Raw genomic sequence first — 105,412 nt, forward strand, 5'->3', positions numbered from 1 at the left:
AGCACGTCGTCGGCCAGGGCTGGCCGGAGGTGCGGGACCGCCACCAGCTGCTCCGTGAGGCGCTGGAGATCATCCGGCTGCTCTGGCAGGGCGGCTACCACTCCTACCGTGGGGAGTTCCTCACCCTGGAGGACGCCCGCGTCTTCGACCTGCCCGAGACCCTGCCGGAGATCATCGTGGCCATCGGTGGGCCGCAGGCGGCCCGCCTGGCCGCCGAGCACGGCGACGGCATCTTCACGACCGACCCCGACGCCTCGCTCATCGAGGCCTTCGAGCAGGCTGGTGGCTCCGGGCCGCGCTACACCGAGGTGCCGCTCGCCTGGGCCCCGGACGCACAGGCGGCCGCCGAGTCCGCCCACCGCATGTTCCGCTTCGGCCTCGGCAGCTGGCGGGTCAACAGCGAGCTGCCCAACCCAGCTCACTTCGACGCCGCGACCCAGTTCATCACCCCGGACTCGATGCGCGAGGTCTTCGCCTGCGGCCCCGACGTGGAGCGTCACCTGGAGGTGGCTCGGCAGTTCTCCGACGCGGGCTTCGACCGGCTCGCCCTCATCAGCGCCGGGCCGGACGTCGACGGCTTCATGCGCTTCTTCACCGACGAGCTGCGGCCGCGGCTCCAGGAGCTGTCGACGTAGGACGACGCCTCGGGGCAGGGCGGTGGGGGTGCGACCTCACCGACCTGCAGCCCGTCACCCGCTCGGGTCGCCCCCGCCACGTGCGTGGCTCGGGCACCACGCGTAGCACTCTGCGGGGACATGTGCGTCCGCCCGGAAAATAACGCGACCGGATGGACAGATCTCAGCAGCCTGTGGCCCGTGGGGTTCGTGAGGCTGCAGCCGAGCGGGCCGCTGGTCTGGCGACGGCATGCTTCCATGATGCGCTGTCGGAGGCCGGCCCTCGGGCCCGCCGCACGGATCAGGCCTCGACGACGCAGTCCTCCAGCGGGGTGGAGCAGCACAGCAGGACCTTGTCGGCGGCGATCTCGCGGGGCCGGATCCCGCCACCGTGCCGCATGTCGACGCGGCCCGCGAGCAGCTGGCTCTTGCAGGTGCCGCACACCCCCTCCGCGCAGGACGACGGCAGGCTGAGACCCGCCTGCGCGGCGGCGGCGAGGATGGTCTGTCCGGGGGCGCAGGGCACCTCCCGGCCGCTGCGGGTCAGGGTCACGGTATGCGTCCGCGCGCCGGTCGCGGGGGCGTCGCCGTGGCCGGCCGCGTCGTCGGCCCGCCCCTGGTCGTCCAGCCCGCCGTCACCCTGGAGCACCGCGCCGGCCGGGTCGAGCACGAAGGACTCCTGGTGGCACCGCGCCGGGTCGCAGCCGAGCCCGGCCAGCAGGTCGCGCACGGCGTCCATGTAGGGCGCCGGCCCACAGGTGAACACCTCTCGGGCGGCCGCATCGGGCGCCAGCTCCGCGAGCAGCCCGGCGGTGAGCCGCCCGCGGGCGCCACGCCATACCTCGTCCTCGCCGTCGCCCTCGCAGACCACCGCGACCCGCAGCCACGGCAGGGCCGCCGCGAGGTCCTCGAGCTCGCGGCGGAAGACGATGTCGGCCGGGGTCCGGGCGCTGTGCACGAACACGACGTCGTGCGGCCCCTCGGTGCCCACGAGGGTCCGCAGCATCGACATGAGCGGGGTGATGCCGCTGCCGGCGGAGAGCAACAGGTGCGCCGCCGCCGGGTGCTCGTAGGTGCTGAAGACCCCCATCGGCCCGCTGACCCGCAGCTGGTCCCCGACCCCCAGCCGGTCGTGCAGCCACGTCGACACCGGCCCCTGCCGTTTCACCGTGAGCGTGAGGGTGCCGGTCTGCAGCGGGGAGGAGGCGATGGTGTAGCAGCGGCTGAGCTCCTGGCCGTCCACCTCCGCCGTGACCGTGACGTACTGCCCCGGCCGGAACTCCAGCGCCGCGCCCTCCGGCAGCGCCAGCGTGATGCTGCGCACGTCGTGGGTGACCTGCTCGACGTGGACGCACACCAGCTGCTCGTCGACGTGGTCGCGGTATGCCGTGGCGACCGTCTCCCGGACCAGCACCTCGGTCATCGCGCCAGCTCCTCGCGCAGCCGCGCGACGTACCACGCGACGAAGGACTCCACCTGGCGCTCGCTGGGCGAGTAGGGGCCGGGGACGTAGGCCGGGTCGGCCACGCCCTGCTGGGCGCGGGCGCAGAACTCGGCGTCCTCCTCGTTGGTGTGGTCCCAGACCTGGGTGAGCCGTTCCAGGTCGTAGTCCTCTCCCTCGACGGCGTCCTCGTGGACCAGCCAGGTGGTGCGCACCAGCGTCCGGTCCGCCGCCAGCGGCAGGACCGCGAAGGTCACGACGTGGTCGGAGAGGAAGTGGAACCACCCGTTGGGCTGGGTGTGCACCGAGGCGCGGCCCAGCCGCGGGGTGTCGAAGTCGGCGAGGAGCCGACGGCTGGCCACCGTGCCGTCGAGCGTGTAGGACTCGCCGGCGCCGTCCAGTGCCTCCCGCTGCACCCGGAACGCCGTGACCCGCTGCTCCTCCAGCGCCTCCACCTCGGCGAACGCCATCCCGCGCTCCAGGCAGGCGGTCTCGAGCTCGGCCTCGGCCGCGAGGTAGCGCTGGTGCGCCGGCATGAGCCGGGCCGGGATGCGGTCCGGGTCGTAGCCGTAGGTCGGGAAGAAGGTGCAGGTGAGCTCGGGGTGCCCGCCCTCGCAGTGGTAGCACTCCCGGTTGTTCTCCATCACCAGCTTCCAGTTGGCGTGCTCGACCAGGTCGTGCTGGGCGGCGACCTTGGTGCGCAGCGGCATGTGCGGGTCGAGGTAGGGCGCGATGGTGCCGGTCAGCTCCTCCACGTCGGCCGGCGGCTCGTCGGCGAGGCAGACGAAGACCAGCCCGGACACGGTGCGCACGTGCACCCGCCGCAGCCCGAAGCAGGACCGGTCGAAGGTGGGGGCCTGGTCGCCGGCGTGCAGCAGGGTGCCGTCGGTGGCGTAGGTCCACCGGTGGTAGCCGCAGACGATGTTGCCCACCGATCCGGAGCGCTCGGTGAGCACCCGGGAGCCCCGGTGCCGGCAGACGTTGCGCAGCGCGCTGACCTCCTCGTCGTCGTCGCGCACGATGATCACCGAGTGCGGGCCGAGGTCGACGGTGACGAAGTCGCCGGGCTCGCGGATCTCGGCCTCGGTCGCCACGAAGATCCAGCAGCGGGCCCACACCGCTGCCAGGTCGGCGTCGTAGACCTCCTGACTGGTGTAGAACGCGGCGTCCAGGCTGAAGCCCGGCGCGCGGCGGGCGACGAGCCCGGCGAGGTCGGTCGCCTCGGGGGCGGAGGTCAGGGTGGTCATGGGGTCCTCCTTCGGGTATGCCGCTCAGACGGCCAGGCAGAGGCGCAGGGCGTCGTAGATCGCGGCGTGGATGTTGCGGCTGGCGACCGCGTCGCCGATCCGGAAGAGCTGGAAGCCCCGGGCGGGGCCGGTGGGCAGGGCGGACCCCGCGGCGCCGGCCCCGACCAGCTGGGGCCGGACGTCCAGCAGCGCGGCGTGGTCGACCGCGCCGGCGTTGACCGAGAGCGGCACGAGCTGGTGGTAGAGGTCGTCCAGCGGCAGGGTGCCGTGCTCCACGACCACCTGGTCGACCCGGCGCGACACCTCCGCGCCGGAGTAGTCGTGGCGCAGCCGCGCGACCAGGCCGCCCTCGGGGTGGCGGGTGACCCCGACCAGCCGGGTGGCGAGGGTGACCGCGACCGCGTGCTCGTCGAAGGCCCGCAGGTAGGCCGGGGAGTTCATCCCGCCGACCAGCGGGGCGAGCATCCGCTCGGGCGTGACGAACTCCACCCGCGCCCCCCGGGCGGCGAGCAGCTCGGCGGCGTCCACCCCCGGCTCGGCACCGTTGTCGTCGTAGACGAGCACGGTGCCCCCGGCAGGCACCTCCCCGGCCATGACGTCCCACGTGTCCTTCACCAGCCCGGCGCCCTCGAGGAGGAACTCGTGGTTCGGCATCCCTCCGGTGGCGACGACGACGACGTCCGGCTCCTCCGCGAGCACCGTCTCCACCTCCGCGTAGACGCCGAGGCGGAGGTCCACCCCGAGGTGCTTGAGCTCGCTGACCCGCCAGTCGACGACCCCGATGAGGTCGCGCCGGCGGCCGGGTCGCGAGGCCAGCTTGACCTGCCCCCCGGGCAGGTCGTCGGCCTCGAGGACGACGACGTCGTGCCCGCGCTCGCCGAGCACCCGGCCGGCCTCCAGGCCGGCCGGACCGGCCCCCACGACCACGACCTTGCGACGCGCCGGTGCCGGGGGGACGACGTGGCTCAGGGTGAGCTCGCGCCCGGTCGCCGGGTTGTGCAGGCACTTGGCGTCACCGGACTCGTAGATCGCGTCCAGGCAGTAGTTGGCCCCGACGCAGGGCCGCACCCGGTCCTCCTCGCCCGCGGCGATCTTGGCCACGAGGTAGGGGTCGGCCATCTGCGGGCGGGTCATCCCCACGAGGTCGAGCAGCCCGTCGCGGATCGCGTGCCGGGCGGTGGCCGCGTCGGTGATCCGCGAGGCGTGCATGACGGGGATGTCGACCTCGCGCCGGATCTCCCCGGCGAAGTCGAGGAAGGGCGCGGAGGGGGTGCCCATCGAGGGGATGACCCGGGCGAGCGTCGCGTCGCTCTCGATGGTGCCCTTGATGACGCTGAGGAGGTCGACGCCGTCCTGCGTGAACGCCCGCAGCGCGGTGAGCGCCTCCTCACGCTGCAGCCCGTCGGGCCGGTCCTCGTCCATGGACATGCGGATCGCCAGGACCGGCTCCGGCCCCAGGGCGGCGCGGACCGCGCGGACGACCCGCCGCGGGAACGCCATCCGGTGCTCCAGGGAGCCGCCCCACTCGTCGTCGCGGTGGTTGGTCGCGGGGGAGAGGAAGGCGTCCAGCAGGTGCCCGTAGCTCTGCAGCTCGATGCCGTCCAGGCCGCCCTCGACGCAGCGCTGGGCCGCGCTCACGTAGTCGTCGACGATCCGGTCGAGGTCCCACGCCTCGGCGACCTTGGGGAAGGCCCGGTGCGCCGGCTCGCGCAGCGGCGAGGGGAAGACCGTGGGCAGCCAGTCGGCGGTGTAGTTGCTGGTCCGCCGGCCCAGGTGGGTGACCTGGCACATGACGGCGGCGCCCTCCTCGTGCACGGCGTCGGTGAGGCGGCGCATCCAGGGCACGATCTCGTCGCGGTGCAGCTCGAGGTTGCCGAAGGCCGGCGGGCTGTCGCGGGCCACGACGGCCGAGCCGCCGATCATGGTGAGCCCGACCCCGCCGCGGGCCTTCTCGAGGTGGTAGGCGAGGTAGCGCTCGCGCGGCAGCCCGCCCTCGGCGTAGGCCGGCTCGTGGCTCGTGCTGACGACCCGGTTGCGCAGCCGGAGGCCCTTGATCGTGAAGGGGTCCAGGAGCGGGTCCAGCGTGCGCATACCGCGAGTCTGCGGCGCGGGCGGTCGTGCGCACCAGCGCCGGAAAGTGCACGGTGTCGTGCACACTGGCTGCATGATCGACCGGCGCCTGCAGGTGCTGCGGATGGTGGCGCAGCGCGGCACCGTCACGGGCGCCGCCGAGGCCCTGAGCTACACCCCCTCCGCGGTCTCCCAGCAGCTGCGGACCCTGGGCCGGGAGCTCGGGGTCGAGCTGCTCGTCCACGACGGTCGCGGGGTCCGGCTCAGCCCGGCGGCCCAGGTCCTCCTGGACCGCACCGACGAGCTGGTGTCCCGGTGGGAGGAGATCCGCGCCGAGGTCGCCCGGGTGGCCGAGACCGGCGGCGGGGTGCTGCGACTGGCCGGCTTCTCCACTGCCGCCTCCGCGCTGCTGCCGCCGGTGGCCGCCCGGGTGCGCGCCGAGCTCGGGGGAGAGGTGCAGATCGTCGAGGCCGACCCGGAGGAGTGCTTCGAGCTGCTGCTCACCGGGCGCGCGGACGTGGCGGTCGTCGTCGCGGTCGCCACGCTGCCGGCCAGCACCGACCCGCGCTTCGAGCAGCGCCACCTGCTCGACGACCCGATCGACCTGCTCGTCCCGGAAGGCCACCCGCTGGCGGGGCAGGAGTCGGTCGCCCTGCGGGACCTGGCGGCCGAGCGCTGGATCATGGACCGTCCCGGGCGGCCCTACCACGAGCTGCTCCAGACGGCGTGCACCGGCGCCGGTTTCACGCCGTCCGTCGCGCACTACGCCGCCGAGTGGGACACCGGCGCGGCCCTGGTCGGCGCCGGCCTGGGCATCGCCCTGGTGCCGCGCCTCGCGCACGTCCCCGCGGCCTACCCGGTCGTCCGGGTCCCGCTGCACGGCGACCCCGCCCCGGCCCGGCACCTGCGCACCGGCATCCGTCGCGGCAGTGCCGGCCACCCCTCGGTGGCCGCCGCGCTCCGGGCGCTGGAGGACGTGGCCGCTCCCCGGCGCCGACCCGGCACGGGGCCGGCCGCCCCTCAGCCCGCGTAGGCCTCCCGCGCCAGGGAGAGCAGCTCGTCCAGGACGCTGGGCGGGTCCTCGCGCCACCAGATGAGCAGCACCTCGACGGGTGGGGCGTCGCGGACCGGGCGGAAGACGACGCCGCGCCGGGAGTACTGCGCCGCCGTCGCCTGCGAGGTCAGCCCGACCGCGCGGCCGGCGGCGATGACGGTCAGCCACTCGTCGGTGCCGCGCACCTCGCGCCAGGACCCGGGAGCCTGGTCCGCGGACCACAGGTCGGTCGTGGTGGTCCCGGTGGCGGTGTCCAGCGCCACGGTGCGCCCGGCGAAGTCGGCCAGGCGCAGGCTGCGGCGTCCCGCCAGGTCGTGCTCGGCCGGCAGCGCCGCCATCCGGGACTCGCGCCCCAGCACGGCCGTGGCGATCTGGGAGACCCGCGGGTCGCGGCGGACCACGGCCAGGTCGACCGTGCCCTCGTTGAGCCCGGCGAACCGGGTCGTCGTGTTGACGAAGGACAGCTCCGAACCGGGGTGCCGCCGCGCCCACTCGCGCTGCACGGTGGCGGTGTGCGCGCCGAGGGCCGCCCAGGCATACCCCACCCGCACCTCGCGTCCCTCGTCGTGCGCGGCCCGGACCACGGCCCGCGCCTCCTCGACGCTGGCCCGCGCGTGCCGGAGCACGCGCCGCCCGGCGGTGGTCACGGTGACCACGCGGCCGCCGCGCTGCAGCAGCCGCACCCCGAGCGTGCGCTCCAGGGCGCCGACGTGCCGGGAGACGGACGCCTGCGTGGTGCCCAGCGCGATGGCGGCGTCGGTGAAGGTGCCCTCCTCGACGACGGCGAGGAAGGAGCGCAGGTCGCGCAGGGACACCTCGGGGATCGGCATACGAGAAGTGTATGCAGCGTGCACGCCGTGCATTTTTCGTATGCCTCGCGGGTCCGGAGACTCGGGGGATGTCGATCACCCAGACCCCCGTCAGTGCGCAGGGCGCCGGGTCCGCCGCGGCCCCGGCGACCGCACCGCGTCGCACCAGCCCGCGCGACGTGCTGCTCATGGTGACCGCGGCCACGAGCACGCAGGTCGGGGCGGCCTGGGGCAGTCACGCCTTCGGGGCGATCGGTCCGGCCGGGGTGGTCGCGGTGCGTCAGCTCGTGGCGACCGTGGTGCTGCTGCCGCTCACCCGGCCGGACGTCCGCCGGCTGACCCGGGGGCAGTGGGCACGGGTGGTGTGGCTGGCGGCGATGTTCGCCGGGATGAACCTCGGGCTCTACGCCGCGGTCGAGCGGATCGGGCTGGGGCTGGCGGTGACCCTGGAGTTCCTCGGCCCGCTGGCGGTCGGCCTCCTCGGGTCGAGGTCGGTGCGCGACCTCGCGCTGGCGGCCGTGGCCGGGGTCGGGGTCTACGTCCTCGTGCTGCCGGGGCCCAGCAGCGACTACCTCGGCGTGGCCTTCGGGCTGGGCGCGGCGGCGTGCTGGGGCGGCTACATCCTCGCCAACCGCTCGGTGGGTGCCGCGCTGCCCGGGGTGCAGGGGACGGCGCTCGCGACGGCGGTGTCGGCGACGGCATACCTGCCGGTGCTGGTCTGGTTGGCCCTGACCGACCGGTTCACCCCCGCGGCGCTCGGCTTCGCGGTCGTGGCGGGCGTGCTCTCCACGGTGGTGCCGTACTCCCTCGACCTGCTGGTGCTGCGCCGGGTCACCGCGCCGGTGTTCGGGGTCGCGATGAGCGCCCACCCGGTGCTGGCGGCGCTGGTGGGGATGGTGCTGCTGGGGCAGCCGCTCGCCCTGCACGAGTGGGTGGGCATGGCGCTGGTCGTGGCCGCCAACGCCGTGACGATGTGGGTCTCCGGGCGCCGGCCTGAGGGGTAGCGCCCGCTCCGCCACCGGGCCCGCCGGGCCGGGCTGTCGCGACCGTCGAGGCCGTCGCGACCGTCGAGACCTAGGGTGGTGCGGACGCGACCGACAATCGTGCTCGACCGGTCGGAGGAGGAGGCAGCCGTGGCAGAGCTCGGCGGTGAGGTGAGCCTGCACGTCGACGCACCCCCGGAGCAGGTCTGGGCGCTGGTGAGCGACGTGACCCGGATCGGGGAGTTCAGCCCCGAGACCGTGGCGGGCCGGTGGACCGGCGGCTCGACCGGCCCGGAGGTGGGCGCGACCTTCGCGGGCAAGGTGGTGCGCAACGGGGTCGGGCCGACCTACTGGTCCGCGTGCCGGGTGACCCGGTGCGAGCCGGAGCGCCTCTTCGAGTTCTCGGTCGGGACGAAGAAGGTCGTCGTGAACAACTGGGGCTACCGGCTCCGGCCCTCGGGGGAGGGCACCGAGGTCACGGAGTACTTCCGGCTCGAGCCGATCCTCCCGCTGCGGCTCTACTGGGCCGTGCTCGGCCGCGCCCGCGGCCGCACCAACGAGCAGGGCATGCGGACCACGCTGCAGCGGATGAAGGCGGTCCTCGAGGGGTGACCTCGATGGTGGTGCAGAAACGGTGCGGCACGTCCGTCGCCCTGACGACAGATGTGCCGCACCGTTCCTGCACCAGGGTGGTCAGCCGAGGATCGCGCGCAGCGCGGCGGCGAACTCCGCGGGCCTGCCGGCGGGCCGGCCGTGGAGCTCGCCCATGAAGCCGCCGTGGTCGCCCGGCACCACCACCGCCTCGCCGCCGAGCGCGCGGGCCACCGACCGGGCGGCCCGGGCGGCGAGCGTCTCGCCGGAGTCCTCGCCCACCGCCAGCACGAGCCGGTCGCCCAGGGCGCGCAACCGCTCCAGGTCGGGCTCGTAGGCGGTGCAGGACCGAAGGTTGCGCAGCAGCGGGTCGTCGCGGGTGCCGTCGTCGACCACGGGCAGGCCGAAGGCTGCCGGGTCCGGCGCCGGCCGTCGCAGGTAGGCGTCGTCCAGCTCGCCGTCGACCATCACCAACGGGATGAACCGTGCCATCGCCGCCCCGTGCCCGTCGCGCTCGTAGGCCCGCCGCACGTCCTCGCACGCGGCGAGCACCACCTCGCGGTCCGGCACGAAGGCGGCCAGCGGTGGCTCGTGCGCGACCACGCAACGCACATCCTCCGGGTATGCCGAGGCGTGCGCCAGCGCGTTGACGGCACCCCCGCTCGAGGCGAGGACGTCGACCGGCCCGCCCCCGAGGGCCGCCACGACCCGGTGCAGGTCCTGCGCGTGCTGCTCCGGGGTCAGCGGGCTGGTGCCGGAGGGGTTGCGGCCCGCACCCCGCGGGTCGAGGGTGACCACCGGCCGGTCGTCGATGAGCTCGGCCAGCGCCGCGAACCCGGCCGCGTCCATGGGGGAGGCGAAGGCCAGCAGCACCGGCCGGTCGGGCGAGGCGTCCGCGAGCTGGCCGTGCACGTCATACGTGATGAGGTCCTCGCCCTCGTCCACGGTGCGGGTGAGGGTCCTGCGTGCGGCTGCGGTCATGGGTCCGTCCCGTCCAGGTGGGTGGTCGTGCTCTGCACAGTGAGACACCGCAGGTGCGCCGGACTCATCGCCCTCGACGCGACGAGCCCGAGCACGGTTGACTGGCCCCATGAGCACCGAGCAGACGGACCAGACCGAGCAGCGAGTCGTCAGCGCCACCCGTGAGATCGAGGCCCCCGCCGAGGTGGTCTTCGAGCTGATCGCCGACCCGGCCCGGCAGCCGGAGTGGGACGGCAACGACAACCTGGCCGAGATCGTCCGCGGCGAGCGGGTCCGGGCCGTCGGCGACGTCTTCTCGATGCGCACGACGAACGACAAGGTGCGCGACAACCACGTCGTGACCTTCGAGGAGGGTCGGCTTATCGCCTGGCGTCCCGCGAGCGAGGGCCAGGAGCCGGCCGGGCACGAGTGGGTCTGGGAGGTGGAGCCGCTGGGCGAGGGCCGCAGCCGGGTCACCCACACCTACGACTGGACCGGGCTGACGGACGAGTCCCGGGTGGCCCGGGCCCGCAGCACGACCGCCGACATGCTCCACGCGTCCCTCGACCGGCTCGCCGAGGTCGCCGCCGCGCAGGCCTGACCCGCAGGCCGGGCCGGCCCTACCGGCCGCCCGGCGGGTCGGCCACGCCCGCGTCGGCCCCCGCTAGACTGGAGGAGCCGCTCGTCGTGCGTCCGCCCCCGGACCGGTGCAGCGGCATACCTCCTGACACCACTGATGATCCTGCGAGGACTCGCCCTGTCCATGCTGCCTGCCTCCGCGCCCACCAGCACCCCCGACCCGCACTCGGTCCGTGCCGCGCTGCGCTCCCCGGCGCGCCTGCGCACCGAGATCCTCGCCGGCCTCGTCGTGGCCCTGGCCCTCATCCCCGAGGCCATCTCCTTCTCGGTCATCGCCGGCGTCGACCCTCGGGTCGGGCTGTTCGCCTCCTTCACCATGGCGGTGACCATCGCCGTGGTCGGCGGCCGCCGCGCCATGATCTCGGCGGCGACCGGGGCGATCGCCCTGGTCATCGCCCCGGTGATGGCGCAGCACGGCCTCGACTACCTCATCGCGACCGTGCTCCTCGCCGGTCTGCTCCAGATCGTGCTGTCGGTGGCGGGTGTCGCCCGGCTCATGCGCTTCATCCCGCGCATGGTCATGGTCGGCTTCGTCAACGCCCTGGCCATCCTCATCTTCCTGGCGCAGATCCCCTACCTCGTCGGTGTGCCGTGGCTGGTCTACCCGTTGGTCGGGCTGGGGATCGCCGTCATGGTCCTGCTGCCCCGGGCGACCACGGCCGTCCCGGCACCGCTCGTCGCGATCGTGCTCATCACCGGCATGGCGCTGCTCGCCGGCTGGCGGCTGCCCGACGTCGGTGACGAGGGCCAGCTGCCCGACAGCCTGCCCGCGTTCTTCGTCCCCGACGTCCCGCTGACGTGGGAGACGCTGCAGATCATCGGCCCCTACGCCCTGGCCATGGCCCTGGTCGGGCTCATGGAGTCGCTCATGACCGCCAAGCTGGTCGACGACATCACCGAGACCGGCTCGGACAAGACCCGGGAGGGCTGGGGACAGGGGGTCGCCAACCTCGTCACCGGGGCCTTCGGCGGCATGGGTGGCTGCGCGATGATCGGCCAGACGATGGTCAACGTCCGGGTCTCCGGCGCCCGCACCCGCATCTCGACCTTCCTCGCCGGGGTCTTCCTGCTGGTCCTCGTGGTGGCCCTCGGGGACGTCGTCGCCTCCATCCCCATGGCCGCCCTGGTGGCCGTGATGATCATGGTCGCGGTCGCCACCTTCGACTGGCACTCCATCGCCCCCGCGACCCTGCGGCGGATGCCCAAGAGCGAGAACCTCGTCATGCTCGCCACCGTCGGCACGACGATCGCCACGCACAACCTGGCGATCGGCGTCGTCGTCGGGGTGCTGACCGCCATGGTCGTCTTCGCCCGCCGGGTCGCGCACTTCACCCAGGTGGTCCGGGTGGAGGGCGGCGACGCGGGGACGGCGCGCTACCGCGTGGTCGGAGAGCTCTTCTTCGCCTCCAGCAACGACCTGGTGCACCAGTTCGACTACGCCGGCGACCCGCAGACCGTCGTCATCGACATGAGCGACTCGCACATCTGGGACGCCTCGACGGTCGCCGCGCTGGACGCCATCGAACGCCGGTATGCCGCGCACGGCACCACGGTCCAGATCGAGGGGCTCAACGACGCCAGCCGCGCCCGCCACCAGCAGCTCGCCGGGCACCTCGGGAGCATGTAGCCGCAGGTCACCCGGAGGTCGGGTCCACCCAGGCGGTGAAGACAGGGATCCCGTGCCAGGCCGCCCCGCCCCGGCCGGTGTCCAGGGCGACCGCGACGACGGCGTGCGGACGGTCCAGCCGCAGGTGGATGCGGCGGACGAGCACCTCCTGCTCCTGCGGCATCCCGGTGGCCCGCACCCCCATGCCGGTGACGGCGGCCGCCTCGAACCCGGTGGCGGAGTAGGCGGCGACCGCGGCCTGCCGGGCCTCGGTCTCGGCGGGTTGCTCCTCGGGGCTGACGTAGCGCGCCAGGGACGCCAGCGCGGTGGCGAAGCCCGGGGCGTCGGCCAGGTCGTGCTGCGAGGTCAGCCGCCAGGACGGCACCCATCCGCTCCACTCCTCGACGACGTCCTGGAAGGCGGCGCGGACCTCCCGGTGCTCGCTCACCGTCCAGGCGTGGCCGTCCTCGACCACCTCGACGGCCGCGGGCAGCCGGGGAGAGGCCAGCCCGGCCGCGACCTCGTGCGCCGCGGCGACCACCTGCTCCCGCGGGACCCCGGGGTCCGCGACGACGCTGACCACCGTCAGCCCGGAGGTCGTCGTCGGGGCGATGACCCCGACCGGCCCGGCAGCCGCGGTCCGGACCACCAGGTGGCGCGCGGTCGCCGCGTCGGTGCCGAGGCCACCGTCGTCGAGCTCCTCGAGCGGGGCGCGCCAGGAGATCCTGGTGGCCAGCGCGGAGGCCAGCACGAGCCGGGTCAGCTCGGTGATCTCCAGCGGGAAGGTCTCGATGAGACCGCCGGTGCGCTCGGCCGCCCACCCGTCGGCCCCGGCCTGGTCGGGCAGGGGGCCGTCCTCGACCGCGCCCGGCACCGCCCAGTCGGCGAAGCCCGCCGTGAGCGCCGTGGCGTCGGCCCACCGCGCCACCGCCGTCGTCACCGCCGGGTGCGGGTCCGCGAGCAGGGCGGCCAGCGTCGTCGCCGCCTCGCCCGCCGGGAGCCCGAGCTCCTCCTCGAGGAGGGCGCGGTCCGCCGGCTCCGCCTGGTCGGCGACGAGCGCGAGCAGTAGCCACGCCCCGAGCCCGGACCCCACGCCCGGGCCGGCGACGACGTCGGAGTCGAAGCGCACGGCATACCGGCGGACGGCGGATGCCGGCCCGGTGGCCCTGCCCATGTCGGTGTCCATGGGTCCGATCCTGGCACCTGCCGCGCGGCTGCGTCGGCGGCATAGGCTCGGTGCTGACGGCCCGACCCCGAGGAGCAGCCTGATGCGCAACCCGGTCCAGGACTACCTGGAGCACATCGTCGACCAGTGTGGCGCCGCCGGAGGCGAGGTCGCGGCCTACATCCCCGAGCTCGCGGCCGCCGACCCGGACCGGTTCGCGCTGTGCCTCGCGACCGTGGACGGCCAGGTCTACGAGGTGGGGCAGGCCGAGCACCGCTTCAGCATCCAGTCGATCTCCAAGCCCTTCACGTATGCCCTCGGGCTGCACGACCAGGGCCTCGAGACGGTGGCGCGCAAGGTCGACGTCGAGCCCTCCGGCGATGCCTTCAACGAGATCAGCCTGGCCCCGGGCAGCGGCCGGCCGAAGAACCCCATGATCAACGCGGGCGCGATCACCGCGACCTCGCTCGTCGGGGGGGAGGACGGGCAGGAGCGGTTCGGGCGGGCCCTGGACTGGTTCGGCGCCTTCGCCGGGCGTGAGCTCGAGGTGGACGAGGCGGTCTACGGCTCCGAGCTGGCCACGGCGCACCGCAACCGCGCCATCGCCCACATGCTCCGGGAGTTCGAGATCCTCGAGGACGACCCGGAGGAGGTGCTGGCGCGCTACGTCCGGCAGTGCTCCATCGCCGTCGACACCCGCGACCTCGCGCTGATGGCCGCGACGATGGCCAACGGCGGGCGGCAGCCGCGGACCGGACGGCAGCTGCTCGAGGCCCACCTCGTGGAGCACGTGCTCTCGGTGATGACGACGTGCGGCATGTACGACGCCGCCGGTGACTGGGTGAGCGCGGTGGGTATGCCTGCCAAGAGCGGGGTGAGCGGCGGCATCATCGGCGTCCTGCCGGGCCAGGTCGGGGTCGCGGTCTTCTCGCCGCGGCTGGACGCGCACGGCAACAGCGCCCGGGGGGTGGCGCTCTTCGAGCGGATGTCGCGGGACATGGAGATGCACCTCATGCACGTCAGCCGGGGGTCGCGCAGCGCCTTGCGCAGCAGCTACTCGCTGCAGACCGCGCGCTCGCGGACCCGGTGGCAGGGCGCCGACGAGGAGGTGCTCGACCGCGTCGCCGGTCGAGCCCGGGTCTACGAGCTGCACGGCGACCTGCTCTTCTCCGGTGCCGAGTCGGTGGCCCGGACCGTCGTGGAGGACGCCCCCGAGGTGGCGGTCTTCGACCTCACCCAGGTCAACGAGATCGCGCAGGTGAGCCGGGTGACCCTGCTGGCGCTGCGGGACCGGCTGCGCGAGGTCGGAGCAGAGGCGGTGGCCGTCGACCCGGCCGGGGTCTTCCCCGACCCGGACGCGGGGACCGAGCTCGCGTCGCCGATCTTCCCCGACCTGGCCTCGGCGGTGGAGTGGTGCGAGCGCGAGCTCATCCGCGCGCATTGCGGGCCCCGCCCGGAGCCGGACCCGGTCGAGGACCACCCGCTGATGCGGGACCTCGAGGCGTCGGCGGCCGAGGCGGTGCGCGCGGCGATGACCCGCCGGGTGGTGCCGGACGGGGAGACGGTCCTCGAGGCCGGCGGCCCGTTCGCCGGGGTGCACCTCATCGTGCGCGGTCGCGCCGAGGCGCTCGGGACGGGGCCGGACGGGCAGTCGGTGACGCTCGTGACCATGGGCCCCGGGACGTCCTTCGGGGAGCTGGCCCTGGGGACCGACGGCGAGCAGCAGACGACGATCCGGGCGGTCGAGGAGCTGGAGCTGCTCGTGCTCACGGCGGAGGACCTCGCCCGGCTCGCCGACGAGGACCCGGTGGTCGGGGTCCAGGTGTGGCGCGCCATCGCCCGCGACGGCTACCGCGTCGCCGACCGTGCCCTGCGCCGCGGCGCCATCCGCGCCCGCTGAGCCGCACGCTCGTCCCCGGTACCGGACGCGCGGTCGTGACGCGACGCGCGGTCGTGCGGCGGCCGGTTGTCCACAGACGGTGCACAAGGTGTGGAGAACGACACCCGTGTAACTTCCGCTGGCGGGCTGGCTGCCCTCGGAGCGATGAGAGATGCCGCCCGGCAGGGTCCACCATCAGAGACCACCAGCGCAGGGCACACAGACGGGGAGAAGCATGAGCGACCTGACCGATCTCGTCGAACGACACGTGCGCGAGGGCGCAGCACCGGGGATCGTGGCCGCGCTCGGTGATGCCGGGGGACACCTCGAGGTCGCGGCGGCCGGCGACCTCGACACCGACGCCGTCGTCCGCATCCAGTCGATGACCAAGCCGGTCGTGGCCGTCGCCGCCCTGCGCCTCGTCGCGCGCGGCAGGCTCGGCCTGGACGACCCCGTCGACCGCTGGCTGCCCGAGCTCGCCGACCGTCGGGTCCTGCGCGCCCCCGGTGCGGCGGTGGACGACACCGTCGACGCCGACAGCCCGATCACGGTGCGGCACCTGCTCACCTGTACGAGCGGCTACGGCGTGGTCCTGGACGACACACCGCTCCGCCGGGCGATGGCCGACGCCGGGGTCGAGGCCGGCCCCGAGCCGGTCGCGCTCACGGCCGACGAGTGGCTGGCGGCGCTCGCGAGCCTGCCGCTGGTCGCGCAGCCGGGGCGGACGTGGCGCTACCACCACTCCTTCGGCGTCCTCGGGATCCTGCTCTCCCGGGTCGCCCAGCGGCCGCTCGGCGAGCACCTGCGCGACGACCTCCTGCTCCCCCTCGGCATGACCGACACCGGGTATGCCGTCCCCGCCGCCCGCGCGCACCGGCTTCCCGCGGCATACCGTCGGCTGGAGGACGGCGGGTTCGTGCAGGTCGAACCGGCCGGCGCCGGTCACTACGTCGCCGGGCAGACCGCCGACCGCAGCCACGACGAGCTGGTCTCGACCCTCGCGGACTACGCCGCCTTCGCCCGGATGCTGGCGGCCGGGGGCGTGCACGAGGGCGCGCAGGTCGTCGACCCCGAGCTGCTCGCCGCTCTGCGCACCGACCAGGTGCCGGCCGCCGCCAAGGACCCGGCGGGCTTCTTCCCCGGTTTCTGGGAGAGCTCGGGCTGGGGCTACGGCGTGGGCCTCGAGGTGGGCGGCGAGCACGCCGGACGGTTCGGCTGGTCCGGCGGCCTCGGCACGGACTTCTGGGTCGACCCCGACACCGGCAGGTATGCCGTGCTCCTCACCCAGGTGGAGATGGGCCCGGCGGCCTTCCTGCTGCTGGCCGACGTGCAGACCCTCTGAGCACCGCGGTGCCTCCGGTCCGGAGCGGCGAGCTCGGGACGGGGCACCGGCAGGCGGGCCGGAGCCCGGCCCGCTACCCCTGGGCGACGCCGTAGACGTGCTCCACCCGGAGCCGGACGACGAGGCGCCGGTCAGCCACCATCGCCCGGCGGTAGTCGTCCCAGTCGGGGTGCTCGCCCTGGGCGTCGCGGTAGAGCGCGACGAGCTCCTCCACCGTGGCGTCGTGCTCGTCCTGCGCGGTCGGCGAGAGCTCCACCGTGCCCTGGGCCACGGCGTACGACCAGCCGCTGGCGCTGGTGACGAAGAGGCTGGAGCGCGGGTCGCGGCGCAGGTTGGCGACCTTGGCCCGACCGTCGGTGGTGGAGACCCGGACGAGCGAGGCCTCCGGGTCGACGACGTAGGTGACCAGGGAGAGCTGCGGCTGGCCGTCGCGCTTGATCGTGGTGAGCGCGCCGTTCGAGCCGGCGACGAGGATGTCACGCAGGGCCGGATCCATGTCCCCATCATGGCCCGCCGCGGTGCGTCACGGCCAGGGCCTGCGGCCTGGGCACGTCTCGTCTCCTCGCGGCGCCGAGACACCTCGGCTCCGGGGCGCGTAGGTTCGCCGGCATGCACTCCTTCCACCTCGCGCGGGTCCCGGCCCGGGTGGGTGCGCGGGCGATCGCCCGGCCCCCGGAGGACGTCCACGGCCTGCGGCACGTCGAGGTGATGGCGACGATGACGCTGGGCGCGCCGGTCGTCTCCCCGCAGCGCCTGCAGGTCCACCGCCTCGCCGTCTTCGCCCGCTGGGAGGACGAGGCGGCGCTGGAGCGCTTCCTCGCGGCGGACCGGCTCGGGCGCACCCTCGCCGACGGGTGGCACGTGCGGCTGGAGTTCCTGCGCCGGTGGGGGCAGGTGCGGCGGCTGGGCCCGCTGCCGGAGATCGCCGGGCGGTCCGACCCCGCCGAGCCGGTCGTCGCCGTGACGGTGGCACGGATGCGGGTCCCGGAGGTGCCGCGCTTCGTGCACTGGGGCCGGCCGGTCGAGCGCCAGGTCCGCGACCACCCCGCTGCGACCCTGGCGCTGGCGGCATACCGCCCGCCGCGCACCGTCTCGACCTTCTCGGTATGGCGCAGCGCCCGCGAGATGACCGGCATGGTCCACGGCCGCGACGCGTCGGCGGACGGCCGGCACGGCGGCGAGGTCGGCGGGCGGCACGCGCGGGCCATGCAGGAGCGCGAGCGGCGAGACTTCCACCACGAGTTCACCACCCTGCGCTTCCGGCCGCTGTCCGAGCACGGCACCTGGGACGGGCGGCGGGCGCTGCCGTCCTGAGGGCACGCCCGCCCGTCGGGCCGCGTGGTCCGCCGGAGGTGTCGCGATGGCCGCGGTCTCACGCGTCCCGTCGGCCCCACGAGCATCAGCGCGCGGAGAGGTGTCCATCCGCCGGGGTTATTTCTGCGCGTCAGCGCGATTTCCCCGTCGTCCGGTGCCGACGCGACGCCTGATGCACGAGAGGTCCGGCCGCGGCCTGCCACGGCTCTGCCTGTGGACGACGGCGGCCGGCCTGCCTCGGATCCGGGCATCCTGGCGCGATGGAGGGGGACGTGATGACGGTGCTGGGGAGCCTCGGCCATGTCGCGGCCACGGCGGACCTGGCGGCGCTGGGCGTGGGGCCGCGCGAGACGCAGGCGCTGGTGCGGGCCGGTGTCCTGGTGCGCCTGCGCCGCGGCACCTTCGTCGAGGGACCGGTATGGCGTGCGGCCGCACCCTGGAACCGGCACGAGATCCGGGCCCGGGCGGTGCTCCGGACGTTCGGTCCGGGTGCCGCCGTGGCGCTGAGCCTGCACAGTGCCCTGGTCACGCAGGGGTTGGGTGTGCACGGGGTCGACGACCGGGCGCACCTGTGCCGCACCGACGGTGGGAGGTCCTTCCACGACGCCGTCGTCGTGGTGCACCGCCGCGTGCCCAGGGAGTTCGTGGTCGACCTCGAGTGCGGGCCCGCGGTGCAGGTCGCCCTGTCCGTCCTGCAGGTGGCCGCCCGGTTCGGCGTGGAGTCCGGGCTGGTCAGCGCGGACGCGGCGCTGCGGGAGGGCCGGGCGACCCGCGCGGAGCTGGACGGTGCGCTGCCGGTCCTGGGCGGTGGCCGTGGGCAGCTGCGCGCCGCTCGCACGGCCGAGCTCGCGTCGGCGTTGAGCGAGTCCGCGGGGGAGTCCCGGACCAGATGGCTGCTGCTGACGCTCGGCCTGCCGCTGCCCGAGCAGCAGGCCCAGGTCGTCGACCGCGACGGGCTGTTCGTGGCGCGGGTCGACTTCCTCTACCGCGCGGAGAAGGTCGTCGTGGAGTTCGACGGGATGCTGAAGTACGCCGACCCCGAGGCCCTGCGGCAGGAGAAGCGCCGCGAGGACCGCCTGCGCGAGCTGGGCTACGAGGTCGTCCGGCTCACCTGGGCCGATCTCGCCGACCCGCGCGTGGTGGAGCGCAAGCTCCGCGCCGCGTTCGCCCGGTCCCTCGCGCGCCGGGGCTGAGCCCGCCCTCGCCCGGAGCCTGAAGCCAGCCCTCGCCCGAGGGCTGAAGCCCGCCCTCGCCCGGGGGCTGAGCACGACACCTCGGCGGCGGAGCGGCATACCGCCAGTCACAGCAGGCACGCCGGCACCGTAGTGCGGAGACGTGCACCGATGCCGGGGATATATCCCGTGCTTCTGCACATGTCCTCGCACGATGTGACGCCTGTGACGAGAGAGCGGCGTGGGGCAGCCGCCCGGCCCAGGGTGCTCGCCCGGGTCAGGCAACCCGCAGGCCCGCCCACCGCGCAGCCCCCAACCGTAGGTCGGGTACTGCAGCCAGCTTGCGGGCTGTCCTCCCCGTCCTGCTGACGGCCGTATGCCGTGCGGTCCATCAGGTGCGCCACCGGCAGCATCGCCTCGGTGCCGCGGGCGGGGTGGGACCCGCCGACCGTCCCGAAGTCGTCGCACCCCGACTACCCTGGGCACCGCACGGCATACGACCTCGGAAGGTGAGTGATGGACACCGTCCACCGCAGCCGCGACGGCAGCGTCCACGTCACCGACGAGCGCATCAACACGATCTCCCACCTCGTCGGCTCCTGCTTCGCGCTGCTGGGATCGGCGCTGCTCATCGCCCAGGCGGCCGCGACGGGAGACCCGTGGCGCATCGTCGGGCTGTCGGTGTATGCCGCCTGCCTGGTCACCCTCTTCGTCGCCAGCACCGCCCACCACGGCCTCGACCGCGGCCCTCGGGTCAACGAGCTGCTGCGCACGCTGGACTACACCTCGGTCTTCGGCCTCATCGCGGGCACGGTGACGCCGATCGTGCTCGTCCTGGAGCGCACCGTCGCGGGGTGGGCGGTGCTCGGCACGGTCTGGGGCATCGCCGGGATCGGCATCGCCGCACGCTCGGTCTGGACCGATCTGCCCAAGTGGGTGACCAACACCCTCTACATCGTCCTCGGCTGGATGCCGGTCGTGCTCGTGCTCACCGGCCTCACCCTCCCGCTGGGTGCGTTGGCGCTCATGGCGGCCGGCGGCGTGGTCTACAGCGTCGGCTTCGTCATCTTCATCCTCGAGCGGCCCAACCCGGTGCCGGGGGTCTTCGGCTTCCACGAGATCTGGCACCTGCTCGTCATGATCGCCGCGGCGCTGCACTTCCTGCTCATGTACGCCTACGTCCTGTGAGCGCCCGCCTCGTCCCCGTCCGGCGGCACACCGACCCGGCCGCGCGGGTGCTCGTCCTGCACGGCGGCCAGCAGCACGGCACCGACCCGACGACCTGGCGCCAGCTGTCGGTGCTGCGCAGCCGGGTCCTCGCCTCGGCGCTCGCCCGGGCCGGCGGCCCCCACCGCGTCGACGTCGTCCTCCTCCGGTATGCCGTGCGCGGGTGGAACGACGGCGCGCCCCTGCGGGACGCCCGGTGGGCGCTGGGTCGGCTGCGCGAGGAGGACCCGGCGCTGCCGACCGGCCTGCTCGGCTACTCCATGGGCGGCCGGACCGCCCTCCGGCTCGCCGAGGAGGTCGAGACCGTGGTCACCGCCGCCGCCTGGGTCGACCGGGCCGACCTGCCGCTGCTGCGCCCGCCTCGGGGTGGGCGGGTGCTCATGCTGCACGGGGCACGCGACGAGGTGACCTCGCCCGAGGGCACGCTCGCGGCCGCCGAGCGGCTGCGCCGGCTGGGGGCGGACGTGCGGGTGCGCACCGATCTGGACGATACCCACGGCCTGGTCCGGCACGCCCCCACCTGGCACCGGCTCGCGTCCGACCACCTGGTCGGGGCGCTGACGGGCTCGACGCGCGAGCGGCATCCCTGAGCGGCATGATGAGGTGATGCACCACACCGCCGGCGTGACCGAGATCTCCACCAAGCTGGTCGTCAACGGCGCGCCGCAGGAGCTCACTCACGACGTGCGGGTGACCCTGCTGGACGCGCTGCGCGACCACCTGGGGGTGACCTCGGTCAAGAAGGGCTGCGACCACGGCCAGTGCGGCGCCTGCACCGTGCTGGTCGACGGTCGCCGGGTGGTCTCCTGCCTGTCGCTGACGGCCTCGCTGGACGGCGCGGAGGTCGTCACCGCCGAGGGGCTCGGGCGCCCGGACGACCTCAGCGACCTCCAGCAGGCCTTCGTCGACCGCGACGCGCTGCAGTGCGGCTACTGCACACCGGGGCAGGTGTGCTCCGCTCAGGCGATGCTCGCCGAGGCGGCCGCCGGTATGCCGAGCCACGTCACCGACCCGGACGCGCTCGCCGACCCGGACGCGGTCGTGGACCTCACCGACGAGGAGATCCGGGAGCGCATGAGCGGCAACCTGTGCCGGTGCGGCGCCTACGTCAACATCGTCGCGGCCATCCGCGACACCGCGTCCGGACGGGCGCAGGCCGGGGAGGAGCCTGCGTGAGGCCGTTCACCTACGAGCGCGCCACGAGCGTCACCGACGCCCTGCGCCGCAGCGTCTCGGCGTCCACCGACGGGCAGCGGGCGGCATACCTCGCGGGCGGCACCAACCTCGTCGACCACCTGCGCCTCGGGATCCGGGAGACCGACCGGCTCATCGACGTCAGCCACCTCGACCTCACCGAGGTCGAGGAGCTCGAGGGCGGCGGCGTGCGGATCGGTGCGCTGGCCCGCAACTCCGACGTCGCGGCCCACCCCCTGGTGCGGACCGCGTTCCCGCTGGTCAGCGCGGCGATGCTGGCCGGCGCCTCCGGGCAGCTGAGGTCCATGGCCACGATGGGCGGCAACCTGCTGCAGCGCACCCGCTGCGTCTACTTCCAGGACGCCTCGACCCCGTGCAACAAGCGCGAGCCCGGGTCCGGCTGCTCGGCGATCGAGGGGTTCGGCACCTACAACGCGCTCCTCGGGGCCTCGCCGTCGTGCGTGGCCGTGCACCCCTCCGACCTGTGCGTGGCGCTCGCGGCGCTCGACGTCACCGTGGTGGCGCAGGGTCCGCTCGGCGAGCGGCGCATCGACTTCGCCGACCTGCACCGCCTCCCGGGCGACCGACCCGAGGCCGACACCACGCTGGAGCGCAGCGAGCTCATCACCTCGATCGAGGTCGCCGGGCCGGGCTTCGCGCGCCACTCGCGCTACCGCAAGCTGCGCGAGCGCGCGTCCTACGCCTTCGCCACCGTCTCGGTCGCCGCAGCCCTCGACGTGCGGGACGGCCACGTCGCCGACGTGCGGATCGGTCTCGGCGGCGTCGCCCACAAGCCGTGGCGCGCGCACCGGGCCGAGGACGCGCTGCGGGGCGGGCCGGCGACGCCCGAGGCGTACGTCGCGGCCGTCGACGCCGAGCTGGCGCCGTCCCGGCCCGGGGAGGACAACCGCTACAAGGTGAGCCAGCTGCGGCGCGTCGTCCCCGCCGTCCTCCGCGAGCTCACCGACCACCGGCAGGGGGAGCGCGGATGAGCGAGGCGGCCATGGAGGACGCCCGCGACCGCGCCCGCGTCGATGCGCCCCTCAAGGTGGCGGGCCTCGCGCCCTACGCTTATGAGCACGCGACCGACGGGGCGCTCTTCCTCGCCCCGGTCCTGGCGACCATCGCCCGGGGCCGCATCACCGGCATCGACGACGCGGCGGCCCGCGCGGTGCCCGGCGTGCGGCTGGTCCTCACCCACCAGAACTCCCCGCGGATCGGCCCGACGCTGCCGACCCTCGCGGTGCTGCGCCGGCCCCGAGTGCGCTACCGCGGGGAGATCGTCGCCGCCGTCGTCGCGGAGAGCCTCGCGACGGCCCGGCACGCCGCGTCGCTGCTGAGCATCGACTACGCCCCCGAGGACGCCGCCACCCGCCCCGACCCCGACGGTCCGGACGTGCGCGAGCTGCGGCGGGTGATGGCCATCTACCCCGGTCGGCACCGCGACGGGGACGTCGACGGCGCGCTCGCCGGGGCGCGGCACCGCGTGCAGGGGACCTATGCCACGCCCGTCAACCACCACAACCCCATCGAGCCGCACGCGCTGACCGCCCTGTGGCACCGCGGCACCGGCCGGGTCCCCGGCCCGCGCACGACGCGGCTGACCCTGTGGGACACCAACCAGGGGGTGCTCGCACCGCAGGGCGTCGTCGCCGGGGCCTTCGGGCTGCTGCCGACCCAGGTCGAGGTCGTCTCGCCCTACGTCGGCGGGTCGTTCGGCACCAAGGGGGTCCCGCACCCGCACACGGTCGCCACGGTGATGGCCGCCAAGCTGCTGCCGGGCCGCCCGGTGAAGGTCGCGCTCACCCGCCCGCAGATGTTCGCCGGCACCGGCTACCGCCCCGAGACCCGGCAGCGGGTCGCCCTGGCCGCGGACGACGAGGGCCGGCTCACCGCGATCGACCACGACGTCTTCGCCCCCGTGTCGCGGGTGATCCCCTGGATGGACCCCAGCGCCGGCCCCACGCTGTCGATGTATGCCTCGACCACCCGGCGCACGGCATACCGCACCCAGGACCTGGACATCGCCCCCGGGACGTTCATGCGCGCCCCGGGGGAGTACACCGGCATGTTCGCCCTGGAGACCGCCATGGACGAGCTGGCGCACACGGCCGGGCTCGACCCGGTGCAGCTGCGGCTGCGCAACGAGCCGGGGGCCGACCCGGAGTCGGGGCGGCCGTGGAGCAGCCGGCACGTCACGACGTGCCTGACCGAGGGCGCCCGGATCTTCGGCTTCGAGCAGCAGCGGCGCGGCCGGCGCGAGGGGGAGTGGTGGGTCGGCCAGGGCGTCGCCGCGGCGAGCTTCCCGCAGATGTCGATGGGCCCGAGCCTGGCGCGGATCACCTTCACGGGTGGGCGCTACGTCGTGAGCATGCAGGCCAGCGACATCGGGACGGGGGCGTGGACCGTCCTCGCGCAGATCGCCGCGCAGGCGCTCGGGGTGCCGCAGGACGCGGTGGAGGCCCGGATCGGCACGACCGACGCCCCGGCAGCGGTCATCGCCGGCGGCAGCACCGGGACCTTCGGGTGGGGCTCGGCGGTCGTCGAGGCGGCCCAGGCCTTCCGGTCCCAGCACGGCGAGCAGCCGGCCGAGGGGGCGACCGCGCGGGCGCGGACGCGGATGCCGCAGGGTGTGCGCGGGGTGACTCGCATGGCCTTCGGCGCGCACTTCGCCGAGGTCGCGGTGAGCGAGATCTCCGGGGCGGTGCGGGTGCGCCGGATGTACGGCCACTTCGACGGCGGCCGGATCATGAACCCGCGCACCGCCCGGAGCCAGCTCATCGGGGGGATGACCATGGGCATCTCGGGCGCGCTCTTCGAGGAGTCCTACCGCGACCCGCGCTTCGGCCACGTGGTCAACGGTGACCTGGCGGGCTACCACATCGCCGCGCACGCCGACGTGGTCGACCTGGAGGTCGGCTGGGTCGGCGAGCCGGACCCGTGGATGGGCGCGACCGGCGCCAAGGGCATCGGCGAGGTCGGGATCGTGGGCGTGCCTGCGGCCATCGGCAACGCGGTCTTCGACGCGACCGGGGTGCGGCTGCGGGAGCTGCCGTTCACCCCGGGCAAGGTTCTCGAGGCCTGGGAGGCGCTCGGGGGCTGAGGGCCAGATGGTCGGGACCCCCGCCCCACCGTCCTCGGAGGTCGCTCAGAAGTCGAAGGCGTGCTCCGAGCCCCCGCCCCCGGGCCGGTATCGCTGCAGGCGCACCCGGCGGGCCAGGCGGATGACCGGCCGGATGAGCATCTGCGCCGAGCCGATGACGAAGAGCCAGGTGCCGGCGGTCGCCGTCGACTCGCTGAAGAAGAGCACGCTGCCGACGAGGAACCACAGCCCGATGAGCACGTCGTTGGCGATGCTCAGGGTCTCGAAGCGCTGGCGGACCACCAGCTCCTCGCGCCCGAGGTGCAGGACCAGGTCGTCGTCGCCGGAGCCGTCCGGGTGGCGCGGGGTCATTCCAGGGACTCTAGGAACTGTCCCCCCCGGGCGGCGCGCCGACCCGCCCGGGTACCCGCAACCTGCGTCGCCCACCCGCCGTCGGGCAGCGACGCCGTGCACCCTCTGGCGTCCGCCCGGCACACGCTCTAGCGTGTGATCACCTCCCAGCGAAGGAACCCTCATGAGCCGACAGCCGTGGCCGCGCCTCAAGGTGGCCGACTGGACCGACACCCGCGACACCCTCCACCTGTGGACGCAGATCGTCGGCAAGGTGCGGATGGCCTACGCCCCCCTGGTCAACCACTGGTGGCAGGTCACCCTCTACGTCAGCCCGCGCGGCCTCACGACGGGGACGGTCCCCACGCCGGCCGGGGCGCTCGACATCGAGCTCGACCTCGTCGAGCACCGGCTGCGGATGCGGCTGAGCACCGGGGCGGAGGAGGCCTTCGCCCTCGAGCCCATGCCGGTCGCGCAGTTCCACGCGCAGACCCTGGCTGCGCTGGAGCGGCTCGGCCTGACGCCGCGCCTCCAGGCGACCCCCAACGAGGTGGACCCTGCCATCCCGTTCGCGGAGGACTACGAGCACGCGACATACGACCCGCAGGCGGCGCACCTCTTCTGGCAGCAGCTGGTGCAGGCCGACCGGGTCCTGGGCGAGTTCCGGTCGCACTTCGTGGGCAAGGTGAGCCCGGTGCACTTCTTCTGGGGGGCCATGGACCTGGCCTGCACCCGGTTCTCCGGCAGGCCCGCGCCGGAGCACCCCGGCGGCGCGCCCAACTGCGGCGACTGGGTGATGGTGGAGGGCTACTCCCGCGAGCTCAGCAGCTGCGGCTTCTGGCCGGGCGGCGGGGAGGAGGGCGCGTTCTACGCCTACGCCTACCCCCAGCCCGCCGGCTTCGAGGTCGCCGAGGTCGGGCCCGAGGGTGCTTTCTGGAGCACCGACTTCGGCCAGTTCCTGCTGCCGTACGAGGTGGTCGCCGACGCGGAGGACCCCGACGCCGCGCTCGGCCGCTTCCTGCAGGACACGTATGCCGCCGCCGCCGACCTGGGTGGGTGGGACCGGGTCGCCCTCGAGGACGACCCGGCGCGCTGGCCCCAGCACCGCCGGGGGTAGGTCGCGCTCCTGGGCCGAGGGCGTCGGCGGGCTGTCCGTCGCCGGGGCGCCGGTCAGGCTGCTCAGCTGAACCCCACGAAGCCCACCAGCCCCACGGGCCGCACACCGCGGAGACATGGTCATCTGCCGGGGATATATCCCCGGTTGCGGGACATATTCCCGCACAGTGGTGCGCGAGCGGCTGCCGTGACGTGAGTGACGCACCTCAAGGTCCGCCGGCCCGCCCCGTGCCTCCCCTGACCCGTCGAGGGCCCTCGCCAGGCCCCCGCAGAACCCCTGGTGGCTCAACCGCCGCGGCTCAGGCCCAGCTCGGCCAACGGCTCGACCGCCGGAGCTCTGCCCTGGCCTGACGCGGCCGGACGACCCGGGCTCAGCCGCCGAAGCCCCGCCCGAGGTCGGCCAGCGCGGCTCGCAGCCGCTCGACGGCCACCGGGCCGACGCCGTGCAGGGCTCTCAGCTCGTCCTCGCCGCGGTCGGCGACCGCCTCGAGGCTGGTCAACCCGGCATCACGCAGCGCCCGGGTGGCCGGGGCACCGATCTCCCGGGGTAGCGGGGTCCCTCCCGGTCGCGGCGCCCGCTCGCGGGGCGGGCCGCCGTGGTCGAGGACGGCCTCACCGCGGGGCGAGAGCCGGTAGCCGATGGCCAGCGACTCGGTGAGCCCCTTCTCCTTGAGCTTGCGGACGTCGGCCTTCCACGAGGCCGTCTCCCGCCCCAGCCGGGCGGCGAGCTCGGGCGCCCGCACCTCGGGGTGGGCGTCGATGATGCGCAGGGTGGCGCGGGTCCACGGGCCGTGCGGGGAGGCGGCGTCGAGCCGGTCCAGCCAGCCGCGGAGGCGCTCGATCTCCGCCGGGTCGGGGACCTGCTCGCGCAGCTGCGTGCGGGGGTCGGGTCCGGCATACCTCAACCCGACACGGTATGCCGTCCTCCCCGGCCGGTCGGCGAGCGCCGCCCTGAGCGCGGCCAGGCTGGCGGCCCCGGCGCGTCGCGCGTCGTCGGCGCGGAGCGCGGAGAGGGTGACCGGCTCGACCGAGGTCACCTCGACGAGCCCGACGGCGGTGCGCATCCGGGTGCCGACCTTGACCCGCGGGCGGTCCCAGCGGCGGAACGCGAGGTCGACCTGCCCGGCCCGGATCGCCGCCAGCTCGGCGGGGCGGATCATCACGGCAGGTCGCCGGCGACGTCGCGCCCGGGGTCGAAGGTGGTGGCGCCGCCCTCAGCGGCACCGACCGTCGGGCCGGGGTCGGTCGCCGCGAGCCACTCCACCAGGGGACGGACCTGCTCCCATCGGCCCCGCACCTCGTCGACCAGGCGCGGGGTGGTGACGACGTCGCCGTCCTCGACCCACCGCATACCGGTCAGCGCCTTGTGCCGGAGCAGGGCGATCCGCTCGTGCTCGCGGTCCCACCCGCGGGGGGCGGTCTTCACCTGCTCGCCGCCGATCTCCCACCCGCCGTCGCGCAGCTGCTCGACCAGCTGCTCGAGCTGCTGGCCGGTGCCGGGGGAGTCCACGGCGGCCCGGAAGGAGCGCAGCCGCGCCGGGTCCATGCGGTAGCAGCCACCGCCGAGCATGAGCCCGTCGGCGGAGACCTGGAGGTACCACCCGGTCGACTCGGCGGCCGCGACGTAGGCCCCCTGGTGCGTCTTGTAGGGGCTCTTGTCCGGGCCGAAGCGCACGTCGCGGTGCGGCCGGAAGAGCTTGGCCGCGCCGAACTCCGGCTCGAGCTCGGCCAGCAACGCCTCCATCGGACCCCGGACGTGAGCCTCGAAGTCGTCCCGGTGGCGGGCCCAGAACTCCTTGCTGTTGTCCTCCTCCAGCCGCGCGTAGAAGTCGGTCGCGGCGTGCGGGATGCCGGTGAAGCTGCCCATGCGACCAGTGTGCCCCGTCGTGGGCGACGCCGCCCGGCCGCGGTCGGAGATATCCCGTTGCCGGGCGGGAGCGGGCCCGAGAGGGTGGGGTCCATGACCTCCAGCGACCTGTGGGACGCCGAGACGGCCGCCCGCTACGACGAGGCGAGCGCCGCGATGTTCGCCCCCGCCGTGCTCGACCCCGCGGTCGATCTGCTGGCCGGGCTGGCCGGTGAGGGTCGCGCGCTGGAGCTGGCGATCGGGACGGGGCGGGTGGGCATACCGCTGGCGCAGCGGGGCGTGGACGTCACCGGCATCGAGCTGTCCGCGCCGATGGTCGAGCAGCTGCACCGCAGGCGTCCCGACCTGCCGGTGACCGTCGGCGACATGGCGACCACCCGGGCCCAGGGCGAGTACGCGCTGGTCTACCTCGTGTTCAACACCATCGGCAACCTGTGCACGCAGGACGAGCAGGTCGCCTGCTTCGCCAACGCGGCGCGGCACCTGGAGCCCGGCGGGCGCTTCGTCGTCGAGGTGGGCGTGCCGGCCCTGCGGCGGCTGCCGCCGGGGCAGGCAGCCGTGCCCTTCGACGTCAGCGAGGAGCACGTCGGGTTCGACACCTACGACCCGGTGACCCAGCGGGCGACCTCGCACCACTACTCGCGACAGCAGGACGGGTCCTACCGCTACGCCCCCCACCACTTCCGCTACGTCTGGCCGGGCGAGCTCGACCTCATGGCCCGGCTGGCGGGGATGTCGCTGGAGTCCCGCTGGTCGGGCTGGTCGCGGGAGCCGTTCACCGCGGACTCGGAGAGCCACGTCTCGGTCTGGCGAAAGGACCGAGGCGCCCACCGCTAGTCGACGCCGCGCGCCACCCGCACGACGACCGGCTCACCAGGCACCAGCGGCTCACCGGCGGCCGGGGTGGTGCCCAGCACGGTGTTGCCCCGCACACCGGGCGCGTCCTCCTCGACGATCTCGACCTCCCACCCTGCTGCCTCGATCCGGCGCCGGAGGAAGCCCAACGTCCGTCCCCGGAAGTCGTCCAGCGGCGGGATCTCCCGACGTTGGCCGATGGTGAACCACACCTCGAACCGGCCCCCGGTGACCTCGTCGGTGGTGGGCAGCACCATGACGGGACCCCGGTCGTCGGCCTTCACCTGGACGTGCCCGTTCAGGTGTTGCTCGGGACTGCTGCGGTCGACCACGAGCCAGCCGTCCACCTGGAACCACGCCGTCGCGCGCAGCTCAGGACTCGTCTCGAGCTGCTCGGCCCACTGCACCAACATCGCCTGTGCCTCCCGGCTCGGCGCCCACCGCAGTCGTCTGCCGCTGGTGCTCATCGCCCCGCTGACGGTCAGACGTTGGAGGAAGCCGCCGTCACCCGTGGGTCGTTCCACGATCAACCGCCCCACCTGGAGGTCGTCGACCGAGGCCGGATCGGCCTCTCCGTCGAGCATCAGGTCGATGCCCTTCGTCAGCAGGCGGGGCCCGATCAGTGAACCCAGCTGCAGGTCGACCTCACCCCCGACGCGGACCCGTTCCACGTGCAACCCGCCGGTACGGTCGCCCGGCACGTCCAGGTGCGCGGTGACGATGATGGGGGCATGCCCATCCAGGCGGATCTGCAGGCTGTCGCTCTCCGACTGCTCCGATCCCGCTGCCAGCTCCGGCTGCCAGACCAGCGCCATCACGCCAGCGGAATCGACCGTGCCCGAGATCACCTGGCCCGCCGTCGGTCCGAAGGACGCACTGACGGGCGTGGTGCCGTCCGGCACTGCCTCGACGATGGCACCTGCGGAGGCCCGCACCTCCAGCTTGGCCTCGACCGGGCCACAGGGGGAGTCCACCACGATCCGCACGAGCTCGGGAGCCACGGCACCCGGCCGCCGCACCCGCTGGCCGTCACCGCCGAGGAGCCGCGCCATGGGCATACCCGAGAGACCGTCCAGCCCGTCCTGCACGGTGCGTGCGTCCGCCCATCCCTCGCACGGCGCCTCCCAGGCGACCTCCCGGGCCACGCTCAGCCGTCCGGTGACCACCAGCTCGACATCGACCCCGGCCGCCAGGTCGTCCAGCCGCTGCGCGGTGAGGGTCTGCGTGGTGGGACCTGCCGGGTCCAACGCCCACCTGACCTGCGCCACCCCCTCGGCGTCCGTCGTCACGACCACGGGCGACGCGACGCCTGGGGTGAGCGAAGCCCCGGAGGCGGTGAACCGCACGGGTTCGCCGGCGACCGGCACCCCACCACGACGCACGACCACGCGGATCGCTTCGTCCAGCTCGTCGCCGGGCATGGCCTCCTGGCCGTCGCCGCCGGCGAGATCGATGCTGGTCAGCGCGGTCAGTGGTGGGAAGAGCGTGCGGCAATCCGCATCGAGAGTCCACGCGCCGCCGCTGCGCACCAGGATGCCGAGCGTCGCCTGGTGGTGCACCGTCCCGGCCGGGGCCTGGGGTCGCGGGGTCCCGCCGTCCGTCGGCCAGTCGATGGTGCCCTGCCGGACCGCGGTGCCATGTCCGAGCCGCACGGTCCGTGCCGGGATGAGCCAGTAGTCGCCGACCGCCGGCTCACCCCCGGCAGGGAAACGGACCGTGATGCCGCCCTCCAGGTCATGGGTCGCGCTCGACAGCGCGCGTGGCCCACCGTCCCAGCGGCGCACCACGGGCGCCCTGCCCAGCGCAGCCACGGACGTCGGGGCTCCGGCTGACCACGCCACGTGGGCGACCAGGTCCACCACGGGGCCCACCGTCGCCAGGTAGCCGGGCACCCCGCGCAGCTGTCGGTCGGCGGAGGTCACCTCGACCAGGTCACCCTCACGGACCGAGAGCGTCTCGTCGCGGCCCACGCGATCCATGGTCAGGGCGGAGTCCATCCCGGGCTCCGGGCTCGACGCCAGCGCGAGTACCCCCGCCGTGACGGACCCGTTCTCCCGCGACCACACATACCTCGGCGTGGCGCCCGCCTCGATGACCTCCACGCGGTAGAGCTGGTTGTCCAGCAGCGTGTAGCCGCCGCCACTCGAGATCTCGCACGGGTCGGCCCCGGGAGCGGCCTCGCGCAGCCCGGCCGCCATCTGCCGCGGCACCCGCGGGACGGGTTGGATCTGCGAGCACACCTGCGCACCGACGGCGTGCAGCCGCACCTGCCAGACCGTCTGCTCGCGCACTGCGGTGTCCGGCCCGCCGAGCGCGGACTCCCGTAGCCTCGGGTCCTCGTCGGCGCTCACCATCGTGTCGAAGACCTCCAGGTAGGCCGCCCACCGGCCGTCCCCACCGCCCGGCTCGGCCAACCCCGGGTCCGCAGCCACCCCGGCCCCGATGGTGCGCAGGTGCGGCTGATCGGCCAGCGACCAGGCTCCTGCGCCGGCGGGGTTGTCCTCGTCCGGCGCCGACTCGGCGAGGACGCCGTCGACGTAATACCGCCCCGGCGTCACCCCCAGCCGCTCCCACGGCACCCCGGTAGGAACGCTGGCATCGGAGACATCGACCAGGGCGAACGGCCCGGCGCCACCGTCGCTGGGCAGCGGGCCGCCCGCCCTGCCCACGACGTCGTGCGTGCGCACCTCGTCGTGGTGCGCCGCGATCGAGCCCTGCTCGTTCCACTCGGCGTCCAGGAGCACGCGGCCTTGCTGCATGACCACCGAGCGGTAGCCCTGCGTGGGGTCGAAGGTCCATCGGGACAGGTCAGCCTTCATGGTCAGCTCCCAAACACGTCGATCTGCATCCCGGCGGGCAGGTACGGCGCGACGAGGCGTCGGGCCGCGTCGAGACGCACCGGGCGCCGGAGGTGGTGGTGGACACCCATCTCTGCCCCGAACTCGCCCCCGGTGCGCAGCACCTCGGCCGCGCCGGGGGCGAGGCTGGCGAACCAGGGGGAGCCGGGCCCGAGCGAGACGTAGCTCGGGGCCGGGGCCGCGGTGGTGTCCTGCGGCGGCACGCAGCGGTAGCGCCGTGGGGTCCGGCTGCCCGGCGCCAGATAGCTGTACCTCGCGCACCCGACCTGCCGGTCGACGATGCTGACCACGCCGTCGCACAGGCTCGACGTCACCGTCAGCGTCCGGCCGCCCACGTCACCGAGGACGGTGGAGCCGGCGATGTCGAGGTGGGCGACCGGGGCAACGACGGCGTCCCCGCCGCCGCTGAGCGCAGGGTGGACGACGCTGTCGGAGAGTCGCAGCTCGGGCACCGTGTCCACGAGCACCACCGCCCCCACCACGCTGCGGCGGATCGTGACGACGCACGACCGGTTGGGCCCGGCGGCGGTGCCCTCGACGCGCACCTGGCCGGCGATGGTGCACTGGCTGACCGTGAGCGACCCCAGGTCACCGGCGCGCACCACGACGTCGCCGTCGACGACCAGCCCGTCGAGCAGCACGCTCGACCCCGCTGAACCGCCTACGCTCAGGCCGCCGGTGATCGTCGGGCGCACGCCCTGCGTCGCGTAGACCCCCGGCACCGGCGGCAGGATGTCGCCGAGGACGGTCTGCCGACCGGGCCAGTGCGCGGCCACCAGCACCGCACGCGACTCGGCCGGGACGGTCAGGGCGACCAAATCGACGTACCGCGCGCTGTCACCGATGGAGATGACGTGGGTGCCGCCTCGACCCGCCGGGTCCGACCAGGCACCCGTCACCGCCGTCACCGCGTCGGCCAGGGTCGGGCTGGTGCCCACCGTGGTCGACCCGGCCAGCACCGGTTGCTGCCCGGTGACCGTGTCGCCGCCGGTGTCGGTGTCACCGACAAAGGGGTCGGCCGTCAGCGCCGCGTCGTGCTCCAGCGTTCGGTCGTAGGGGCCGGCCCCGACGTCGGCGACGCTGCCGCTACCCCAGTCGACGATCACCTCTCCAGGGGTGTCGCCCACCCCGTCCTGCGCGGTGTGCAGCACCCCCCGCACCGCGTCCACCATCACCTGCCAGCCCGGGAGCGGGCCGCCGGCCCCGTCCTCGGCCAGGTCCTCCAGCCCGCACACCCGGATGCGCTCGGCGTCGAGGTCCACCCCGTCGACCCGCACGGCCAGCGGTACCGGCTCGCCCGGCGCCGACGACCGGGCAGCCTGGAGTGCGGCCAGCAACCGCCGGGGCCGCACCGGCACCGCGAGGTCGGCCTCACCTGCCAGGTGCTCGATCCCCTCCTCGGTGGCAGGCCTGGCGAACAACGGACCCTCCCAGCCGAGCGGGTGCGCGAACCAGGTGCCCCCGACCGGGTGGGCGGGCAGACCCGTGCCCTCCCAGACCCGCAACGGGGTCACCACCACCCCGATGTGAGGTATGCCGTGTCGCCCGTGCCCGCCCCACGGCCCCGGCTCGATGGAGCGCACCTCGGCGGTGTGCGCGTGAGAGCTCAGCCAGCCCCCCGCCAGCGGCAGCGACTCCGTCTCGGCGTCGGCCGCGTGTCGCACTGATCCCCAGGCGGGCCGGTCCAGCCGCGGGTAGCGCGCGTGCGCCGTGGTGCCGAGCAGCCGGTGGAACTCGACCGCCCGGGCCGGCCACCCGGTGACGTCGCGGACGATCTGCTCCAGCACGGCGACGGTGCCTTTGCGTTGCCGGTAGGCCACCGTGTTGGCGACGATGGTGCGGCGGCTGACACCGGCACCGCTGACGGCACCGAGGTCGTCGGGCAGCCCGGCCAGGCCGACGAGGTCCGCCAGGTAGGGCACGACCCAGTCCGGGCAGGTCTCCACGAACCAGGAGTCGTAGAGCGTCTCCAGGTCACGCTCGACGACACCGAGCTCACCGGCGACAGCGTCGAGCAGGGCGCGGAGCAGGCCGCCGGACTCCTCGTCGCGGACCAGCACGTGGCCGGGGAGCCGTGCCGCCAGGTAGTCCGCCCGGTCCGCCCGGCGCTCGGCGAAGGCCGTCATCGGTCCACCTCCACGGTCAGCAGGTCCTCGCGCAGGGCCAGGGCCTGAGCCGGCACGAGCTCGCCCGCGACATCGGTGCCGCTGCCGCTGCTGCCCGACCCGCCGCCGACCCATCGGGCCGGCTCGGCGACCAGCAGGTCGGGGTCGGCCCCAGCCCGGCCGGGCATGCTCAAGCTCGGCATCGTCACGGTCCTCACCCCCGCGGTCGCGGCGACCACCACGAGCACGGCCGACGCCGCCAGCGGCTGCGCCAGGTCGAGGCCGCCGAAGGCCTCCAGCAGGGCCGCGCGCACCGCGGCCAGCACCGTGTCCTCCTCGTGCCGGGGGTCGACCTCGATCCTCAGCGCAGCCCCGATGTCGATGACGTCCCCGGGGAGCACCACGCGGACCGCCCGCTCCTCACGGGCCCCGTCGATCGTGTCCCGCAGGTCGCCGATGAGCGACGTGGACGCCGGGGTGAGCGTGGCGTCCAGCACGGTGAGGACCACCGCCTCGACCTGCCCGGTCCACACCAGGTCGGCGCGGGCGCGGCCCACGCCGGAGTAGCCGCGGGCGAAGTCGGCGTAGTCCTCGACGCTGACGACCCTGTCCAGCGTCCGGATGCGTTGCGGGGCGTTGGTGCGGGCCTCCTCCAGTCCCTCCGGCGGGGCCCAGTCCCGGCTGGGCAGGAGGTTGGCCATCGCTCTGACGCCGCGCGGCTTGCGCATCGGCAGGCTCACCTGCCCGGCCTCTGCGGCCCCGCTCTCGCCGATGCCGACCCGGTAGGTCGCGGTGACGTTCTCCACGCCGGTGGGGAGCCGGGCACCGTGGGTGCCGTTGCCGAAGGTCACCGACGTCGTGCCGTCCTCGGCCTGACGGATGGTGTGCGCCTGGTCCGAGCGCCCGGCCACGAGGAGCGACTCCACCGGTGACCAGGCGACTCCCTCGACCCACACGGTCAGCTCCGGGCTGGCGCCGGTCGGGTCGGTGGTGCTGCGGACGTGGGTCAGCGGTGCGCGGCGCAGCGCCACCGCCGGGAACTCGATGCGGCCGTCCCCGCTGCCCAGTGCCTGTTCCACGGTCTCGCCGTGGGTCGCGAGCACGACGTTGCCGCGGACGGTCACCGACCCGGGGTGGTAGCGGTGGGCCAGCGGCGGGTCGACCGTGAGCTCGAGGGTGCCCGGCGCGCTGGTGCCGGCCATGCCGGTGGTCGTGGCGCTGACGGCGGTCACGGTGGTGGCCTCGACCTGGCGGGTGCCGTCCTGCGTGATGCCCTCGACGAGGACCAGCCGGTCGGCCTCGAGAGCCGGGTCCCCGGACACGACGGCCAGGGTCGTTCCGGGCGTGCCGTCCTCGGCCGCTCCGACCAGGCCCAGATCCGGGCGCAGCTGCGCGGCCAACGGACGGCTCACGCCGAGCACGATGGCCTGGTGGCGGTCGAAGCCGTCCAGGTGGTGGGACACGTCGACGCCGACGCGGGTCACCTTCCCGGCGATGCCGAACTTCGCCGCGCCGGAGGGTGTCACCGAGGTGATCTGGTAGCACTCGGTGCGTCCCGGCTGGTCGAGCACCAGCCACCCGTCGACGGCCAGCTCGGGCACGTCACCGTCGATCTCCAGCAGCCGCTGTGCGGCGTCGATGTCCCAGTCGTCCCACTGCCCGGCATGCTCGTCGTCCAGCAGCTCGGGAGCGGGGGAGGTCCAGCCGAACAGGTTCAACCGGCGGGTCAGGTGGTGGACCACGAGCTCGTCCTCGGCGACGAGCGGTCGCGCGCTGGTGAACCCCACGCCCCGGTCGAGCCGCAGGCGGGTCCAGCCGACGGCGTAGGCCGGGTCCGTCGTCACCTCGACCACGCGGCGGACGTCCCACTTCTCGTGGTCGGCGGAGTGATCCTCGGTGGAGGTCACCCCGCGCCGTTCGGAGCCGACCACCAGGACGTGGTCGTCCACCCGCACGCCGGTGGCCGTGCCCGCCAGCCAGAGCGTGTCCGTGCCGTACGGGATGTCCTGCGGCACCGACACCGCCCCGGAGAGGGTGTTCCAGGCGCCACGGGCCTCCAGCGGCTCGGAGGTCTCGAAGATCTGGGGCAGCTCGCCGGGCGCGGGGATGGTCTGCACCGGGGTGCTCACCGGGACCTGGACCGTCGCGGGTGCACCCGCCGCCGTCTCGACCTCCACGGCCAGCTCGACCTCGGCGCTGACGCCGGGCCGTGGCTCGTACCCGAGGGTGCGGGCCAGCTGACGCACCGAGCCACGCTCGGTCGCGGTCCGCAGGAATCCCTCCTGGGCGATGCGCTCGGTGTAGAAGGACACGATGTCGGTGACCACGCCCCAGGAGTCCAGCAGCGCGATGGCCGGATCGGTGGTCGCGTCGTGCGCGATCGACCGGACCGGCAGGGGTTGCGCCGGATCCGCGAGGTAGGCGCGCATCCGCGCCAGGGCCTGACCGTGGGGGGCGGCCCGCCACCGCAGCGTGCGCTGCCCGGCCGGGTTCGTGAGGGCGGGTGGCCCGCCGTCCGGGGTGGCCGCGTCGTCCACGCTCATGTCCCGCCTCGCACCGTCAGCTCGAGCCGCCCGTGCTCCGGGTTGCTGGGGTCGCTGTCGCAGCGCAGCACCTCTCGCGAGCCGGCCTCGATGACTCCCGCGGCCAGGGTCTGCGCAGCGGCCGAGGGAGTCGCGGTGGCCCTCGAGAAGGCGGTGACCTCGACCCAGGCGATCCCCGGCACGCCCATGGCCGCCGCCACCACGCCGGAGAGCCTCACCTGCTGGCCGAAGGTGAACCGGTCGACGTGGAAGAAGCCGGGGGTGCCGTCCTCGTGCAGGCCGCTGGTGAAGACACGGCGCAGCGCGACCTCGGTCGGCGCGTGGGGCGTGTCCCGGTGGAGGCAGGCGGTGAGTGCGATGCTCAGGGCGACCATGAGCGGTCGCTCCAGCGTCACGTCGATCCCCGCCATCCGCCGGACCTCCAGCGCGGCTGCGACCTCCTGCGCGACGGTGGGGCCGTCGCCGTACGCGGCGACCCGGTCCAGGGTGACGGCCTGGGTGTACCAGGAGCCGCTCCATCGCCGCCGCGCCACGGCCCGCTGCACCCCCGGGTGCTGCTCGGCGACGACGGCGTAGTCGGGCGAGGTCACCGCCCGCAGCTGGGTCCGGAAAGCGGCAGGGGCGAGCTGCACCACGTCCTCCATCGGTTCGGGGTCGGTGCCCCCTGTCGCGGGAAGCGGGTTCCACACCTGCACCGACAGCCCCCCGAAGGGGTCCGTGCCGTCCGGAGCGGCGAGGTGTCGGACCAGTCGGTCCGCGGCCAGGTTTCCTCGTCGCCCGCCGCCGCGCCGGTAGGACGCCGCGAAGGTCGTCCCCCGGGTCGGTTGCCGCCCGGTCACGCCGTCGCCGAAGCGCACCCGGGCGACCCCGCCCGGCTCCGGCTCGACCACGAGGTGGGTGTCCAGGCGGCCACTGGCCAACAGGTCCTGCCGCGGTGTCCAGGTGTGCTCCCCGTCGTCCAGCTCCAGCCACGGCAGGGCGGCGCGCGGGTCGGGCTGCAGCAGCTCGGCGGCAGGGGCGTCGGCGGGATAGGTCCGGTCGATGCTGGCGATGGTGGGATGGCTGACCCGTGGCCGGTAGGCACCCATGCCCACGGTCGGCGGGATCAGCGGCCGGCGCGCGACGGTCGCACCGTCGTCGGCGGGCACGATGTTGCCCAACGCCACGGCGACCGGCTGGGCGGCGCCCGGCAGCGTCACCTGGAGCGGGCCGGCGAGCGCGTCCGCCACGGACCAGCGCAGCTCCCACACCCACAGCCCCGGCTCGAGCACGTCGTCGTGTCGATGAGGGTCGCTGGTCAGCCGGACGGGGTGACGCCGGTTCGGGTCGCCCTGGGAGACGTCACCACCGACCGGCCGCTCGGCGAGCACCAGCAGGTCGCCGGCGACCAGACCGGGGTCCGTGCCGACGGCGGTCACGACGTACGCGGCGGTCGTCCCGGGCTCCAGGCGATGGTCCGGGTCGCCCCAGGCGTGCAGCGGCATGGCGTTGCGGGAGGGCCGCAGGGTCGCGGCGGCGGCCGTCTCGAAGACGGTGCCACCGACCTCCGCCGCGTCGGCGGCGTCGGTGACGTCGGCGGCCGGCGGCAGGTCGGTCACCGCGACTCCTGCAGGGACCGTGAGGGCATGGGGAACGCTGAACGACAGCAGCGTCCGGGCCGAGCAGCCCTCGTGCATCTGGTAGGCCAGCAGCCGCGCGTGGCGGCGCACGGAGGTGCGGCGGCGGGCCGTCGAGAGGTATGCCTCGGCGGCGACGGCATCCTGCCAGCTCGCCAACCGGTCGCCCACGGAGGCGAAGAGCTCGACCATCATCACACCGGGGTCGGCGGGGGAGCGGTCGGTCCACTCGGGGAGCACGGTCGACAGCCGGTCCAGGAGCCGCATCCGGAGCGCCTCGTAGTCGCGGGCGAGGTAGTCCCCGGGCAGCAGGTCGTCCACCACCGGGACCATGGCGGCTGGCAGGGCGCAGTCGTCGTCAGCGGGACAGTCGACGGTGAAGCGCACCGGAGAGACCGACAGCGGCACGTCGATGCCCGGCGGGGCGCTCCCGCTGCCGGGGCCCAGCAGCCGCACCTGGTAGGTCGAGAAGTCACCGCTGGAGGAGGTGCGCAGCACGAAGGCGGCACCGCGTCGTTCCTCGGGCACGGTCGCGGCGACCAGGTCGCGATCGGCGGCGGTGACCTCGGGCAGCGCCACGGGCGGCTGACCGGAGGCGCCGGCGATGCTCAGCGCACCGTGCGCCCAGAGGACCTCGACCGGATTGAGGGCCGGGTCCTCCCGGACGCCACCGAGCACCCGGACCTCGCCGGCCCCCCAGCCCACCGGCACCGGGCCGTTCACCAGGTGCACCACCAGGGTCCGCTGCGCGGGCGCGCCGGCGACGTGTCCGGGCCGGCCGACATGGTTGGAGAGCACCTCCACCCGGTCGATGCCGTCGATGTCACTGCGGCCGCGGATGAGCGAACGACGGGCCTCCCGGTCCACGTCGGCGAGCAGCGGCAGGTCGGCCGTCATCCGCCCACACCTCCGCTGACCTCCAGCGAGCGCGGCTGGTCGGTGGTCCGGTGCAGTGGCCGGTAGACCACGGTCACGTCCAGCCGGCCCTCGGTCGCGCTGACGCTCACCCGCTCGACCGCGATGAGGTCGCCCAACCACTGCTGCAGCGCCCCGTGCACCAGGGCCTGCGTCGAGTCCGCGAGGGAGTCACCGGAGGGCGCGAAGACCAACCCGGCCACTCCGCTGCCGAACGTCGGGCGGTTGACGCGCTCGCCGGGCTGGGTGAAGAGAACCTGCTCGACGAGCCCGCGGAGGTACTGCTCGTCGTCCGCTCGCTCGGTCCGGCCCCGCCCGTCCAGCCGGAGCGGGAAGGCCAGGTGTCGCGGGGCGTAGGCCCGCTGCGGGGAGGTCGTCATGTCGCCCGCACCCGGGTCTGGGTGGCGCTCGCCAGGAGCGGCACACCGGTCGGGGCGCAGGTGCCGGGCGCCGCCAGGATCGCCAACGGCATCCCCATGCTGGTGACGCGCGTGGTACCGGTGGTCCACATGCCGGTGACGCAGGGGCCACCGCTCGCGGGCGGGTAGGGGCACCCGGCGACGGCATACGTCGTGACCTGCTGGACGCTGGCCGTGCCGCCGAGCTTCACCCGTGGATTGACGGTGGTCGGGGTGGCCCGGCCCTGGTGGGCGCAGGCGACAGCGGCGGTCTGCGTGAGCAGGAAGCCAGGCATCACATGACCTCCAGGGCACCGTTGTTGACGGAGACGGAGACCGGCCCGACGGTGATCTGCTGGGTGCCCAGGCTGATGGTCAGCCCGGCCGGGCCGGCCTCGATGGTGGCGGCGCCGAGCGGGGTGCTCGCGGTGATCGTCAGCATCCCGATGAGGTCGTTGATCTCGACGGTGGCGGTGTCGGTCTTCAGCACCTTCATCTGCTCGACCGGTGGGACCGCAGGTGCCTGCCCGACCCCCCAGAAGCAGCCACCCAGGATCGGCTTGTCCGGGTCGCCGCCCTCGAACTCGATCCACACGTGGGTGCCCTGGGGAGGCACCAGGAACATCCCCACCCCGTCCCCGGCGTACGGAACGCAGGGCATGGCCCAGCTCATCGTGCCGTCGCCCAGCACGGCGGGGCACTTCACCTGCACCCGGCCCTGGCCGAGCGGATCGAGCGTGTTCTCGACGGTGCCGCGGTACTTCCCGAAGAACGCCGGCCCACTCATGAGACCCTCACCACCGGGACGGTCGAGCCGTAGCCCTCGCGGGTCAACGTGAAGTCGGCGGTGTAGCCGCCCGGATGCAGCTGGTGCACCACCTGCTGGACGTACCACAGACCGTCGTGCGACCAACCCGCACCGCGCATCCCGACGAGGCCACGCGGCCGCAGGACCGCGCCGTAGACACCACCGTCCAGCCGTCCGGTCGCGGTCACGCAGTTCATCGCCGCGTCGGTCCGGGCCTGGGCATGGGCGAGGGCGGTCACCGCGCTGACACCGGTGTCGCGGTAGGCGCGGGTGCGGACGGACGGAGCGTGCACGGCCCAGACGGGCATCGCGGCCAGCGGCGGTCGAGTGGCTCCGAAGGTGCGCACCGGGATGACGACTCCGGTGCGCGGGTCCTGCACCTGGCCGTCGAGAACCTCCGGGCCGAGCACGTCCTCCCGGAAGGTCGGGGCGCCGAGGACGGTGGTGTCCGGCCCGAGGTCGACGGACAGTGCCTTCTGCGGTGCCCCGGCGCGCACCGGCGGCCCCCAGTAGAGCGTGCTGACCCCCGGCACCGGGCCAGGGTCGACGTAGCAGACGAAGCCGTTGACGTCGGCGAGCTGCTGGAGGTGGGACCAGTCGGTGCCCTGCTGGGTGGGGGTGCGCTCGATCGGCAGCGGTGGCTCGCTCACCGGGGGCGGGAGCGCGGACGGGATGAGTCCGGTGGCGGCATACCGCGCGGCGATGGTCAGTACCTGGAGGTGGTCGGTGAGCCCCACGTGCTCGGCCGACACCTCGTGCCGGTCGAGCAGCAGCGACAGGTCCTGCCCGGTGATGCGCACACCGGCCTGTGTCTGTGCGCTGCCGGGGACGTACTCGGTCTCGGTGACGATCCCGTCCATGAGGACGTGCGGGATCACCCCCAGGGTCAGCACGAGCACGACGCGGTGGTTGGCGCGCAGTGCCGTCATCCCGAGCACCGGGGTGTCCAGCGCCGCCATCGGGCCGCTGCGTCCGGCGTCCAGGCTGATGGTGAAGGCGGAACGCCCCTCGTCGGACTCGGTCACCGTCACCTCGCGCACCCGGGCGGTGAGGTCGGGGGTGAGCGGCATCGGGATGGTGGGCCCGGCGAGGATGGTGAGGCGGGTGCCGAGGGCGGTCATACCCCACCCACCCCCGGCCTGGGGACGCGCAGGTCGGTGCCGACCGCCTCGTCGCCCACCAGGTCGTCCGGGTCGAGGGCGGCGTTGGCGTCGGTCAGTCGCCAGCTCCCGAGCGGATCTCCGGTGTACGCGTGGCTGACCAGGTCCAGCCGGTCCCGGGGAGCGACGGTGTGGGTGGCCAGGGTGCTCAGGTCCCGCGGGTCCGGCAGCGGGCGGCGTCGGTAGTACCGCACCCGCCTGCGGGTGCCGTCGACGGCGGTGACCTCGAGCTCGGCCTGGGGGACGTCCTCGTAGCGTCCCATCTCAGCCACCGATCGACACGGAGGCGGCGGCACCGGCGGAGGCGACGGCGGCGACCGAGGCGAGGCTCTCCTTGACCACCTGGTGGGCGATCGAGAGCGCGAAGCCCGCGTCCGTGGGCGACAGGTCGCTCGCGGTCAGCACCGAGAGGTCGACGTCGACACTGGCCCGCAGCGGGGACAGCGCGGGGGAGTATGCCTGCTCCCGGATCGTGAGGCTGGTGACGGTGACCGGCACGATCCGGGTCGGGCCCAGGACGAGCACGGTGAGCGGACCGTCGGGCGGGAGGATCTCGATGGTCCCCGCGGCCAGCAACGCGGTGTTGGCGATGGTGGTCGCGGTCGGCGGGTGGAGCAGCATCTCCAGGCTGGCCAGGCGCCCGGCCACGCCTGCCGTGGCGGCGATCGGGTCGCCCACCTCGAGGCCGTCGGTCGCGTCCAGGTCGAGGGTCAGCGAGATGGACTCGGAGGGGCTGCCCCACAGCCGTTGTGCGTTGGAGGCTCCCGACCCGCCGTGGGGAGCGGCGCGCGGGGTGATGGTGCGGGTGACCTCGTCGGGGTTGTACTGGAAGAGCACGATCCGGGCGAGCGGGTTCGTCGGCTCGACGCCGATGATCGCGCCCGGCACGGTGCGTGCCGAGCCGGGGAAGGTGCCCATGGGGCTCACCCTGTGGCGCCGGCGTCACTGCCGTGTCACAGAGGCGTCACGCGACGCGTCCGCCCGCTCACCACGACACCACCGGCCGACGTATCCAGCCGGCCCGTGGTGTCTCTGAACGGACGCCACCACCCGAAAGGGTGATCTCGCCCGCCCTGTTCAGGACGCCACACCTGTGGCACGGTAGTCGCCCATCAGGACGGCACAGGGCCTGACGGAAGGACCCTCGGTGACGACACGGACTCCCCCGACGTGGCGATCGACCACCGATGACATCGCGATCCACATCGGTGTGCTCGGATCCTTCTCGCTGCGGGTGCAGGGCCAGGACGTCTCGCTCCCGGCCGGCGCTCAGCGGCTGGTGGCGATGCTCGTGGTGCGCGGCCGGATCGGGCGCTCGCGGCTGGCGGGCATGCTGTGGCCCCAGGCGACCGAGCACCGCGCGCTCGCGAGCCTGCGGACCGGGATCTGGCGCACCAACCAGGCGGCCTGCGGCCTCGTGCTGAGCGATCACGGGACGGTCCGTCTCGGTCTCGAGCCACACGTCGACCTGCAGCGTCTGGTCGAGCGCTCGCGCCTCGTGCTGGACGGTCAGGACCCGCCCGACGACGACGGCTGGGAGCAGGGCACCCTCGCCGGTGAGCTGCTGGAGGACTGGGACGACGAGTGGCTGGAGCCGGAGCGGGAGCGGCTGCGGCAGTTGCGCCTGCACGTCATGGATGCCGAGGCTCGCAGACTGACCAGGCTCGGCCGCTACGGACTGGCCCTCGATCTCGCCCTCACCGCGCTCCAGGCCGATCGGCTCCGCGAGTCCGCACACCGGCTGGTCGTCGAGATCCATCTGGCCGAGGGCAACGTCTCAGAGGCGAGACGTTCCTACGAGGCGTGCCGTGACCTCCTGGAGGCAGAGCTCGGTATCCGACCGTCGCAGGGTCTGGCCGACCTCGTCGAACGGGCCGTGCCGCCGGAGCCCGCCGGCATCGACCGGGAGCTGGCCGGCATCGGGTGACGCGACCCCCGCCGCGCGGGCGCCCCGTGCTGGTGGACGTCGTGCCCCGGTGCGGTCAGTCCAGCGTGGCGAGCACGCTCACCCTCGTCTCGGCGGCTCCGGTGTTCTCGATCGTCACGGTTCGCGGACCGCCGGCGACCAGGGCCTCCAGGACACCTGCGTTGGCCACGACCAGGACGCCGTCGACGGTGAGGTCGTCGCCGTCGGTCCCGCCGTTGCTGGGCGTGACGGTGACGGTCACGAGGTCGCCGCCGCTCGTGGCCCTGATCGCCAGCAGCGTCATCGCGCCTCCGTCGGGCAGCAGTGCCACCTCCTGGGACTCCGACCCCGATCCTGCTGCGCCCAGGGTGAGGTCGGCCACGACGTAGGAGTCAGCCTCCAGGTCGGTCCCGAGCGGGAGCATCGGGCCGTCGGCCACGCTCACCGTCGCTGTCAGGGACAGAGTCACCATGGCCGTCTCCTTCGCCCGTGCCCGGCGGTTCCGGACTTCTCGTGAGCTCGCCAGCGACGATCCGGGACGGGCGTCACGGGTCCATCACCGGTGCGTCACGCCACCGCCGGGACCGTGGTGCGGCGCCGGACGGGGCACGGTGACACGGCAGTGACGTCCCGGTGACGGGCCAGGTCCATCGTCCGACAGGACTGCGCCCGGCGAAGGAGTCCCGTCATGACCATCACCCCGACGTACCCCGGTGTCTACATCACCGAGGTCCCCGGCGGCGGCCGCACCGTCAGCGGCGTCGCGACATCGATCACCGCATTCGTCGGGTCGGCCGCCCGCGGACCCGTCGACACCCCGCTCGCGCTGAGCAGCGTCGGGGACTTCGAGCGCCACTTCGGAGGGCTCTGGCGCCAGAGCGGCCTGGGGTATGCCGTCCGTGACTTCTTCCTCGGCGGCGGTGGTCAGGCTGTGGTGGTCCGGATCGCGCACCCGGACGCGGACACCGCACGACTGGCCGTCGGCGGGATCACGCTGGAGGCCACCGGCCCGGGAGCCTGGGGCAACGATCTGGCGGTGGCGGTGGAGCATCCGACCACTGCGGACGCGGACGACATCGCTGCTGGTCAGGGCGGTGGGGTGACCGGCGGTGACCTCTTCACCCTGTCGGTGACCGATGGCGGCGCGACCGAGACGTATCGCAGCGTCACCGTCGTGGACGGCCCGCGACGACTCGACCGGGTGCTGGAGTCCTCGCTGCTGGTCTCGGTCGTCGGTGCCCTCCCGGCGGCTCGACCCGGGCCCGGCACGACCACCGTGGCCCTGGCTGACGAAGGCTCCGACGGGGGTGCGCTCGACGCCGACGACTACATCGGGGCCGGGTTCGCCGACGCCAAGCGCGGCCTCTTCGCGCTGGACCACACGGACCTGGTCAACCTCATCGTGATCCCGCCGCCGACGCCCACCGGGGACCTGCCGGCCAGCGTCTGGCCCGAGGCCATGGCCTACGCGGTCCGGCGTCGGGCCTTCCTCGTGGTCGACCCGCCGGGCACGCTCACCACCGGCGCGGCGCCAGGCTGGGCGAGCAGCGTGGGTCTGACCGGGCTCGCTGCCCGCAACGCGGGGGTCTACTTCCCCCGGGTGCGACGCCCGGACCCGTTGCGCGGCGGCAGCATCGACACCTTCGCCCCCAGCGGTGGGGTGGCGGGGCTGATGGCCCGCACGGACGCCAGCCGCGGCGTCTGGAAGGCCCCGGCCGGGCTGGAGGCCGGCCTCACCGGGGTCGTCGACCTCGCGGCGGATCTCACCGATCACGAGAACGGACCGCTCAACCAGGCAGGCGTCAACGCGCTGCGCACCTTCCGCGGGGTCGGACCGGTCGCCTGGGGAGCTCGAACCCTCCGCGGCGCCGACGTGCTCTCCGACGAGTACAAGTACGTCCCGGTGCGGCGGCTCGCGCTCTACCTGGAGGAGAGTCTCTTCCGCGGCACCCAGTGGGTCGTCTTCGAGCCCAACGACGAGCCACTGTGGGCGCAGATCCGGCTCTCCCTGGGTGCCTTCATGCAGGACCTCTTCCGGCAGGGGGCCTTCCAGGGGAGCAGCCCGGCCGAGGCCTACAGCGTCCGCTGCGACTCCGAGACCACCACGCAGTACGACATCGACCGCGGCGTCGTGAACATCGAGGTGGGCTTCGCACCGCTCAAGCCGGCTGAGTTCGTCGTCATCTCGATCCAGCAACAGACCGCCAGCGCGGCGTCCTAGGAGGAACCATGGCTGAGTTCTCGGTCAACGCGACCCGATTCGACCCCTACAAGAACTTCAAGTTCCGGGTGAAGTGGGACGGCCGGTACGTCGCGGGGGTGAGCAAGGTGGGCGCGCTCAAGCGGACCACCGAGGTGGTCAAGCACCGTGCCGGGGGCGACCCCTCGAGCAGCCGGAAGTCGCCCGGACGCAGCGAGTTCGAGGCGATCACCCTGGAGCGCGGGGTCACCCACGACCAGGACTTCGAGCAGTGGGCCAACAAGGTGTGGAACTTCGGCTCGGGACTGGGCACGGAGACCTCGCTGGCGGACTTCCGCAAGGATCTCATCATCGAGGTCTACAACGAGGCCGGTCAGGTGGTCATCTCCTACATGGTCTTCCGGTGCTGGGTCTCGGAGTACCAGCCGCTTCCCGAGCTGGACGCCAACGGCAACGGGGTGGCGATCTCCTCCATCAAGCTCGAGAACGAGGGCTGGGAGCGGGACTACGCCGTCACCGAACCGACCGAGCCGACCTTCACCGAGCCGTGACCGGATCGGCGGACACGCTCGTCCTCTGGGAAGCTCTGGCCGGCGCTTCCCCGGTGCTGGCCGGCGCCGCCCTGCTGCATGCTGGCGGCGAGGCTCCCAGCCTCGCAGCGGCCTGCGACCTTCCGCTGGCGGCAGCCGCGGCGATGGCCCTCCGTCAGCTCCGCCAGCGGTGTGGGGACCACCTCGACACCCTCGCTGCCTGCCCGTCGTGCGGCGCTCGTCTGGAGGTTCTCCTCCCGCTGCGCCAGCTGGACGAGCACGCCAGCGCGCTACCGGCCGCCAGCACCGTGGGCGGTCGCACCGTCCGCTCACCCACCACGCGCGACGTGGCAGCAGCGCTGACCACCGATGACCCGGATGCGTCTCTGCGGGCGTCCTGCGTCCAGCTCGACGACGGGGTGACCGAGCACGAGCGGGCGGCCCTGCTGGCGGTGGCCGAAGATCTGTGCGGCGCCGCCGCGCTGTCGGTGCGCGTCGACTGCCCGGACTGCGGCGGGAGCTCCTCGGTCGACGTGGACCCCGTCGCGCTGCTCGCGGACCAGGTGGCCATGGACGCGGCGCAGCTGCTGCGGGACGTCGCCGGCCTCGCCGCCGCCTACGGGTGGCGGGAGGCGGACATCCTCCGCCTCTCTCCCGCTCGTCGCGCGGCCTATCTCTCGATGGCCCGCGGGCGCCGGCGATGAGCGACATCTTCGCCCGCCTGACGGCACGGGCGACCGACCCCGGCCCGCGGCTGACGCTGCGCCGGACCACCGCCTTCGAGTCCGCCGCCCTCGTCTCGACGCCGTGGGAGGGCAGGCGAGAGATCGGGGTGACCGAGCCGCAGGGGTCGGTGTCAGACCCTGCGGAGCGCACGGTCAGCCCGCGCGGCCCCGTGCTGGCCGCGCCGGATCAGGCCGCGGTCCGGGGGCTCGGCGAGCAGGCCGCCACGCCCGAGGACCCGGCACCGACGCCGCATCCGCCGGTGTCTCTCCCGGCGGATCCGGGGTCCTCGGTGAGCGGGGCCGACGACGTGGTCGGCGCGGTCCCGTCTGAGGTGGATGCCGTCCCCTCGACCCCGACCACACCCGCAGGGTCGCGCTCGCAGGCCGGCTCCCGAGCGCACCTGAGGGCGTCCTCCACCGATCTCGACATGGAGGTCCTCGAGCCATCCGCCCGGCCTGAGCAGCCGTCGATCCTGCCCGGGCACCCCAGGGTCAGGGCGGCCCAGGGCGACGAGCGAGACCGCTCGACCCCGCTCGACGGTCGCGCCCCGCTCGTCGCCGCACCGCCCCCGCTCGACGGCCCGGCCCCGATCGTCGCACCGACGCCCCCGCAGCCCCTGCCGGACCGGCCCCGTACCCGGCACCTGGCAGCCGAGACCCTGGTGCTGGAGCATGTCGTGCCAGTGCTGCGGGAGCGGGGGGTGCTGGACGACCGCGAGGCGCGGCAGGTGGTCGCGGTGCCCAGCGCCCCCGGCCGAACCCCGGCGCCGCGACGCGACGGCCGCCTCGCCGTCGGCGTCGACGACATCGACGTGCCGGCCCACGAGGAGGTCCATCTCCACGTCGACCGGGTGCAGGTCATCCACCCGGAGCGAGGAGGGGCACGGGCCTCCGGGGCTCTGCCCGCACCAGCGGCCGCAGCGGCGACCGGGCCGGCGACCGGGGCCGCGACCCACGACGCCTATCTCGCGCGGCAGCGGGACCGGTGGCGGCGGTGAGCAACAGCCTGGCCATCGCTGCCGTCACCACGACGCTGCGCCACGTCGTGCACGAGAGCCTGGGTGTCCCCGAGCCGGGGCCGGTCGGGGCGGCCGACGTCACGACCTACCGTCCGGCGCAGCTCAGTGATGTCGACACCATCGGCGACGGGGCCAGCGGACTCAACGTCTACCTCTACCAGGTGACCCCGAACCACGCCGGGAACCTGCAGGACCTGCCCACCCGACGTTCGGACGGCAGTCTCGCCCGGCGTCCCGTCGCGGCTCTCGACCTGCACTACCTGGTCACCGCCTACGGCGACGACGCCGTGCTCGAGCCGCAGCGTCTGCTCGCCCGGGCCAGCCTGGCGCTGGCCGCGACCCCGGTCTTCACCCGAGAGGTCATCGAGGCGGCGATGGCCAAGTACGGCATCGACGACACCGCGTTCCTCACCGCCGCCGACCTGGCTGACCAGCGCGAGCTCGTGAAGGTCTCGCTGGCTCCCCTGAGCCTGGAGGAGGTCTCGACGTTGTGGGGCAGCTTCGGCACGCCCTACCTCCTCTCCCTCGGGTATGCCGTCACGGCCGTCCTCATGGAGGCCCCGGTCGCGCCACGCCCGTCGGCGCCGGTGCGGACCCGTTCGCTCGGCGTCGCGCCGACCCGGCGCGTCGAGCTGGTCAGCGCCGAGATCGAGGGCGGTGGCCCCAGTGTCGTCGGCGCCCGGCTCCGACTGCGGGGCGCCGGCCTGCTGGGGCCCGGCACGGCCATCACCCTCGGTGAGGACCGCATCGCCCCGGACGCCACCGACTCCACCACCACCGAGCTGGTGGCGACGGTGCCGGACACCGTCCGCAGCGGCATCCACGCGCTGCGGGTCATCGAGGTCAGCCCCGCCGACGCCATGACCGGGGAGCCGGAGCGGGTAGAGCAACGCTCCAACGCGCTGGCCTGGCCGATCACACCCACGGTCGGCATCCCCACAATGGCGGGCACAGACGTCTCGGTCCCGGTCAGCCCGGCGCTGCGCCCCGGCCAACGGGCCACCCTGACCGTAGGGCGGCTGAGCGGCGGAACTCCCGGCGACCCCGACCACCTGGCCATCACCTTCCCCCCGGTCGCCGAGGGGGTCGCTCCCGTCACCGAGCTGACCGTCCCGGCGGTCCACCTGGGCCCCGGCACCTGGCTGGTCCGCGTCGAGGTCGACGGGGTCATCTCCATCCCCACCATGGTGGGAGATACCTACGACGGCCCGGCCGTGACCGTGCCATGAGCCTCACCGACGCCACGACACCCGCCTACGCGAGCGGCTCCCGGCCCCTCGGGCCCGAGGCGAGGGCCACCGCCACGGAGCTGATCCGGGCCGAGATCGAGGTGCTGCGGCGGCGGATCCTCGACGAGGACACCGACGAGGCCGAGCAGACCCTGGCGACGCTGTGCGAGGCCTATCCGGGGCCGCGCCCGCTGGACGACATCGAGACCGGTTTCGGGCTGTCCCGCTTCGAGCGGGCTGCGGTGGTTCTCGCCGCCGCCCCGGATCTGGTGGGGTCCTTCAGCGCGGACCTGTCATCGGTGCTCGGGGGCCAGCGGCCCTCCCTGTCCACCGCGCTCGCGGTCCTGCCGGACCCGCACTGGGACGCCGTGCTCCCGCAGTCGCCGCTGCGGCACTGGCGGCTCCTGGAGGGCGTCGATGCGAGCGCGCCGTTGGACAGCCCGGTCCGCCTCGCCGAGTGCGTGCTGCACTACCTCGTCGGCGTGGACGCCCCGGACGCCGACCTCACCACGCTCAGCGTCCCGGTCGAACCCGTCGTCCTGGTGCCCCCGTCCCTGCGAGAGGTCGCCCATGCCGTCATCGAGGCCTGGGACGCCGGGCGTGCCGTCGGGCTGAACGGTCCGCAGCAGGCCAACGCGCACCTCGTCGGAACGGCTGCGGCCCGGATGGCGGGACTGGCGCCACGTCGCGTCGCGGCCGTCGACCTGCCGCTCGACGGGCCGGGCTTCGCCGAGGTACGGCGCGCCATGACCCGGCAGACGGTGCTGAGCCAGTGGGCCTGGATCATCGACGCCACCGATACCGACCAGGAGCACCTCGCGACCATCGGACGAGGGCTCGCTGCCTCGGACGCACCGACGGTCGTCGTCCTCGGCTCCGGCCGTGCGCCTGCGCAGATGCCGTCGCTGACCGTTCCGAGGAGCGGCCTCGCCGAACGCAGCTGGCTCTGGCAGGCGGCGCTGCAGGCCGTGGGTGCCCGCGCCGACCGGGCCGAGATCGACGCGGTCGCCGGGTCCCACGACCTGTCCGTGGACAGCGTCATGGACGCGGCGCACGACGTGGCTCTGGGGATGACGCTGCGCAGCGCCTGCCGCCGCCGGCACCGGCACCAGGTGGGTGCCCTGGCCACGGTGCGGACGCCGCAGCAGGGGTGGGACGACCTGGTCCTGCCGGACGTCGTCCGCGACCAGATCAGCGACCTGGTGGCGTCGTTGCGCCACCGAGGCACGGTGCTGGAGGAGTGGGGCTTCGGTCGGCGCGGGCGCGGTCTGGGCACCACGGCCCTCTTCGCCGGCCCCAGCGGCACCGGCAAGTCCCTCGCTGCCGAGGTCATCGCCCACGAGGTCGGCCTGGACCTGGCGCAGGTCGACCTGAGCCAGGTCGTCGACAAGTACATCGGCGAGACGGAGAAGCACCTCGGGGCGCTCTTCGACGCCGCCGAGGACGGCGGCATGGTGCTGCTCTTCGACGAGGCCGACACCCTCTTCGGCAAGCGCTCCGAGGTCAAGGACAGCCACGACCGGTACGCCAACCTCGAGGTCGGCTATCTGCTGCAGCGGCTCGAGGCCTTCACCGGCCTGGCCATCCTCACGACGAACGCCCGCAGCCACCTGGACCGCGCCTTCACCCGACGTCTCTCGACCGTCATCACCTTTCCCTACCCCGACGCCGCAGCCCGGCGACGGTTGTGGGAGGTGAGCCTGCCCGAGGACATGCCGCGCGGCGTCCTCGACCTGGACCGGCTCGCCGCCCTGGACCTGAGCGGCGGTGACATCGCCGCCGCGGCGTTGCGTGCTGCCTACCGTGCCGCCGACGCGGGGGAGCCGGTGCAGACGCACCACCTGCGCGAGGCGGCTCGCGTCGAGCTCGGCAAGAGCGGTCGCACCGCGCCCCGGGAGCGGCGATGAGCAGAGTCGCGGTCCCTCGCAGCAACCCCGTCGATGCGCGCGCCAGCGCCCAGGCATGGTCGGCCTTGCCACGCAGCGGCGGCCGCGCGATCTCCGACGTGGTCCCCACCGTCCGGCGCCCACCGGGCAGCGGCCCGGGCCACCGGGTGCCCGCCCCTGCCTCCGCGTCCGAGGAGCTGGCGGCCGAGCGCAGTGCTCACCACCGCGATCCTGGTGCCAGGACCGAGCGCGACGGTGTCGGGGGCGTCGGCACCACGGGGGACGTGGTCGGTCGCGACATGCTGATGGCCCAGACCCATGCCGAGCTGGAGAACGTGGCCGGCCACCTGACAGTGGCAGTGGCGACCCGCGCGGGACTGGCCATCGGGCTGGGCTCGACCAGTGAACCCGGGACGGCGGGAACGGTGGCCGGGCCAGGTATCCCGGGTGGCTTTCCCGCCCCGCAACCTCATACCCGTCCCCTGACCTGCGAAAGGGTGGTCGACATGTCCAGCACCGACCCGCTCCTGGTGCCCGCCGAACGGCTCACCCGACCGCTGCCGCCCGGGGGGGTCGCGGAGGTGCTGACCGAGGCGCGAGCCCGATGACACCCGCCCGCGCAGCCGCCGTGAGCGACCCCTCCCGTCACCGGGAGTCGCTGCACGAGACGTGGCAGCGCCTCCCCCGGGCCGGCGGTCGGCCGCTGAGCGTCCTGCTGCCCGAGACGGCCGCGCGACCCGACATCGGTGGCATCGCGGTCCACTCCGACCCCGTCGGCCAGGATGTCGCGTGGCGGATGTCAGCGCGGGCCTTCACCGTAGGGCGCCACATCTACCTCGGCGCGCACGCGCCGGCCCCGGGCACCGCGGCGGGCGTCCGGTTGCTGCGGCACGAGGCCGAGCACGCGTCGGGGGCGGCCCCGGGCAGTGGGCCGGGCAGCCACATACCGGCGCGAGCGTCGGCGCAGCGTGAGGCGCAGGCGCACGCCGCCGAGGGCGCCGGGGTCAGCCGCCTCCCCAGCACCGCAGCCGGGCCGGCCGTCCTGGGCCTGGACGACGACGACACGTGGGCGGACTCGATCATGAGCGTGCTGGAGGCCATCGGCGGCGGCCTCATGGGGGAGTTCAACGAGGACCCGTCCTTCGCCGAGATCGGGGTGGACCTGGGGGTGAGCCTGATCCCGGTCCTCGACCAGGTCTCCGATGCTCGGGACCTGTCTGCCCACCTGTGGTACCTCGGTTCACGGGACGGCGAGGTGGCACGACCGATGCGGTGGGTCGGCCTGGCCTTCACGCTGATCGGGCTGATCCCGGAGGTCGGCAGCGCGATCAAGGGCGCCAGCAAGCTGCTCATCGCGGGTGGCCGCAGCGCGCTGCGGCACGCGGACGAGCTGCTCGCCCTCGCCCGTCGCGCGCTCGGCTCCGGGTCCGCGTCGCTGGCCGGTTTCGCCCGGTACATCCGGCGGAACTGGCGCGGGTGGGTTCGCAGCGGGCAGCGTGCCTGGCGGCAGAAGGTCGATCGCGTGCTGGGTGCCATCAGCAGGGTGCCCGGCTTTCTCCTCGATCAGCTGGGGCCGCTGCCCCGTCGGCTGCAGCAGGTCGCTCGCGAGTCGCAGGCCAGGCTGGACGAGGCCTACAGGACGGTCCAGGAGATGATCGACTCCGGGCTGCGGGTGGTGGACGAGGCGCTCTCGGCACCGGGCCAGGCCCTGCAGACCGCTGGGGGACCTCCGCTGGCGATGATGTCCTCGATGCGCCCCGACCGCGCTGAATACGACCTGCTCTCCGGCGGCGGACGAAGCATCTCGGACTGGGCCGGGCACACGGCCGATGAGGCGGTCGACCTCGCTGACGAGCTGATCCAGAGCGGGCTGGCGCGCTCGGACTGGTTGGAGCGCCACCACACCGTCTTCGTCTACCTGCTGCGGGCGATCTCGAGCCGTCGCACCGGGCGACCGGCCAGCACCCTGACCCAGTCCGCGGGGCAAGGCTTCCGGCAGATCGTGGACGAGATCTTCCCGCAGACCCTCGTCGACCTGGACCGGATCGTGCACGCGCGGCTGCACCGACTGCTCAACGACGTGCTCGACGAGATGTTGGTCCCGGACCGGGTGGCCGCCCGGATGGCCAGGGTCGACGAGTTCCGCGAGTTCGGCTTCCAGATGGTGCAGCGCGAAGGTGTCCGCGGCATGCTGCGGCGGCTGGAGTTCCTCACCAAGCACGAGCTCGTGGACATCCTGGAGGAGGCCTACCTCCGGGTCCATCGAGAGAACCCCGGCATGCTGTCGGACGAGACCCTGGGGGCGCTGATGGATGCCATCGACGAGGTGCGGCGCAGCCTGTAGGGCGCTTGCTCCGGACCCGATCGACCTCATCTGCCAGAGTGAGGCGTATGACAGTCGCTCCCGACCTGCTCGACCTCGCCGCCGACCTCGTCCCCGAGGAGGGCAGGGGGCTGCTCGGCATCGTCGGGCTGCCCGGGTCGGGCAAGTCGACCTTCGCCGACGAGCTCATCGCGGCACTGGCGCAGCGGCACGGGCCGGACTGGGTCGGGCACGTGCCGATGGACGGCTTCCACCTCGCCGACGTCCAGCTGGAGCGGCTCGGGCTGGCCGACCGCAAGGGTGCCCCCGAGACCTTCGACGCGCCGGGGTACGCCGCGCTGCTGGCCCGCCTGGGAGCGGACACCACCGACCCGGTCTACGCCCCCGGCTTCGAGCGCACCCTCGAGCAGCCGATCGCCGCCGCGCTCGTGGTCCTGCCCACGGCGCGGCTCGTCGTCACCGAGGGCAACTACCTGCTCGACCCCGACGCGCGGTGGCGCGCGGCGCGGGCCCGGCTCGCCGAGGTGTGGAGCGTCGAGGTCGACGAGGAGCAACGGCATACCCAGCTGGTCGCGCGACACGTCGAGTTCGGCAAGACGCAGGAGCAGGCGGAGGCGTGGGTCGAGCGGGTGGACGAGGCCAACGCGCGCCGCATCCGCGAGCGCTCCGACGCCCCCGACCGGGTGGTCCGGTGCGCCGAGGACGGCACCTGGCACCTCGACTGAGGCCCGGCCCGCACGCAGAGCGGTCCGACCAGGCCCGTCGCGGCTCACTCCCGGACGATGGCGGCCACGACGTGGGCGATCGTGGGCTCGACGTGCTCGGGCAGGACGACGGCCCCGGGCGTGAGGAGCTGGAGGCAGATGCCGTCCAGCACGGAGAGCACGAGGCGTAGCGCGTCCCCTCGCTCCAGCAGCAGGACGCCCTCCTCGTCCAGGACCGCCAGCCAGGCATCGACGCGCTCGCGGCTGAGGGCGGCCAGGGACTCCAGGGTGCGGCTCTCGGACTCGCTGGCGTTCGGCCCCACGGCGGCGGCGTAGGACGCCAGCCACAGCGAGAGGGTGTCGGCGTCCCGGTAGTCCCGAGGGATGAACTGCACGAGGCACTCGTGCAGTCGGGCGCGCGGAGGCAGCTGACGGTCCTCGACGTGCAGATCGGACACCACGTGCTCGAGGGCCGGGCGCAGCACCTCCTCGTAGAGGTCGCGCTGGGTGGGGAAGTAGTGCCGCAGCGTGCTGGCGCCGATCCCCGCACGCCGCGCGACGGTGCGCACGCTGACCGCCTCGAGACCCCCCTCGGCGACGACCTCGCGCGCGGCCTGCACGATCTGCTCGCGACGGTCCTGGCTCATGGCTCTCCCTCGGTGGTACGCCGTACTGGCACAGCGTGCTAATCTACGTGTTAGTACAGCGTACTATCGCGACCGCATCCATCAAGGGGAGACCATGATCGAGAACCTGCAGGACTTCACCGCCGGGCTGCCCGCCCTGCTCCAGTGGCTGGGGGTGATGCTCGCCGCCGCCATCCCGTTCGTCGAGAGCTACTTCGGGTCGGTCATCGGCGTCGTCGCCGGGATGAACCCGGTCGTGGCCGTGCTGGCCGCCGTGGTCGGCAACGTGCTCTCGATGGTGCTCGTCGTGCTGTCGGCGGACCGGCTGCGCGCGCGCCGCGGGGTGCAGCCCATCGAGGAGATGTCGCCGCGCAAGCAGCGGCTGCGCCGGATGCTCGACCGCTTCGGCGTCCCGGGCGTGAGCCTGCTCGGGCAGACCGTGCTGCCGAGCCAGATCACCTCGGGAGCGCTCGTGGCCTTCGGGGCGAGCACCCGGGGGGTCATCGGGTGGCAGGTCCTGTCGATCATCCTCTGGGGCGTCGCCTTCGGGGCCCTCGCCGTGCTCGGTGTGGACCTGCTCGAGACGTCCTAGCGCGGGCCGGGGACGCACGGCGCGACGGGGTGCCGGCGCCTGTCGGGTGGCCGGCCCTGCGGCAGGATGAGGGTATGCCGGACCTCTCGACCCCGACCCGCAAGCCCGACCGCTACCTCGGCGAGCGCGCCGCCCTCGACGACCTGCTCGACGCGATGCCGGTGGGCGTGCTGTCCACCGTCGTCGACGGGGAGCCGTGGTCGGTGCCGCTGCTCGTCGCCCGGGACGGCGACCGGGTCCTGCTGCACGGCTCGACCGGCGCCGGAGCGCTGCGCCACGTCGCTGCCGGCGTCCCGGTGACCCTCACCGTCGTCGCGCTGGACGGGCTGGTCGTGGCCGAGACCGCCTTCGACTCCTCGGCGAACTACCGCAGCGCGGTGCTGCGCGGGCACCCGGTGGAGCTCGGTCCCGAGGAGTCGCGCCGGGCGCTGGAGCGGCTGACCGACCGGCTGCTGCCCGGGCGGACCTCGGAGGTCCGGGCCAGCACCGGCAAGGAGCTGCGGGCCACCGCCTGCCTGGCGCTCCCGATCGTCGAGGGCTCCTGGCTGCTCAAGGCCCGCACCGGCGGCGCCGGGCCCAGCGAGGACCCGGCCGTCTGGACGGGGGTCGTCCCGCTGGCGCTGACGGCGGGGCCCCCGGAGCCGACCCCGGGCACGACCGCCCCCGTGCCGGGCTCCGTGGTCGCGACGCGCGCGGCATACCCGCCCCCGAGGTGAGCCGGGGGCGAGCCGGACGCCCTGCCGACCCCGGCCGACGACCCCGCCCGGCCCGGGCCCCCCTCAGAGGCGCGCGGCGAGCTCGGTCGCCTGCCGGATCGCCCGCTCGGCGTCGAGCTCGGCGGCCACGTCGGCCCCGCCGATGACGTGCACCGGCACCCCGAGCGCGCGCACCGGCTCGACGAGCCCGGTCACCGACTCCTGTCCGGCGCAGAGCACCACCGTGTCGACCGGTATGACGTGCGGCACCCGCTCGTCCTCCGTCCCGTCGTCCACCGGCAGGGTGAGGTGCAGCCCGTCGTCGTCGATCCGGACGTACTGCGCGCCGCCGACGAGGCGCACCCCGGCGTCGGCGAGCTCGGTGCGGTGGACCCACCCGGTGGTCTTCCCCAGCCCGGCGCCGTGCCGGGAGGTCTTGCGCTGCACCAGGTGCACCTCGCGCCGGGCCGGTGGCTGCCGCTTCTCCCCCAGGCCGGCGCGGACCTCCCACGGGTCGGCGACCCCCCAGCGCCCACGCCACTGCGCCAGCGTCTCGTCGGGCTCGTGCAGCAGGGCGCTGCTGACGTCGAAGCCGATGCCGCCGGCCCCGACGACCGCCACCCGTGCGCCGACCCGGCCCGGGTCGCGGATCGCCTCGGGGTAGCTCAGGACGCTCGGGTGGTCCACCCCCGGGATGTCGGGCACCCGCGGCACGACGCCGGTCGCGACCACCACCTCCTCGAATCCGGTCAGCCGCTCCGGGGTGACCCGCACCCCCAGGTGCGTCGTGACACCGCGCACCCCGAGCAGGTGCTCGTAGTAGGCGAGCGCCTCGCGGAACTCCTCCTTGCCCGGGATCTGCGCGGCCAGCCGGAACTGCCCGCCGACATGGTCCTGCGCCTCGAAGAGCTCGACCCGGTGGCCGCGCCCGGCGAGCTCGACCGCGGCCGCCAGCCCGGCCGGCCCGGCGCCCACCACCGCGACCTTCCTGACCCGGCGCGTCGGCGCCAGCACCAGCTCGGTCTCGTGCGCCGACCGCGGGTTGAGGATGCAGGTCGCGCGCCGGTTGGCGAAGGTGTGGTCCAGGCAGGCCTGGTTGCAGGCGATGCACGGGATGATCTCGGCGCTGCGCCCCTCCTCTGCCTTGCGCACCCAGTCGGCGTCGGCCAGCAGCGGCCGGGCCATCGACACCAGGTCGGCCTCGCCGTCGGCGATGACCTGCTCGGCGACCTCGGGCCGGTTGATCCGGTTCGACGCGACGACCGGTATGCCGATCTCCGCCCGCAGCCGCGCCGTCACCCAGGTGAAGGCCGCCCTCGGCACGGAGGTGACGATGGTGGGGACGCGCGACTCGTGCCAGCCGATGCCGGTGTTGATGCACGTCACGCCGGCCTCCTCCAGCGCGTGCGCGAGGTCGACCGTCTCGGCCCAGTCCTGCCCGTCGGGGACGAGGTCGAGCAGGCTCATGCGGTACTGCACGACGAAGTCCTCGCCGACCAGCTCCCGCGTCCGCCGCACGATCTCGACCGGGAAGCGCATGCGGGCCCGGGCCGACCCGCCCCAGGCGTCGCTCCGGTCGTTGGTCCGCGCGGCGAGCATCTGGTTGACGAGGTAGCCCTCGGAGCCCATGATCTCCACCCCGTCGTAGCCCGCCTCCTGCGCGAGCCGGGCCGAGCGGGCGAAGTCCTCGACCGTGCGCTCCACCTGACGGGTGGACAGGGCGGAGGGGCGGAACGGCGTGATCGGCGACTTCTTCGCGGACGCGCCCTGGGCGAACGGGTGGTAGGCGTAGCGCCCCGCGTGCAGCAGCTGCAGCAGGATGCGGCCGTCGTGCCCGTGCACCGCGTCGGTGACCGTGCGGTGCCGCCGGGCCTGCGCCGACCGGACCATGCTCGAGCCGAACGGCAGCAGCCACCCGCGCCAGCCCGGGGCATACCCTCCGGTCACCATGAGCCCCACCCCGCCGCGGGCGCGCTCGGCGAAGAAGGCGGCCAGCTTGTCGGTGTCGCGGGCGCGGTCCTCGAGCTTGGTGTGCATCGAGCCCATGACGACGCGGTTGCGCAGCGTGAGGTGGCCGAGGCGGACGGGGCTCAGCAGGTGCGGGTACGCGCTGGGGCCGGGCATGAGGACAGGGTAGCCAGGGGCCGACGGGCGACCTGACGCTGCGCCGGGGACGGTATCTGGCTGGGCTCCCCGTGCTCTGAGGGGTGGACGTGCACGCACACGTCACCCGACAAGGAGGTCGCCATGAGCACCACCCGCACCACCCCCCGCGCCCCGCTGCGCGCCACCCCGCGCACGCTGCTCGCGGGCGCCCTGCTGGCCGTCGGTGCGCTCACCCCGGTGGCCGCGGTCGCCCCGGCCGCGCACGCCGCCCCCTACTGCGGCATCACCTGGGGCTCGCTGCCCAAGGTGACCGGCTACGACACCGCGCAGGCCCCGATCACGAATGTCCGGTCCGGCCGGCACACCTGCTTCGACCGGGTCGTCGTCGACGTCTCCGGCGACGCCGGGGAGTATGCCGTCCGCTACGTCACCACCTACCGCGCCCCGGGCAGCGGGCAGGCGCTCTCCCTGCGCGGCGGTGCGAAGATCGAGGTCCTGGTCGGCAACCCGGCTTACGACGACGACGGCGACGCGGTCTACGACCCGGCGAACCCGGCCGAGCTGGTGGGCACCGCGGGCTACCGCACGCTGCGCCAGGTGCGCCTGGGCGGCAGCTTCGAGGGGCAGACCTCGATCGGCCTGGGCGTGCGCGCCCGGCTGCCGATGCGGGTCTTCGTCCTCGACGGCCCCGGGGCCGGTCAGCGACTGGTGGTCGACGTCGCCCACCGGTGGTGACGCCCCGGCGGGGTCCGGCAGTCCCGGGCCCCGCCGGGCTGCACCGGCTGCTGGGCGGCTCACGGCACGAACTGGGACACTGGACCCATGTCGCGTCCCCCCGCCCCCGGTGCCGACCGCCTGCTGGACCACGCCATCTGGTGGCACGTCTACCCCCTCGGCGCCGTGGGCGCGCCGGCCGTCCTGGAGGGTGACCCCGCCGACGCCGCCGTCGAGCACCGGTTGCCGCGGCTCGAGGCCTGGCTCGACCACGCCGTCGAGCTCGGCTGCTCAGGGGTCCTGCTCGGCCCGGTCTTCGCCTCCCGCAGCCATGGCTACGACACCCTCGACCACACCCGGATCGACCCCCGGCTGGGCGACGAGGCCGATCTGGACAGCCTGCTGCAGCAGTGCGGCGAGCGGGGGCTGTCGGTGCTGCTCGACGGCGTCTTCAACCACGTCGGTGCCGACCACCCGATGGTGCGCGACCCGCAGGCCTCCTCCCTGCTCAAGCTGGGGGAGGACGGCCGCCCGGCGTCCTGGGAGGGCCACGAGGGGCTCGTCGAGCTCGACCACGGCCACCCCGGGGTGGAGGACCTGGTCGTCGACGTCATGCTGCGCTGGCTGCGGCGCGGGATCGCCGGGTGGCGCCTCGACGTGGCGTATGCCGTGCCCACCGACTTCTGGGCACGCGTCACCGACCGGGTCCGCGAGGAGTTCCCCGACGCGCTCTTCGTGGGCGAGGTCATCCACGGCGACTACGCGGCTTTCGTGGAGGCGAGCGGCGTGGACACCGTCACCCAGTACATGCTGTGGAAGGCCCTCTGGAGCTCGGTCGCCGACACCAACTGCTGGGAGCTGGCGCACGCGCTGGAGGAGCACGACGCGTTGCTCGGCTCGTTCGTGCCGCAGACCTTCGTCGGCAACCACGACGTCACCCGCATCGCCACCCAGGTCGGCGACGACGGGGCGGCGCTCGGGCTGGCCGTGCTCATGACGGTCGGGGGTATGCCGTCGCTCTACTACGGCGACGAGCGCGCCTTCCGGGGGCTCAAGGAGGAGCGGCTCGGCGGGGACGACGCCATCCGGCCGGCGCTCCCGGCGACGCCCGCCGAGCTCGGGGAGGAGGGGGCGTGGATGCTCTCGCTGCACCGTGAGCTGCTCGGGCTGCGCCGCCGTCACCCGTGGCTGGCCCGGGCCCGTACCCAGGTCGAGGACCGCAGCAACGAGCAGCTGGCCTACGTCTCCTCCGGTGGCGACGACGACCAGTGGCTCCGGGTGGAGATCACCCTCGCGCCCACGGCCTCGGTCGCCGTCACCGGGCCGGACGGCGAGGCTTTCCGCTGGGTCTCCGGGGGCTGAGCCACCCGCACCTGTGCTGTGGCCGGCCGGGTTCGATCGGGCAGGGTCTGTGCACGTCGAGCGCACTCTGTGCATGTCCTAGGGCTTCTGTCGGCAGCCTGAGCAGAGAAAGATGCCCGAGGCAGGGGTTCTTACCCATGCGTCAGGCCTGCTTCTCTGCTCAGGCGCTTCCAACCGTGGGTACGGCCCCCCGCGTGCTCGGCCGGCCCGCCCGGTGGCGCGCCGGCACGCCCGCCCGGTGGCCCGCCGGCACGCCCGCCCGGTGGCCCGCCGGCCCGCCCGCCAGGTGGCCTGCCCTGCCCGGGCCACCCGGCCGGGGCGCCCGCACCTGCTCGTGTCGGCGGCACGGCATACCGTGGGAGCCATGACCGAACTCGTCCTCGTGGCCAACGCCGCCGACAGCACGATCAGCACCTTCCGGGTCGACACCGCAGCGCACCCCCCGACCCTCGAGCGCATCGCCGTCAGCGAGGTGGGGGAGGGCTGCGGCACCTTCGCGATCGACGCCGACCGCGACCTCGTGTATGCCGCCGCCAAGGGCGACCCGCCCGGCATCGACGTCTTCGCGCTCGACCGGGAGACGGGCCGGCTCGAGCACCTGGACCGCACCGACGTCGAGGGCTCGATGAGCTACCTGGCGCTCGCGCACGGCGGGAGCCTGCTGGTGGGGGCGTCCTACGGCGGCGGCAACGCCCAGGTCTTCCCGGTCGGCGACGAGGGTCACGTCGAGGAGCCGACCGCGCAGGTCTCGTGGCCCAACGCGCACTGCGTCGCGCTCGCCGCTGACGGCCGACACCTCTACGTCGTCTCGCTCGGGGCCGACGTGGTCGCGCAGTACTCGCTCTCGCCCGGCGGTGGTCTCACGCCGCTGGTCCCGCCCACCGCCGAGGCGCCCGAGGGCTCGGGGCCGCGTCACCTGGTGCTCGACGCGGCCGAGGAGCGGGCCTACGTCATGACCGAGTTCTCCGGCGAGGCCCTCACCTACGACCGGGACGCCAGCGGCGATCTCACGCTGAGCGGGTCGGTGCCCGCCTACGCCCAGGACCGCGGCCTGCGGCACAGCGAGCTCGGGGCCGACCCGGTCGAGGGCCACCTCATCTGGGGCGCCGACCTGCACCTGGCGCGGCAGGGGGCCTACCTGCTGGCCAGCGAACGCTCGGAGTCCACGCTCGCCTGCCTGCCGGTCAACCCCGACGGCTCCCTGGGGGAGGCGGTCTCCATCGTGGGCACGGTCGCGCAGCCCCGGGGCTTCCTCGTGCTCGCCGACGACCGGTATGCCCTCGTCACCGGCGAGCAGGACACCGCGGTCGCGCTCGTGGCCGTCGACGAGGCGGGCCTGCTCATGGAGGTCGCCCGGGCCGAGACCGGCCACGGCGCCAACTGGGCGCGCTCCCTGCAGGTCTGACCGAGCGCCGCAGACGGTTGCCCACGGGCCGACCGGGCGTCGCAGATGGTTGCCCCCACATCGACCGGGCGTCGCATGTGGTTGCCCACGGGCCGACCGGGCGTCGCATGTGGTTGCCCACGGGCCGACCGGGCGTCGCAGATGGTCGCCCCTGATCGACCGGGCGTCGCATGTGGTTGCCCACGGGCCGACCGGGCGCCGCAGATGGTTGCCCCTACATCGACCGGGCGCCGCAGATGGTTGCCCCTCATCGACCGGGCTGACCCGTGCTCAGGCCCGAGCGTCCAGCGCCTCCCGGATCTCCTGCTCCTCGTCGTCGCGCAGCCCGGCCGCCCGGGGCGTCTCCCGCGTCTCCTCCCAGGCCAGGGTGTCGCGCAGCGTCTCCTCCACGGGCCGGGTCTGCAGGCCCGCAGCCCGCGCGCGGGCGGTGTCGAGCGCGGCGAACGAGCGCAGGGCCGGGTCGTCGATCCACAACGGCAGCGACCGCGGGCCCATCCAGGGGTGGACGCCGAGCGCGGCGAGCCGGGCCGGCGGCACCGGCCGCGCGGGGACCTGCGCCCCGGCCACCTCCCGAGCCGCCTCGAGCAGCTCGGCCAGCGGCACCACCGGCCCGGTCGCGTTGAAGGCGCCGTCCAGCCGCTGCTCCGCCGCCTCCACCAACCAGGCGGCGAGGTCACGGACGTCGACGAAGGCGACGGGGAAGTCGGGGTCGTCCGGCACGAGGACGTCCGGGCCGCTCGGGTGGGCGAACCGCGAGGGCCAGTAGCCCACCCGGCCGGACGTGTCGCCCGGCCCCCCGATGAGCCCGGCGCGCACCAGGGTGGCGGTGCCTCCCTGCCGTGCCATCTGCGAGGTCACGGCCTGCTCGCACGCGACCTTGGCCGGCCCGTACTCCTCCATCGTGGACATGGCGTCCGCCTCAAGCGGCTCCAGCAGCGGGTCCGTCTCGGTCGGGGCCGCCCCTGCCGATCCCTCCTCGGGCAGGGCGTAGACGTTGGCGGTCGAGACGAAGACCCAGTGCGGCGTGTCCAGCTCGGCGACGGCCCGCCGCACCTGCCCGGGCTGCCGCGAGACGTCGACCACCGCGTCCCACCGCTGCTCCCGGACCGGCGCCAGCCCGTCCGCCTCGTCCCGGTCGCCCCGCTCGAAGCGCACCCCCTCCGGTGCGGGTGCCGAGCCGCGGGCGAGGCAGGTGACCTCGTGACCGCGGCGGACCGCCTCGGTCGCGGTCGCATGGGACAGGAAGGCGGTGCCGCCGAGCAGGAGGATGCGCATACGGCAGGTCTACCACCTGCCCGTCAGCCGGGTCCCGGGCCGACGCCGGCGGTCTCGTTGATCGAGTCGTCGCCGCCGCCCGGCTCCGGACCGAGCTCGATGACGGAGTGCACGTTGCCCGCGGGGTCGGCGAACCAGGCGATAGGCGGGCCCTCCCCGGACGTCACCACGCCCAGGTCGTCCTGCGGCATGCCGTCGTAGCGCAGGAACTCGACGCCGCGGTCGGCGAGCGCCCGCACCGTGCGAAGGACGTCGTCGGTGGGGAAGTTGAGCACGGTGTAGGACGCCGGCCGGTGCGCCTCGCCCTTGGGGTAGACCAGCACCTGCCGGTTGCCGAGCCGAAGCTGCAGCAGGCCCATCGGCTCGTCGTCCCGCTCGACGGGCACGCCGAGGACGTCGCGGTAGAACGCCTCGGCGGCGTCCAGGTCGTCGACGGAGAAGCCGTTGAAGACGCGGTCGAGGTCGGTGAGGGGGGTGTCGTCGGTGGTCATACGGATACGACCGCCCGCGCCGGTCGAAGTCATCGCCCCCTGGACCGGGCACGGGCACGGCATACCTGACAGCGCTGTTATATTAGCGCTGTGACATCGACCGACCCCACGCGCAGCAGCAGGCTGCGGCAGCTCTTCGCGGTGCTCGCCGACATGGACGCGGCGATCAACGAGGCCTACCGGGAGCGCGGCCAGGGACAGGTACGCAGCCGGTTCGTGCTGCCGCTGGTGCGCCTCGCCCATCTCGGGCCGATGACCATCACCCAGCTCGCGGGCGAGCTCGACCGGACCCACTCCGCGCTGTCGCAGACGATCACCCAGATGCGCCAGGCCGACCTCGTGACCAGCGAGGCCGGGGAGGACGGACGCACCCGCGTGGTCACCCTCACCGAGCGCGGGCGCGCGCTCGTCCCGCTGGCCGAGGCGGAGTGGCGCGCCACCGAGGCGGCGGTCGCCGAGCTCGAGGAGGAGCTGCCGTACGCCCTCAGCCGGGTCGCCGCGGACGTCGCCGAGGCGCTGGGGCGCCGGTCGTTCGCCGAGCGGCTGGAGGACCACCTCGGGGGGGACCGGGTATGACGTCCCACGCCACCACGGTCGACGCCCGGTGGGTGAGGTGAGGGGGCGCGGCCCGGGGGGCGCGTTCCTCGACCTGACGCCGCTGCGGATCAGTGCGGCCTACCGCCGGCTCTGGGCCGGCGGGGCGCTCTCGGGGCTGGGGCACCAGGTGGCCGTCGTCGCCGTGCTCTTCCAGGTGTGGGAGATGACGCGCAGCCCGTTCTGGGTGGCGACGATCGGCATCGCCCAGGCGGTGCCCATGATCGTGCTCGGCCTGGTCGGGGGACCGCTGGCGGACGTGCTCGACCGTCGACGGGTGGCGCTGGCCGCCACCGGCGGGCAGGCGGTCGCGGCGCTCGCGCTGGGCGCCCAGCTGGCGCTCGGCTTCTACCCCCTCCCGCTGCTGCTGGCGCTGCTCAGCGTCCAGACGGCGTGCAACGCCCTGGGCGCGCCGTCGCGACGGACCTTCATCACCCGGCTCATGCCGCGCGAGCAGGTCGCCGCGGGGATCGCCCTGCACATGATCAGCTTCCAGGCCGCGATGATGGTCGGCCCTGCGGTGGGCGGGTTGCTGCTCGGCGTCGCCTCCCCGGCGGTCTGCTACCTCGTCAACGCCGCCGCGCTGAGCATCAGCTGGTGGACGGTGCGGGCGCTGCCGCCGATGCCGCCGGAGCGTCAGGCGCCGCCCGGCGCGCAGGCGCCCACGGGGGCCACGGCGCCCGCGGGCGGAGCCGCCGCGCTGGGTTCTGCCCAGGTCGCTCCGACGGGGACCGGCACCGGGCGAGCGGCTGAGCACGGGCGGGCGCCGACGGCATACCCGCAGGTGCGGACCAGCCCGCTCGCCCGGCTGCGCCGTCGCACCCGCACCGCGCTCGTCATGCTGGGCGAGGGGGTCGACACGGTGCGGCGCGACCCCGTGCTGCGCGGGTCGTTCCTGCTCGACCTCGCCGCGACGCTGCTGGCCTTCCCGGTGGCGCTCTTCCCCATGGTCAACCAGGAGCTGTTCGGTGGCGACCCGCGCACCCTCGGCCTCTTCCTCACCTGCGTGGCCATCGGTGGGGTGAGCGCGGGCCTGGCGTCCGGGCTGGTCACGCGGCGGGCGCGGCTGGGCGTGGTCCAGCTGGTGGCGGTGGGGGTATGGGGCGTGGCCCTGCTCGGCTTCGGCCTCGCCGCGCTCGGCGGGCTGGCCTGCGTGGCGCTGGCCACGCTCGTGGTGGCCGGCGCCGCGGACACCGTCTCGGTGACCAGCCGGGCCGCGATGGTCCAGCTCGCGACGCCGGACAGCCACCTGGGCCGGGTGTCGTCGGTCGAGCACGTCATCGGCGTGTCCGGTCCGGACATCGGCAACGCCCGCGCCGGTCTGGTCGCCGGGCTGACGACCCCGGCCTGGTCGGCGCTGCTCGGGGCGCTCGGCTGCCTGGCGGTGGGGGCCTGGGTCGCGCTGACGCACCGTGAGGTGGCGGCCTTCCGCGTCGGCGACTGAGGCGCCCGACGCCATGACGCTGCCGCGGAGCCGCTCGGCCGCGACCCGGACGCACGTCGCTCGCCACTCCTACGCAGACGATGCTCCGCCGCGGTGATGCATCACGACGGAGGAGCATCGTCTGCGTACGAGTCCTCGGACCAGCCGGAATCGCCGGGCGTCCGCGGGGCCGGCTCATGGGGCCGACACCCCACGAGGGCCGCTCAGCGCCAGCCGAGCTCCGTCGCGACGTCCAGCACGCCCTCGATGACGTGCGCGCAGTAGTCGACGCCCAGCTGGTTGGGGACCGTCAGCAGCAGCGTGTCCGCCGCCGCGATCGCCTCGTCGGCGGCCAGCTGGCGGGCCAGCTCGTCCGGCTCGGCGGCATACGTCTTGCCGAAGGTCGACCGTGAGCCGTCGATGACGCCCACCTGGTCGGTGCTGCGCCGCTCCAGCCCGAAGTAGGCGTGGTCCCGCTCGTCCACCAGGGGGAAGATGCTGCGGGACACCGACGTCCGCGGGGTGCCGGCGTGCCCGGCGGCCCGCCACGCCTCGTGGAAGACGTGGATCTGCTCGGCCTGCAGCTGGTGGAAGGGCACGCCCGCGTCCTCGGTGAGCAGGGTGGAACTCATGAGGTTCATCCCCTGGGTCCCGGCCCACTCGGCGGTCGCGCGGGTCCCGGCGCCCCACCAGATGCGCTCGCGCAGGCCCTCGCTGTGCGGCTCGAGGCGCAGCAGCCCCGGGGGGTTGGGGAACATCGGGCGCGGGCTCGGCTGGGCGAAGCCCACGCCGGAGAGCACCTCCAGGAAGCGTGCGGTATGCCGTCGCGCCAGGTCGGCGTCGCTCTCCCCCTCGGCAGGGTGGTGGCCGAAGTGCCGGTAGCCCTCGACCACCTGCTCGGGGCTGCCGCGGGAGATCCCCAGCTGCAGCCGCCCGCCGGAGATGAGGTCGGCCGCACCGGCGTCCTCGGCCATGTAGAGCGGGTTCTCGTAGCGCATGTCGATGACGCCGGTGCCGATCTCGACCCGCTTCGTGCGGGCGCCCACCGCCGCCAGCAGCGGGAACGGCGAGGCGAGCTGGCGGGCGAAGTGGTGCACGCGGTAGTAGGCGCCGTCGGCGCCCAGCTCCTCCGCGGCGACCGCCAGGTCGATCGACTGCAGGAGCACGTCGGAGGCCGACTGCGTGGCCGACTGAGGGTGCGGGGTCCAGTGCCCGAAGGAGAGGAAGCCGATGCGTTTCATGGACACGTCAACGACCTGGCCCGTCCGGGGCATTCCGCCGACGGGGCTGGCTGACCGTGGAACCGCTGCCCCGGCGAGGATTCGCAGGTCAGCGCGGGTCAGCGCCGGTCAGCGCCGGGCGACCCGGTCGCGGCGGCCGAGCCAGAGAGCCAGCCCGACCCCGGCGGCGGCACCGAAGAGGTGCGAGAGCCAGGAGACCCCCTCGCGCAGCGGCAGCACCCCCCAGATCATCGAGCCGTAGACCAGGATGACCAGCACTCCGAGCAGCGCCCGCCACAGGTGGTGGGAGACGAAGCCGTAGACGGCGAGGAACGCGGCATACCCGTAGACGACGCCGCTGGCGCCGATGTGCACGGTCCCCGGGCCGCCCAGCAGCCACACGCCGAGGCCGCTCACGAGCACCACGCCGCCGGTGACGACCCACAGGTGCCGGGTGGTCAGCGCCAGGAGCGACCCGAGCACGAGCAGGGCGAGGGTGTTGGCCATGAGGTGGCCGAAGCCCAGGTGCAGGAACGGGCTCAGCACGATGCCGGGCAGCGAGCCGAGGTCGCGCGGCCGGATCCCGAACTGGTCGAGGCTCAGCGGCAGCACCAGGTCGACGATCTCGCTGAGCCACATGAGGGCCACCAGCAGCAGCACGGGTATGACGCGTCGCATCGTCTCGGGGGCGTCGCGTCGCCAGGGGGCCAGGCTCGAGCTGCTCACCCCCTCAGTATCCCCCGGGACGCCGGTCGGCGGGAGGGGCTGGACAGCGTACTGAACATTCGTTTAGCATACTGAACATGCGTTCAGACCTCACCCCGAAGGCGCGGATCAGGGACGCGGCGCTGCGTCTCTTCGCCGACCACGGTTTCGACGCCGTCACCGTGCGCCGGATCGCCGCCACCGCGGAGGTCTCGCCGGCCCTGGTGCTGCACCACTACGGCTCCAAGGAGGGGCTGCGGGCGGCGTGCGACGACCACATCCTCGGTCTCACCGAGGAGCTCATGCCCACCCCGGAGGAGTCCGGGGCCCTGGCCGACCGCCCTGCCGCGGAGGTGTTCGACGCCTCGGCCGAGGCGAAGTTCGGGTCCTTCGCCGAGGTCTTCCCGGACGACTCACCGGTCCTGCCCTACCTGCGGCGCATGCTCCTGGCCGATGACGAGCGCGCCCGAGAGGTGCTCCGGGGATGGCATCGGATGACCGTCGACCTGCTGACCCGGTGGCGCGACGCCGGGGTCCTCGACCCCGGCCCCGACCCGGAGGTGCGCGCCGCGCTGCTGCTGGCCATGGACCTCGGCGGGGTGCTGCTGCGCGACCCGCTCACCGAGCTGCTCGGCTTCGACCCCCTCGGCTCCGGCGGCATCGACCGCTGGGGGCGGGACGCCTACTCCTTCTTCTCCCTCATGCTCACCGACACACCGCCACCGGAAGGACGCCCGTCATGACCACCTCCTCGGACCGCCTCGTCGAGATCTCCGGGCTCCGCAAGACCTTCGGCCCGGTCGCGGCCCTGGACGGCCTCGACCTCGTCGTCGAGCGCGGCGAGGTGCACGGCTTCCTCGGCCCGAACGGCAGCGGCAAGTCCACGACCATCCGCGTCCTGCTCGGCCTGATCCGCGCCGACGGCGGCACCGCGCGGCTCTTCGGCGGCGACCCGTGGACCGATGCCGTCGAGCTGCACTCCCGGTTGGCCTACGTCCCCGGCGACGTCACCCTCTGGCCCGGCCTGAGCGGGGGTCAGTGCATCGACATCCTCGCCCGGGCCCACGGCCGGATCGAGGAGTCCCGTCGCGCCGACCTCGTTGGGCGCTTCGACCTGGACCCGACCAGGCGCGCGCGGGACTACTCCAAGGGGAACCGGCAGAAGGTCTCGCTCGTCGCGGCCCTGGCCACCGACGCCGAGCTGCTCGTGCTCGACGAACCCACCTCGGGGCTCGACCCGCTGATGGAGGAGGTCTTCCAGCAGGTCGTCAGGGAGCGTCGTGAGCAGGGAACCACGGTGCTGCTCTCCAGCCACATCCTGGGCGAGGTCGAGGCGCTCGCCGACCGGGTCTCGATCATCCGGGCCGGCCGGACGGTGACGACCGGCACCCTCACGGACCTGCGCCGGCATACCCACTCAGCGGTGCGCGCGGTGACCGACCGGGCACCGGCGCTGCAGGGTATGCCCGGCGTGGGCGACGTCGAGACCGGCACCGACGACCAGGGTCGCACCGAGGTGGCCGCCGCCGTCGAGCCGGACGCCGTCGGCCGGCTCGTCGGCGCGCTGCACGACGCCGGGATCCATACCCTCACGGTCACCCCGCCGAGCCTGGACGACCTGTTCCTCCGGGCCTACGCCGGGCACGACGAGCGGGTGGACGCGCGATGAGCGCCGTGACCGGCGTCGGCACCATGACCGGGATCGCGCTGCGCACCGGCTGGCGGACGCTGCTCGCCTGGGTCGTCGGCCTGGTCGCGGTCATGGTGCTCACCGGGTCCTCGATCAGCGCGCTCTACGACACCCCGGAGAAGGTCGCGGGGTATGCCGAGAGCCTCGGCGGCGACGCTCTCGCCGTCATCAACGGCCGGGTGGCCGGGCTGGACACCCTGGGCGGGGTGCTGGCCAACGAGTTCGGCTTCGTCCTGTCCTTCGGCGTCCCGGTCATGGCGATCGCGCTCACCACCCGGCACACCCGCAGGGAGGAGGAGACCGGACGGCTCGAGCTGCTGCTCGCGGCGCGGATCGGTCGCCACGCACCGCTCGCGGCGGCGGTGCTCCTCACCAGCACGGCGATGGTCGTCACCGGGGCGGGGGTGGGCGCGGCGATGGTGCCCTTCGGCGCCGACCCGGCGGGTGCGCTGCGCTACGGCCTGGCGGTCGCGGGGCTCGGCCTGGTCTTCGTGGGCGTCGCCGCCGCGGCCGCTCAGGTGGTGGAGCACGCCCGGGCCGTCTGGGGCATCGGGCTCGCGGTGACCCTGGTGTCCTTCCTGCTCCGCGGGGTCGGGGCGCTGCGGGAGGGCGCGCTGGTCTGGGCCAGCCCGCACGGCTGGGTCGACGAGGTCCGGGCCTTCGGCGAGGACGCCCGGTGGTGGCCGCTGGTCCTGCCGGTGGTGCTCTGGGCCGGGCTCGTCGCGCTCGCCGTCCGGCTGCGCGCCCGGCGGGACGTCGGTGGCGCCCTGCTCCGGCCGCCTCGGGCGCGACCCCGGGCCTCGGCGGCCCTGCAGACCCCGCTCGGGCTGGCCTGGCACCAGCAGCGGACGGTGGTGGTGGGATGGGCCCTGGGCGCCGCGGCCCTCATGGCCGTCTTCGGGTCCCTCGCCCAGGAGATCGTCGACGCCGTGCTCGACAACCCCTCGCTCGGCGCGTTCTTCGCGGCCGGCCCCGAGGCGGAGGGCCGGGCGGCGGACCTGGTGCTGCCGCCGATGATGTCGACCTTCCTCGTCATGCTGGCCCTGCTGGTGAGCGCCTACGTCCTCGTGGGCGTCGGTTCCTGGCGCCGTGAGGAGGAGAGAGGTCGGCTGGAGGTCGAGCTCTCGGCGCCCCGCTCGCGGGGCGGGTGGCTCGGCCCGCGGCTGCTCGTGGTCACGCTCGGCGCCCTCGCGGTGGGTGCCGTGGGTGCCCTGGCCCTGGGCTCGAGCGCGGCGGCCGCCCTCGAGGACGGGACGTGGGTCGGCGAGGTGCTCGGCGCCGCCACGGCCCACCTCCCGGCTGTCCTGGTCTTCCTCGGGCTGGGCGCGGCACTGTTCGGGTGGCTCCCCCGGGCCGTCGCCGCGGGCTGGGCGGCCTTCGCGCTCGCCGCGGTCCTGGCCTACCTCGGCCCCGGCCTGGACCTGCCGTCCTGGCTCCTCGACGCCACGCCGTTCCTGGCCGTCGGCCAGGACGTGGTGGGGGAGGGGCCGCAGCCCACCGCCCTCGTCGTCCTGTCCGTGCTCGGCCTCGGGCTGCTCGCCGTCGGGCTCGTCGGTTTCCGGCGCCGGGACGTCCCGGTCGGCTGACCCGCCGGCGGGGCCAGGGTCAGGAGAACCGCCACTCGGTGGTGGAGGCGTAGGTCTGCCCCGGGTGCAGCACGACCGACGGGAAGCCTGGCTGGTTGACCGCGTCGGGGAAGGCCTGGGTCTCCAGCGCGATCCCGGCGCGCGGCCGGTAGGCGACCCCGCGCGGCCCGGTGACGGTGCCGTCGAAGTGGGCACCGGCATACACCTGGAGCCCGGGCCGGTCGCTCCACACCTCCATGCGGCGGCCGGATCCGCCGACCAGCACCGCGTGCCGGCGCCGGCCCCCGCCCGGCACGACGAGGTGGTGGTCGAAGCCCTGGCCGATCTCCAGCTGCTCGTCGTCGACGGCCAACGCCTCGCCCAGGACGACGGGCCGGCGCAGGTCGAAGGGGGAACCGCTGACGTCGCGCACCTCGCCGGTCGGGATCTGGTCGGGGCGCACCGGCAGGTAGGTGTCGGCGTCGACCTGCAGGGTGTGGTCCAGGATGTCGCCCCCGCCCTCCCCGTCGAGGTTCCAGTAGCTGTGGTTGGTCAGGCTGACCGGCGTCGGCGCCGCGGTGGTGGCGCGGTGCTCGACGGTGAGGCGGCCGGGCGCGAGGGCATACCGCACCTCGACCTCGACCTCGCCGGGGAACCCCTGGTCGCCGTCCGGGGAGGTGAGCGACCACGTCGCGTGGTCCTCGGCCGCCTCGAGGAGCGCCCACTCGCGCTGGTCGAAGCCCTCCGGTCCGCCGTGCAGCGCGTGCGGCTCGTCCGGGTCCAGCGGCACCTCGACCGGGCGGTCGCCGAGCCGGAACCGGCCACCGTCGATGCGGTTGGCGACCCGACCGATCGTGGCGCCCTGGAAGTCCCGGACCTGCCCGTAGGCCGCGAGGTCTCCGTGTCCGAGGACGACGTCCACCGGGCCGTCCCCGTGCTCGTCGGTGAGCTCCACCCGGGCGATGGCCGCGCCGGTGCTGAGGAGGTCGACGCGGATGCCGGACGCGAGGAGCGTGACGGTGGTGGGGCCGGGGGGATGCTCGGGCATGCGGCTCCTCAGGAGGTGAGACGGGGAGGCGGGCGGTCGGCGAGAGACTACCGGGGTGTGGCCTCGGCGAGGTCGCGCAGCGTCCGCAGCTGCCGGCGCATCATGAGCAGGTCACCCCAGGCCAGGGCCCGCGCCCGCCAGCGCGAGAGCAGACCTGGGCCGCCACCCAGCCGGAGCACGGCGATCAGGCGGGAGCGGCCGGGCGGGACCGGAACCACGCGGTAGGACACCCACACCTGTCCGAACAGCCGCGTCCCGAGTCCTTCGCGGGTCCGGATCGTCAGCTCGGACCCCGGGTGCACGTCGATCACCGTGAAGATGGTCATGACCCGCTGCCCCGGCTCGAGCGGGCCCAGGTGGTGGGCCAGCGTCCGGGGCGAGCGACGGCCGAGGTTGTCCAGCCAGTCGTAGCTGTAGGGCGCGAGCCGCAGGTTGCCCAGCCAGGCCCACACCGTGCCGACCGGCGCCGCGACCCCGATCGCGCGCACCAGCCGCTCGGGCCCGGCCTTCACTCCGTCCCTGCCGTCCCTGCCGTCCCTGCCGTCCACGGCCCATGACTCGCCCTCGCGCGCTCCTGGTATCGGGTCGACGAGCCGGTCGCAGGCATACCGCGCCGCGACCTCGGCCGCCGAGGCCCCCCAGACCCACGGCACGCGGCGGCCCCGCACGCGGGGGACCTCGTCGCGTCCGGTCACGGTGGCCTCCTCTCAGGGCAGCGGCGCGGGTGCCTCCGGACCGACGTACTCCGCCGCCGGTCGGATGATGCGCGGGTCACCCGACTGCTCCAGGATATGGGCGCCCCACCCCACGATCCGGGCGGTGGCGAAGGTCGGGGTGAACATCTCCCGGGGGATCCCGCACTGCTCCATGACGACGCCGGCGTAGTACTCGACGTTGGTGTGCAGCTCGCGGCCCGGCTTGAGCTCGGCCAGGGCGTCGACGACCTCGCGCTCGACCTGCACCGCCAGCTCGGCGAGCGGCCCGCCGAGCGCCTGCGCGTGCTCGCGCAGCAGGACCGCCCTGGGGTCCGTGGTCCGGTAGACCGCGTGCCCGAAGCCCATGATCCGCTCGCCCGCGGCCACCCGCTCCCGCACCCACGCCCGTGCCCGGTCCGGCGTGCCGATCTCGTCGAGGGAGTCCAGCGCCCGGTCCGGCGCCCCACCGTGCAGCGGTCCGGAGAAGGTCCCGATCGCGCCGCACACGGCGGAGGCGACGTCGGCGCCGGCCGACGTCACCAACCGGGCGGTGAAGGTCGACGCGCTGAAGCCGTGGTCGATGGTGCTGGTGAGGTATGCCGTCACCGCCGCCGCGTGCTCGGGCGCCGGTTTCTCCCCGGTGAGCATCCACAGCCAGCTCCCGCCGGCGCCGAGCTCGGGACGTGGCTCGAGCGGCGGCATACCCGCTCGCAGGCGGAAGAGCGCCGCCTGCAGCACGGGGACGACCCCGATGAGCCGGACGACGCCGGCGCGCACCTGATCGGCGCTCGCACCGTAGGTCGCGGGGAACGCCTCGACCGACCCCAGTAGCGAGATGGCCGTGCGCAGCCGGGCCAGCGAACCCCGGTCCGGGCCGGACCGGGCGATCGCCAGCAGCTGCTCGAGGAGCTCGTGCGGGAGCGTCGACGCGGCGGCCAGCTCGGCTGCGAAGGCGGCCGACGCGCGCTCGTCCGGCAGGTGCCCCTCGACCATGAGGTGCGCGACGTCCTCGAAGCTGCGGTGCCGCGCGAGGTCGACCGCGGAGTACTCGCGGAAGTGGTAGAACCCCTCCTGGCCTCGGACGTCCCCGGTCCGGGTGCGGGCGACGACGAGGCCCTTGAGGCCGGGCGGGGCGATCTGCGTGCTCATGCGCCGAGCGTGCCGCTAGGGTTGATGTCGTGTCAACGTTGATCGAGTCAACATGAGCGGGGAGCTGACCACCGTTCAGGTGGCCGACTACCTCGGGGTCAAGACGCAGACGGTGTATGCCTACGTCAGCCGGGGCGTGCTCTCGCCGCTGCGGCGCGAGCCCGGCGCGGGGAGCGTCTTCGCGTTCGACGACGTGCAGGCGCTCGGGGGCGGCCGGTCGGGGCGGCGCGCCTCCTCCCGGGCCACCAGCGACGACGTGCGGACCGCGATCACGCAGGTCGGCCCGGGTGCCCTGGCCTACCGCGGGCACGACGTGCGCGACCTCGCGGGCGCCTGGACCTTCGAGGAGGTGCGGGACCTGCTCACCGGGGTGCGCGCGGAGGCGGTGCCGACGCCGACGCCGGCGCCGACGCCGGCGCCGACGTCGCCGCGCGCGTCGGTGGACGCGGTCATGGCCGCGCTGCCGCGGGGGACGCGAGTCCTCGACCGGTGCAAGCACGCCGTCCTCGTGGCCGGGGCATTGGACCTGGGCCGGCACGACCGGAGCCCCGGGGCGTTCGCCGCGGCCGGGGCCCGGTCCGCGCAGGCGATGGTGGCGGCGGTGGGCACCTCCCTGGGCGGCAGGGGGCCCGGGGAGGCTGGTGAGCAGACCCGCGAGGCGGGCGACGGGTCCGGCGAGGCGGTCGGCGGGACCGGCGACGAGCGCCTCGGCCCGGCGCTCGCGGCATACCTCGGCGTCCCGGTCGACCTCGTCGACCTCGCCCTGGTCCTGCTGGCCGACCACGACCTCGCGGTGTCGACGACCGCGGTGCGGGTGGCGGTCTCGGCCGGCGCGGACGGGTACTCCGCGCTGCTGGCCGGGCTGGCCGCCGCGGACAGCCCGGTGCACGTGGGGGCCTCGGTGCGAGCCCTGGACTGGCTGCGCGGCGCGGTCGCGGACCCGCGCGGGGCCCTGGCCGCGGCCCTGACCGACGGGCCGCCGCCGGGCTTCGGGCACGTGGTCTACACCGAGGTCGACCCGCGGGCCCGGCTGCTGCTGGACCGGGTGCTGCCGGACTCCGGCCGTGACCTGCGCGACGCCGTGGCGCTGCTCGAGGCGGAGCTGGCCGAGCGGCGCGGCTGGGTGCTCAGCGTCGACCTCGCCCTCGCCGCGATGGTGCTCTCCCACGACCTGCCGCGGGACGCCGGGCCGGCGATCTTCGCGTGCGCCCGCACCGCGGGGTGGATGGCGCACGCGATCGAGGAGCTGGACGAGCCCGGGATGCGGTTCCGGCTGCGCGGGGTCTACACCGGTCCGCGCCCCGGCTGAGCCCTGCGGCCCGACGCAGAAGTCCGCACGGTGCCGTGGTCGGGGTCGCAGGGTCGGTCGCAGGAGCACCTGCCGCCCCACGCGCCTCACGGTGCGGGGACATGTCCAGCCGACGGGGTTATACCGCCGGCAGATGTCATCTTCCCCGCAGTTGGGGACGCCAGTGGCTCCTGGGGCCAAAGTGCCTCGACGCGACCTGCCGATGACGGGACGCGCGATGGCTCGAGGGGCCAGCGGGAGGACCAGCGGCGGGGTCCCGAGCGGCTCGGGCGGTACGCTTTCTCCGGCGCCGCCGCAGCGCCCAGCCCGACCCGTCCCCAGCCGGCCGGTCACCAGGGCGGAGGGGAGCAGATCCTCGCGGTGGGACACGGCATACCCGTCGAGCACCGCACCAGGGCCTGCCGCGGCTGGGGCGTGCGGTCCGCGAAGGATGCGTGAGCACGACCATGACGACCGATGCCGACCTCAAGGCCCGGGTGCGCGAGCGGATGACCCGCACCGGCGAGACCTACACCGCCGCCAGGGAGGCGTTGCTCGCCCAGCCGCCCCCGCCACGTGCGCCGCGTGCCGACACCGAGCCGCTCCCGCTGCGCGCGCTGGTCGCCGAGACCGACCTGACCGCCGACCGGGCGGTCGCCACCTTCGTCGACGGTGATCGGCTGCGCTCGATCCCCACCCGTCGCCGACCGCGGGCGGCCGTGCTCATGCACCTGCTGCTGCGGTTCGAGCGAGGCCGGGAGTATGCCGAGCGCGAGGTCAACGCCCTCCTCGCCACCGCGCACGAGGACGTCGCGGCGCTGCGGCGTGAGCTCGTCGACTACCGGTGGCTGGAGCGGGCGGACGGCGTCTACCGGGTGGCCGACGCGGTCCCCGAGCGCTTCCCCAGCGAGGCTCAGGAGGTGCCGACCGACGAGGTGGCCCGGTTCGCCCGGGTGCCACGCCATCAGCCCGCAGCTGCGGTCGACGCGCTCGGCCCCGACTGAGCGACCGGAGTCCCTTTCCCCACGCCCCGGGGGCCAGGCGCCCCCAGGCCCTCACGCCTCGCCCCGGGGGGAGGCCCCCGTCTCGCCGGGTGGGCTCCCGGATGGTCCGGGCGTGCGAGGCGCCCTACCGTGGAGGTATGGCTTCCTCCCCCGCCCTCGTCCGCCCCCGCCGACGCGTCTTCGCGGGCGTCTGTGCCGGCCTCGCCCGCCGCTTCGGCATGAGCCCGACGCTCGTCCGGGTGCTCTTCCTGCTCTCGATGCTGCTGCCGGGCCCGCAGATCCTGGCCTATCTCGTGCTGTGGATCATCATGCCGTCCGAGTGAGCCGCACCCGTCCGGGGCCGGGGCCGTCGTAGCCTGAACCTCGCCCGACCCCGACCCGGAGGAGTCCCTCGTGCCCGTCTACCGCAAGGACGGCCGCTCCGTGCTGTTCATCCACGTCCCCAAGACCGGGGGCACCTCGGTCGAGCACCTCTTCCGCGCCAACGGCTGGGAGCAGGGCTTCTTCAGCGCGAAGTACGGCCAGGGCACCCTCAACCACCTCATGGTCTGCGGCCCCCAGCACCTGCACGGCGAGCCGCTGCAGCAGCTCTTCCGGCTGGAGCGCTTCGACCTCGTCTTCACGGTCGTCCGCGAGCCGGTGGCGCGGCTGCGCTCGGAGTACATCTGGCGGCACCGCAAGAAGGACGAGGTCGACCTGCGCGGGTCGGCGGTGGCGTCGTGGTTCCGCCGGTCGGTGCGCCGCTCCCGCTCGAACCCCTATCTCTTCGACAACCACCTGCGCCCGCAGCACGAGTTCCTCGTCCCGGGCACCGAGGTGCTGCGGCTGGAGGACGGCCTCGCCGAGGGGCTGCGCCGGCTGAGCGACGCCCACGGGCTGGGTCTGGAGGGCGGCCCGGAGCAGTTCAAGGACAGCAGCTCGGGCCCGCGGCGCTCCTCCGACGTCGAGATCTCGGGCGCCACCCGGCGCATGGTCCGCCGGTTCTACAAGCGCGACTTCAGCACGTTCGACTACCCGAGGCCCTGAGCCAGCTCCCGCGCCCCGAGCACCAGGCATACCGCGCAGACCAGCCAGAACAGCACGATCCACAGCCCGGCCGGCAGCCCGGTCAGCCGGGCCAGCTGGTCGGCGTCGCTGCCGCGCTCGCCGCGCCGGCGGCGCTGCCGCTGCAGCTCGACCACCGAGCGGGGGGCGGCGAGCAGCAGCGACCAGACGACGAGGTAGGCCACCGCCGATAGCATCCGTCCGCTCACCGACCAGGACAGCAGGGCGACGCTGGCACCGGTCGCGAGCACGACCCACAGCCCGTAGAGGTTGCGGATGAGCACGAGCATGAGCGCGCAGGTGAGGACGAGCCCCCAGAGCAGGCCCGCGGCATACCCCGCTCCGAGCAGGTATGCCCCGGCGAGCCCCACCAGCGCCGGCGCCGGGTAGCCGGCGAGGACGGTCGCGACCATGCCCGGCCCGCGCGGGCGGCCCCGGGAGACGGTGACGCCCGAGGTGTCCGAGTGCAGCCGGATCCCGGTCAGGCGCCGACCGACGAGGGCGGCCACCAGCGCGTGACCGGCCTCGTGCACGAGGGTGACGAGGTGGCGGACGAGCCGGTAGCCCGCCGGGCTCCAGGTGAGCGCGAGCGCGACCACTCCCAGCAGCAGACTGACCGGCCAGGTCAGCGGCGGCTGGGTGGTGGTGGCACGGTCCCACAGGTCGAGGAGCACGGCACGAGCCTGCCAGGTCCGGCTGGACGGTTGCGGGGAGCGGCGGGCAGGGCCAGCATGGAGGAGGTGCGGACGGTATGCCGCACGAGGGGAGATGCTCCCGTCCGACGGCCTGCCGTGGCTGCACGGGGCGCGCCGCCGGTGCGCCACCACCGGACAAGGGAGTCGAACCATGGCATCAGGGAATCGCGTCGTCGTCTACACCGGGCCGGGAGAGGTGGCCGTCGATACGGTCGACTACCCGAAGCTCGAGATCCCCGGCGAGGTGGCCGACCACTTCGGCATCACCAAGGCGGCGCCGCACGCGGTGATCCTCAAGCTGGTCACCACCAACATCTGCGGGTCGGACCAGCACATGGTGCGTGGCCGGACCACCGCCCCGGTGGGGCAGAGCCTCGGGCACGAGATCACCGGCGAGGTGGTCGAGAAGGGCGAGGACGTGCTCTTCGTCGACGAGGGCGACATCTGCTCGGTGCCGTTCAACATCGCATGCGGGCGCTGCCGGATGTGCCACGAGGGGCATACCGGCGTGTGCCTCAACGTCAACCCGGCCCGCGCCGGCGCGGCCTACGGCTACGTCGACATGGGCGGCTGGGTGGGTGGTCAGGCGGAGTACGTCATGATCCCCTACGCCGACTTCAACCTGCTGCGGTTCCCCGACCGGGACCAGGCGCTGGAGAAGATCCTCGACCTCACGATGCTCTCCGACATCTTCCCGACCGGCTACCACGGCGCCTACACCGCCGGGGTGACGACCGGGTCGACGGTGTATGTCGCCGGTGCCGGCCCGGTGGGGCTGGCGGCGGCGCACGCCGCGCAGCTCCTGGGCGCGTCCGTCGTCATGGTGGGCGACATGAACTCCGAACGGGTGAGGCAGGCCGAGAGCTTCGGGTGCGTCGGCATCGACCTCAGCACCGAGGGCTCCCTGGTGGACAAGATCGACCAGGTGGTCGGAGAGCCCGAGGTGGACGCCGCCGTCGACGCCGTCGGTTTCGAGGCTCGCGGCCACGGGCAGGGCGCCGACGAGGCGCCCGCCACCGTCCTCAACGACGCCATGACGGTCACCCGCGCGGCCGGCGGGATCGGCATACCCGGGTTGTACGTCACCGGCGACCCGGGCGCGGTCGACGACGCCGCCAAGGAGGGCACCCTCGGGGTGCGGCTGGGTCTGGGCTGGGCCAAGTCGCAGCACTTCACCACGGGTCAGTGCCCGGTCAAGCGCTACAACCGCCAGCTGATGAACATGATCCTGCACGACCGGGCGCACATCGCGAAGGCGGTCAACGCCCAGACGATCAGCCTGGACGACGCGCCGCGCGGCTACGCCGAGTTCGACCAGGGCGCGGCGACGAAGTTCGTCATCGACCCGCACGGCATGGTCGCCTGACCCGGGCACGCACCGGCCCTCGTGGCGGACGTCTCCTGTCCGCCACGAGGGCTAGCGTCGCGGTCATGAACACGTCACCTGTGTGGGAGCCGCCGCGCACCGGCGACGAGACCGCCCACCTGCTCGGCGCGCTCGACCGCCAGCGGATGACCTTCTGGTGGAAGGCCGAGGGGCTGGACACCGCCGGGCTGAGGGCCCGGGTCGGCGCCTCCTCGTTGACCCTCGGTGGCCTGCTCAAGCACCTCACCGGCGTGGAGGCGGTCGCCGCGACGTGGCGGCTGGACGGCTCCTCACCCGGCAGCCCGTGGGCGGAGGTCGACTGGCAGGCCACACCGGGCTGGGACTTCGAGAGCGCCGCCGACGACCCGCCGCAGGAGCTCTACGCGCGCTACGTCGAGACGGTCGCCGCCACCCGGGCCCGGCACCACGAGGCGATCGCGGCCGACGGGCTGGACCGGATCATCGCCTGGGGCCAGGAGTGGGGCATCGAGCTCAGCCTGCGGCGCATGCTCTTCGACGTCCTGGAGGAGTACGCCCGCCACACCGGTCACGCGGACCTGCTCCGGGAGGCGGTGGACGGCCGGGTCGGGGAGGACCCGCCGGAGGACTGGTCGCCGCCCGCGGCCTGGACCTGAGCGACGGCATACTCGACCTATGGCGTTCGACGAGGGGCTGGCGCAGCGGATCCGGGAGCTCCTGGCCGGGGAGCCCGCGGTGGCGCTCGCCCGGGCGCAGCCGCCGCAGCCGTGAGCGCGCACCGGCTCTCCCGCCGGGACGCCCGGCGGGTCGCCGTGCGGGCCCAGCTGCTGATCCGGGACCGGCCCGGCGACGTCGTCGAAACCGTCCGCGAGCTGACGCTGCTGCAGATCGACCCGGTCGCCGCGGTGGCGCCCGCCCAGCACCTCGTGCTGTGGAGCCGGCTGGGCAGCGCCTACGACACCGGCGAGCTGGACCGGCTGCTCGCCGACCGGACGCTCGTCGAGGTGCTGGGCTTCGTCCGGCCTGCCGAGGACGTCGGCCTGTGGCGTGCCGAGATGGCGGCGTGGCCTGCGCCGTCGCGGCGGGACGGCATGCTGCGCCCCTGGCAGGAGGGCCAGGCCCGGTGGGTCGAGGCCAACGACCGGGGACGCCGCGACATCCTCGCCCACCTCGCGGCCGAGGGTCCCACCCCCACCGGCGCCCTGCCGGACTCCACCGAGGTGCCGTGGCGCTCCAGCGGCTGGACCAACGACAAGAACGTCCAGCGGCTGCTCGACCTCATGGTCGCCCGCGGCGAGGTCGCCGTCTGCGGCCGCGAGGGCGGCCAGCGGCTGTGGGACCTCGCCGAGCGGGTCTACCCCGACGTCCCCGCCGTGCCGCTGGAGCAGGCGCGGGCCGAGCTGGACGAACGCCGCCTGGCCGCGCTGGGACTCCTGCGCGCCCGCGGGCCGGAGTGCCCCACGGAGCCGGCCGACGCCCGCGCCGCGGGCGAGGAGGCGGTGGTCGAGGGGGTGCGGGGCAGCTGGCGCGTGCACCCGGCATACCTCAACCCGGTCGAGGCGTTCGCGGGTCGCGCCGCGCTGCTGTGCCCGATCGACCGGCTGGTCTTCGACCGGGTGCGGATGGCCGAGCTCTTCGAGTTCGACTACGTGCTGGAGATGTACAAGCCGAAGGCGCAGCGCAGGTTCGGCTACTACGCGCTGCCCGTCCTCGACGGGGACCAGCTGGTCGGCAAGCTGGACGCCACCGCCGACCGCCGGCGAGGCGTGCTCCGGGTCGACGCCCTCCACGAGGACGGGGTATGGAGCGCCGCCCGCCGCGAGCGCGTGCTCGCCGAGGTGCACGACCTGGCCGACTGGCTGGGGCTGGACCCCGCGCTGCCCGCACACCTGGGCGGCTGACGTCGCAGCCCTGGATGGCGGAGGGTGCGGGAGTAGCATCGCGGTGTCGCGGCACGGCTCCCGGACCTGACCGGGGGAGACCGGTCGTGACCTGCGGGTCTCCCCGGGCCCGGTGACCGACGAGCTCGCGAGGGATGAGCAGCGATGAGCGATTCGCAGACGCAGACCGTGGGGACCGACGATCCCCGCGCCACGACCACGGCCACCGGGCTCGTCGAGCGCCTCGACCAGGGTCCGGTGATCTGCGCCGAAGGTTTCCTCTTCGAGCTGGAGCGCCGCGGCTACCTCACCGCGGGGGAGTTCGTCCCCGAGGTGGCGCTGGAGTTCCCCGACGCGCTGCGTACGCTGCACCGCGACTTCCAGCGCGCCGGCAGTGACATCGTCGAGGCCTTCACCTACAACGGCCACCGCGAGAAGATGCGGGTCATCGGCAAGGAGGAGCTGCTCGAGCCGCTCAACCGCGCCGCGCTGCAGATCGCCCGGGAGGTCGCCGACGAGGTGCCCGGCAACCTCGTCGCGGGCAACATCTCCAACACCAACGTGTGGGACCCGGACAGCCCGGAGGCCCAGCGCGAGGTGCGCGCGATGTTCGAGGAGATGGTCGGCTGGGCGATCGAGGAGGGCGCCGACCTCATCATCGGCGAGACCTTCTACTACGCCGGCGAGGCCGAGGCCGCCCTCGAGATCGCCCGGGCCAGCGGGCTGCCCGTGGTGCTGACCGTCGCGCCCATGGCCGGCGAGCAGATGCGCGACGGGGTGGGCATCGTCGAGGTGTGCCAGCGGCTGGAGCAGGGGGGTGCCGACGTCGTGGGGATGAACTGCTTCCGCGGCCCGGCCACGATGCTGCCGTGGCTGCGCCAGATCCGGCAGGCGGTCAGCTGCCACGTCGCGGCGCTCCCCGTCCCCTACCGCACCACCGACGCCGAGCCCACCTTCTTCAACCTCACCGACGACAACGGCGTCCTCGTGCCCTCGCCGCACGGCCGGACCTTCCCGACGGCGCTGGACCCGCTCGCCTGCAACCGCTACGAGGTCGGCGCCTTCGCGGCGGAGGCCTACGCGCTGGGTGTCAGCTACCTCGGCGTCTGCTGCGGCGCCTCCCCGATGCTCGTCCGCCAGGTGGCCGAGGCGGTCGGGCTCGAGACCGAGGCCAGCCGCTTCTCGGAGAAGATGCAGAACCACTTCATGTACGGCGACCACGCCCGCCTCCCCGAGCACATCCGGGGGCTGGGCGACTCCGCCTGAGCCCGACCGGCGCCTGAGCAGAGAAACCCTCCCGACGCAGGGGCTGCAACCCCCGAGTCGGGACTGTTTCTCTGCTCAGGCGCGGGTGGGGGTGGGTCTTGCGCTATTCGTAACCATATGGTTACCTATCTTCATGGATGTGTATGCCGCGCTCGCCGACCCTGTGCGGCGTTCGCTGCTGGTGCAGCTGGCCGACGAGGGGGCCTGCCGGGTGGCCGACCTCACCGCCGGCCGCGGCATCTCCCGCCCCGCCGTGAGCCGGCACCTGCGGGTGCTCGGCGAGGCGGGGCTGGTGCGGGCGCAGGACGTGGGCCGTGAGCGGCACTACCGCCTCGAGGCCGCCCCGCTGCACGAGGTCGTCGACTACGCCCGGCGGCTGGCCGGTGCGGCGCTCGCCCCGCCGGGCGGTACGGCCCCTGCCCCACCGGTCGGCAGGGCCCCTGCCCCACCGGTCGGCACGGGCCCTGCCCCACCGGTCGGCACGGGCCCTGCCCCGCCGGTCGGCACGGCCCCCGCCCCTCCGGTCGGCGAGCACGTCCTGGACGCCCTCGACCTCGAGGTGCGCCGCACGGTGCGCGAGCACCGCCCGGGCGAGGCACCGCATACCGCCGCCACCGACGACACCGAGGAGACCGCATGATCACCGGAGCACCCGAGACCATCGACGGGCAGGAGCACCTCGTGCTCACCCGCACCTTCCGCGCGCCGGTCGAGGCCGTGTGGGCGGCGGTGACCGAGAGCGAGCGGCTGGGCCGGTGGTTCGCCACCTGGACCGGTGACCCGGGCTCGGGCCGGGTGCGGGTGACCTGGGCCTACGAGGAGGAGATGCCCACGGAGACCTACGTCATCGAGGTCTGCGAGGAGCCCACCCGGCTGCGCGTCCGCAACGAGCACGACGACCCCGCCCAGGTGTGGACCCTCGACCTGCGCCTCACCGAGGCGGCCGGCGTCACGACCCTGCGCTTCGCCCAGGTCCTGACCGACCGGTCGCTCGTGACCGACGTGGGCCCGGGCTGGGAGTACTACCTCGACCGGCTCGAGGAGTCCGTGCGGACCGGGGGGCCCGCGACCGTCGCCTGGGAGGGCTACCTCGACCTCGGCGGCGAGTATGCCGCCGCGTTCGGTCTGCCCGACGGCACCGGTCAGGTCAACTGAGCCCGGCGCCGATGCGCTCCAGCTCGTCGACGACGGTGCGGACGGCGAGCCGGGCGTAGCGGTCGGGCCGGCACAGGGCCACGACCGTACGCCGCGCGGGGATGCCGACGAGGGGGCGGAGCACGACGTGCGTGTCGGTCGGTGTGGTGAAGCGGGGCAGCAGCGCGAGCCCGACGCCGCGGGCGACGAGCGAGCGGATGAGCGCGTTGTCGCGCAGCCGCTGGACCCGGCGCAGCGGCTGTCCGGTGAGCGACTCCGCGGCCAGCAGGATCGTGTCGAAGGGGTAGCCCTCGGGCACGCCGATCCAGGTGGTGCCGGCCAGGTCCTCCGGGGTGAGGCGGTCCCGGCCGGTGAGGGGGTGCCCGGCCGGCAGCGCGACGTCGATCGGCTCCCGGGCGAGGACCCGCGAGGTGAGCTGCTGCGCCCCGGTGGGCACGTCGCCGCGCAGGCTGTGGGCGATGACGACGTCGGCGTCGAGGGTGCGGGTGGCGAAGTCGGCCTCGGCGAGGTCGAAGTCGTCCAGCGTCAGGTCGATCGCGCTGCCGGCCAGGGCGTCGACGAGGTCGGGCAGCAGCGCCTCGCCGGCGCTGGGCAGCGTGCCGATGCTGACCCGGCCCCGCGGCTCGCCGCGCGCCGCGTCCAGGCGCGCCTGCACCTGGGCGTGGGCACGGCATACCTCGTCCGCGGCGTCCGCGAGCAGCTGCCCCTCGGCGGTCAGCCGCAGCCCGCGCCCGACCGGCTCGACCAGGGTGACGCCGAGGTCGCGCTCGGCGGTGCGCAGCTGCTGGGAGAGCGCGGAGGGTGTGCGGTGGGTCGCCTCGGCGACGGCGGCGAGGGTGCCGCGGACCGCGAGCTCGCGCAGCAGCTCCAGATGACGGACATCCATGAAGCCAGCCTAATGAGTGACGTCACGAAGATTCGCTGGACCTGCGTGGTCGACAGCCGCAGACTCCAGGTATGCCGTTGCGCCACACCCTCCTCGCCGTCCTGGTCGCGGCGCTGTGGGGCCTGAACTTCCTGGCCATCCACGCGTCGCTCGAGCACTTCCCGCCGCTGTTTCTCGTCGCGCTGCGCTTCGCGGTGCTGGCCGTGCCGACCCTGCTGCTGGTGCCCCGGCCGCAGGTGCCGGTGCGGTGGCTGGTGGGCTACGGGCTGGGGTTCGGGACGCTGCAGTTCGTCGGGCTCTACCTCGGGATGGCCGCTGGTTTCCCCGCCGGGCTGGCCTCGCTCGTGCTGCAGGCGTCGGCGCCGTTCACCGTCTTGCTGGGCGTGCTGCTGCTGGGGGAGCGGCTCACCCCGCGGAGGGCCGTCGGGGTGGGCGTCGCGGTGCTGGGCCTGGTCGTCGTCGGGGCGAGCCGGGCCGACGGGAGCGCCGGGCAGCTCCTGCCCTTCCTGCTCGTCGTGCTCGGCGCGTTCGGGTGGGCGATCGGCAACCTGTCCAGCCGGCTCGCCGCCCCGCCCAACCCGCTGCACCTCACGCTGTGGATGTCGGTCGTGCCGCCGCTGCCGATGCTGGCGGTGTCGCTGCTGGTCGAGGGGCCGGGAGAGATCGGGGCCGCGCTCGCGACCTCCGGCACCACCGCGGCGCTGCCGGCCTGGCTGGGGCTGGCCTACACCGTCGTGCTCGGCACGGTCGTCGGCTCGGGGATCTGGGTGTGGCTCCTGGCCCGCCACCCGGCCGGCGTCGTCGCGCCCTTCTCGATGCTGGTGCCGGTGGTCGGCATCTCGGCGGCGTGGTGGGCGCTCGGCGAGCGCCCGACGGTGCTCGAGCTCAGCGGTGGGGCGCTCGTCGTGGGCGGGGTGCTCTGGGCAGCCCGGCGAGGGCGGCCTGCCGCCGCCGGCCTCGCGCCGGTGGGGCTCGACCCGGTGGGGCTCGACGGCGACGAGGTGCCGGTCACGGCTGCCGGGGCGCCACGGCCCTGACGCCGCGCGCGGGGCTTCTCGCTGCTGGGGCCCGGCCGGCCCCTCCGCACACACCGCCGGCCCCTCCTGCCGAGCCTGAGCAGAGAAAGGCTCCCGACGCAGGTGCTGCAACCCCTGAGTCGGGACTTCTTCTTTGCCCAGCCAGGGCCTGCCGCGCCTGAGCAGAGAAAGGCTCCCGAGGCGGGCGATATAACTCGCGAGTCGGGCATGTTTCTCTGCTCAGGCTCTTGGTCGTGCGCAGCCACCTCGCTCAGGGCATCCGGCGCAGCGCTGTTGCGCGTCCAGTGCGGGCCTGCCGCGCGTCCAGTGCGGGCCTGCCGCGCGTCCGGTGCGCGTCCGGTGCGGGACGGCCGGTGGCGGTGGGTACCCAACGGCTTGTGATCCTACGGATAACTGGGCATGATGGGTGCATGCTCTCTCGGGGTTGGCACCTCACGACCTGCCACGAAGTGGACCTCCTGCGCGTCAGCAGCATGCTGATGCGCCGCTGTCGCTGAACCCCGTCCGTCCCCACCGGGTCGCCGCGGACCCACCGCAGCGCCGGGGCCGACCACGGCTCCGTCTGCGCCTCGACGCGCGACCCAGCCCAGCGACATACCCCGAGGTGACCATGAGCACGACCACCCTGCACCTGGCGTCCCCCACCGAACGCGACCAGCGCGCACGCCTGCGAGCCCTCGCCGCCGACGCGGCGGAGGAGCTGACCGGAGCCGACGCCGACACCGTGCTGGCCTGGGCCGCGCGGACCTTCGGCGCCCGGCTCGCGGTGACCTCGAGCATGGCCGAGGCGGTGCTGCCGCATCTCGCCTCCCGGCACCGGCCGGGCGTCGACGTGCTCTTCCTCGACACCGGCTACCACTTCGAGCAGACCCTGCGCACCCGCGACCGGGTCGCCCAGGAGCTCGACGTCTCCGTCGTCGACGTGCGGCCGCAGCGCACCGTGGCCGAGCAGGACGCCGAGCTCGGACCCCGGCTGCACGACCGTGACCCCGGCGCCTGCTGCGCCCGGCGCAAGGTCGAGCCGCTGCGCCGGGCGCTGGCCGGGTACGACGCGTGGGTCACCGGCGTGCGCCGGGCCGAGGGCCCGACCCGGGCGGGCACACCGCTGGTGGCCTTCGACGAGTCGTTCGGGGTCGTCAAGCTCAACCCGCTCGCGGCCTGGAGCGACGAGGAGGTCGCGCTCTACGCCGAGCTCCACGACCTGCCGGTCAACCCGCTGCTGGACCAGGGCTACCCTTCGATCGGGTGCGGCCCGTGCACCCGCAGGGTTGCCCCGGGCGAGGACCCCAGGGCGGGCCGCTGGTCGGGCTTCACCAAGACCGAGTGCGGCCTGCACGGCGGTCCGGCAGCCGACGAGCGCGAGAGGGAGGCGTCATGAGCGGACCGTTCCTGCTGGGGCTGTCCCTGTCGGGGCGGCGGGTCGTCGCCGTGGGCGGCGGGCCCGTCACCGCCCGCCGGGTCGCGGACCTGCTCGCCGAGGGCGCCGTCGTCGAGGTCGTCGCGCCGCAGCTGTGCCCCGCGCTGGCCGCGCTGCTGTCCGACGGCACGACCCTGTCGTGGACCCCGCGCCGGTATGCCGGTGCCCCCGACCTCGACGGAGCCTTCCTCGTGCACACCGCGACCGGCGACCCCGCGACCGACCGACAGGTCGCCGCGGACGCCGAGGCACGGCATACCTTCTGCATCAGCGCCGGGGACGCGGCCGCCGGGAGCGCGCAGGTCCCGGCCCGTGCCGCCGTGCCGACCCCGGCCGGAGAGGTCCGGGTGGCGGTGCACGCCGGGGGCGACCCCCGCCGCGCCGCGAGCATCCGCACCGACCTCGCCGACCACCTGACCAGCGGCGTCGTCGACCTGCGCGCCCGGCGCCCGCACGGCGGCTGGGTGGCGCTGGTGGGCGCCGGGCCCGGCGACGAGCAGCTCCTCACCCGCCGCGCCACCACCCTGCTGGCGGCGGCCGACGTCGTCGTCGCCGACCGACTGGTGCCGCAGGCCGTGCTCGCGCGGCTGCCCGAGACCGTGCGCGTGGTCGACGTCGGCAAGCAGCCGCAGCACCACCCGGTGCCGCAGCAGGAGATCAACCGCATCCTCGTCCAGGAGGCGCTGCGCGGGTATGGCGTCGTGCGGCTCAAGGGGGGTGACCCCTACGTCCTCGGTCGCGGCGGTGAGGAGCGGGCTGCCTGTGCGGAGGCGGGGGTGCCGGTCGAGGTCGTCCCCGGGATCACCAGCGCCGTGTCGGTGCCCGCCGCCGCGGGCATCCCCGTTACCCACCGGGGGGTGGCCCGTGGCTTCACCGTGGTGACCGGGCACGAGGAGCTGCCCGGGCTGCCCACCGGCACCGACCACACCCTGGTCGTGCTCATGGGCGTCGCCGGGCTGCGGGAGACCGCCGCGCGTCTGGTCGAGGCGGGGCGGCCGGGGGACTGCCCGGTTGGCATCGTCGAGCGTGGCTGGACCGCCGAGCAACGGGTCACCCTCGGCGCCCTCGCCGACATCGCCGACCGGGCCGAGCAGGTCGGCGTCACCTCGCCCGCCGTCGTCGTCGTGGGTGACGTCGTCACCCTGGCCCACGGGTGGGCGGAGCAGGTCGAGGGAGCAGCCGGGCCCGGCGCCGGACCCCGCGACGAGCCGGTCGTCGGTCCCCTCGACGCGCACACGGCAGCCCGGCTGGCCCGCCTCGCCGCCCACGCCGTCGCATGAGCCCGGCGTCGGCTTCCGCCCGCCTGCCTCGACCGCTCACCCTCGTCGTCGCATGAACCGGCCCCTCGTCGTCGCCGCGCACGGCACCGCCAGCCCGGAGGGCCAGGCGGTCGTCCGTGGGTGCGCGGACCGTGCCGCCGCTGCACTCGGTATGCCGGTCCCCGCCCTCGTCGGCTACGTCGACGTCTGCGGACCGACCCTGGACGAGGTGCTGGCCGACGTCGCCGACCCGGTGGTGGTGCCGTTCTTCCTCGCCTCGGGGTACCACGTGAGGCACGACGTGCCCTCGGCGCTCGCGGCGCTGCCGGGATCCACGCTCACCCCGGCCCTCGGTGCCGCCGACGAGGTCGTCGACGCCCTGGCCGACCGGGTCCGCGCGGTCGACGCGGAGGCCGACGCGGTCCTCGTGGTGGGGGCCGGCTCCAGCGTCGACGCCGCCCGCGCCGAGGTGGCGCGGGTCGCCGAGCTGGTCGGCTCCCGGCTGGGAGCGGAGACCGCCACGGCCTTCCTCAGCGGCCCCGGCCCGCGGGCGGCGTGCGCGCTCACCGCGCTGCGGATCGCCGGGCATACCCGCGTCGTGCTGGCCACCCACCTGCTCTCGCCCGGGTACTTCGCGACGAAGGCCCAGCGGGTCGCCGAGGCGGGGGGTGCGGTCGCCACCGAGCCGCTCGGCACCCACGACCTCCTCCGCGACCTGGTCGTCCGCCGCTACCGCGAGGCCGTGGCCGAGTCCTCGGACCACTCGCACGCAGAAGGTGTTCCTCTGCCGTGAGTCATCACGACACCGGTACAGCTCCTGGGTAGAAGACCCCGGCGACGTGCCCGAGGATGACGGGTATGCCTACGCCACCGCAGGCCCCGGACCGGGGCGGCTGGTTCACCTTCCGCGAGGACTGGACCCTGCCGGTCGAGCCCGCGGTGGCGCTGGAGCGGCTCGTCGACCTGGGGGCATACCCGACGTGGTGGCGGCAGGTGCGCTCCGTCGAGCAGATGAGCCCGGACCGGGCGCGGGTCCGGGCGCGCTCCGTGCTGCCCGTCCCCCTCGACCTGGTCCTGAGTCGTGAGCAGGAGGACCGGGAGGCCGGGCGGCTGCGGGTCGGCATCGAGGGCGACCTGCACGGGTATGTCGAGGTGCAGGTCACTCCGGCCCCCGGCGGCTGCCGCGTCGTCTGGGAGCAGCGGGTGCTGCTGGCCAAGCCCGGCCTGCGCCACCTGGCCGCGCTGCCGCCCGCCCGGTGGGTGCTGCGCGCCAACCACGCCGCGATGATGCGCTCGGCCCACGCGGGCCTCGGCCGCGCGGATGCCCCGCCCCGGGTGCGCGGCCCCCACGCCTGACGAGCACGCCAGAGGGGTCGGGGGGTCCGGCTCCCAGATGCCTTCCAGGGTGGGGCGTGAGAGGTTGGGTCAGTCCCCACTCGTCACTCCCGTCTCCGAGGAGCGCTCCATGCTGTCCACCCTCGACCGCGAGCGCACCGTCGCCGGACCCGGGTTCAACCGGTGGTTCGTGCCGCCCGCGGCGCTGGCCGTGCACCTGTCCATCGGGCAGGTCTACGCGTTCAGCGTCTTCAACATCCCCCTCGAGGAGCGCTTCGGCGCCTCGGCCACGGCCGTGTCGATCATCTTCTCGATCTCCATCGTCATGCTCGGTCTGTCCGCCGCGGTGCTGGGCACCTGGGTGGAGCGCAACGGGCCGCGCAAGACGATGGCCGTCTCTGCCGCGCTGTGGGTTGCGGGCTTCCTCGTCTCGGCGCTCGGCGTCTCGGTCGGTCAGCTGTGGATCGTCTACCTCGGCTACGGCGTGCTCGGCGGCATCGGCCTCGGGCTGGGCTACATCTCCCCGGTCTCCACCCTCATCAAGTGGTTCCCCGACCGACCCGGTCTCGCCACGGGCCTGGCGATCATGGGCTTCGGCGGCGGCGCGCTCATCGCCTCCCCGCTGAGCAACCGGCTCCTCGGTCTCTACGGCGGCGAGGACGTGGTGGCCGGCCTGGTCCCGACCTTCCTCACCCTCGCCGTGGTGTATGCCGTGCTCATGGGCCTGGGTGCGTACGTCATCCGGGTCCCCGCGGACGACTGGACGCCGGAGGGCTGGACCCCGCCGCAGGAGTCGGACGAGTCGTCGATGCGCACGACCGCGGACGTGAGCGCCCGCACCGCGCTGGGCACCCCGCAGTTCTGGCTGCTGTGGACGGTGCTCTTCTGCAACGTCACGGCCGGCATCGGCATCCTCGCGCAGGCCTCACCCATCGTGCAGAACTTCTTCCCCGGCGTCGGCGCGGCCGCGGCCGCGGGCTTCGTGAGCCTCCTCAGCCTGGCCAACATGGCCGGCCGGCTCGTGTGGTCCTCGACCTCCGACGTCATCGGCCGCAAGCCGACCTACATGCTCTACCTGGGCGTGGGGGCGTTGCTCTACCTCGGGGTCGCGACCTTCGGCCGGTCCTCGCTGCTGCTCTTCGTGCTCATGAGCGTGGTCATCCTCAGCTTCTACGGCGGCGGCTTCGCCACCATCCCGGCCTATCTCAAGGACCTCTTCGGCGGGCTGCAGGTGGGGGCCATCCACGGTCGGCTGCTCACCGCCTGGTCGGCGGCCGGCATCGCCGGACCGCTCATCGTCTCCGGCATCCAGGACCTGCAGACCGCGCGCGGCGAGGAGGGCGCAGACCTCTACCTGCTGTCCCTCTACATCATGGTCGGCGTGCTCGTCGTCGGGTTCATCGCGAACCTGCTCGTCAAGCCGGTCGACGAGCGCCACCACGAGCCCGAACCGGACCCCGACCAGCTCGAGAGCGAAGGAGCGCCCGCATGAGCGACTCCCCGTCCAGCACCGCCGAGCGCCCCGAGGGCGCAGACGCGGCAGGGCGCACCGCGGCCGTCGTCCTGTGGGTGATCGTCAGCGCGGGCCTGCTCTACGGCATCGGCGAGACCGTCGCCCGGGTCACCCAGCTCTTCGGCTGACCCGCCGCCCCACGACATACCAGGAGGATCCCCGTGGCCACCGACGCACCCAAGCAGGACTTCACCGACGACGACCTGGAGGTCGGGCGGCGCAAGGACTGGGCCGCCGGGATCCCCGGGGTCTACCACGCGCTGAAGATCTCCCAGGAGCAGATGGGCACGGTGCGGACGCTGCGCACGCTGACCCGGCTCAACCAGAAGCACGGCTTCGACTGCTCCGGCTGCGCCTGGCCCGACCCGGACCACCGCTCGCCCGCCGAGTTCTGCGAGAACGGCGCGAAGGCGGTGGCCGAGGAGGCGACCCTGCGCACCCTCGGGCCCGACTTCTTCGAGGAGCACGACCTGGCCGACCTCGCCACCCGCAGCGACTGGTGGCTGGGTCAGCAGGGGCGGCTGGTCCACCCGGTCGTCAAGCTGGCGGGCAGCACCCGGTACGAGCCGATCAGCTGGGACGACGCGTTCCGGATGGTCGCCGAGCAGCTGACCTCGCTCGCCGACCCGGATGAGGCCATCTTCTACACCTCCGGACGCACGTCCAACGAGGCGGCCTTCGTCTACCAGCTCATGGTGCGCGCCTACGGCACCAACAACCTGCCGGACTGCTCCAACATGTGCCACGAGGCCTCCGGCGCGGCGCTCGGGGACACCATCGGGCTGGGCAAGGGCACCGTCCTGCTCGAGGACCTGCACCAGTCCGAGCTCATCATCATCGCCGGGCAGAACCCGGGCACCAACCACCCCCGCATGCTCAGCGCGCTCGAGCGGGCGAAGGAGAACGGCGCGGCCATCGTGGCCGTGAACCCGCTGCCCGAGGCTGGGCTGCAGCGGTTCAAGAACCCGCAGAACCCGATCAGGGCCGTCGGCCCGGGCACCGACCTCGCCGACGACTTCCTGCAGATCCGCCTCGGCGGCGACATGGCGCTCTTCCAGGCCCTCGGCGCGCTGCTGCTGGAGCGGGAGGCCGCCGACCCGGGTGCGGTGCTGGACCACGACTTCCTCGCCGAGCACACTCACGGCCTCGAGGCATACCGCGAGCACCTCGCCGACCTCGACTGGGACGAGGTGCTCACCGCGACCGGCCTGGAACGGCAGCAGATCGAGGACCTCGCCGACCGCCTCGTGCGCAGCCGGCGGACGATCGTCTGCTGGGCGATGGGGCTGACCCAGCACGAGCACTCGGTGGCCATGCTCACCGAGATCGTCAACGTGATCCTGCTGCAGGGCAACATCGGTCGGGACGGTGCGGGTCTGTGCCCCGTGCGCGGCCACAGCAACGTGCAGGGCGACCGGACGATGGGGATCTGGGAGCAGATGCCCGCCGACTTCCACGACCGGCTCGACGCGGAGTTCTCGTTCGCCAGCCCGCGGGAGCACGGCTACGACACCGCGTCCGCCGTCGAGGCGCTGCGGGACGGGCACGCGAGGTTCTTCATGGGCATGGGCGGCAACTTCGTCAGGGCCGCGCCGGACACGGATGTGACCGAGGAGGCGCTGCGCTCCTGCGCGATGACGGTGCAGATCTCGACCAAGCTCAACCGGTCGCACGTCGTCACCGGGGAGACCGCCCTCATCCTGCCGGTCCTGGTGCGCTCCGAGCGGGACCAGCAGGCCAGCGGTCCGCAGCGGATCACGGTCGAGGACTCGATGTCCGCCGTGCACGCCAGCCACGGTCCGCTGCCGCCGGCCTCCCCGCACCTGCTGAGCGAGGTCGCCGTCGTCTGCCGCCTGGCGCGCTCGATCGAGCGGGTCGCCGCGGTGGCCGACTGGCAGGCCTTCGAGGACGACTACAGCAGCATCCGCGACGCGGTCTCCCGCGTGATCCCCGGCTTCGAGGACTACGAGGAGAAGATCAACGACCCGGGAGGCTTCGTGCTGCCGCACGCCGCCAGGACGCGGGAGTGGGGCGACACCACGATCGGCAAGGCGCAGTTCACCACCAACGTCCTCACCTACCCCGAGGTCCCGGAAGGCCGGCTGCTGCTGCAGACGCTGCGCAGCCACGACCAGTTCAACACCACGATCTACGGACTCAATGACCGCTACCGCGGCATCGAGAACGGCAGACGGGTCGTCTTCGTCAACCCCGACGACCTCGAGGAGCGGGGCCTGCGCGACGGCCAGGAGGTCGACCTCGTGAGCCACTGGGAGGACGGCGAGCGGGTCGCCGAGGAGTTCCGGATCGTGTCCTACGACACCGCCCGTGGATGTGCAGCCGCCTACTACCCGGAGACCAACGTGCTCGTGCCGCTGGGGCAGCGTTCCAGGCGCAGCGGCACCCCGGCCAGCAAGTCCGTGGTGGTCGAGCTGCGCGCCCGCGCCTGAGGCATACCGACCCTCTCCCTGCACGCGGCTGCGGAGGAACAGCGGCGGTCGGCGCGGTGTTGGTCCGGGTATGCGTATCGCCATCATCGGAGGACACGGCAAGATCGCCCTGCAGCTGGGACCCCTGCTGGCCGGGCACGACGTCGACGCGGTGGTCCGTAACCCGGACCACGGGCCGGACGTCGACGCCGCCGGCATGCGACCGGTCGTCGCAGACGTCGAGACCATGAGCCGCGAGCAGCTGACCGAGCTGCTCCGCGGGCACGACGCCGTCGTGTGGACGGCCGGCGCCGGGGGTGGTGACCCGGACCGTACCTACGCGGTGGACCGGGACGCGGCCATCCGGTCCATGGACGCCGCTCAGGAGGCCGGCGCGGAGCGCTACCTCATGGTGAGCTACCTGGGTGCCCGGACCGACCACGGCGTGCCCGAGGACAACCCGTTCTTCGCCTACGCCGAGGCCAAGGCCGCCGCGGACGAGCACCTGCGGGGCTCGCAGCTCGACTGGACGATCGTCGCGCCCGGCGCCCTCAGCCTGGACGCCGGCACCGGCCAGATCGAGGTCATGGGCGACGGCACCGGCGCGGTCGAGACCCCCGAGGGCCGGGACGTCCCCCGTGCCGATGTCGCCACGGTGCTCGCGCTCGCGCTGGACCGTGACGACCTCACCGGTCGGATGATCGAGTTCCTGGGCGGGTCCACCCCGATCAGCCAGGCCCTCGACGCGGTCGCCGGCACGGCCTGACCGACAGGCAGCACGGCGAAGAGCCACTGACGGCGAGGCCAGGCCCGGGCAAACCGAGTCTGGCCTTCGTCGTCTTTCAGACCGCCGGCACGTCCTCGAGGATCGGCGTCTTGGGGAGCTTGCGGACCCTCCGCGGCCGCCGCGACCGGGCGGGGATGAGCGAGCGCATGTGCTCGTGCTTGCCGAAGCACAGCAGCCGGTCGCCGTCCTCGAGCACCTTGGCGCCGGAGGGGTTGGGCACCACCCGGGTGCCGCGATGCAGGGTCAGCACCTGGATGTCCTTCTCCCACAGCCCGGAGGCCTCGATCGTCTGCCCGACCAGCTCGGAGCCGGACATGACCGCGATCTCGGCGACGCCATACCCCGTCGACACCGCGAGCCGCTGGCGCACGTCGATGTCGGGGAAGCCGGACTGGTCGGCGATGTAGTCGACGATGGCGCCGGCGACGTCGAGCTTGGTGGCGGCCTCGATGCCCTGCAGGCCGGGGGAGGAGTTGACCTCCATGACCAGCGGGCCGTCGTTGCCCTCGAGCATGTCGACGCCCGCGACGCGCAGGCCCATGATGTGGGCGGCTCGGACGGCGATCTCCTCGTACTCCGGGTCGAGCTCGACGCGCTCCACGCTCCCGCCGCGGTGCACGTTGGAGCGGAACTCGTCGCCCTGCGCGCGGCGCCGCATCGCCGCCACGACCCGGTCGCCGACGACGAGGGCCCGCACGTCCTTGCCCTTGGACTCCTTGACGAAACGCTGGATGAGCACCTGCTGATTGGTGCCGTGCAGGGTCTCGATGATCGCCTCGGCGACCTTCATCGTCGGGGCGAGGATGACGCCGATCCCCTGGGTGCCCTCGAGCAGCTTGACGACCACGGGCGCCCCGCCGACCATCTCGATGGCGTGCGGGATCTCGGCGCGGTTGCGCACGAACGCGGTGGCCGGCATACCGATGTTGTGGCGCGACAGGATCTGGGTGGCCCGCAGCTTGTCCCGGCTGTTCATGATGCCGTTGGCGGTGTTGGGCGTGTAGACGTCCATCTGCTCGAACTGGCGCACCACCGCCGTCCCGAAGTACGTCACCGACGCGCCCACGCGGGGCAGCACCGCGTCATACGTCGACAGCGGCCGGCCGCGGAAGTGCAGGTCGGGCTCGTCCCCGGACAGGTCGATGCCGAAGCGCAGCGTGTCGAGCACCTTGACCTGGTGGCCGCGCTCGAGCGCGGCGGTCCGCAGCCGCTGGGTGGAGTAGGCGCGCAGCGCACGGGACAGGATGGCGAGCTTCATCGAGGCGTCCTGAGAGGATGAGCAGGTGACAGGGTCCAACCATCTCACCACAGATCGCGCCGTCGTCGGGTGGCGGGAGTGGGTGCAGATCCCGCAGATCGACGTGCCGTGGATCAAGGCCAAGATCGACACCGGCGCCAAGACCTCGGCGGTCCACGCCTTCGACCTGCGCGGCTTCGACCGCGGCGGTCGCGACTGGGTGAGCTTCAGCGTCCACCCGTGGCAGGCCAGCGCCGAGGACTCCGTCGCAGTCGAGCTTCCGGTCCATGACTCGCGCTCGGTCCGCTCCTCCTCCGGGCACGAGGAGCAGAGGTATGTCGTGCTCCTCCCGTTGGTCCTCGGTGGCCGCGACGTGCGTGCGGAGGTGACGCTGACCGACCGCGACGAGATGGGGTTCCGGATGCTCGTCGGGCGGGAGGCGCTGGTGCAGGGCTTCCTCGTCGACCCGGCGCTGAGCTATGCCGGCGGCCGGCCGGACCGTGCCGTCCGGCGGCGCAACTGGGGCAAGCGGTGAGCGCGGCCCGACGCACGCTGCGCCCGTCGTTCCCGATCGGCACCGTCAAGGTGCGGACGGGCAGCCGCCGCGAGGTGTCGCTGCCGATCTCGCGCCTGGTCACCGGGGCCGAGGTGAGCCTGCCGGTGCACGTGCTGCACGGTCGTGAGGACGGGCCGACCCTGTGGCTGAGCGCCGCGATCCACGGTGACGAGGTGGTCGGCATCGAGGTGGTGCGGCGCGTGCTGGCGCGGCTCGACCCCAAGACCATCCGCGGCACCGTGCTCGCCGTGCCGATCGTCAACGTGCTCGGGGTGATGTCGGGCGACCGCTACCTGCCGGACCGGCGCGACCTCAACCGCAGCTTCCCGGGGTCGGCTCGCGGGTCGCTCGCCGGCCGCATCGCGCACCTCATGATGACCGAGGTCATCGGCCCCTCCGACGTCGGCATCGACCTGCACACGGGGGCCGACCGCCGCTCCAACCTGCCGCAGATCCGCTGCGACCTCGAGGACGAGCAGACGCGGGCGCTCGCCGAGGCGTTCGGCGCGCCGGTGGCCTACCACGCCAAGCTCCGCGACGGCTCGCTGCGGTATGCCGCCCGCGAGCGGGGCGCGCGCGTGCTGCTCTACGAGGGTGGCGAGGCCTGGCGCTTCGACGAGTGGGCGATCGTGGCCGGCGTCGACGGGGTCATGCGGGTGCTGGCGCACCTGGGGATGATCGACGGCGAGGCGCTGGCGGTGGAGCCGGCGGAGAGCCCGAGCGACCTCTGCTGGCGCAGCGGGTGGGTCCGGGCGCGCCGCACCGGCATCGTCCACATGGACGTCGCGCTGGGGCAGCGGGTGAGCGAGGGCGAGAAGCTCGGCGAGCTGTTCAACTCCTTCGGCAAGCGGTTGGCCATCGTCAAGGCCGACCGCGACGGCGTCGTCATCGGCCGGGCCGAGGCGCCGCTGGTCAACCGGGGTGACGCCCTCGTCCACATCGGCGAGATCGACTCCCCGGACCGCTCCGGCCTGGACGAGGACGCCCGGGACACCGACACCCCCTGAGGCGACAGGGTCGAGCCTGTCGGTGCACCGGAGTAGGTTGCGCCTCACCCTGACGGATGAGCCGTCAGCGACCAGGAAGGTCTCGACATGTCCACGCTCAACCCCTACATCTCCTTCGCCGGCACCACGAGGGCGGCGATGGAGCGCTACCAGAGGGTCTTCGGTGGCGACCTGTCCATGAACAGCTTCGGGGAGTACGGCATGGAGGGCGAGGGCGCCGACGGCATCATGCATGCGCAGCTCGTCACCCCCTCCGGCCTCGTCCTCATGGCCTCGGACACGCCCCCGGGGATGCCCGCCGCCGGCTCCGACGGCAACGTGTCGCTCAGCCTCAGCGGGGACGACGAGGCCGAGCTGCGCGGCTACTGGGACGGGCTCGCCCAAGGTGGCGAGGTCACCATGCCCCTGGAGCCGCAGATGTGGGGCGACACCTTCGGCACGCTCGTCGATGAGTTCGGGGTGTCCTGGATGGTCAACATCGCCGGCCCCCACGCCTCCTGACGGCGGGATGATGCGGCCGCCACGACAGGGTCGAATGATGCGGCCGCCACGACACGGTCGGGATGGGGTCGAGGCGGGAGTGCGGGCCAGTGCCCGTCAGGCCACGAAGATGCAGAACGGGTGCCCGGCTGGGTCGGCGTAGACGTACAACGGCTCGTCCGGGTCGTCCGTGCGGTCGAAGAGCAGCTCAGCTCCCAGGTCGGTGGCCCGTCGGTGCTGAGTCTGGAGCGCCTCGCGGTCGGGGACAGTGAGGTCGAGGTGCATCTGCATCGGCACGTCGGGCCTCGGCCACGTCGTCCGCTCCAGGCGGTCGACCTGCTGGAAGGCCAGCGTGCGGTTGCCCTGTGCGTCGGTGAGGACCAACCAGTCGGCATCCCCGGCCCCATCTGCTGAGGGCTCGTCGCCGGGCCGGTACTGCAGGCCCAGAAGGACGCGGTAGAACTCGGCCAGCTCTCGGACCTCAGGGGTGTCGAGGACGGTATGCAGCAGCTGGGGGTAGGTAGCCATGAGGTGGAACGTATCGATCTTGGACCGAAGCAGCACCTCGTCCGAGGGCACTGCTCGAGGTAGACCTCGAGGCTGTCGGGTAGTCCTCGCTAGATTGCCCCGGTGGAGGAACGCGACGAGCCGGTGCGCCTGGAGTTCCGCCAGGCGGGGCCGGGCGACGTGGACGCGGCGCAGGCCGCCTACCGACAGGTCATCGACCACCTGGCCGCGACCGTGGACTTCCCGCACTGGCATACCGAGAACCGCCCGACCAGAGCCGAGGTCGCGGGGTGGATTGCGGCCGGAGAGCTGTATCTCGCTCTCGATCAGGGAGATGGACGGATCGCCGGCGTGGTAGCACTGAACCACGAGGCTCCCGAGGCATACCTGCACGCCACGTGGGCTGTGGAGGCATCTCCTGGGGAGGTGCTCGTGGTGCACGCCTTGGCTGTGTGCCCGGACTTCCTGGGTCAGGGTGTCGCGCGCTTCCTCGTCGACGGCGCGCTGCAGGTGGCCAGGGACCGGGGATGCCGCACGGTACGGCTGGACACCTACGTCGAGAACGCCGCCGCTCGTGGGCTGTATCCACGGTGCGGGTTCACCGACCTGGGGGTCCACACACTGCACTACGAGGGGACCGACCTGGACCAGTTCCACCTCTTCGAGCGCGTGCTCTGAGCCTGCGGAGTGGGTCGACCTCGGTGCAGCGCCCGCCATCGAGTACCGCTCGGACGTCTATCGATGACGAACTCCAGCCGCCCGGCGCTTGCACGACGCCCAACTGGAGGCGGGCGATGCCGCCGCCTGGCAGGAGTGGGCCACCGCAGGAGATGAAGAGGCGTGGGCCGCTACGTCCTCGGACGGACTCACCAGTGCTGCGCGGTGAGATCCTTCTCGTCGATCTGGACCCTGTGCGCGGTAGCGAGGCCAGCAAGCGTCGGCCTGCTTGCTGCGCGTGATACTGTCCCGTGTCCTGCCGGAGGCGGAGGAGATCGTGGCCTACCGCATGCCAGGGTTCCAAGTCGGCGGCTCCGTCGTCGCAAGCTACGCAGCGTTCAGCAAGCAGTGTGGGCTGTATCTTCTTCCGGGCGCCATCGCTGAACATGCCCCCGAGATTGCGGCCGCCGGACTCAAGGCGACAAAGACTGGCATCACGTTCTCGCCGCGCAACCCGATCCCGGACGACCTCGTCGAACGCCTGGCCAGGTCGTCGCTCAGGGAGGCGCAGAACTGACGGCTCGGCGAGTCAACGCCAAGATCCAGTCATTGACGAGCGGTGCGCGTCAGAAACTGACACCGCGACGTGATCACCGGTGCGTGCGCCTGCTGCCTGCGTGCCAGTCCTCAGTCACGCCGATCTCCTCCTCCGCGACTCCCATAGCCCGCAACTGTGGTCGTTCGCGCAGACTGCGCTTGAGCTCGGCGAAGCCAGCGAAGCGGGCCAGCCCGAGGACGTGGTCCCACAGCGCCACGGCCTCCTCCTCGGCGGGGAGGCGGCTGATGACCGGGCCGAAGAACGCGACGCCCTCCGGGGGGTCGAAGTGCAGGATCGGAGTCCCGACATCCCGGCCGGCCAGCTCCAGGGCCTCGTCGGTCTCGGTGCGCACGACGGCGTCCCAGGTGTCGTCCTCCAGTGCCTCGGACAACGACTCCGGCAGCCCGACCTCGGTCAGGACCGGACGCAGGAACGCGGCCGTGCCGGGAGGGTCGACACCGTCCGCGCCCGCGTCGTGGGGCGGAGCGTCGAAGATGCGGTGGCCGAGCTCCTCGTACAGCGCACCCACGGCGTCGGGGCCGTGCTCATCGCGGGTGCGGGCGGCGACCCGCAGCAGGCGCAGCCCTGCGGTGTGGCCGGCCTCGTAGCCGGGTGGGAACTGGGCGTCGTAGTCGACGTGAGCGTTGAGGAGGCGCAGGGAGATGAACCGCCACTCAACGGCATACTCACGCTGACGGGCGACGGAGCGCACCCACTGGCTGGTCATCCACGCGAAGGGACACACCGGGTCGAAGTAGAAGTTGAGCCTGGACATGGGCCGCCGCCTCTCAGGCGTCGGTGGGCCGGAGGTCGACGCCGGGCACCGCCGGCAGGTCGAACTCGGGGCCCACGAGGTAGGTGATGTGGTTCGTCAGCAGGTTCAAGGTCACGGGCTGGCAGTTTCGCCGCCAAGCGTCCATACAGCCGACTACCGCAACGGCCCGAGCGGACCGCAGCGGGATAGGTGGATAGACCGAGCCTGTCGCGCACCGTCCCGCCCAGGTGACGAGGTCGGTGACGGTAGACACGGGGCCTCCTAGGGCCAGACGAACTCTGCCCATTGTGGCGTAGCCAGCGGGCGCACGTCGACAAGATCCGGCGACTGGTCGGGTCTCCTGTCGGTTGTCTTCACACGCGCGAACACCACCAACCGCAGCCCTCAGTAGCGCCCGTCCGCCCTGAGCAGCACCGGCGGCACCAGCGTGCGACCACGCTCCTGCGTGCAGATGAGTGCGTCCACCTCCTGGAGCCTCGGGCTGCTTGCCGACGCTCTGTGGGGCGGCTTGTATCCGCTGGTAACAGTCGGCGCCGGCCGGGTGTCAGTCGCCAGCGTTGTGCTGCTTCAGAAGTGGCGTGACGGTCGTGAGGTCGACCGGGGGCATCCGTCGGTCTGCGTCTTGGTACGTGCCCTCATCAGTTTCGGTGAGGACGACGACGGGATAGTACGAGTCTCCGTCCTTGGCCAGAAAGATGATGGCCTGCTGATCTGGCGTAATCCTCGGGCCGCACGGGTCGGTTCCGGCACGGGCCTCCGCTGCCACGACTTGTACCTGGTCCTCGAGCGGCGCGCCCAGCGGATCAGTGATGGCGAGGATCCATTCGCTCGCGCCCGGAGGCGCACCAGCGGCCGTGCTCGGAGCGTCCTCCAACTCCGCAACTCCATGGATCACCACGTCAGTATCGACGAGGGCGCTCTCTACGGTGCCGTAGGTCGGGTAATCCGCAGCGCAGTCTCCGATCAGCTCTGACGCCGTCGCCCCCGTCGACGCGTTGGCTCCGACGTCGCCAGGAAGTGCCTGAGCGCCACACGAAGCCAGGAGGAGCGCGGCCCCCGTGGTGGCCAGCACCATTCCCACGCTGGTATGCCTCACGAAAGTGCCCCGTTTCATCGAGCTGAGCGCGGCGGTTGCCGAAGTCAACTGGTCTGACCCAGCTTCTGGACGGTGCGTTCCACGTAACCGCACATCGGTAAGGTGCGCCAGCCACTGGCCCGCGGAAGGCGGCACAGTCGTGCGCTTGTCAGGGCAGAAGGTCCCAGAACTGACGGCGGGCCGGCATCGCGTGAATCACCATCTCCTCGCCACTGGGGAAGACCAGCACGACCGTCTCCAGCAATCTCGCTTGAGTGTCGCAGCCTGGACCGCATCCTCGGGAAGGACTCCATGCTTGAGTGCGCTGCGGTGGACCTTCACGCGGCGTAGCCGGCCAGCGCCCGTCGGATGGCCTCGGAGCGAGACAGGTGCTCTCGGGCGGCATACGCGTCGAGCGCTGCGATCTCCTCGGCCGTGAGCCGCACGGCGATCACCTGGGTTGGTTCGGCCCCGCGCCCGGGACGACCCCGTCCGCGGCGCTTCAGCGCCTCGACGTCATAGCCAGCCTCGGCCTCGTCAGCCCACTTCTGGATCTGCTCGTCCGTCACCTGATCTGCACGCGCCATGGCCAAATCGTATAACGAAAACCCGACGACAGGGAGAGGCTTGCAGTCACGACATGCTCCTGGCGGCAAATGAGCGCGCTGACCGGAGTCTTCAGCGCTTCGGTGGTGACTCCCAGTTGGCGAATCCCTCGATCCAGTCGACTGCGCTGTCGGGCAGTAGCAGTTCGGCGGTGTCGTCGTCCTTCGTCCACCACGGGGCTGAGCCCGCTGGACCACCCACCAGCTCAATCTGCTCGACGATCGTGGACGGCACCGGGCTCCCGTTGTTCGCCATCAACCAAGCCCTCGTCTCCGACGACAGCCTGAGCCACCACGTGTCGATCGTCACAAGACAAGTCTCCTCCCCGGCGCGCGAGATCACCAGTGCTCGACCGGATTACGCTCGACCGTCCCGGGCCGTAGGCAACTCATCCGACCTGTCGCACCAGAACCGGGTCATCGGTGCTGCGCCTGCCCGCCTGCTTCCACCCCGTCGGCGACCGATCAGGCGGGCTGCCCGGTGCGAGCGTCCACGGCACCAGCGTGGCAGGATCGCCAGGATGGATCTGCACGCATTTCTGGACCACGTGAACCGAGGCGCGCTGATCGAAGGCGGCTCAGAAGAGCACCGGTTTATGCACGGCGCTGCCCAGGAGGCGCTGCGGACAGTCGCGGAGATCAACACCGGCTACCGCACCCCCGAAGAGGTGCGTGCCCTGCTCACGCGACTGACTGGAAAGACCGTGGACGAGTCGGTTGTTGTGTTCCCACCGTTCTACAGCGAGTTCGGAAAGAACCTGACGTTGGGCAAGGACATCTTCATCAACAGCGGTTGCCGATTCCAGGACACGGGCGGCATCGTCATCGGCCACGGCACCCTTATCGGCCACGGCACCAGCCTGACCACCCTCAACCACGGGGTAGACCCCGCTCGCCGGGCCGACATGAGCCCGGCTCCGGTCACGATCGGGGACAAGGTGTGGCTCGGTGCAGCGGTGACGGTCGTCCCAGGCGTGACCATCGGCGACGGCGCGATCGTCGGCGCCGGTGCAGTCGTGACCAAGGATGTCCCGGCCAACGCGGTCGTAGCCGGCGTGCCCGCCAGACTCATCCGCTACACCGGGTTCGAAGCCACACCTTGACTCCGTAGTTCGCGACTGCCGCGAGACTCGGTCGCCCGTCAACGACGACCTGCACACTCCCCCGCATCTCTACCTGCCCCCTCAGCGTGAGAAACGACCAGCGGCAAAATCGGATGGGAGACTTCGGGGATGAACGTTCCAGAACCGGCTGTCCTCACTGTCGATGGTGAGACCTTCCGCGCGCAAGCCGACGCCGAGCAGCCAGGAACGTGGCACGTGGCTTGGGTCAGCGGCCCGGGCGCGGGCTACGGCTTCACGACGCGGCGTTTCGATCAACAGTGGGAGTCGCGTGAGGAGTTGGAGAAGGGCATCCGGTCATTCCTCGCCGAAATCGACCCCACCACCGGGTACCTGAGCGACTAGTAGGGACGGATCTGGCAGCGGCATGAGCGTTGGATACCAGAGTGATACCATGCCGGGATGGCGATGACCTTGCGACTCTCCCCGGAGGACGAGCGAGCCCTGGCGGCCCTGGCCGAGGCTGAAGGGGTGAGCAAGCAAGAGGCGACGGTGCGCGCCATCCGGGAGGCGGCCGCACGGCGTGGGCACGAGGAGCGTGTGCGCGAGTTGTCCGCACGTGGGCGAGAGCGGTACGCCGACCTGCTCGAGCGTCTCGGACGCTGACCCTTGGAGTACCTGGCCACCGAGGACCTGCTCACCCTGGCAGCGGACCTGGGCGTCGGTCCGGTCCAGGACCTCGGCTTATTGGACTCCGCGGCCCACCGCCCCAGCGCCAGCGTCTTCGGACGTGACGCCTACCCCGACATCGATGCCAAGGCCGGCGCACTGCTGGAGTCCATCGTCGTCAACCACCCGCTCATCGATGGCAACAAGCGCCTGGGATGGCTCGCGGTGGTCGTGTTCTACGGCCTCAACGACGTCGATCTCCGAGCACCCGACGACGACGCCTACGACCTGGTCATCGCCGTCGCGAGCAGCCAGGCCGACCACCAGGTGGCAGCCCGCCATCTGGCCCAGTGGCACTAGTTCAAGCCCGCGGCTCGCGGCAGATTCGGATGTGCTCGTGACCGAACGCCCCTTAGTCGCAACTCTGCTTGGGGGTGGTGGTCCCTTCGCGTAGGACGAACTCTTCGCGGTGCCCGGGTTCGTCACTGAAGAGGAGAGTCGATGCGTCGACCCGGGTGACGGTGCCCTCCTGCTCTGGGTTGTCCCAGCCGGGTGGGGGATTGCCGGAGCCGTCATCAAGAGGGCCACCCGCACGTTCGTACCATTGGTCCTCGAACTGCAACTCGTGGATGCCGCAATGGGTGTACAGGGTGACATCGTGAACCCCGCCACGCTCACAGGCGACGAGGCTCAGCAGGAGGGCAAGGACCGAGAAAACCCGCACTGTGCGTTGTGGCATCGCGTCCTCCCTACCAGCTGTCACGGCAGCGTATCGCCTGGCCGGATACGTCCTGGCAGACTGTTGCAGTGCCGTACTCGCAGGAGGAAGCCCTTGCTGCGCTCAGGCCCCTGTTGCGCGGACGTCATGTTGCCGATGGTTTCCGCCTTGTCGAGGTCCGTCCGCAGGGTCCCGATGTCTTGGTGTTGTTCCATTGGCGCGGGAACCGGCACGTCTTCGGCGTCGTGATCCCGTGGACGCCCCATGTGGGCCGCAGCACCGGGGAACCCATCGGCTCGGCCGAGGAATGGGCCACCGAGGTGTCATGGTGGCTGACCGAGGAGCTGGATACCGGCTATGTCGGACGTGCCCAGCGTCGTCGTGCGCCCGACTACATCGAGTTGCGCGGTCCGAGCTATGAGCCAGACCACCGGTACTACGTCTCCCGGGTATATGGCGACGGTGGATGGTTGGCCCACTGCGGCTGGGACGTCAGCATCGCCAGGACGCTGGGTGAGCGCGGGTTGCTCACGGCGTGGCTGCAGGCTCACGTGAACAGCGCGAGCGGTGGCTCGGTCGTTGGCCAGGCCGTTGTCGGCAGGCTCGCGAACGGTGACGTGGAGCTTGCTGTGCTGGACCTCGCTAGGAATGTGCCAGATTCCGTAGCTCGTGACCTCGCCACGGTCTGTGTTTACGAAGCCGGCAACCACGGCGCGGAGCGCCTGAAAGTCGACACCACGCAGTCACGACTGCTCACGGGCATGGGCTTCCACCCCGCAGACCAGGACAGCGCCTGGATCGACACGACCGCACTCAACATCCGCACCTGACGAACCCACCAACAGCGACGCTCGAACCCCACGCGCGTCGCGGCATGAGCGAGTGTGTAGCACAAGCGCTACCATGGCGTCATGGAGACGGTGGGACTTCGTGAGCTGAGGCAGGACGCCTCTGGACTTCTGCGACGCGTGGAGGGCGGCGAGGAGATCATCATCACCGTCTCTGGTCGGCCCAGCGCCAGACTCGTGCCAGCTCGACAGACCCGTTGGCAGCGCTGGGATGACGTCACGGACCTGTTCGCCGGCCCTGCCGATGCGGACTGGAAGGCTGACCGAGAGCTGGTCGAGGACGCCGTTCGCGACCCCTGGGCAGAGCAGTGACCGAGCAGACGGCGGGGGACGAGCGGGGCGTACTCGACACGAGCGTGGTGATTGCCGAGGGCGTCACGCCGATCCCCGGCGTCCTGGCCATCAGCACTGTCACGCTGGCGGAGCTGCACTTCGGGGTCCTGGTTGCCAAGTCCGCTGAGGTGCGCGCCGAACGCCTGCGGCGACTGAGTATTCTTCAACGCCGATTCGATGCTCTCCCCCTCGACGAGGTAGTCGCGGCCAGCTACGGCCGCCTGGCGGCCGCGGTCGTCGAAGCCGGACGTCAACCCCGCCGCCGCACGATGGACCTGTTGATCGCAGCCACCGCCCACGCACATGACGCTGCGTTGTACACCCGCAACCCGGATGATTTCGGCGGACTTGAGGACCTGGTAGACGTGCGCGTGGTCTGACCACCCGCGGCAGTAGCGTGCGGCCACGCTCAGTGCGGCATGAGCGTGAACATGTGGTGCGGCTAGTTGCACCTCAGCCGAGCGGCCCGTTCGTAGGAGACGTCGTCGGGTGCGGCCACCCACATGACACCGAGATCGACTCCGGCTTCCTCCAACGGCGTCTGCAGACATGGCGGATTTCCGGTGCCGTGTGTCGAGCCGTCGGTCCACCAGATCTCGTTGACGGAGAAGGAGATCTGGTTCCCGCCGTCTGAGGTGAACAGGGCCAGACCATTCACGTCGTTTGCGCGCATTGCAAGGCCTTTCTCGGTCCGGCTCTGCTGGGCGCCGAAGGGAGAGGCTGTGCCCGCTACGTAGCCGATGTCCACCAGTGCCACTGCACCGACCACGAGCCGGAGATCGACAGCCCGTCGCCGGACTGGTCGGGGGTTGCGGTTTCTGCGCCATGCCCGATAGTTGCAGACGCCAGCCCTTTGCTGGGATCACGTGACACGGCCTGGCGAGCAGCGAAGCGCCCCACCGGGGCGTGGGCCGCCTTTGGAGCGCGACTGCACAGTGTCGCGCTTGCGGCTCTTGACGACAGGTGAGGGTCCCGGGGAACCCTCACCGCCAAAGTCATATCGTCCGACTGGCGGCAGTACAGGATGTTCACCGGAGCGCAGTATCGCTGCCGCGCCAAGCTTGTGCGTACCTGACCGGGGCAGCCTG

At 73.5% G+C, this 105,412-nt stretch carries 108 protein-coding genes and 1 pseudogene (1 of these 109 running past the window's edge); 68 read left to right on the forward strand and 41 right to left on the reverse strand.

From position 1 onward, the window contains the following. Positions 1-635, forward strand: partial view of a TIGR03557 family F420-dependent LLM class oxidoreductase gene (locus Q0795_RS12215; RefSeq protein WP_298890010.1) — the 3' portion only. Its footprint begins 328 nt before the window's first position; 635 of the gene's 963 nt are visible here — the last part of the coding sequence; its start codon lies beyond the left edge, outside the window; its stop codon occupies positions 633-635. 280 nt (positions 636-915) lie between these two features. Here the strand turns inward: Q0795_RS12215 and Q0795_RS12220 are convergent, their stop codons facing one another. The 3 genes from Q0795_RS12220 to Q0795_RS12230 are packed head-to-tail and all read right to left on the reverse strand — an operon-like array spanning position 916 to position 5,393. Continuing rightward, entirely contained in the window at positions 916-2,037 is a 1,122-nt protein-coding gene (locus Q0795_RS12220; protein WP_298890011.1) for a hybrid-cluster NAD(P)-dependent oxidoreductase, read from the reverse strand. Beyond that, positions 2,034-3,302 (reverse strand): aromatic ring-hydroxylating dioxygenase subunit alpha, encoded by a 1,269-nt coding sequence (locus Q0795_RS12225; protein ID WP_298890012.1) that lies wholly within the window; start codon positions 3,300-3,302, stop codon positions 2,034-2,036. The genes Q0795_RS12220 and Q0795_RS12225 overlap by 4 nt, the downstream gene beginning before the upstream one ends. A gap of 24 nt (positions 3,303-3,326) precedes the next feature. Further along, positions 3,327-5,393, reverse strand: a complete 2,067-nt coding sequence (locus tag Q0795_RS12230) for an NADH:flavin oxidoreductase (RefSeq protein ID WP_298890013.1) — start codon at positions 5,391-5,393, stop codon at positions 3,327-3,329. A 73-nt stretch (positions 5,394-5,466) separates the two neighbouring features. Between Q0795_RS12230 and Q0795_RS12235 the strand changes: the two genes are divergently transcribed. After that, positions 5,467-6,405: a LysR family transcriptional regulator gene (locus Q0795_RS12235; RefSeq protein WP_298890014.1), complete on the forward strand. Its 939-nt coding sequence runs from the start codon at positions 5,467-5,469 to the stop codon at positions 6,403-6,405. On the opposite strand, the gene Q0795_RS12240 is transcribed toward Q0795_RS12235, so the two are convergent. Next, a complete protein-coding gene (locus tag Q0795_RS12240; RefSeq protein WP_298890015.1) occupies positions 6,393-7,256 on the reverse strand; it encodes a LysR family transcriptional regulator in 864 nt (287 codons plus the stop codon). The genes Q0795_RS12235 and Q0795_RS12240 overlap by 13 nt on opposite strands. 68 nt (positions 7,257-7,324) lie before the next feature. On the opposite strand from Q0795_RS12240, the gene Q0795_RS12245 reads away from it, so the two are divergent. Next, positions 7,325-8,239, forward strand: coding sequence for an EamA family transporter (locus Q0795_RS12245; protein ID WP_298890016.1), 915 nt, complete (start codon positions 7,325-7,327; stop codon positions 8,237-8,239). A gap of 129 nt (positions 8,240-8,368) precedes the next feature. Next, entirely contained in the window at positions 8,369-8,830 is a 462-nt protein-coding gene (locus tag Q0795_RS12250) for an SRPBCC family protein (RefSeq protein WP_298890017.1), read from the forward strand. An 81-nt stretch (positions 8,831-8,911) separates the two neighbouring features. Here the strand turns inward: Q0795_RS12250 and Q0795_RS12255 are convergent, their stop codons facing one another. Next, positions 8,912-9,790: an alpha/beta hydrolase gene (locus Q0795_RS12255; protein ID WP_298890018.1), complete on the reverse strand. Its 879-nt coding sequence runs from the start codon at positions 9,788-9,790 to the stop codon at positions 8,912-8,914. 109 nt (positions 9,791-9,899) lie between these two features. Between Q0795_RS12255 and Q0795_RS12260 the strand changes: the two genes are divergently transcribed. Together Q0795_RS12260 and Q0795_RS12265 are read left to right on the forward strand one after the other, a co-directional pair. Next, on the forward strand, positions 9,900-10,370 hold the full coding sequence (locus Q0795_RS12260) for an SRPBCC family protein (RefSeq protein ID WP_298890019.1): 471 nt from the start codon (positions 9,900-9,902) through the stop codon (positions 10,368-10,370). 162 nt (positions 10,371-10,532) lie between these two features. Continuing rightward, a complete protein-coding gene (locus Q0795_RS12265; protein WP_298890179.1) occupies positions 10,533-12,035 on the forward strand; it encodes a SulP family inorganic anion transporter in 1,503 nt (500 codons plus the stop codon). A 7-nt stretch (positions 12,036-12,042) separates the two neighbouring features. On the opposite strand, the gene Q0795_RS12270 is transcribed toward Q0795_RS12265, so the two are convergent. Further along, entirely contained in the window at positions 12,043-13,200 is a 1,158-nt protein-coding gene (locus Q0795_RS12270; RefSeq protein WP_298890020.1) for a hypothetical protein, read from the reverse strand. An 82-nt stretch (positions 13,201-13,282) separates the two neighbouring features. Between Q0795_RS12270 and glsA the strand changes: the two genes are divergently transcribed. Both glsA and Q0795_RS12280 read left to right on the forward strand, forming a co-directional pair. Further along, positions 13,283-15,079, forward strand: coding sequence for a glutaminase A (gene glsA, locus Q0795_RS12275; RefSeq protein WP_298890021.1), 1,797 nt, complete (start codon positions 13,283-13,285; stop codon positions 15,077-15,079). 214 nt (positions 15,080-15,293) lie between these two features. Beyond that, the gene (locus Q0795_RS12280) at positions 15,294-16,400 is read left to right on the forward strand and encodes a serine hydrolase (protein WP_298890022.1); all 1,107 of its coding nucleotides are present in this window, start codon (positions 15,294-15,296) and stop codon (positions 16,398-16,400) included. A gap of 73 nt (positions 16,401-16,473) precedes the next feature. Here Q0795_RS12280 and Q0795_RS12285 read toward each other — a convergent pair whose 3' ends face one another. Further along, a complete protein-coding gene (locus tag Q0795_RS12285; RefSeq protein ID WP_298890023.1) occupies positions 16,474-16,896 on the reverse strand; it encodes a PPOX class F420-dependent oxidoreductase in 423 nt (140 codons plus the stop codon). A gap of 113 nt (positions 16,897-17,009) precedes the next feature. Here Q0795_RS12285 and Q0795_RS12290 point away from each other — a divergent pair, with 113 nt between their 5' ends. The 7 genes from Q0795_RS12290 to Q0795_RS12320 all read left to right on the forward strand — a co-directional run bounded on the left by Q0795_RS12290 (position 17,010) and on the right by Q0795_RS12320 (position 24,410). Next, complete coding sequence (locus Q0795_RS12290) at positions 17,010-17,714, forward strand: hypothetical protein (protein ID WP_298890024.1); 705 nt, start codon at positions 17,010-17,012, stop codon at positions 17,712-17,714. Between the two features lie 260 nt (positions 17,715-17,974). Continuing rightward, positions 17,975-18,907 (forward strand): DUF559 domain-containing protein, encoded by a 933-nt coding sequence (locus Q0795_RS12295; protein ID WP_298890025.1) that lies wholly within the window; start codon positions 17,975-17,977, stop codon positions 18,905-18,907. Between the two features lie 495 nt (positions 18,908-19,402). Then, positions 19,403-20,074, forward strand: coding sequence for a hemolysin III family protein (locus Q0795_RS12300; RefSeq protein ID WP_298890026.1), 672 nt, complete (start codon positions 19,403-19,405; stop codon positions 20,072-20,074). Next, the gene (locus tag Q0795_RS12305) at positions 20,071-20,703 is read left to right on the forward strand and encodes an alpha/beta hydrolase (protein ID WP_298890027.1); all 633 of its coding nucleotides are present in this window, start codon (positions 20,071-20,073) and stop codon (positions 20,701-20,703) included. Before Q0795_RS12300 ends, Q0795_RS12305 begins: the two co-directional genes overlap by 4 nt. A 16-nt stretch (positions 20,704-20,719) precedes the next feature. Beyond that, positions 20,720-21,289, forward strand: coding sequence for a 2Fe-2S iron-sulfur cluster-binding protein (locus Q0795_RS12310; RefSeq protein ID WP_298890028.1), 570 nt, complete (start codon positions 20,720-20,722; stop codon positions 21,287-21,289). Next, complete coding sequence (locus tag Q0795_RS12315) at positions 21,286-22,299, forward strand: xanthine dehydrogenase family protein subunit M (RefSeq protein ID WP_298890029.1); 1,014 nt, start codon at positions 21,286-21,288, stop codon at positions 22,297-22,299. Before Q0795_RS12310 ends, Q0795_RS12315 begins: the two co-directional genes overlap by 4 nt. Next, positions 22,296-24,410 carry a xanthine dehydrogenase family protein molybdopterin-binding subunit gene (locus Q0795_RS12320; RefSeq protein ID WP_298890030.1) on the forward strand — a complete coding sequence of 705 codons (2,115 nt, stop codon included), beginning with the start codon at positions 22,296-22,298 and terminating at the stop codon, positions 24,408-24,410. Before Q0795_RS12315 ends, Q0795_RS12320 begins: the two co-directional genes overlap by 4 nt. Positions 24,411-24,455: 45 nt before the next feature. Here the strand turns inward: Q0795_RS12320 and Q0795_RS12325 are convergent, their stop codons facing one another. Then, entirely contained in the window at positions 24,456-24,761 is a 306-nt protein-coding gene (locus Q0795_RS12325) for a YrhK family protein (protein ID WP_298890031.1), read from the reverse strand. 163 nt (positions 24,762-24,924) lie between these two features. On the opposite strand from Q0795_RS12325, the gene Q0795_RS12330 reads away from it, so the two are divergent. Then, positions 24,925-25,857 carry a DUF5996 family protein gene (locus Q0795_RS12330; protein WP_298890032.1) on the forward strand — a complete coding sequence of 311 codons (933 nt, stop codon included), beginning with the start codon at positions 24,925-24,927 and terminating at the stop codon, positions 25,855-25,857. A 370-nt stretch (positions 25,858-26,227) separates the two neighbouring features. Here the strand turns inward: Q0795_RS12330 and Q0795_RS12335 are convergent, their stop codons facing one another. Further along, positions 26,228-27,016 (reverse strand): hypothetical protein, encoded by a 789-nt coding sequence (locus Q0795_RS12335; protein WP_298890033.1) that lies wholly within the window; start codon positions 27,014-27,016, stop codon positions 26,228-26,230. Beyond that, positions 27,016-27,723: a DUF2461 domain-containing protein gene (locus tag Q0795_RS12340; RefSeq protein ID WP_298890034.1), complete on the reverse strand. Its 708-nt coding sequence runs from the start codon at positions 27,721-27,723 to the stop codon at positions 27,016-27,018. Before Q0795_RS12340 ends, Q0795_RS12335 begins: the two co-directional genes overlap by 1 nt. Before the next feature lie 93 nt (positions 27,724-27,816). Between Q0795_RS12340 and Q0795_RS12345 the strand changes: the two genes are divergently transcribed. Beyond that, on the forward strand, positions 27,817-28,560 hold the full coding sequence (locus Q0795_RS12345) for a class I SAM-dependent methyltransferase (RefSeq protein WP_298890035.1): 744 nt from the start codon (positions 27,817-27,819) through the stop codon (positions 28,558-28,560). Here Q0795_RS12345 and Q0795_RS12350 read toward each other — a convergent pair. Genes Q0795_RS12350 through Q0795_RS12395 form a run of 10 tightly spaced genes read right to left on the reverse strand, consistent with a single transcriptional unit; the run spans position 28,557 to position 41,899 of the window. Beyond that, a complete protein-coding gene (locus Q0795_RS12350; RefSeq protein ID WP_298890036.1) occupies positions 28,557-31,397 on the reverse strand; it encodes a DUF6519 domain-containing protein in 2,841 nt (946 codons plus the stop codon). The genes Q0795_RS12345 and Q0795_RS12350 overlap by 4 nt on opposite strands. A 2-nt stretch (positions 31,398-31,399) precedes the next feature. Then, positions 31,400-33,562 (reverse strand): phage tail protein, encoded by a 2,163-nt coding sequence (locus Q0795_RS12355; protein WP_298890037.1) that lies wholly within the window; start codon positions 33,560-33,562, stop codon positions 31,400-31,402. Then, the gene (locus Q0795_RS12360) at positions 33,559-36,084 is read right to left on the reverse strand and encodes a hypothetical protein (protein ID WP_298890038.1); all 2,526 of its coding nucleotides are present in this window, start codon (positions 36,082-36,084) and stop codon (positions 33,559-33,561) included. Before Q0795_RS12360 ends, Q0795_RS12355 begins: the two co-directional genes overlap by 4 nt. Further along, positions 36,081-38,597 carry a putative baseplate assembly protein gene (locus tag Q0795_RS12365; protein ID WP_298890039.1) on the reverse strand — a complete coding sequence of 839 codons (2,517 nt, stop codon included), beginning with the start codon at positions 38,595-38,597 and terminating at the stop codon, positions 36,081-36,083. The genes Q0795_RS12360 and Q0795_RS12365 overlap by 4 nt, the downstream gene beginning before the upstream one ends. Further along, complete coding sequence (locus Q0795_RS12370; protein ID WP_298890040.1) at positions 38,594-38,995, reverse strand: GPW/gp25 family protein; 402 nt, start codon at positions 38,993-38,995, stop codon at positions 38,594-38,596. Before Q0795_RS12370 ends, Q0795_RS12365 begins: the two co-directional genes overlap by 4 nt. Then, positions 38,992-39,309 carry a hypothetical protein gene (locus tag Q0795_RS12375; RefSeq protein ID WP_298890041.1) on the reverse strand — a complete coding sequence of 106 codons (318 nt, stop codon included), beginning with the start codon at positions 39,307-39,309 and terminating at the stop codon, positions 38,992-38,994. Before Q0795_RS12375 ends, Q0795_RS12370 begins: the two co-directional genes overlap by 4 nt. After that, a complete protein-coding gene (locus Q0795_RS12380; protein ID WP_298890043.1) occupies positions 39,309-39,800 on the reverse strand; it encodes a phage baseplate assembly protein V in 492 nt (163 codons plus the stop codon). The genes Q0795_RS12375 and Q0795_RS12380 overlap by 1 nt, the downstream gene beginning before the upstream one ends. After that, positions 39,797-40,942 carry a hypothetical protein gene (locus Q0795_RS12385; protein ID WP_298890044.1) on the reverse strand — a complete coding sequence of 382 codons (1,146 nt, stop codon included), beginning with the start codon at positions 40,940-40,942 and terminating at the stop codon, positions 39,797-39,799. Before Q0795_RS12385 ends, Q0795_RS12380 begins: the two co-directional genes overlap by 4 nt. After that, positions 40,939-41,253 (reverse strand): LysM domain-containing protein, encoded by a 315-nt coding sequence (locus Q0795_RS12390; protein ID WP_298890045.1) that lies wholly within the window; start codon positions 41,251-41,253, stop codon positions 40,939-40,941. Before Q0795_RS12390 ends, Q0795_RS12385 begins: the two co-directional genes overlap by 4 nt. Next, positions 41,246-41,899, reverse strand: a complete 654-nt coding sequence (locus Q0795_RS12395) for a hypothetical protein (RefSeq protein ID WP_298890046.1) — start codon at positions 41,897-41,899, stop codon at positions 41,246-41,248. Before Q0795_RS12395 ends, Q0795_RS12390 begins: the two co-directional genes overlap by 8 nt. Before the next feature lie 229 nt (positions 41,900-42,128). On the opposite strand from Q0795_RS12395, the gene Q0795_RS12400 reads away from it, so the two are divergent. Then, a complete protein-coding gene (locus Q0795_RS12400; RefSeq protein ID WP_298890047.1) occupies positions 42,129-42,908 on the forward strand; it encodes a BTAD domain-containing putative transcriptional regulator in 780 nt (259 codons plus the stop codon). A gap of 55 nt (positions 42,909-42,963) precedes the next feature. Here Q0795_RS12400 and Q0795_RS12405 read toward each other — a convergent pair whose 3' ends face one another. Continuing rightward, positions 42,964-43,359 carry a hypothetical protein gene (locus Q0795_RS12405; protein WP_298890048.1) on the reverse strand — a complete coding sequence of 132 codons (396 nt, stop codon included), beginning with the start codon at positions 43,357-43,359 and terminating at the stop codon, positions 42,964-42,966. Between the two features lie 216 nt (positions 43,360-43,575). On the opposite strand from Q0795_RS12405, the gene Q0795_RS12410 reads away from it, so the two are divergent. From Q0795_RS12410 to Q0795_RS12450, 9 genes are read left to right on the forward strand one after another with little or no spacing between them, the layout of a single operon-like run. Next, positions 43,576-45,108, forward strand: coding sequence for a phage tail sheath subtilisin-like domain-containing protein (locus tag Q0795_RS12410; RefSeq protein WP_298890050.1), 1,533 nt, complete (start codon positions 43,576-43,578; stop codon positions 45,106-45,108). A gap of 8 nt (positions 45,109-45,116) precedes the next feature. Then, on the forward strand, positions 45,117-45,638 hold the full coding sequence (locus Q0795_RS12415) for a phage tail protein (RefSeq protein ID WP_298890051.1): 522 nt from the start codon (positions 45,117-45,119) through the stop codon (positions 45,636-45,638). Then, on the forward strand, positions 45,635-46,321 hold the full coding sequence (locus Q0795_RS12420) for a hypothetical protein (protein WP_298890053.1): 687 nt from the start codon (positions 45,635-45,637) through the stop codon (positions 46,319-46,321). The genes Q0795_RS12415 and Q0795_RS12420 overlap by 4 nt, the downstream gene beginning before the upstream one ends. Next, a complete protein-coding gene (locus Q0795_RS12425; protein WP_298890055.1) occupies positions 46,318-47,340 on the forward strand; it encodes a hypothetical protein in 1,023 nt (340 codons plus the stop codon). The genes Q0795_RS12420 and Q0795_RS12425 overlap by 4 nt, the downstream gene beginning before the upstream one ends. Continuing rightward, positions 47,337-48,590 carry a DUF4255 domain-containing protein gene (locus Q0795_RS12430; protein WP_298890057.1) on the forward strand — a complete coding sequence of 418 codons (1,254 nt, stop codon included), beginning with the start codon at positions 47,337-47,339 and terminating at the stop codon, positions 48,588-48,590. The genes Q0795_RS12425 and Q0795_RS12430 overlap by 4 nt, the downstream gene beginning before the upstream one ends. Continuing rightward, positions 48,587-50,497, forward strand: a complete 1,911-nt coding sequence (locus Q0795_RS12435) for an ATP-binding protein (RefSeq protein WP_298890059.1) — start codon at positions 48,587-48,589, stop codon at positions 50,495-50,497. Before Q0795_RS12430 ends, Q0795_RS12435 begins: the two co-directional genes overlap by 4 nt. Continuing rightward, positions 50,494-51,084 carry a hypothetical protein gene (locus Q0795_RS12440; RefSeq protein WP_298890061.1) on the forward strand — a complete coding sequence of 197 codons (591 nt, stop codon included), beginning with the start codon at positions 50,494-50,496 and terminating at the stop codon, positions 51,082-51,084. Before Q0795_RS12435 ends, Q0795_RS12440 begins: the two co-directional genes overlap by 4 nt. Further along, a complete protein-coding gene (locus Q0795_RS12445) occupies positions 51,081-52,820 on the forward strand; it encodes a DUF4157 domain-containing protein (RefSeq protein WP_298890063.1) in 1,740 nt (579 codons plus the stop codon). Before Q0795_RS12440 ends, Q0795_RS12445 begins: the two co-directional genes overlap by 4 nt. 47 nt (positions 52,821-52,867) lie before the next feature. Then, complete coding sequence (locus tag Q0795_RS12450) at positions 52,868-53,524, forward strand: nucleoside/nucleotide kinase family protein (RefSeq protein WP_298890065.1); 657 nt, start codon at positions 52,868-52,870, stop codon at positions 53,522-53,524. Positions 53,525-53,568: 44 nt separating this feature from the next. Here Q0795_RS12450 and Q0795_RS12455 read toward each other — a convergent pair whose 3' ends face one another. Continuing rightward, positions 53,569-54,150: a TetR/AcrR family transcriptional regulator gene (locus Q0795_RS12455; RefSeq protein WP_298890067.1), complete on the reverse strand. Its 582-nt coding sequence runs from the start codon at positions 54,148-54,150 to the stop codon at positions 53,569-53,571. A gap of 94 nt (positions 54,151-54,244) precedes the next feature. Between Q0795_RS12455 and Q0795_RS12460 the strand changes: the two genes are divergently transcribed. Both Q0795_RS12460 and Q0795_RS12465 read left to right on the forward strand, forming a co-directional pair. Next, positions 54,245-54,721 carry a hypothetical protein gene (locus tag Q0795_RS12460; RefSeq protein WP_298890069.1) on the forward strand — a complete coding sequence of 159 codons (477 nt, stop codon included), beginning with the start codon at positions 54,245-54,247 and terminating at the stop codon, positions 54,719-54,721. Between the two features lie 74 nt (positions 54,722-54,795). Further along, complete coding sequence (locus Q0795_RS12465) at positions 54,796-55,437, forward strand: pyridoxamine 5'-phosphate oxidase family protein (RefSeq protein WP_298890071.1); 642 nt, start codon at positions 54,796-54,798, stop codon at positions 55,435-55,437. A gap of 63 nt (positions 55,438-55,500) precedes the next feature. Here the strand turns inward: Q0795_RS12465 and Q0795_RS12470 are convergent, their stop codons facing one another. After that, positions 55,501-57,540 carry an NADPH-dependent 2,4-dienoyl-CoA reductase gene (locus tag Q0795_RS12470; RefSeq protein WP_298890073.1) on the reverse strand — a complete coding sequence of 680 codons (2,040 nt, stop codon included), beginning with the start codon at positions 57,538-57,540 and terminating at the stop codon, positions 55,501-55,503. Between the two features lie 123 nt (positions 57,541-57,663). Between Q0795_RS12470 and Q0795_RS12475 the strand changes: the two genes are divergently transcribed. From Q0795_RS12475 to Q0795_RS12485, 3 genes are all read left to right on the forward strand, one after another. Further along, positions 57,664-58,257, forward strand: a complete 594-nt coding sequence (locus Q0795_RS12475) for a hypothetical protein (protein ID WP_298890075.1) — start codon at positions 57,664-57,666, stop codon at positions 58,255-58,257. Positions 58,258-58,344: 87 nt separating this feature from the next. Then, positions 58,345-59,598: an alpha-amylase family protein gene (locus Q0795_RS12480; protein WP_298890077.1), complete on the forward strand. Its 1,254-nt coding sequence runs from the start codon at positions 58,345-58,347 to the stop codon at positions 59,596-59,598. A gap of 364 nt (positions 59,599-59,962) precedes the next feature. After that, on the forward strand, positions 59,963-61,003 hold the full coding sequence (locus Q0795_RS12485) for a beta-propeller fold lactonase family protein (protein ID WP_298890079.1): 1,041 nt from the start codon (positions 59,963-59,965) through the stop codon (positions 61,001-61,003). A 270-nt stretch (positions 61,004-61,273) separates the two neighbouring features. Here Q0795_RS12485 and Q0795_RS12490 read toward each other — a convergent pair whose 3' ends face one another. Continuing rightward, on the reverse strand, positions 61,274-62,278 hold the full coding sequence (locus tag Q0795_RS12490) for an NAD-dependent epimerase/dehydratase family protein (protein WP_298890082.1): 1,005 nt from the start codon (positions 62,276-62,278) through the stop codon (positions 61,274-61,276). 23 nt (positions 62,279-62,301) lie between these two features. After that, positions 62,302-62,769 (reverse strand): VOC family protein, encoded by a 468-nt coding sequence (locus Q0795_RS12495; RefSeq protein WP_298890084.1) that lies wholly within the window; start codon positions 62,767-62,769, stop codon positions 62,302-62,304. Between the two features lie 90 nt (positions 62,770-62,859). Here Q0795_RS12495 and Q0795_RS12500 point away from each other — a divergent pair, with 90 nt between their 5' ends. Further along, complete coding sequence (locus Q0795_RS12500; RefSeq protein WP_298890085.1) at positions 62,860-63,345, forward strand: MarR family transcriptional regulator; 486 nt, start codon at positions 62,860-62,862, stop codon at positions 63,343-63,345. Positions 63,346-63,373: 28 nt separating this feature from the next. After that, the gene (locus tag Q0795_RS12505; protein ID WP_298890086.1) at positions 63,374-64,807 is read left to right on the forward strand and encodes an MFS transporter; all 1,434 of its coding nucleotides are present in this window, start codon (positions 63,374-63,376) and stop codon (positions 64,805-64,807) included. 203 nt (positions 64,808-65,010) lie between these two features. Here Q0795_RS12505 and Q0795_RS12510 read toward each other — a convergent pair whose 3' ends face one another. After that, positions 65,011-66,027, reverse strand: coding sequence for an LLM class flavin-dependent oxidoreductase (locus Q0795_RS12510; RefSeq protein ID WP_298890182.1), 1,017 nt, complete (start codon positions 66,025-66,027; stop codon positions 65,011-65,013). A gap of 108 nt (positions 66,028-66,135) precedes the next feature. Next, entirely contained in the window at positions 66,136-66,732 is a 597-nt protein-coding gene (locus Q0795_RS12515; protein WP_298890087.1) for a rhomboid family intramembrane serine protease, read from the reverse strand. 77 nt (positions 66,733-66,809) lie between these two features. Here Q0795_RS12515 and Q0795_RS12520 point away from each other — a divergent pair, with 77 nt between their 5' ends. Genes Q0795_RS12520 through Q0795_RS12530 form a run of 3 tightly spaced genes read left to right on the forward strand, consistent with a single transcriptional unit; the run spans position 66,810 to position 69,987 of the window. Further along, entirely contained in the window at positions 66,810-67,454 is a 645-nt protein-coding gene (locus Q0795_RS12520) for a TetR/AcrR family transcriptional regulator (protein WP_298890088.1), read from the forward strand. Continuing rightward, positions 67,451-68,380, forward strand: coding sequence for an ABC transporter ATP-binding protein (locus Q0795_RS12525; protein ID WP_298890090.1), 930 nt, complete (start codon positions 67,451-67,453; stop codon positions 68,378-68,380). Before Q0795_RS12520 ends, Q0795_RS12525 begins: the two co-directional genes overlap by 4 nt. Then, positions 68,377-69,987 (forward strand): hypothetical protein, encoded by a 1,611-nt coding sequence (locus Q0795_RS12530; RefSeq protein ID WP_298890092.1) that lies wholly within the window; start codon positions 68,377-68,379, stop codon positions 69,985-69,987. The genes Q0795_RS12525 and Q0795_RS12530 overlap by 4 nt, the downstream gene beginning before the upstream one ends. 19 nt (positions 69,988-70,006) lie before the next feature. On the opposite strand, the gene Q0795_RS12535 is transcribed toward Q0795_RS12530, so the two are convergent. The 3 genes from Q0795_RS12535 to Q0795_RS12545 are packed head-to-tail and all read right to left on the reverse strand — an operon-like array spanning position 70,007 to position 72,858. Further along, on the reverse strand, positions 70,007-71,014 hold the full coding sequence (locus tag Q0795_RS12535; RefSeq protein WP_298890094.1) for an aldose epimerase family protein: 1,008 nt from the start codon (positions 71,012-71,014) through the stop codon (positions 70,007-70,009). A 47-nt stretch (positions 71,015-71,061) separates the two neighbouring features. Next, positions 71,062-71,709, reverse strand: a complete 648-nt coding sequence (locus Q0795_RS12540) for an SRPBCC family protein (RefSeq protein ID WP_298890096.1) — start codon at positions 71,707-71,709, stop codon at positions 71,062-71,064. 12 nt (positions 71,710-71,721) lie between these two features. Continuing rightward, positions 71,722-72,858 carry a citrate/2-methylcitrate synthase gene (locus Q0795_RS12545; RefSeq protein ID WP_298890098.1) on the reverse strand — a complete coding sequence of 379 codons (1,137 nt, stop codon included), beginning with the start codon at positions 72,856-72,858 and terminating at the stop codon, positions 71,722-71,724. A gap of 52 nt (positions 72,859-72,910) precedes the next feature. Between Q0795_RS12545 and Q0795_RS12550 the strand changes: the two genes are divergently transcribed. The 4 genes from Q0795_RS12550 (at position 72,911) to Q0795_RS12565 (ending at position 76,176) form a co-directional block, all read left to right on the forward strand. Beyond that, entirely contained in the window at positions 72,911-74,167 is a 1,257-nt protein-coding gene (locus tag Q0795_RS12550) for a citrate/2-methylcitrate synthase (RefSeq protein ID WP_298890099.1), read from the forward strand. Between the two features lie 434 nt (positions 74,168-74,601). Next, a complete protein-coding gene (locus Q0795_RS12555) occupies positions 74,602-75,150 on the forward strand; it encodes a DUF2087 domain-containing protein (protein ID WP_298890101.1) in 549 nt (182 codons plus the stop codon). Positions 75,151-75,287: 137 nt separating this feature from the next. Next, on the forward strand, positions 75,288-75,473 hold the full coding sequence (locus Q0795_RS12560) for a PspC domain-containing protein (RefSeq protein WP_298890103.1): 186 nt from the start codon (positions 75,288-75,290) through the stop codon (positions 75,471-75,473). 70 nt (positions 75,474-75,543) lie between these two features. Beyond that, complete coding sequence (locus Q0795_RS12565; RefSeq protein ID WP_298890104.1) at positions 75,544-76,176, forward strand: sulfotransferase family 2 domain-containing protein; 633 nt, start codon at positions 75,544-75,546, stop codon at positions 76,174-76,176. Here Q0795_RS12565 and Q0795_RS12570 read toward each other — a convergent pair. Continuing rightward, complete coding sequence (locus Q0795_RS12570; protein WP_298890106.1) at positions 76,161-76,868, reverse strand: M50 family metallopeptidase; 708 nt, start codon at positions 76,866-76,868, stop codon at positions 76,161-76,163. The two genes, Q0795_RS12565 and Q0795_RS12570, sit on opposite strands and share 16 nt — an antisense overlap. A 172-nt stretch (positions 76,869-77,040) precedes the next feature. Between Q0795_RS12570 and fdhA the strand changes: the two genes are divergently transcribed. The 6 genes from fdhA (at position 77,041) to Q0795_RS12600 (ending at position 82,535) form a co-directional block, all read left to right on the forward strand. Continuing rightward, positions 77,041-78,255 carry a formaldehyde dehydrogenase, glutathione-independent gene (gene fdhA / locus Q0795_RS12575; protein ID WP_298890108.1) on the forward strand — a complete coding sequence of 405 codons (1,215 nt, stop codon included), beginning with the start codon at positions 77,041-77,043 and terminating at the stop codon, positions 78,253-78,255. 65 nt (positions 78,256-78,320) lie between these two features. Next, on the forward strand, positions 78,321-78,890 hold the full coding sequence (locus Q0795_RS12580; RefSeq protein ID WP_298890111.1) for a DUF664 domain-containing protein: 570 nt from the start codon (positions 78,321-78,323) through the stop codon (positions 78,888-78,890). 111 nt (positions 78,891-79,001) lie between these two features. Next, positions 79,002-80,135 (forward strand): crosslink repair DNA glycosylase YcaQ family protein, encoded by a 1,134-nt coding sequence (locus tag Q0795_RS12585; RefSeq protein ID WP_298890113.1) that lies wholly within the window; start codon positions 79,002-79,004, stop codon positions 80,133-80,135. A 144-nt stretch (positions 80,136-80,279) separates the two neighbouring features. Then, positions 80,280-81,380, forward strand: a complete 1,101-nt coding sequence (locus tag Q0795_RS12590) for a homocysteine S-methyltransferase family protein (RefSeq protein WP_298890115.1) — start codon at positions 80,280-80,282, stop codon at positions 81,378-81,380. Positions 81,381-81,513: 133 nt separating this feature from the next. Then, positions 81,514-82,020: a metalloregulator ArsR/SmtB family transcription factor gene (locus tag Q0795_RS12595; protein WP_298890117.1), complete on the forward strand. Its 507-nt coding sequence runs from the start codon at positions 81,514-81,516 to the stop codon at positions 82,018-82,020. Continuing rightward, positions 82,017-82,535, forward strand: coding sequence for an SRPBCC domain-containing protein (locus Q0795_RS12600; protein ID WP_298890119.1), 519 nt, complete (start codon positions 82,017-82,019; stop codon positions 82,533-82,535). The genes Q0795_RS12595 and Q0795_RS12600 overlap by 4 nt, the downstream gene beginning before the upstream one ends. On the opposite strand, the gene Q0795_RS12605 is transcribed toward Q0795_RS12600, so the two are convergent. Further along, positions 82,528-83,421 carry a LysR family transcriptional regulator gene (locus Q0795_RS12605; protein ID WP_298890120.1) on the reverse strand — a complete coding sequence of 298 codons (894 nt, stop codon included), beginning with the start codon at positions 83,419-83,421 and terminating at the stop codon, positions 82,528-82,530. The genes Q0795_RS12600 and Q0795_RS12605 overlap by 8 nt on opposite strands. 71 nt (positions 83,422-83,492) lie before the next feature. Between Q0795_RS12605 and Q0795_RS12610 the strand changes: the two genes are divergently transcribed. The 9 genes from Q0795_RS12610 to Q0795_RS12650 all read left to right on the forward strand — a co-directional run bounded on the left by Q0795_RS12610 (position 83,493) and on the right by Q0795_RS12650 (position 93,177). Beyond that, on the forward strand, positions 83,493-84,458 hold the full coding sequence (locus tag Q0795_RS12610) for an EamA family transporter (protein WP_298890121.1): 966 nt from the start codon (positions 83,493-83,495) through the stop codon (positions 84,456-84,458). A gap of 610 nt (positions 84,459-85,068) precedes the next feature. Next, positions 85,069-85,836: a phosphoadenylyl-sulfate reductase gene (locus tag Q0795_RS12615; protein WP_298890123.1), complete on the forward strand. Its 768-nt coding sequence runs from the start codon at positions 85,069-85,071 to the stop codon at positions 85,834-85,836. Next, on the forward strand, positions 85,833-87,155 hold the full coding sequence (gene cobA / locus Q0795_RS12620) for a uroporphyrinogen-III C-methyltransferase (protein ID WP_298890125.1): 1,323 nt from the start codon (positions 85,833-85,835) through the stop codon (positions 87,153-87,155). Before Q0795_RS12615 ends, cobA begins: the two co-directional genes overlap by 4 nt. Positions 87,156-87,207: 52 nt before the next feature. Beyond that, on the forward strand, positions 87,208-87,927 hold the full coding sequence (locus Q0795_RS12625) for a sirohydrochlorin chelatase (protein WP_298890126.1): 720 nt from the start codon (positions 87,208-87,210) through the stop codon (positions 87,925-87,927). Positions 87,928-87,992: 65 nt separating this feature from the next. Next, positions 87,993-88,490, forward strand: a complete 498-nt coding sequence (locus Q0795_RS12630; RefSeq protein ID WP_298890128.1) for an SRPBCC family protein — start codon at positions 87,993-87,995, stop codon at positions 88,488-88,490. Positions 88,491-88,599: 109 nt separating this feature from the next. After that, positions 88,600-89,961, forward strand: a complete 1,362-nt coding sequence (locus Q0795_RS12635) for an OFA family MFS transporter (RefSeq protein ID WP_298890130.1) — start codon at positions 88,600-88,602, stop codon at positions 89,959-89,961. After that, positions 89,958-90,110 carry a hypothetical protein gene (locus Q0795_RS12640; protein WP_298890132.1) on the forward strand — a complete coding sequence of 51 codons (153 nt, stop codon included), beginning with the start codon at positions 89,958-89,960 and terminating at the stop codon, positions 90,108-90,110. The genes Q0795_RS12635 and Q0795_RS12640 overlap by 4 nt, the downstream gene beginning before the upstream one ends. Before the next feature lie 33 nt (positions 90,111-90,143). Further along, positions 90,144-92,432: an FdhF/YdeP family oxidoreductase gene (locus Q0795_RS12645; protein WP_298890135.1), complete on the forward strand. Its 2,289-nt coding sequence runs from the start codon at positions 90,144-90,146 to the stop codon at positions 92,430-92,432. A gap of 70 nt (positions 92,433-92,502) precedes the next feature. Beyond that, positions 92,503-93,177: an SDR family oxidoreductase gene (locus Q0795_RS12650; protein ID WP_298890137.1), complete on the forward strand. Its 675-nt coding sequence runs from the start codon at positions 92,503-92,505 to the stop codon at positions 93,175-93,177. A 76-nt stretch (positions 93,178-93,253) separates the two neighbouring features. On the opposite strand, the gene rimK is transcribed toward Q0795_RS12650, so the two are convergent. Further along, complete coding sequence (rimK, locus tag Q0795_RS12655; protein ID WP_298890139.1) at positions 93,254-94,456, reverse strand: 30S ribosomal protein S6--L-glutamate ligase; 1,203 nt, start codon at positions 94,454-94,456, stop codon at positions 93,254-93,256. A 25-nt stretch (positions 94,457-94,481) separates the two neighbouring features. Here rimK and Q0795_RS12660 point away from each other — a divergent pair, with 25 nt between their 5' ends. From Q0795_RS12660 to Q0795_RS12670, 3 genes are all read left to right on the forward strand, one after another. Further along, positions 94,482-94,970: a RimK/LysX family protein gene (locus tag Q0795_RS12660; RefSeq protein ID WP_298750177.1), complete on the forward strand. Its 489-nt coding sequence runs from the start codon at positions 94,482-94,484 to the stop codon at positions 94,968-94,970. Between the two features lie 17 nt (positions 94,971-94,987). Next, positions 94,988-95,998: a succinylglutamate desuccinylase/aspartoacylase family protein gene (locus Q0795_RS12665; RefSeq protein ID WP_298890184.1), complete on the forward strand. Its 1,011-nt coding sequence runs from the start codon at positions 94,988-94,990 to the stop codon at positions 95,996-95,998. Between the two features lie 87 nt (positions 95,999-96,085). Further along, complete coding sequence (locus Q0795_RS12670) at positions 96,086-96,499, forward strand: VOC family protein (protein WP_298890141.1); 414 nt, start codon at positions 96,086-96,088, stop codon at positions 96,497-96,499. 96 nt (positions 96,500-96,595) lie between these two features. Here Q0795_RS12670 and Q0795_RS12675 read toward each other — a convergent pair whose 3' ends face one another. Further along, on the reverse strand, positions 96,596-97,006 hold the full coding sequence (locus Q0795_RS12675) for a VOC family protein (protein WP_298890143.1): 411 nt from the start codon (positions 97,004-97,006) through the stop codon (positions 96,596-96,598). Positions 97,007-97,108: 102 nt separating this feature from the next. On the opposite strand from Q0795_RS12675, the gene Q0795_RS12680 reads away from it, so the two are divergent. Together Q0795_RS12680 and Q0795_RS12685 are read left to right on the forward strand one after the other, a co-directional pair. Beyond that, entirely contained in the window at positions 97,109-97,663 is a 555-nt protein-coding gene (locus Q0795_RS12680; protein ID WP_298890144.1) for a GNAT family N-acetyltransferase, read from the forward strand. Positions 97,664-97,979: 316 nt separating this feature from the next. Further along, on the forward strand, positions 97,980-98,219 hold the full coding sequence (locus Q0795_RS12685; protein WP_298890146.1) for an iron chaperone: 240 nt from the start codon (positions 97,980-97,982) through the stop codon (positions 98,217-98,219). Positions 98,220-98,292: 73 nt separating this feature from the next. Here the strand turns inward: Q0795_RS12685 and Q0795_RS12690 are convergent, their stop codons facing one another. From Q0795_RS12690 to Q0795_RS12710, 5 genes and pseudogenes are all read right to left on the reverse strand, one after another. Then, on the reverse strand, positions 98,293-99,015 hold the full coding sequence (locus Q0795_RS12690) for a hypothetical protein (protein ID WP_298890148.1): 723 nt from the start codon (positions 99,013-99,015) through the stop codon (positions 98,293-98,295). A gap of 544 nt (positions 99,016-99,559) precedes the next feature. Continuing rightward, a complete protein-coding gene (locus tag Q0795_RS12695; protein ID WP_298890150.1) occupies positions 99,560-100,090 on the reverse strand; it encodes a hypothetical protein in 531 nt (176 codons plus the stop codon). Positions 100,091-100,259: 169 nt separating this feature from the next. Continuing rightward, a pseudogene (locus Q0795_RS12700) lies at positions 100,260-100,432 on the reverse strand (toxin). Beyond that, the gene (locus Q0795_RS12705) at positions 100,429-100,677 is read right to left on the reverse strand and encodes a ribbon-helix-helix protein, CopG family (protein WP_298890152.1); all 249 of its coding nucleotides are present in this window, start codon (positions 100,675-100,677) and stop codon (positions 100,429-100,431) included. The pseudogene Q0795_RS12700 and the gene Q0795_RS12705 overlap by 4 nt, the downstream one beginning before the upstream one ends. 91 nt (positions 100,678-100,768) lie before the next feature. Beyond that, on the reverse strand, positions 100,769-101,005 hold the full coding sequence (locus Q0795_RS12710; protein WP_298890154.1) for a hypothetical protein: 237 nt from the start codon (positions 101,003-101,005) through the stop codon (positions 100,769-100,771). A 211-nt stretch (positions 101,006-101,216) separates the two neighbouring features. Between Q0795_RS12710 and Q0795_RS12715 the strand changes: the two genes are divergently transcribed. The 4 genes from Q0795_RS12715 (at position 101,217) to Q0795_RS12730 (ending at position 102,785) form a co-directional block, all read left to right on the forward strand. Continuing rightward, a complete protein-coding gene (locus Q0795_RS12715; protein WP_298890156.1) occupies positions 101,217-101,798 on the forward strand; it encodes a DapH/DapD/GlmU-related protein in 582 nt (193 codons plus the stop codon). Positions 101,799-101,927: 129 nt separating this feature from the next. Then, positions 101,928-102,161, forward strand: coding sequence for a hypothetical protein (locus tag Q0795_RS12720; RefSeq protein WP_298890158.1), 234 nt, complete (start codon positions 101,928-101,930; stop codon positions 102,159-102,161). A gap of 57 nt (positions 102,162-102,218) precedes the next feature. Continuing rightward, positions 102,219-102,422: a toxin-antitoxin system HicB family antitoxin gene (locus Q0795_RS12725; RefSeq protein ID WP_075958334.1), complete on the forward strand. Its 204-nt coding sequence runs from the start codon at positions 102,219-102,221 to the stop codon at positions 102,420-102,422. Positions 102,423-102,425: 3 nt separating this feature from the next. Continuing rightward, positions 102,426-102,785, forward strand: a complete 360-nt coding sequence (locus Q0795_RS12730) for a Fic family protein (protein WP_298890163.1) — start codon at positions 102,426-102,428, stop codon at positions 102,783-102,785. Between the two features lie 52 nt (positions 102,786-102,837). Here the strand turns inward: Q0795_RS12730 and Q0795_RS12735 are convergent, their stop codons facing one another. Further along, on the reverse strand, positions 102,838-103,164 hold the full coding sequence (locus Q0795_RS12735; protein WP_298890165.1) for a hypothetical protein: 327 nt from the start codon (positions 103,162-103,164) through the stop codon (positions 102,838-102,840). Positions 103,165-103,232: 68 nt separating this feature from the next. Between Q0795_RS12735 and Q0795_RS12740 the strand changes: the two genes are divergently transcribed. From Q0795_RS12740 to Q0795_RS12750, 3 genes are all read left to right on the forward strand, one after another. Beyond that, positions 103,233-103,973, forward strand: coding sequence for a hypothetical protein (locus tag Q0795_RS12740; RefSeq protein WP_298890167.1), 741 nt, complete (start codon positions 103,233-103,235; stop codon positions 103,971-103,973). A gap of 81 nt (positions 103,974-104,054) precedes the next feature. Then, positions 104,055-104,303, forward strand: a complete 249-nt coding sequence (locus Q0795_RS12745) for a type II toxin-antitoxin system Phd/YefM family antitoxin (protein ID WP_298890169.1) — start codon at positions 104,055-104,057, stop codon at positions 104,301-104,303. Further along, positions 104,300-104,704 carry a type II toxin-antitoxin system VapC family toxin gene (locus tag Q0795_RS12750; RefSeq protein ID WP_298890171.1) on the forward strand — a complete coding sequence of 135 codons (405 nt, stop codon included), beginning with the start codon at positions 104,300-104,302 and terminating at the stop codon, positions 104,702-104,704. Before Q0795_RS12745 ends, Q0795_RS12750 begins: the two co-directional genes overlap by 4 nt. Positions 104,705-104,766: 62 nt before the next feature. Here the strand turns inward: Q0795_RS12750 and Q0795_RS12755 are convergent, their stop codons facing one another. Then, entirely contained in the window at positions 104,767-105,072 is a 306-nt protein-coding gene (locus Q0795_RS12755; RefSeq protein WP_298890172.1) for a hypothetical protein, read from the reverse strand. Positions 105,073-105,412 lie beyond the last annotated feature (340 nt).

Origin of the sequence: uncultured Serinicoccus sp. (assembly GCF_947487915.1) — a bacterium.
In the GTDB taxonomy this organism is placed as follows: domain Bacteria; phylum Actinomycetota; class Actinomycetes; order Actinomycetales; family Dermatophilaceae; genus Ornithinicoccus.

Coding starts and splice junctions, on each gene's coding strand:
- Q0795_RS12475 (WP_298890075.1), top strand. CDS start 57,664: ATGAGCACCACCCGCACCACCCCCCGCGCCCCGCTGCGCGCCACCCCG.
- Q0795_RS12380 (WP_298890043.1), bottom strand. CDS start 39,800: ATGAGTGGGCCGGCGTTCTTCGGGAAGTACCGCGGCACCGTCGAGAAC.
- Q0795_RS12520 (WP_298890088.1), top strand. CDS start 66,810: ATGCGTTCAGACCTCACCCCGAAGGCGCGGATCAGGGACGCGGCGCTG.
- Q0795_RS12375 (WP_298890041.1), bottom strand. CDS start 39,309: ATGCCTGGCTTCCTGCTCACGCAGACCGCCGCTGTCGCCTGCGCCCAC.
- Q0795_RS12330 (WP_298890032.1), top strand. CDS start 24,925: ATGAGCCGACAGCCGTGGCCGCGCCTCAAGGTGGCCGACTGGACCGAC.
- Q0795_RS12735 (WP_298890165.1), bottom strand. CDS start 103,164: ATGCCACAACGCACAGTGCGGGTTTTCTCGGTCCTTGCCCTCCTGCTG.
- Q0795_RS12590 (WP_298890115.1), top strand. CDS start 80,280: ATGAGCGATTCGCAGACGCAGACCGTGGGGACCGACGATCCCCGCGCC.
- Q0795_RS12280 (WP_298890022.1), top strand. CDS start 15,294: ATGAGCGACCTGACCGATCTCGTCGAACGACACGTGCGCGAGGGCGCA.
- Q0795_RS12320 (WP_298890030.1), top strand. CDS start 22,296: ATGAGCGAGGCGGCCATGGAGGACGCCCGCGACCGCGCCCGCGTCGAT.
- Q0795_RS12350 (WP_298890036.1), bottom strand. CDS start 31,397: ATGAAGGCTGACCTGTCCCGATGGACCTTCGACCCCACGCAGGGCTAC.
- Q0795_RS12705 (WP_298890152.1), bottom strand. CDS start 100,677: ATGGCGCGTGCAGATCAGGTGACGGACGAGCAGATCCAGAAGTGGGCT.
- Q0795_RS12465 (WP_298890071.1), top strand. CDS start 54,796: ATGCCGGACCTCTCGACCCCGACCCGCAAGCCCGACCGCTACCTCGGC.
- Q0795_RS12490 (WP_298890082.1), bottom strand. CDS start 62,278: ATGCGCATCCTCCTGCTCGGCGGCACCGCCTTCCTGTCCCATGCGACC.
- Q0795_RS12265 (WP_298890179.1), top strand. CDS start 10,533: ATGCTGCCTGCCTCCGCGCCCACCAGCACCCCCGACCCGCACTCGGTC.
- Q0795_RS12605 (WP_298890120.1), bottom strand. CDS start 83,421: ATGGATGTCCGTCATCTGGAGCTGCTGCGCGAGCTCGCGGTCCGCGGC.
- Q0795_RS12630 (WP_298890128.1), top strand. CDS start 87,993: ATGCCTACGCCACCGCAGGCCCCGGACCGGGGCGGCTGGTTCACCTTC.
- Q0795_RS12295 (WP_298890025.1), top strand. CDS start 17,975: ATGGAGGGGGACGTGATGACGGTGCTGGGGAGCCTCGGCCATGTCGCG.
- Q0795_RS12470 (WP_298890073.1), bottom strand. CDS start 57,540: ATGCCCGGCCCCAGCGCGTACCCGCACCTGCTGAGCCCCGTCCGCCTC.
- Q0795_RS12480 (WP_298890077.1), top strand. CDS start 58,345: ATGTCGCGTCCCCCCGCCCCCGGTGCCGACCGCCTGCTGGACCACGCC.
- Q0795_RS12720 (WP_298890158.1), top strand. CDS start 101,928: ATGAACGTTCCAGAACCGGCTGTCCTCACTGTCGATGGTGAGACCTTC.
- Q0795_RS12485 (WP_298890079.1), top strand. CDS start 59,963: ATGACCGAACTCGTCCTCGTGGCCAACGCCGCCGACAGCACGATCAGC.
- Q0795_RS12325 (WP_298890031.1), bottom strand. CDS start 24,761: ATGACCCCGCGCCACCCGGACGGCTCCGGCGACGACGACCTGGTCCTG.
- Q0795_RS12545 (WP_298890098.1), bottom strand. CDS start 72,858: ATGAGCACGCAGATCGCCCCGCCCGGCCTCAAGGGCCTCGTCGTCGCC.
- Q0795_RS12310 (WP_298890028.1), top strand. CDS start 20,720: ATGCACCACACCGCCGGCGTGACCGAGATCTCCACCAAGCTGGTCGTC.
- Q0795_RS12690 (WP_298890148.1), bottom strand. CDS start 99,015: ATGTCCAGGCTCAACTTCTACTTCGACCCGGTGTGTCCCTTCGCGTGG.
- Q0795_RS12435 (WP_298890059.1), top strand. CDS start 48,587: ATGAGCCTCACCGACGCCACGACACCCGCCTACGCGAGCGGCTCCCGG.
- Q0795_RS12535 (WP_298890094.1), bottom strand. CDS start 71,014: ATGCCCGAGCATCCCCCCGGCCCCACCACCGTCACGCTCCTCGCGTCC.
- cobA (WP_298890125.1), top strand. CDS start 85,833: ATGAGCGGACCGTTCCTGCTGGGGCTGTCCCTGTCGGGGCGGCGGGTC.
- Q0795_RS12600 (WP_298890119.1), top strand. CDS start 82,017: ATGATCACCGGAGCACCCGAGACCATCGACGGGCAGGAGCACCTCGTG.
- Q0795_RS12450 (WP_298890065.1), top strand. CDS start 52,868: ATGACAGTCGCTCCCGACCTGCTCGACCTCGCCGCCGACCTCGTCCCC.
- Q0795_RS12345 (WP_298890035.1), top strand. CDS start 27,817: ATGACCTCCAGCGACCTGTGGGACGCCGAGACGGCCGCCCGCTACGAC.
- Q0795_RS12460 (WP_298890069.1), top strand. CDS start 54,245: ATGATCGAGAACCTGCAGGACTTCACCGCCGGGCTGCCCGCCCTGCTC.
- Q0795_RS12290 (WP_298890024.1), top strand. CDS start 17,010: ATGCACTCCTTCCACCTCGCGCGGGTCCCGGCCCGGGTGGGTGCGCGG.
- Q0795_RS12240 (WP_298890015.1), bottom strand. CDS start 7,256: ATGCCGATCCCCGAGGTGTCCCTGCGCGACCTGCGCTCCTTCCTCGCC.
- Q0795_RS12445 (WP_298890063.1), top strand. CDS start 51,081: ATGACACCCGCCCGCGCAGCCGCCGTGAGCGACCCCTCCCGTCACCGG.
- Q0795_RS12335 (WP_298890033.1), bottom strand. CDS start 27,016: ATGATCCGCCCCGCCGAGCTGGCGGCGATCCGGGCCGGGCAGGTCGAC.
- rimK (WP_298890139.1), bottom strand. CDS start 94,456: ATGAAGCTCGCCATCCTGTCCCGTGCGCTGCGCGCCTACTCCACCCAG.
- Q0795_RS12340 (WP_298890034.1), bottom strand. CDS start 27,723: ATGGGCAGCTTCACCGGCATCCCGCACGCCGCGACCGACTTCTACGCG.
- Q0795_RS12615 (WP_298890123.1), top strand. CDS start 85,069: ATGAGCACGACCACCCTGCACCTGGCGTCCCCCACCGAACGCGACCAG.
- Q0795_RS12625 (WP_298890126.1), top strand. CDS start 87,208: ATGAACCGGCCCCTCGTCGTCGCCGCGCACGGCACCGCCAGCCCGGAG.
- Q0795_RS12560 (WP_298890103.1), top strand. CDS start 75,288: ATGGCTTCCTCCCCCGCCCTCGTCCGCCCCCGCCGACGCGTCTTCGCG.
- Q0795_RS12370 (WP_298890040.1), bottom strand. CDS start 38,995: ATGACGACCTCCCCGCAGCGGGCCTACGCCCCGCGACACCTGGCCTTC.
- glsA (WP_298890021.1), top strand. CDS start 13,283: ATGCGCAACCCGGTCCAGGACTACCTGGAGCACATCGTCGACCAGTGT.
- Q0795_RS12300 (WP_298890026.1), top strand. CDS start 19,403: ATGGACACCGTCCACCGCAGCCGCGACGGCAGCGTCCACGTCACCGAC.
- Q0795_RS12260 (WP_298890019.1), top strand. CDS start 9,900: ATGAGCACCGAGCAGACGGACCAGACCGAGCAGCGAGTCGTCAGCGCC.
- Q0795_RS12235 (WP_298890014.1), top strand. CDS start 5,467: ATGATCGACCGGCGCCTGCAGGTGCTGCGGATGGTGGCGCAGCGCGGC.
- Q0795_RS12245 (WP_298890016.1), top strand. CDS start 7,325: ATGTCGATCACCCAGACCCCCGTCAGTGCGCAGGGCGCCGGGTCCGCC.
- Q0795_RS12635 (WP_298890130.1), top strand. CDS start 88,600: ATGCTGTCCACCCTCGACCGCGAGCGCACCGTCGCCGGACCCGGGTTC.
- Q0795_RS12425 (WP_298890055.1), top strand. CDS start 46,318: ATGAGCGACATCTTCGCCCGCCTGACGGCACGGGCGACCGACCCCGGC.
- Q0795_RS12510 (WP_298890182.1), bottom strand. CDS start 66,027: ATGAAACGCATCGGCTTCCTCTCCTTCGGGCACTGGACCCCGCACCCT.
- Q0795_RS12270 (WP_298890020.1), bottom strand. CDS start 13,200: ATGGACACCGACATGGGCAGGGCCACCGGGCCGGCATCCGCCGTCCGC.
- Q0795_RS12220 (WP_298890011.1), bottom strand. CDS start 2,037: ATGACCGAGGTGCTGGTCCGGGAGACGGTCGCCACGGCATACCGCGAC.
- Q0795_RS12610 (WP_298890121.1), top strand. CDS start 83,493: ATGCCGTTGCGCCACACCCTCCTCGCCGTCCTGGTCGCGGCGCTGTGG.
- Q0795_RS12360 (WP_298890038.1), bottom strand. CDS start 36,084: ATGAGCGTGGACGACGCGGCCACCCCGGACGGCGGGCCACCCGCCCTC.
- Q0795_RS12525 (WP_298890090.1), top strand. CDS start 67,451: ATGACCACCTCCTCGGACCGCCTCGTCGAGATCTCCGGGCTCCGCAAG.
- Q0795_RS12255 (WP_298890018.1), bottom strand. CDS start 9,790: ATGACCGCAGCCGCACGCAGGACCCTCACCCGCACCGTGGACGAGGGC.
- Q0795_RS12650 (WP_298890137.1), top strand. CDS start 92,503: ATGCGTATCGCCATCATCGGAGGACACGGCAAGATCGCCCTGCAGCTG.
- Q0795_RS12455 (WP_298890067.1), bottom strand. CDS start 54,150: ATGAGCCAGGACCGTCGCGAGCAGATCGTGCAGGCCGCGCGCGAGGTC.
- fdhA (WP_298890108.1), top strand. CDS start 77,041: ATGGCATCAGGGAATCGCGTCGTCGTCTACACCGGGCCGGGAGAGGTG.
- Q0795_RS12715 (WP_298890156.1), top strand. CDS start 101,217: ATGGATCTGCACGCATTTCTGGACCACGTGAACCGAGGCGCGCTGATC.
- Q0795_RS12225 (WP_298890012.1), bottom strand. CDS start 3,302: ATGACCACCCTGACCTCCGCCCCCGAGGCGACCGACCTCGCCGGGCTC.
- Q0795_RS12230 (WP_298890013.1), bottom strand. CDS start 5,393: ATGCGCACGCTGGACCCGCTCCTGGACCCCTTCACGATCAAGGGCCTC.
- Q0795_RS12440 (WP_298890061.1), top strand. CDS start 50,494: ATGAGCAGAGTCGCGGTCCCTCGCAGCAACCCCGTCGATGCGCGCGCC.
- Q0795_RS12640 (WP_298890132.1), top strand. CDS start 89,958: ATGAGCGACTCCCCGTCCAGCACCGCCGAGCGCCCCGAGGGCGCAGAC.
- Q0795_RS12745 (WP_298890169.1), top strand. CDS start 104,055: ATGGAGACGGTGGGACTTCGTGAGCTGAGGCAGGACGCCTCTGGACTT.
- Q0795_RS12410 (WP_298890050.1), top strand. CDS start 43,576: ATGACCATCACCCCGACGTACCCCGGTGTCTACATCACCGAGGTCCCC.
- Q0795_RS12725 (WP_075958334.1), top strand. CDS start 102,219: ATGGCGATGACCTTGCGACTCTCCCCGGAGGACGAGCGAGCCCTGGCG.
- Q0795_RS12415 (WP_298890051.1), top strand. CDS start 45,117: ATGGCTGAGTTCTCGGTCAACGCGACCCGATTCGACCCCTACAAGAAC.
- Q0795_RS12285 (WP_298890023.1), bottom strand. CDS start 16,896: ATGGATCCGGCCCTGCGTGACATCCTCGTCGCCGGCTCGAACGGCGCG.
- Q0795_RS12365 (WP_298890039.1), bottom strand. CDS start 38,597: ATGACGGCCGACCTGCCGCTGCTCGCCGACGTGGACCGGGAGGCCCGT.
- Q0795_RS12675 (WP_298890143.1), bottom strand. CDS start 97,006: ATGGCTACCTACCCCCAGCTGCTGCATACCGTCCTCGACACCCCTGAG.
- Q0795_RS12355 (WP_298890037.1), bottom strand. CDS start 33,562: ATGACGGCCTTCGCCGAGCGCCGGGCGGACCGGGCGGACTACCTGGCG.
- Q0795_RS12395 (WP_298890046.1), bottom strand. CDS start 41,899: ATGGGCACCTTCCCCGGCTCGGCACGCACCGTGCCGGGCGCGATCATC.
- Q0795_RS12695 (WP_298890150.1), bottom strand. CDS start 100,090: ATGGTGCTGGCCACCACGGGGGCCGCGCTCCTCCTGGCTTCGTGTGGC.
- Q0795_RS12495 (WP_298890084.1), bottom strand. CDS start 62,769: ATGACCACCGACGACACCCCCCTCACCGACCTCGACCGCGTCTTCAAC.
- Q0795_RS12550 (WP_298890099.1), top strand. CDS start 72,911: ATGAGCGGGGAGCTGACCACCGTTCAGGTGGCCGACTACCTCGGGGTC.
- Q0795_RS12385 (WP_298890044.1), bottom strand. CDS start 40,942: ATGACCGCCCTCGGCACCCGCCTCACCATCCTCGCCGGGCCCACCATC.
- Q0795_RS12670 (WP_298890141.1), top strand. CDS start 96,086: ATGTCCACGCTCAACCCCTACATCTCCTTCGCCGGCACCACGAGGGCG.
- Q0795_RS12580 (WP_298890111.1), top strand. CDS start 78,321: ATGAACACGTCACCTGTGTGGGAGCCGCCGCGCACCGGCGACGAGACC.
- Q0795_RS12405 (WP_298890048.1), bottom strand. CDS start 43,359: ATGGTGACTCTGTCCCTGACAGCGACGGTGAGCGTGGCCGACGGCCCG.
- Q0795_RS12595 (WP_298890117.1), top strand. CDS start 81,514: ATGGATGTGTATGCCGCGCTCGCCGACCCTGTGCGGCGTTCGCTGCTG.
- Q0795_RS12530 (WP_298890092.1), top strand. CDS start 68,377: ATGAGCGCCGTGACCGGCGTCGGCACCATGACCGGGATCGCGCTGCGC.